Here is a 115,343-nt window from a genome sequence, read left to right as displayed (position 1 = left end):
ATTTTGCGGGAGAGAAGAATATAAACGCAGCATTGAAGATTGTATAAAGACCATGAAGCTGATGAATGTAAAAACAGCTTTTCTTCCATTGGGTGTACAATGTGATTTAAAAAAGAAACCCGAAGTAAGAGATTCTGTTATTGCCAGGTTGAAAGTAGCCGGTAAAATGGCACAAGACGCCGGCGTGGTGATTGGCATTGAAACCGCTTTGTCAGCAACTGAAGAAGTAAAGCTGCTGAAAGAAATAAACTCACCTGCTATAAAGATCTATTTTAATTTCTCCAATCCACTGAAAGAAGGAAGGGATTTGATAAGTGAATTAAAAATTTTAGGGAAGGATAGAATTTGTATGATACATGCAACCAACAAAGACAGTGTATGGCTGGAGAACGATCCGCAAATCGATATGTACAAAGTAAAAAAGACGTTGGATGAAATGGGTTATACCGGCTGGCTGGTTATTGAACGCAGCCGCGATGCTAAAAAACCTTCAGATACAAAATATAATTATGGGGCGAATACAATGTATTTGAAGAAAGTGTTTCAGGAGTAAGACTTACCAGCTTTCTTAATACTAAAGAGTCCGGTTGCTGTGATTAAATAATTTAAGTACAAAAAGGCTTACATTTTTACTGGGGGGAATATACTCGTTAAAGAGATTGAGTGTTGACTCATCTTTTGCAAACCTCGACGTCAACTCATCCCATAAAGCAGACCAATTAAGATCTCTTTTATTCTGCAGGGATTCATTAATTATATCAATAAGCGGATCATTAATAGATTTGGTCCCGGTTTTCTTAGAAGCAATAATCTGTACATCCGGGCTGATACTGGCAATACTGATAGCATTATTAGAACCACCGCATGAACCCAATATTGCAAGCTTAACCGATGGAGTGAGTCCTTTTAAAGTATTGCTTAAATGATAACTATGACCACGATGAATTAAAACCGAAGGTTCTTCTGATTGCTGCTTTAAGAAATCAAATAAAGAATCCTGTGCTTTCAGATCCAGCTCCTCTTTATTATCCAATGGCAAATTAGCATAGATGATCACAGGCTCGTCAGATCGGGAACGAATTTTTATCCAGGATGTTCGTTTAGAAATTTCCCATTTACTGGTATCAATAAACAGCTTTTTAAAATTACTGAAGGAGGCAATGCCGTCATCATCTCCGTAAAATAAAACCAGCTGAATGATCTCTGCTTTTTTATTCTGCAACGCTTTTCGTTCCAGTATTTCATAATTCCCAAGTGTTGCCCATAATTTATTGAAGGAATTCTTTTGTCTTACCAGGTCAAGTACCTGCAACAAAATACTATATAACCGCATACCAAAATATTGCTGACCGGATTGGCAACGATGCAGGTTGGAACGTAATTCATTTTGTATCTGATCACTAACCCATGCAACAGAATCCAACCCTGTAAAAGCATCAGCAATATCCATCGCTTTTTCTAATCCTGAATGTGTATCCGTTTCTATTCCGTAAATGAATCGCTTTAATAACTCTGCAGCTTTCTCCTGTGACATACTACTTAAAAAATTTGCCAGCACATTATAATTGGCTGCCATCCGCATAAAAGTTCGGAAATTATCATACTGTACAATGCTGAACAATGAATCCGCTGATTGTCCTTTGAAATGTGCCATCAGCCTTTTATACAAACCGAGATAACTTGATGTATATAATTCATCACCACAACTGGTAATGATATAATAGATATCCTCGGGACGAAGATCTTTTACCGGGGCAAAACGTATTGCATCGGCAGCACTGTGCTGATCATTGATATGGTTCACATAAAACGAAAGAGATTTTTCTTTAACGCCATTACGTATCAGTTGCCGGAAAATATCAGCTGAATTATTTCTTCCCCCAGATTCTTTCAATCTATCTACCATCAATTGAAAGTATTTAGTTACATCCATCCTTATTTTAAGTACTGAATCCGCTGTAATGCCGTTCTCTGCAATTTGTGTTGCAAATGGTAGTAATTCTTTTGCATTTTTATCTCCGGCCAACGCAACAATTTGCTGCAGGTATATATTTTTTGTATGCCGGATATTGTTTTGTAAACCTGAGCTACTTGTTAATTTCAATGGATCATAAACTGCTGCATAGATCATTAAAGAATCAGCATAACGAAACCCCGGTTGATTTTCCAGGAACTGCACAATAAACTCAGGTGTGGAGGCTATACGTTTATATACAGCAATATCATCCAGCAAAGGAAAATCTTTATACTGCCTGAATGCTCTTGCCAGCAATTGACTACGCCGCGGCCCCGGTGCCGTCATCATACCTGTAAATGATCTATGATACATCAATGCTTTCAAAATGTTCTTATAAGATCCTATCGCACCGGGGATATCATAAACATCCATTTTCTGTTTCAAAATATTTTCACCCATCTCATTTAAAAAAAACAGGAGGCTCTGTTCTGCTTTTTCTTTTTCCGCTGCGGGCAATGCTTTATCTGCATATATAAATAAGCGTATGCTATCTACCTGTGATTGAATAAAAGGGGTAAGCCTGCGAACGATAGCAGAATCAATTGAAATAATATTAATGTTATGAAGCAGTTTTTTCTGTTCTTCTTTCAATTGTGTGGCAGGAGATAGTGGCGTTTGTGCAACCATTGAATAAAAAGGTTGCAACAAACAAGACAAACAAAAAAAATAAAAAAATAATTTGCGCATAAAAAAAATTCCACACTGGGTAATTTCAATGGGTATAACCTTTGAAAAACGTGCCAGATTCAATGGCTAAAAGATAACTCACTCAGTTAGCGATTGTTTTACTGTGAGTAAAAAAGATTTGATCGTATATTTTATTTTATTTCCATCTTTTAATCAGGATAAAAAAGAATTTTTTTTACGTAGATTATTTTCCCCATGTTTTTAATTCCCCATCATTATATCGATTTTATTGAAAAAACCATTGATGGGTATATTCACGATAAAAATGTATTGGTATAGAATTTGGAATCTCTACACTGAAAATATTTATGAAAAATTTTACAGGCCACTACAAAGATCATAATTACAAAATTTCATTGTCCTGAACCAACAAAGAAAGATTTGCCTGTGATCCTATCTTCCTACGCATAAGAGTATAAACAATTTTAATAATAATGTAAGACCCTGAAATAGTCAGGTATTTTAATCATCTAAATTTTTTTTATGAAGAAAACATTTCTCTTTGTTCTGTGCTGCTGTGCGATCAATCTTATCTATGCGCAGAACATCGTAAAGGAACATTACACTGTTTCCGGTGGATTACTGGGAGCAGCTAATTTTAGTCAATTCAGGATCACAAACGATAATCCTAACAATATTGACTATGAAACAAAAACAGGCTGGTCCGCCGGGGGATGGGTGAATTTCCCTGTATCAAATAATTTTTCTATTGAGCCGCAGGTAATGCATAGTTCCTACCGGTATCTTACCAACAGTACAGCAAACGTACTTTTGAAAGATGGGAACATCACCTATATCTCCGTGCCTCTTTTATTGAAATTTGGTCTCAGTGATAAATTTGCAATAACAGCCGGACCACAGGTCGACTTCATGTCTAAAGTAAAAAATAATACTGGCAGTACTGCGCAGGAAAATGATTTTAATCAAACCAGTTTTTCAGGTTTTGCGGGATTGGAAATTCTTCCGCATGGAAGAGTGACTCTTTTCGGACGTTATATTCATGGCTTTAGTAATATGAATGAAAAAAATGAAGCTCAGCCACTGGAGTATAAAAACCAAAATATTCAGGCAGGTTTGAAATTAAAATTGTTTGGAAAAAAAGTACCGGCTGATTCTGATGGTGATGGTGTATCTGACCCGAATGATAAATGCCCGAATGTAATTGGTTTAGCAAGATATGATGGTTGCCCGATACCCGATACAGATGGTGATGGTATAAATGATGAATTGGATAAATGTCCCGGCCAGGCAGGTACTGCTAAATATGATGGTTGCCCGATACCCGATACAGATGGTGATGGAATAAATGATGAGTTGGATAAATGTCCTAACCAGGCAGGTACTGCTAAATACAATGGTTGCCCGATACCTGATACAGATGGTGATGGCATAAATGATGAACTGGATAAATGTCCGAGCCAGGCAGGTACTGCTAAATATGATGGTTGCCCTGTTCCTGACAGAGATGGTGATGGTATAAATGATGAACTGGATAAATGCCCTGATGTAGCTGGTATAGCTGCAAATGATGGTTGCCCTGAAACAAAAGGAGAAGTAAGTGATAAGCTCACAAGAGTTGTAAATACAAATGCGCAGAATATTGTTTTCACAGGAACTACAGTAACGCTGATGACAAAATCAAATGCTTCGTTGAATAATATTGTGAAGATCCTGAATGAAAACCCGGATCTGAAAGCAAAAATTGAAGGACATACGGATAATGCAGGTGATGATGCTAAGAATATGACGCTAAGTACTAACCGTGCAGAAGCTGTAAAAACATATTTGGTAAATAAAGGAATAAGTGCCGACAGGATAACAACTGAAGGATTTGGCGAAACAATGCCGATAGCTGATAATACGACTGCTGCAGGACGTACAAAAAATCGCAGAGTGGAAATTAAACTGATGTATTAAAATAATTTTTGCCTAAGACGATTACAAGGAGACTGAATTTCGGTCTCCTTTTTTATGATATTTTGTGAACCAAGAAGCAAGAAAAAACATTTAATCGTCAAGCGTCTTTGCTATTTTCTCAATATTCAGGCTATGCGCCATGGCATCAAAAATCTTTTTATACGTTCCTGCTTTATCATATACTGTTTCATGATCTCCTTGTTCAACTACTTTACCTTTTTCCATTACAATGATTTTATCTGCATCTATAATCTGTGAAATACTATGTGAAATAATGATCACGGTACGGTTTTTCTTTATAGCATCAAGACTATTTTTTATTTGTTCCGTTGCAATCGCATCAAGACTTGCAGTTGGTTCATCGAGAAAAATAATAGAAGGATCTTTTAAAAACAACCGGGCAATAGCTATACGCTGTTGCTGACCACCCGATAAAAGTTTTGCTTCTGATCCATATTGCATCGGTAACTGCATTACCTGGTCATGTATGTATGCCTTACGGGCTGCATCCTGTATCTCTTCTACGGAAGCACCGGGTTTTCCATAACCAATATTTTCAGCAATGCTTCCTTTGAAAATATGGTTCTTTTGCAATACGAGACCTATCTCTTTTCTTAATTCCTTTGTATTATAATCCCTGAGGTTGACTCCATCTAAGAATATTTCACCAGTTGTAGGTTCGTAAAATTTATCAAGCAGGTTAATAAGTGTGCTTTTTCCTGCCCCTGATAAACCCACCAGCGCATTGCTTTTATCTGGTTCGATAGTGACACTTACATTATGCAAAGCCTGTGTACCATTTGGATAGGTGAATGATACATTCCTTATTTCAAAATGACCTTTTATTTTTTCAGGGATATAAGTGCCGGACTCTTCTTTCTCATCACTCGCATTCATAATATCAAAGAAACCTTCAGAATAAACAAGTGCATCATTTACTTCATCATATATGCGGTGCAACTGGCGAATGGGAGCAGATACATTATTAAATAAAAGTATATGGAACATGATAGCACCAACAGTCATATTCCCTTTCAGTACAAAGTAAGCGGTAAGAATAATAATAATCACCACGCCGATCTGTTCAATAAAATTTTTAGCGCCGTCAAAAATAAAACTCAGTTTTCTTGTTTGCATCTGGTTGCCCGTCATCTCAAGCTGGAGTGCATTTTGTTTTTCCGATTCTTCCTTTTCCCGAACAAAAGATTTAATGACGGTAATAGATTCAATAATGCCGATGATACCGCTGCTTTTATTTTCCCTGTACGTTTTCATACGCCGGCGAAACCCGCCTAACTTCTTTGCCTGCAACTGACTGATATAAAAATAAACGGGTATGATACAAAGCCCAACCAGTCCAACATATTTGTTTGCATTGAACATAAGTGCCAGCGCTACCACAGAATTGGCAAACAACGGAAGTATATCAATAAAAAAATTCTGTACCAGCCGTGTAAGACTTTCTATTCCGCGGTCAATACGTGTTTGCAGTTTACCACTTTCATTTTCGGATGAAGTATAGAAAGCCATCCTGTAGCTTAGAACTTTTTCAATTATCTGCTGGGCAAGATCACGGGAAACATAAATACGTAATTTTTCTCCATAAAATTTTTGTCCAAACTGAACAAACGCATTGACCAATTCTTTTGCCAACAGCACAATGCTAATTGTGATCAATAAAGAAAATCCTTCACTCAACGGTTGATTCGCCAAAGCAAGCCCATTGATATGATCTACTGTATAGCGGAGAATAAGTGCATTTACCTGTGCGGCAAAAGAACCGATGGCAGTAAGTATAAGCGTCGCCGTTACAAGTTTTCTGTAAGGTTTTACATAAGGCCAGAGCTGTTTAAATAGACTGCCAATTGTCATACGCTGCAATCTACCTATTAATAAGATTTAAAATAAACGGCAAACATTGTTTCCTAACCAGAAGATATTCTAATTGTTTTTAAATGCTGTAGCAATTCAGCCGACCCAATAAAAATAACCTTACCATTCAGCAGCCGGCAAAGGGAAATAGGAAAATCCTCCATCTTTATAATAAATACACCCCTTTTTCAGCGGCTTACATCGGGCTACATTTAGTTGTATTTTCCGGAAAATTTTCAGGGCCGTTAACAGCCAATTTACGTTCATGATGCGATTGCGATTTTGCCTGCTTCTTTTGTTGGTATTGCCTGCTCTTGCCGGCATTGCCGCCGAACTATGGGTGGCAACCAACGGGCTCGACAGCAATCCCGGCACCAAAGAAAAACCTCTCGCCACAATTTCCGGTGCATTACGCAAAGCAAGAGAGCTTCGGCGGTTGAATGATGCATCGGTGAGCGGGGGTATTCATATCATTTTGCGTGGCGGTGTATATGTGTTGCATGAAACTGTTCTTATTCGTTCAGAAGATGCGGGAAGTGGCGATAGCCCGACTTTTATTGAAGCGGCTGCGGGTGAACAGCCGGTGTTTAGCGGCGGTGTGATGATAAATGGCTGGAAAAAATTATTGTCGCAAAAAACGGGTTTGTCTAACGCGGCGAAAGGAAATGTGTGGGTGTCCGATGTGCCGATGATGAATGGCGAGTTGTTTGAGTTTCGCCAGTTATGGGTGAATGGTGTGAAAGCAGTAAGAGCAAAAAGTGTGAATGGTGATGGGATGCTTCGCATTTTGAATTGGAGTAAAAAAGATGAAAGCTGCTGGATACCGACTCCGCGATTCCCTTTGTTGAATAGTGCGGCGGGTGTTGAATTATTTATTCACCAGTGGTGGGCTATTGCGATGCTGCGTATAAAAAAGATGGAAGTGCATGGCGACAGCACTCAATTATTTTTTCATCAGCCGGAAAGTAAAATACAAAATGAACATCCCTGGCCTGCGCCATGGCTGTCGAAAGAAACAGGCAACTCTGCTTTTTATTTGGTGAATGCTTTACAGTTTTTGGATGAGCCGGGTGAATGGTGGCTCGATGTGGTTAATAGAAAAATTTATTATTGGCCACGTAGCGGTGAAAATTTATCAACTGCTTCTGTTGTTGCTCCTTATTTGGAAACGTTGGTTAAGGTAGAAGGAACGATGGACCGGCGTGTTAAAGATATTTCCTTTAAAGGAATTTCATTTCAGCATAGTGGTTGGTTGCGGCCCTCACATTTTGGCCTTGTGCCTCACCAGGCAGGAATGTATATGACGGAGGCCTATAAACTAAGACCTGCAGGCACGAAAGAAAAACTGGGATTGGATAACCAGGCATGGATAGGACGTCCTGCTGCTGCTGTTGAAATATCCTTTGCAGACGATACCCGTTTCGATAATTGTCGCTTTGAACACCTGGCATCAACCGGGTTGGATTATCATAAAGGTGTTTATGATAATATCGTACAAGGTAACTTGTTTAAAGATATTGGTGGCACGGGATTGTTGGCAGGGGTTTATTCTGACGCCGGGCATGAAATTCATTTGCCTTATAACCCAATAGATGTAAGAGAGGTTTGTGATGCAATGACAATCAGAAATAACTTAGTTACCGATGTTGCAAACGAAGATTGGAGCTGTGTAGGAATAGGAATTGGTTATACCCGATATAGCAGGATTGAGAATAATGAAGTGGAGAATGTTTCTTATAGCGGTATCAGTATGGGTTGGGGTTGGACGGCTGCGGCAAATGCAATGGAAAATAATAGAATTATTGGCAACAAGATCCATCATTACGGCAAACATAATTATGATTGCAGCGGTATTTATACATTGAGTGCACAACCGGGTTCTGTTATCAGCGAAAATTATATTGATAGCATTTATAAGGCTCCATATGCCCACCTGCCTTCGCATTGGTTTTATATATACACTGATGAAGGTTCATCTGGCATTACTGTAAAAAATAACTGGGCTCCTTCGGAAAAGTTTTTGCAAAACGCAAATGGGCCAAATAATGAATGGAGCAATAATGGGCCGATGGTGAATGAAAATGTAAAATTGAATGCAGGAGTGCAGGCTGAGTTTAAATATCTGGCTAAAGAAAAAACTTCTGCAACCGTTAAGCAAGCTATTAATGAAGAACATAGCGAAGTAATTGAATTAATAGTAAAAGAAAATAAATCACTGGATGTTACTAAACTGAAACAATTATTGAATAAAAATAATATTGACAGTTCAGCAGTCTATCAATGGCAAAACCATTATGTGATCTATGCAAAGGTTCAGGATGCCGGGGTAATGCAGGGAAGGCTACAGAATAATTTTCCTGAAGCTGATGTAAAGGTATATCATGATCTATTTTATGAGTACAGCAAGAAAAAACATTGTGCTGATAAATCGGTTGCAAAAGAATGGCAGCATATTTTGCTGACAGCAAATTTGGTAGCTGATAAAAAATTGCAACAGGAATATTTGGATTATCATGCCACGCAATTTGAAAAATGGCCGGATATAGCAAGAGGATTTTGCAATGCAAACTTTCAACAGTTATTATTATTCAGAAACGGAAGACAATTAGTGCTGGTGATCAGTATTCCAAAAGGGGAAAGTTTGGATGCATTAAATCCAAAGACAGTAGAAAATAATCCAAAGATGGTTGAATGGAATAAAATAATGGGTAAATACCAGGAAGGGATTGAGGGGACGAAACCGAATGAAACTTGGGTGTTCTTGCGGCAACTATAAACTATGAATGATGAATTATGAATGAGAAGAAAAACATATTGCGGGATAAGTCATTTGCTTTTGCTGTGAGGATTTACAAACTCAATCAATATTTGGTTGAACAGAAAAAGGAATATGTTTTGAGTAAGCAGATTTTACGGAGCGGCACTTCGATTGGTGCAAATGTGAGGGAAGCTTATAATGCTTCGAGTAAAAGTGATTTTATATATAAATTATCAATTGCTCAAAAAGAAACCGATGAGACAATTTATTGGCTTGAATTGTTGAAGGAAGTAGGTTTACTTAACGAGAAAGAGTTTGAATCAATTCAAGTTGAAGCGTCGGAGTTGTTGAAAATTATCAGAAATAGCATTTTGACAGCAAAGAAAAATAATAGTAAAAAATAATTCATCATTTATCATTCATAATTCATAGTTCAAATCATGTTAAATATTGGAATATTGGGGTTGGGAGAAGGCAGGAGTACTATGTCAGCAGCATTGCAAAGCAAAAAGCTTAAGCTTAAAATGATTTGTGATAAAAGTCTTGAGCTTTGCCGTCAGCGGGCCGATGAATTTAAAGTGTATGAATACACAACAGAATATGAGGATATGCTGAATGATGATGAGATCGACATCATTGCTATTTATACTCCTGACCATTTACATGCAGCTCATATTAAACAAGCATTGCTACATAACAAACATGTTGTTTGCACTAAGCCCTTTATTGACGATCTGAGCAAGGCAAATGAATTATTAGAATTGCAAAAGAAAACAGGCAAAAAAGTTTTTGTTGGGCAGAGCTCAAGATTCTTTGAACCATATAAAAGACAACGAAAAGATTTTGAAGAAGGATTGATCGGTGAACTTATCACAATCGAAAGCCATTATAATGCCGACCACCGTTGGTTTCTTGAAAAAAAATGGGCTTTGGAAAAATCATTTAAATGGTTGTATGGCGGATTAAGTCATCCTGTTGATTTCATCAGGTATTATTTACCCAATATAGAAGAAGTAATGGGTTATGGAATAATAAGTACAAACGGAAAAATAGCCGGCTTGAAGAACGAAGACACAATGCATTTTATCTTTAAATCATCTGAAGGAAGAATAGCAAGAGTAAGTGGAAGTTATACCGGACCGACACAGCCTGTTAAAAGGGATAGCGGCATGACCTGTATATTAAGAGGGACAACAGGAGCCAGCCAGGCGGATTATCATGAACTGCGCTATGCTGTAACCACAAATGATGGCGAAGAAAAAATAATTACCTGGGGTGATAGCACATTAAAGTATTATTTCCGGTTCGAAGGCCAAAGCCATCATGCCGGAGAGTACCAAAATTATTTGGAATACTTTGTTGATTCAATCGAACAAAACTTTACAGCCTATCCTGATATGAAAGAAGGAATCGGAACGATTGCTTTATTGCAGGCAATGGATAAAAGTTTACAAACAGGAATGCCAGTAAAAATAAAAGATATCTTAAACGAATATAAAATAGCATTGTGAAATGATGAGACAATTCATAACCTGCCTGCCGGCAGGCAGGTTCATCATTCATAACTCATCATTCAGGGAATGAATAAAATTTACGATAAACTAACCGGCCTTGACTTTGCCATTGTTGCCATTTACCTGGTGGCTTTGCTGATCATTGGCTATATCGCAAGTTTTAGAAACAAAAAGAAAAACGAAACACTTTTTTTGGCGCAGAACTCACTCAACTGGTACAATATCGGTTTTAACATGTGGGGCACCAATGTAGGCCCATCTTCATTACTGGCATTTGCAAGCATTGGTTATACGGCTGGTATTGTTGGCGGAAATTTTGAATGGTATGCTTTTGTTTTTTTAATGTTACTGGCAATGGTATTTGCGCCAAGATATATTGCAAGCAAAGTTTCCACTATGCCTGAGTTTATGGGCAGGCGGTATGGAAAAAGCACACAGGATATTTTAGCAGGCTATGCACTGATAAAAATATTAATAAGTTGGCTTTCCTTAGGTTTATTCAGTGGTGGTATCCTTGTGCGGCAGATCTTAGGTATTCCCATGTGGCAATCCACCATTGTATTAGTGGCATTCTCTGGTTTATTCACCTTTATGGGCGGATTAAAAGCCATTGCAAGGGTCAATGTTTTTCAAATGATATTGTTGATAGTTGTTTCTCTTACATTAACTTTTTTGGGATTGAAGGAAATTGGTGGAATAAGTGCTTTGATTGATAAAACACCATCAAATTTTTGGAATCTCACAAGGCCTGCTTCTGATCCCGGTTATCCCTGGCATGCAATTTTGTTGGGTTATCCTGTTTCTGCAGTTGCATTTTTTTGTACCGACCAAAGTATGGTTCAAAGTGTATTAGGTGCCCGCAATTTAAAACAAGGTCAGTTAGGAATTAATTTTATCGGATGGTTGAAAGTGCTGGCATTGCCCATGTTTATTTTGCCCGGTATTATTTGTTATGTTTTGTATCCTGAAATTGGCGATGATAAATTAGCCTATATGACCATGGTCACTAATTTATTCCCCACTGGATTAAATGGATTGGTTATTTGTGTGTTGATCGCAGTATTGGTTGCTACCATCGGTTCCTCATTAAATGCGTTGAGTACTGTTTTTACAAAAGATATTTATGTAAATAACATAAATAAAAACGCATCGGTTAAACAGCAGGTTACTGTTGGCCGCATAGTGGTAATTGTAGGTTGTGTATTGGCGGTATTGATGGCGATCGCTTTGGATAATGTAAAGGGAAAAACATTGTTCGATATCTTCCAGTCAATACTCGGTTACTTAGCACCGCCGCTTGCAGTTACTTTTTTGTTGAGCGTATTTTGGAAAGGCACTACAAAGTTGGCCGTAAATTTAATTTTGTCTGCAGGTTCTGCCATCAGTCTTTTTACAGGCATGTTAAACTTATGGATTTTGCCACCCGATAGTGAAACCGGCGAAAATACTTGGTGGCCGCATTATTTTTTAGTCTCTTTTTATTTGTTTGCATTTCTCTTTGTTGCTGCCATTGTAATTTCTTTGGTTGATAAAAATAAAGTGAAGGCAGCCATTGAAGAAAACGAATTACCCAAAACAGATAAGCGAGTAAAAATATTATTTGCCCTGCTGGGTTTAGTCATCTTATCATTATATCTCATTTTCAATTTTCATTAATTATGAAGAAAAATATTTTTGATACCAACTTTATTGCTACTATTAAACTTCTGTTGCGTCGCACTCTTGTACTGCAGGAATTCTATTCAGCTTTTTTTTCACGCAAAGACGCCAAGTTTTTAAATCACAAGACGCAAAGCAATAACTCAAACTTTCTTTGCGTCTTTGCGCATCCTTTGCGCCTTTGCGTGAAGCCTTTGTTTTTCTTATTTATTGCACTTCTTATATCCCAGGCATCTTCATCGCAAACATGGATATGGTATCCCGGCGACTATGAAATATGGCTCAGCAATCAAATGCAAAACCGGAGAACAGACCGAGGAACATTTTTCCCTGTATTCTGGAAAGTGGATAGCCATTATCCATTGATGGATTTTCATAAAGTGTTTGATTTAAAAGAACAGGAAGAAGTTTCCATTTATGCAGAAGGGCAGTATAATGTTAAGCTCGACGGAAAACCATTGGAAGGAACACCTACTAAAATAATGGTGCCTGCGGGCAAACATAAAATAAACATCAAAGTATTTTGCCAGCAGGCAGTGCCTTCTGTTTATGTAAAAGGGAAAACAATAGTAAGTGATGGTACATGGCTCACCACATTCGAAGACAAAGAATGGATCGATGAAACAGGAAAAACCTCAGATATATCAGCCACGAAATGGCTCAATGCGGGTTATTGGAATTTCAGCAGGCCACAGCAACCACCATCAAAATTCAAGTTGCCTGTTACAGCACTAAAAGCAGTAAGCAAGCAGGTGAATAGTAATTCTATACTGGTTGACTTTGGCAAAGAAACATTTGGGTTTATCAAACTGCATGGATTAAAAGGGAAAGGGAATATCACTATTTATTATGGCGAAAGCAAAGAAGAAGCATTAAGTAAGGATGGGGCAGTAACAGTCGACTGGCTGACTATTAATAATACAGTAGCCAAAGATTCGGTAATGCCCTTATCAAAAGCATTTCGTTATATAAATATTGTGAGAGACGGTGCAGTTCATTTCGATGATGTTTCCATGTTGTATGAGTATGCTGATATAAAGGACAAAGGAAGCTTTACCTGCAACGATGAAGAAATTAATAAGATCTATGATATCGCTAAATACACCTTGCATTTAAGTACAAGGGAATTTTTTATTGATGGTATTAAACGTGACCGCTGGGTGTGGAGTGGGGATGCCTATCAAAGCTATTTGATGAATTATTACCTGATGAACGATAATCGTACAGTAACAAGTACTATGTATGCATTGCGGGGTAAAGACCCGGTTACTGCTCATATCAACACGATCATGGACTATACTTTTTATTGGTTCCTCGGTATCTATGATTATTATCTCTACTCAGGCGATAAAACTTTTATCCAACAGAATTATGATAGAATGAAAAGCCTGATGGATTATGTTATGGGAAGAAGAAACAGTGATGGTTTACTGCAGGGATTACCCGGCGACTGGATATTTATCGATTGGGCAGCAGGCCTAAGTAAAAAAGGAGAAGTAAGTTTTGAACAATTATTATTTGCAAGAAGCCTTGAAACAATGGCACTTTGTGCCGATATTGTAAATGACAAACAAGGCGCAACACAATACAAGACTCTGTCAACAGATATCCGCAAAAAATTATTTGATATTTATTGGAACGAACAGAAACAAGCATTGGTTCACAGTCGTGTGGATGGAAAGCAAACAGATAATGTGACCCGCTATTCAAATATGTTCGCCATTTTCTTTGATTATTTTAATGAACAGCAGAAGCAAGCTGTAAAAAAATCAGTCTTGCTGAATAATAATATTCAAAAGATCACCACACCTTATATGCGGTTCTATGAACTCGAAGCATTATGTGCAATGGGTGAGCAGAATTATGTATTGGGAGAAATGAAAGATTACTGGGGCGGTATGTTGAAATTAGGGGCCACCAGTTTCTGGGAGGAATACAACCCCGAAAAGAAAGGAGCAGAGCATTATGCTATGTACGGAAGAGAATTTGGAAAAAGCTTATGTCATGCATGGGGTGCCAGCCCGATTTATTTATTAGGTAAATATTATCTCGGCATAAAACCTACTTCACCTGGCTATGCTACTTATGTTGTCGAACCAAATCTAGGAGGTTTGCAATGGATGCAGGGGAAAGTTCCTACACCCAATAATAATATTGAACTTTATGTGAGTAAGGAGCAGGTTAAAATAAAAGGTGCTTCGGGTACAGGCACTTTAAGAATAAAAAGTAAAACACAGCCATCAGGAAAAAATATTAATACTCTGGCAAAAGGAAATGATATTTATGAAATAACTATTCAGCCTGGAGTTGAATATATTATAAACTACAGCGCAAAATAAAAATTCATGAAACGAAGTATAGTGATATTGGTAATTGTTTTTGCGTTCTTGCATAGCCCTGCGCAAAACAGTTTGGTGAACACCTCACAAAGCCCGCATGCTAAACTGAATAGTGTAGGATTGAGTGATGTGCATTGGACAAAAGGTTTCTGGGCGGAACGTTTTGCAGTGTGCCGTGATGCAATGGTGCCGCAACTTTGGCAGACATATACAAGCAAAGACATGTGCTATTCATTTCAGAATTTCAGAATAGCAGCAGGATTAGATACCGGCCGTTTCCGCGGGCCATCATTTCATGACGGTGATTTTTATAAAACACTTGAGGCAGTAGCTGCTATGTATGCATCAACAAAAGATAAAAAACTAGATGCATGGATGGATGAGGCAATTGCTGTAATTGGTAAGGCGCAGAAAGATGACGGATATATTTATACTAAGTCAATCATTGAGCAAAAGAAATCAGGACAGGCAAAAATGTTTGATGATAAACTGAGTTTTGAAGCCTACAACTTTGGCCACCTGATGACGGCCGCCTGTGTACATCATGCAGCTACAGGAAAAACAAGTTTATTGAACATTGCAAAAAAAGCTGCTGACTTCCTGATCGGTTTTTATAACACAGCTACCCCTGAGCAGGCAAGAAATGCTATTTGTCCTTCACACTATATGGGATTGGCAGAGTTATACAGGGCAACAAAAGAAGAAAAATACTTAACCCTTGTAAAAAAACTGATTGATATAAGGGGGGTGAGTGAAGGCAGTGATGATAACAGTGACCGACTTCCTTTTCGACAGATGAAAGAAGTAAATGGTCATGCTGTAAGAGCTAATTATTTATTCGCAGGTGTTGCTGATGTGTATGCGGAAACAGGAGATACTACATTATTAAATACATTGGATTTGATGTGGGATGATGTGGTGAATCATAAAATGTATATCACTGGTGGTTGCGGTGCTTTGTATGATGGATTATCATTGGAAGGGTTATCATATAAACCGGATGAAATACAAAAAATTCAACAGGCTTATGGAAAGGATTACCAGTTGCCGAATATGACTGCACATAATGAAACCTGTGCTAATATTGGTAACGTATTGTGGAACTGGCGAATGTTTTTGTTAACCGGTGAATCAAAATATGCCGACATCGTAGAGCTTGAATTATATAATAGTGTACTGAGTGGTGTAAGTATTGATGGTACAAAATATTTTTATACAAATCCGCTGGCTGCATCAAAAGACTATCCTTATGATTTGCGATGGAGCGGAGGAAGGCAACCATATATCAGCAAGAGTAATTGTTGTCCGCCAAATACAGTAAGAACAATTGCGGAAATAAGTAACTATATGTACAGCATCGGTGAAAAAGGATTGTATATAAATATGTATGGCGGAAATGTACTGAGCACCGAACTGCATGACAGTACGAAAATAAAACTTGAGCAAACAACCAATTATCCATGGGATGGTAAGATTGTAATTACGATTAAAGAATCAACAACTAGACCTGTAAATATTTATTTGCGAATTCCGGGCTGGGCTAAAGGATATAGTTTGAAAATCCAGAATTCATTTCCTAGAGTAAGAGATACAGAAAACGGATATGTGATCGCTGGCAGAAAATGGAATGCGGGTGATAAGATTGAATTGAATTTTGAAATGCCTGCAACACTAATTGAGAGTAATCCGCTGGTAGAAGAAACAAAAAACCAGGTAACAGTTAAAAGGGGACCCGTTGTGTATTGTCTCGAATCTGCAGATTTAACCAATCAAAATATTTTTGATGTAGTGATTCCTTCTTCAATAAAGTTGCAGCCTATGCCAATGAAAATTGGCAATGGAGAAATAATGGCGTTGACTGGTGAAGCAAAGATGTTGCAGAATAGTAACTGGAAAAATAAATTGTATAGGGAAGTAAATACAAATTTGAAACCTATTAATGTAAAACTGATACCCTATTATGCGTGGGCTAATCGTGGTAAAACTGATATGACGGTTTGGATGCCGCTAATGAGATAAGAAATGGAAAGGATCACAGCAACATATTATATCGAAACTCCCTTTGCTCCTGAAAAAGCAGCAGCAGTTCTTGCAGGGGAACAATCATCCGGCACATTTGTAGCAGTACCGGGAGAAACAGAAGAACTGAAGCAACGGTTTGCTGCAAGAGTCGAGTCTGTTGAATTGCTAGAAACAGTTAATGAACCTGCTATCCCAGGTGCTTCAAGTAAAGATGGAAAGTATTATCGTGCAATCGTCAAGGTGTCATGGAGCCTAGAAAATTTTGGTTACAATCTTCCTGTAATGGTTTCAACATTGCAGGGAAATTTATACGAGATAACCCAATTCACCGGTTTGAAACTTATGGATATTGATTTGCCTGTTTCATTCGGTAAACATTATACAGGTCCGGCATTTGGTATTGATGGTTGTAGAAAATTAACAGGAGTAAACGACAGACCTTTGATTGGAACAATTATTAAACCATCAATTGGTCTTACAGTTCGCCAAACAGCGGATATAGTAAAGACATTAGCTGAAGCAGGGATTGATTTTATAAAAGATGATGAGTTGCTTTCTTCATCTTCTAATTCCAATTTCAATGAGAGGATTGATGTTGTGATGAATGTGATAAATACACAGGCTGATAAAACAGGGAAGAAAGTGATGTATGCATTTAATATCAGCGGTGAAGTTGATGAGATGCTGCAACGATATGAAAAGATCGTAAATAGTGGCGGTACTTGTGCGATGGTTAGTATCAACAGTGTTGGTTTATCTGCAACAAAAAAGATCTGTGATCAAAAGCAATTAGCTATTCACGGCCATCGAAATGGCTGGGGAATGCTAACAAGGCATCCATTGTTAGGAATTGATTTTAAAGCCTATCAAAAATTGTGGAGACTTGCTGGCGTTGACCAATTGCATGTAAACGGTATTCAAAATAAATTCTGGGAGAGTGATGATAGTGTGGTGAATTCTATCGAAGCTTGTCTTGCTAAAATGTATGATCACAAAACAATATTACCGGTTGTATCATCAGGTCAGTGGGGTGGGCAGGCATTTGAAACTTACAGAAGAACAAAAACGATTGATTTATTATATATGGCGGGTGGTGGTATCATGGCGCATCCGATGGGAGCAGCGGCAGGAGTTATAGCATTGCAGCAGGCCTGGAAAGCTGCCGTTGATGGATTGAGTTTAGATGATGCTGCAAAGATGTATCCCGAGTTTTCTAAATCAGTTGAAAAATTCGGAAAGAAGTAATTGAAAAAAGAGAATAACATATTACTCGCTTTTTATGGTGATGATTTTACCGGCTCAACTGATGCGCTGGAATTCATTAGTCGTGCGGGAGCAAAGACTGTATTGTTTACTGAACCTCCAACTGCAGAGCAATTAAAATCTTTTCCTGGTTTGGATGCATATGGAGTTGCAGGAAAAACAAGAGCATTGTCGCCAACAGAGATGGAAGAAATATTGCTTCCTGCATTTGAACAAATGAAAACAATAGGAGCAAAACATATACATTATAAAGTTTGTTCAACATTTGATTCATCACCAACTATCGGAAGTATTGGAAGAGCAATTGATTGCGGAGCAAATGTTTTTAATAACAAACCGATTCCGGTTTTGGGTGGTATGCCTGCGTTAGGAAGGTATTGTGTGTTTGGAAACCTGTTTGCAAGAATGGGTATCGGCAGTAATGGAAAAATTTATCGAATCGATAAACATCCTTCCATGAGTAAACACCCTGTAACGCCAATGAATGAAGGTGATTTAAGAATTCACTTAGGAAAACAAACAAATAAAAACATCGGCTTGATTGATAACGTGCAGCAGAAAACAAAGAAAAAAGAATGGCTTGACAATATTTCTGATGAGGAAGTAGTATTACTTGATACGACGAATGAAGATGAATTGCTCAAAATTGGTGAATGGTTGAATACACAACAAAAAAAGCATGGTCAGCTATTTTCAGTTGGTGGCTCCGGAATTGAAATGGCTTTGGGTAACTACTGGAATAAAACAAGAGTATTGAAGCCAATAACTAAATGGAAGAAGATTCATAAGGCAGAACCACTATTAGTTATTTCAGGAAGCTGCTCACCCGTTACTGCTGGACAAATAGCTTATGCTAAAGCAAATGATTTTGAAGAAGTGATTATCGATGCCGTAAAGATTTGTAACGATGGTTTGATTGATGAAAGTGCAATGAAGAAGATAAATAAACTATTGGATCAACGAAAAAGTCTAATAGTTCATACAGGAGAAAAGCAAACACAAAATCTTTCTTCTGAAAAATTAGGAACAGCTTTGGGTACTATTGCAAAAGATGCCGTAATAACTAGAGGAGTAAAAAGAGTTGTGATTGCCGGGGGAGATACGAGTAGTTATGCAGCAAGAGCAATGGAGATAGATGCAGTGGAAATGATTGCTTCATTAGTGATTGGTGCTCCATTATGCAAAGCATATTCAAAAAATAAAAAGATAAATGGACTGGAAGTAAATTTTAAAGGCGGACAGGTGGGGGTAGAGGATTATTTTGAAGTAATGGCGAATGGACAATTAGGAATTATGAATGATGAATTACTCCGGTGAATTACTCCGGTGACTTGCTCCGGGCTTTAGCCCGGAGAAGAAGATGAATAGAGTTACAGAACGCACAAGTGAGACCTTCTTCCACTGGAAGAAGCTAGACAACAGGCGATGATAGTAGCAATGCAGTTAATAACATAAAAATTAAAACATTCAATAAAAGACATGCCACAAAAAACATTAGGGTTGGTTCATACATCAGCAACATTAGTTCCGGTGTTTGCAGAATTGTGCAGCAAATATTTGCCGCATGTAAAAACTTTCAACATCGTAGATGATAGCTTGATAAAAAATACAATTGCATGTGGTGAGTTAACTCCAGACACATCAAGAAGGGTGGTGAACTATGCGGGCTCGGCAGAAGATGCAGGCGCAGATTTTATTTTATTCACCTGTTCATCGATCGGACCGGCAGTGGAAGCAGCAGCGATGTTGACCAAAGTACCTGTATTGCGGGTAGACCAGCCAATGGCAGACCAGGCAGTACAATTAGGAAAACGGATCGGCGTGATTGCAACATTACCGACAACATTGGAGCCAACAAGTGATTTGGTGAAACGCAGAGCCGCAGCAGCAGGAAAAGAAATTGTGCTAGTAAGTAAATTATGCGAAGGTGCATTTGAGGCATTGATGAGTGGCGATGCAGCGACACACGATAAAAAAGTAGGCGATGCATTAAAACAATTATCAACCGAAGTGGATGTGATTGTGTTGGCGCAGGCGAGCATGGCAAGAGTAGTCGACACATTGAGTGAAGCAGAGAAAAAAGTCCCGATACTCGCAAGCCCGGCAATTGCCATACAACATTTGGCCACCATATTATAATGCATGAAAAATTTAAGTAAGATAAGTTTATGGATATGCGGATTGGCATTAGCGATAATGCTTATTGGTATTTTTATAAACGAATCTTCTTTATACAAACCTTTTGCACTGGTAGCTGCGATAAGTTTGGCAATCGGATTGGGTGCAGTTCCTTCATTCAAAGGGTATCAATACACAGCATGGATAATAAGTGCAGTGGTGGCGGGAATGATCTTTCCCGAGGCATTTAAAAACTGGGGTGGTGTTAATCTGCGTGACAAAACATTAATACTTGTCATTATTCAACTCGTTATGTTCGGTATGGGTACACATATGAGTTTAAAAGATTTCAGTGGGCTTGCATCAACAGGCAAAGGTGTGATGGTAGGATTGTTTTGTCATTTCTCTATTATGCCGCTGATGGGTTTGTTACTCACGAAAGCTTTTTCATTTGAACCCGAGATCGCCGCAGGTATAATCTTAATTGGCAGTTGCAGCAGCGGATTGGCAAGTAATGTAATGGTGTACCTGGCAAAAGCAAACCTGGTGTTATCAGTTATCGTGACAGCAATGGCAACAATGGTAGCACCATTTTTAACACCGCTATTAATGAAAACATTAGCAGGTACTTTAATAGAAGTAAAGTTTGTAGATATGATGATTGAGATCGTAAAAATTGTATTGGTGCCAATCGGCGCTGCTTTATTACACGATTACCTGAAAAGAGCAACATCAACTCAAAAAAAAACAGTATATATAATATGTGCAGTAGCAATCGCCTGGTTATTCACCGTAATTTTATTTTTACAAAACCTTTCTGACAAAGCATTACAGCAATCAATAACTCTCTCTGGTTTTTTCGCAGGCGCAGTAATTGTTGGTGTGTTGTATAATTTTTTGCATCGCCGCTTTCCAAAATTGGATAGCATTATGCCGCTCATTTCAATGTTTGGTATAATTTATTTTACAACTGTTACAACTGCTGCGGGCCGTGAAAACCTGATGAAGGTTGGCGTATTATTATTTATTGCATCTGTTATTCATAATGCAGCAGGATATTTTTTTGGTTACTGGCTCAGTCGTTTTTTTGGAATGGATATTAACTCGAGCCGTACAATTGCTTTTGAAGTTGGATTGCAGAATGGCGGTATGGCGTCGGGCATTGCGGGCAGTATGGGCAAACTAGGCACGGTTGGTTTGGCGGCCGCGGTTTTTAGTCCGTGGATGAATATCAGTGGAAGTATTTTGGCGAATTACTGGAGACGAAAACCAGCGAAGGATAACACAACATTAAAACTTACCGAAGCATGAAATATTTTATTTTCCTCGCATTTGCAATTACCTGCTGTAATAATTCTTTTGCACAGATTGATTACGCAAAACAAATGGCTGCTACCATTATGATCCAGTACAAAGATTCAATGGTGGTTAAAAAATATGCAAGTCATTTAGAGCAAGATAAATTGCCGGAAGGCAACAGACCTGCAAATTGGAATTATGAAATTGGGGTTGTACTGATGGGTTTTGAACGTCTTGGTAAAATGACTGGTGACAAAACCTATATGGATTACACCAAACATATCGTTGACCATTTTATAAATGCTGACGGATCTATCAGAACTTATGTGATGGATGAGTATAACAGTGATTTTATTCCACCGGGTCGTCAATTGCTGCACCTGCATGAAATAACAAAAGAAGAAAAATATAAAAAGGCTGCTGAGATCCTACGTAATCAAATTTCATGGCAACCGAGAAACAAGGTTGGCGGTTTTTGGCATAAATTAAAATATCCAACGCAAATGTGGCTCGATGGTTTATACATGATAGAGCCATTTTATGCAGAGTATGGTGTTGTAAATAAACAATCAAAAGATTTCAATGATATTATCAACCAGTTTGTTTGGATGGAAAAATATAGCCGTGATGCAAAAACAGGTTTGCTCTATCATGGTTGGGATGAAAGTAAACTGCAACGATGGGCAAATCCGCAAACAGGTTTATCACCCGAGTTCTGGAGCCGCAGTATGGGTTGGTATATGATGGCGTTGGTGGATGTGCTGGATTTTATTCCAACCAATCATCCACGCAGGAATGAGTTAATTAATATTCTCACTCGCTTGTCAACGGCGTTGATAAAATTTCAGGATACAAAATCAGGAGTATGGTGGCAAGTAACTGATAAAGCTTATAAAGAAAAAAATTATCTCGAGTCATCAGGTACTGCCATGTTTGTATTTGCATTGGCAAAAGCAGTGCGGTTAAAATATATTCCGCAGTCATTTAATTCTGCTTTGCAAAAAGCATATAATGGAATGATAAAAGAATTTGTAACCAAAGATGCCGACGGCAAGTATCATTATATACAGGCGGTAGCTGGTGCGGGGCTTGGCGGCATACCATATCGTGATGGCACTTATGAATATTATGTAAATGAACCCAGACGGGATGATGATTTAAAAGCGATCGGACCTTTTATGCAGGCATGTATTGAAATGGAGTTGTTGAAGAAGAAGTAATAAAATTATTTTACAAGCTTAAGTACTACTATGAAGCTTTTGTTGCGACGCTCCGTTCAGGGTTCTGTTCGCTATTGAACATATAACGAAGAAAAATTAAATGATCACAAGACTTTACATATTACTGATTGTTCTCTATTCACCATTCACCATTGACCATTCACTGGCTCAGTTAGTAGATAAAACTCCTGCAGCAGTTCCTGTTGCTCCATCCATTTACAACCGTGAGCCATACGAAGACCCGCAGATAAGCGGCATCAACCGTGATCCATCAAGAACAACAGCATATTCATTTGCTTCTATTAATGATGCATTGAAAGGTGACCGGGTAAAAAGCGGAAGATATATATCATTAAATGGGAATTGGGATTTTTCATTTGCACTTAAACCCGGTGATGAACCAAAGGATTTTTATAAAAGCAGGGTAAGTGGCTGGAAGAAAATTCCTGTCCCATCTAACTGGGAAATGCAAGGATACGATAAGCCGATCTATAAAAGTGCAGTATATCCTTTCCGCCCCGCGAATCCTCCTTATGTCCCGAAAGATTATAATGGAGTAGGTTGTTATCAAAGAACATTCAGTGTCCCCGCTGACTGGAAGGATAAAAACATCAGTTTACATTTTGGCGGAGTAAGTTCTGCTTATAAAGTCTGGCTCAATGGGAAATTTGTTGGCTATGCGGAAGATAGTTTTCTGCCAAGCGAATTTAATATCACACCTTATTTGCAAGAGGGAGAAAATGTTTTATCAGTTTGGGTGATCAGGTGGAGCGATGGGAGTTTTTTAGAAGACCAGGACCAGTGGCGCCTCAGCGGTATTCATCGTGAAGTGTATTTGCATGCAGAACCTAAACTGCGTATTGCAGATTTCTTTTATCAAACCAAACTTGATAAAAATTATAAAGATGCATTGCTGAGTATTCGTCCACGAATTGAAAACTTAACGGGACATGAAATGCTAGGCTATGTTTTGAAAGCGCAGCTATATGACGAATCAGATAGGCCAGTACTGAATCAATCATTAGAAAAAAAAGTGGATGATATCATCAATGAAATTCATCCGAGACTGGACAGGGTAAAGTTTGGTTTACTTGAAACAAACATTTCTAATCCAAAGAAATGGAGTACTGAAGAACCCAACTTGTATAAGCTGGTATTAAGTTTAGAAGACAGCGTCGGTAATTTACTCGAAGTAAAAACCTGTAAGCTAGGTTTTCGTTCCATTGAATTCAGAAAATCAGATAGCAAGCTTTTAATTAATGGCAAGCTGACTTATTTATATGGAGTCAATCGCCCAGACCATCATCCAACAAAAGGAAAAGCATTATCAAGAGAAGATATTTTGCAGGATATAAAAACAATTAAGCAATTCAATTTTAATTGTGTCCGTCTTTCCCACTATCCCAGCGACCCGTATTTATTGGATTTATGTGATGAGTTTGGAATTATGGTGATTGATGAAGCTAACCTGGAAACACATGGTTTGGGTGGCAAACTCGATCATGATGCAAGTTGGACTGCAGCATATCTTGAAAGAATGAGCCGAATGGCGTTGCGGGATAAAAATCATCCATCAATTATCATGTGGAGTTTGGGCAATGAAGCAGGAAGTGGGCCTAATCATGCAGCAATGGCAGGATGGATAAAAGACTTTGATATGACAAGACCTTTGCATTATGAACCAGCAATGGGAAGTCCAAAAGAAGAAGGTTATATCGATCCATCCGATCCTCGCTATTTAAAATCAAATGATCATTCACACCGTATCCAAAATCCGCTTGATCAATATTATGTGGATGTGATAAGCCGTATGTACCCTTCGGATTATACAGCACCATTATTAGTGAATCAAAAAAATGGAGACACAAGACCTATTTTCTTTTGTGAATATGCACATGCAATGGGGAACAGTGCAGGTAATATCAAAGAGTTTTGGGATCAATGGAGAACAACACCAAGAATAATCGGTGGTTGTATCTGGGAATTCAAAGACCAGGGATTATTGAAAAAGGATTCAGCCGGTGTTGAATACTATGCATATGGGGGTGATTTCGGAGAAAAATATTTTGACAATTTCACTATCAAAGGAGTTGTAAATGCTGATGGAAAACCCAAAGGAGCGATGTATGAATGCAAGAGAGTATTTCAACCGATACAATGTGAATGGGCTGATTCAGGAAAAGGGCTGGTGCAGATCATTAATCGCAGTGAAATAAGAAATGTAAATAAATATTGGGCTATACTGGAAGTATTAGAAGATGGGAAAAAGATCGTGAATACTATTATAGGCGCAATAGATGTAGCTCCGGCAGGAGAAAAAATAGTTGATATATCATCATGGTTGCCAAAAATGAAACCGGATGCTGAATATCATGCAAAATTGAGTTTTGTACTGTTGAATAAAGAGCCCTGGGCAGAAAGAGGATTTGAGATTGCCAGTAATCAATTGAAAATTGCAAATTATTACACACCAACGTCACAAAATTTTACAGCACCAACAACTTTCAAAGAAAATGATTCCAATATTCAATTGACCGGAAAAAACTTCACAATAAATTTTAGTAAAACGAATGGAGCATTGACTTCTTATATACAAAACGGTCAAGAACAGTTGAAGACTCCTCTGTTGCCACATTTTACCCGTCCTCAAACAGATAACGATAAACGTGGCTGGAAAACACATCGGGTATTAAAGCAATGGTATGAGTCTAAACCAAACCTGGTAAATATCAGTACAGGAAAATGTGATGGACATCATGGAAGCGGCATTCTTGTTCAAAGTATTTATTCACTTATACATGATAGCGCAAAAGTTACTGTCAGTTATGAAGTTTATGGCAATGGGACTATTAAAATAAATTATGATTTAGAAACAAAACAGGGGTTGCCAAATATTCCGAGAGTAGGTGTGCAAATGGGAATTGAAAGAACGTATGATAATATTGAATGGTTTGGGCGGGGTCCATTTGAAAATTATATTGACAAACGTTATGGCGCTGATGCAGGTATTTATAATTTACCCATCAAAGATTTTATGGAAAACTATGTAGTGCCACAAGAAAATGGAAATAGAACCGATGTAAGGTGGATGTATTTAAGTGATCCCAAAACAAAAGATGGATTACTGATCGTTACAGACAGTTTATTAAGTATGAGTGCATGGCCTTATACCGAAGAGAATATTCAGAATGCAAAACATACCAACAAATTAAAAGATGCCGGTTATATAACTTTGAATATTGACTTAATTCAAATGGGTGTTGGCGGTAATGATAGCTGGAGTGATGTGGCAGCTCCGCTTGAACAATATCAAATTAAGGCTAAACCTTATCAATATAGTTTTTATATTGTTCCTTTTAATTCAAAAACAAAAGAAGCGGGGGCAAGGGCTAGAGAGATCAAATACTAATGAGGAAAAAATTTAATTGGGCTAAAGCCCTAAAACAAGATTGGTTTTTATTTGCCCCGGCCTTAAGGCCGGGGCAAATAAAATTTTTTCTCTCATGGGCTTTAGCCCATTTTATTTACATAGCTGTATCTGCACAGAAAGAAGTTCCTCAGTCTTTGATGCAAAAAATTTATGATGAAGTAAAAACGCCTTATAAATATGGATTAGTTGTTACTCCGGAATATGATTCAAAGAAAATAGATTGTCCATCTGTGTTTCGAAAAGGAAAAGATTGGTATATGACTTATATTCTTTTTGACGGTCGTGGCTATGAAACATGGCTTGCAAAGAGTAAAGATCTATTGGAATGGAAAACATTGGGAAAGATCATGAGCTTTGGAGATACAACCAATAAAGATGCAACTGAATGGGATGCAAATCAAAAAGCTGGCTATATTGCCTTACAGGATCATAAATGGGAGGGTTCATACAAACTAGAGAAGTATAATAAGAAGTACTGGATGAGTTTTATCGGGGGAAAAGAAAAAGGATATGAGACGGGTAAACTAAGCATTGGCATAGCACATACTGATAAAGACCCGACAAAACCACATGAATGGAAACGTGTTGGTGACCCTGTTTTATCAATTAGTGATATTGATGTTCGCTGGTGGGAGAATAAAAAATTATATAAGAGTTCGGTTATCTGGGATAAAGACAAAACTTTAGGGCATCCATTTGTGATGTACTATAATGCTAATGGCGATACAAGCAACAACACACCCAAGTGGCGTTGGTTTGAAAGGATCGGTATGGCAGTAAGTGATGATATGATCAACTGGCAACGATATCAAATTGATCCTGTCGTTCACCATAAAATTGGAATAACGGGAGATGGAGTGATACAAAAGATCGGAGATGTGTGGGTAATGTTTTATTTTGGAGCTTTTTGGGAAGAAAGAAAAAATGAAGCGTTTAATCGTTTTGCCTGTAGTTATGACCTGGTGAACTGGACAGATTGGAACGGCGATGATCTTATCAAATCAACGGAAGATTATGATGCGAAGTATGCACATAAAAGTTATGTGGTAAAATGGAAGGGTGTAGTGTATCATTTTTATTGTGCAGTAGATAATAAGGATCATCGGGGTATCGCTGTCGCTACTTCTGTTGATAAGGGGAAAAGCAAAATGAAATTTTAAACCCCTGTCCCCTAAAGGGGAACTTAGGTGGTAAAGGCTTAAATATTTGTCTTAGTATAATTGATGATAGTAAAAAAATATTCTGTTACCACGATTTGTTTGCTGTTGATCTCATTTATTGGATTTACACAGCAAACTAGGCCTATTGACATAATCGAAAAGAATTTTCTCAATCCACCCGAATCAGCAAAGCCATGGGTATTCTGGTACTGGATGCATGGTGCTGTTTCCAAAGAAGGCATCACCGCCGATTTAGAAGCAATGAAAGAAGTCGGCATTGGCGGCGCATACTTAATGCCAATAAAGGATACTTCATCAGTAATTCCATTTCAACCAACAGTAAGACAGCTAACACCGGAATGGTGGGAAATGGTAAAATTTTCCATGCAGGAAGCAAAACGATTGAAGTTAAAATTAGCGATGCATGTAAGTGATGGCTTTGCACTAGCCGGTGGTCCCTGGATCACTCCCGAACTTTCCATGCAGAAATTAACCTGGACAAAAACATATATCCGAAACGGGTATACCGGAAAAATAAATTTAGAGCAACCTGAAACAAAAGAAGATTTTTATAAAGAGGTAGCAGTATTTGCTTATCCGGCTAATTCTTCTTATGCTTTCCGGAACGAGATAATGATACCGACGGTTTCAACAAGTAATGGCGTGAAAGCTCCTTTCTTATCTTATCCTGATGCGGATAATAAGCAGAGTTTTAAAAGTGATACTAATTGCTGGATCCAATATAAATACCCGCAACCATTTACATGTCGTTCCATTCGTATTCATACCGGTACCAACAGTTACCAGGCACAGCGGCTGGTCATTCAAACAAGTGAAGACGGCATCAATTTTAAAACTGTAACGAGATTAGAACCGCCGCGTCATGGCTGGCAGGATACCGAAGAGGATTACACACATGCAATTCCTTTAACTACTTCTAAGTATTTCCGTTTTGTATACGATAAAGAAGGAAGCGAACCCGGCGCAGAAGATTTGGATGCTGCGAAATGGAAACCATCTTTAAAAGTGATGGGAATTTATTTAAGTGATGAGCCGGTGATCAATCAATACCAGTCAAAGAACGGATCTGTGTGGAGAGTAGCAGCAAATACAACAACGCAACAGGTAAATGAAAGAGAAGCCGTGTCATTAAAAACGATCATTGATCTTACTGGAAAATTAGATGCAGATGGAAATCTGAACTGGACAGCGCCACAAGGTAATTGGGTAGTTGTAAGAATTGGTCACACTACTACCGGGCAAACGAATGCAACCGGCGGCGCAGGCAAAGGATTAGAATGCGATAAATTCAATGCAGCAGCAATAAAACTGCAATTTGATAACTGGTTTGGAAAAGCTTTTGAAAAAACAGATCCTGCTTTAGCAAAAGAAGTGTTGAAGATATTTCATGTTGATAGTTGGGAATGCGGTAGCCAGAACTGGAGTAAAAATTTTGCTGCTGAGTTTAAGAAAAGAAGAGGCTATGACCTGGTGCCTTATTTATTAGTGATGACCGGTGTGCCAATTGAAAGTGCAGAGAGATCAGAAAAGATCTTGCATGATGTAAGAACTACGATCGCTGAATTGGTGAATGATGTATTTTATGTTACGCTTAAAAAACTCTCTGCTGCAAAAGGATGCCAGTTCAGTGCAGAAAGTATTGCTCCAACATTTGTAAGCGATGGATTACTGCATTATAAAAATGTTGATCTGCCAATGGGTGAGTTTTGGCTCAATAGTCCAACACATGATAAGCCCAATGATATGTTTGACGCCATCAGTGCCGCACATATTTATGGGAAGAATATTATCCAGGCAGAAGCTTTTACATCAGTAAGAATGAACTGGGGCGAACATCCCGGAAATTTAAAAGCGATCGGCGATAGGAATTTTGCATTAGGTATTAATAAAATGGTCTTGCATGTATGGACACACAATCCATGGTTGAATAAAAAGCCGGGAATGACATTGGATGGTGTGGGTTTATATTTTCAAAGAGACCAGACATGGTTCAAACAAAGCAAGGCATGGATCGAATATCTTACAAGATGCCAGGCATTATTGCAATTAGGAAAACCTGTTGTTGATATTGCTGTATTTACGGGTGAAGAAATACCCAGGCGTTCAGTTTTGCCAGACAGGTTAGTAAACACATTACCTGGAATTTTCGGAAAAGAGAAAGTAGATGCAGAAAAGAAAAGATTAGAAAACACCGGTCAACCGATGCGTCAAATACCAGATGGAGTTTCTCATTCAGCAAATATGGCTGATCCGGAAGACTGGATCGATCCTTTGAATGGTTATAAATATGATAGCTTTAATCCCGATGTGTTGATGACAATGAAAGTCGTGAATGGGAGAGTAGTTACCCCGGGAGGAGCAAGTTATGCTGTACTAATAATACCGGGAAAACATCCAATGAATCCTAATGGAACAATGAGTACGGCTGTTTTGAATAAATTAAAACAGTTAGCAAATGCAGGGGCTAAGATCATAGTTGACGAAGGATATATTAAATCATTTAATGGCAGTAAAAATGTTTTTCCGACACCTTACATGGAAAGCTCATTTGAAAAACTCGGAGTGAAAAAAGATATAGAGTTTTTAGAACAAAGCCATTCTGTTGCATGGACACACAGAAAAATTGGTGATGTCGATATTTATTTTTTATCAAATCAAATGAATGAGCCAAACTCAGTACGGTTAACTTTTCGGGTTAATGGAAAAAACCCGGAACTGTGGGACCCTATAAGAAATACTATAAGCGACAATTTTGGAATTGAAGTTGAAAAAGGAAGTGTGACAACCGGAATTTCTTTAAAAGCGAATCAATCTATATTTATTATATTCAGGAAAGAAGCGGTAAAGTATGAACCCGGCGGGTGGACGATGACTGGAGTTCCAGTAAAGTTTTTTTCGAAAAAATGGGAAGTGTTGTTTAATAAGAATTACGGAGGAGCAGAACAGGCCATCGTTTTCGATGACTTAATAAGCTGGTCAAAAAATTCTGATTTACATATTAAGTATTATTCAGGATCGGCAATTTATCAAAAGACTTTTGTTATAGATAAAAATGAACTCGATAAAAGAGTGTTTGTTGAATTGGATTCTATCTATAATATTGCTACAGTCAGAGTAAATGGAATGGACTGCGGAACTTTATGGACAGAGCCGTACGAATTAAATATTACCAAGGCTATCAAACAAGGCGAAAATAAAATCGAAATCGAGGTCACCAATACATGGCATAATCGTCTAATCGGTGATAATCTTTTGCCACCTGACAAAAGAATTACATGGACGACAGCTCCATTCAGATTAAAAGATAAACCTTTGTTGCCAGCAGGCATTGTTGGTGAAGTAAAACTTATTTTCAGATGAACATAAGAATAATATTAATCATATCTGTTTTATGGAGTGCAAACTTGGATTCTCAATCAGTCCAACCCAACTATAATATTGTCTGGACAACACAAAGTAAAAACGCATCTGAATCTATGCCTTGCGGCGGCGGCGATATTGGATTAAATGTGTGGGTGGAAAAAGGAGAGTTGCTCATTTATGCAACACGAAGCGGAAGTTTTAATGAAGATAATAACCTGATGAAGTCCGGCAGGCTGCGGATAAGACTCTTGCCTAATCCTTTTGATGCCCGCCTGAATGACGCAGTCGGGCAGGGAAAAATTTTTAAACAGGAATTACATCTGCAGGAAGGTTATGTAACGGTTGATGGAGAAAATAATGGGGTGAAAGCAACTGTAAGAATTTGGGTTGATGTAAACAATCCCGTTGCTCATTTCGAAATTTCATCTAATAAAAAGATCGCTGTTGAAGCCGCTTATGAAAGCTGGCGGTACCAGGACAGGCTGCTTACAAAAAGAGAGAACTATTCTAACTCATGGAAATGGGCGCCACCGGAAAATAAGAAATACCTGAAGGATGATATCAGCTTCAGTACGGGTGGAGTTTTATTCTATCATAATAATGGAGAAAGAACAGTTTTTGATACTACAGTTTCGCAACAAGGAATGGATGGAGTAAAAGATCAGCTCTATAATCCGTTAAAGAATTTGGCGTTTGGTGGTTTGTTTCGTGGTGAAAATTTTATTGATGCAGGAACATATGATGGAGTCTACGAACAAACTGATTTCAAAGCATGGGAATTAAAAAGTAAGCAACCATCGAAAACACATTCGCTTATACTGGCCCTGCATACTAAGCAGGAAATTAATTTTGATCAATGGCAGCAGTCACTTAAATCTATATTGATCGGGTCCGGCGATAAAAACGCTTTCGCTAAAACACAGCAATGGTGGCAACAGTTCTGGGGCAGAAGTTTTATTTATATTAATAAAACGGATACAGCATCTGCTGCATGGAAGATGGGTCGCAATTTTCAATTATTTCGTTATATGCTCGGCTGCAATTCCAACAGCCAATGGCCGACAAAATTTAATGGTGGCCTTTTTACAGTTGATCCGCTTTATACCGATGCCGGCAACAAAGGGCTTACACCCGACTATCGTAACTGGGGCGGTGGATTACACACCGCACAAAATCAGCGACTGGTTTATTATCCCATGATCAAAAATGGTGATTGGGATCTGTTGCAATCTCAAATCAATTTTTATCTGCGCATTTTAAAAAATGCAGAACTGCGCAGCAAAGTTTATTGGAATCATGGCGGTGCCTGCTTTACTGAGCAAATGGAAAACTATGGATTGCCCAATTATGCTGAGTATGGAGTAAAACGTCCTGAGAATTATGATAAGGGTGTTGAGTTTAATGCGTGGCTGGAATATGAATGGGATACTGTGCTGGAGTTTTGTTTAATGATGCTCGAAGAGGGACAATATACCGGCCGTGATATCAGTGACCGGGTTCCGTTTGTTGAAAGTTGTGTTCAATTTTTTTATGAACATTATTTTTATGAAAGTAAAAAACGTACAGCAAGACCATTTGATAATATCGGCAAGCTGACTTTTTATCCCGGCAGCGGTGCAGAAACTTTTAAGGTAGCAACTAACTCGACAGCAACATTGGCTGCTTTGCAAACGATCATCAATCGTTTACTGGCTTTGCCCGGCAACTACATATCTGCTGATAAACGTCATCACTATGATAGTTTGTTGAAAAGAACTCCTGCAATCAGCTTTGCCAGTTTTAACGGGCATACCACTATTGCACCTGCAAGATCATGGGAGCGGATAAATAATGTTGAATCACCGCAATTGTATCCTGTATTTCCATGGGGTATTTATGGTGTTGGTAAACCGCATTTGGATATTGCACTCAACACATGGAATTATGATACCAATGTGGTGAAATTTAAAAGTCATGTTGGTTGGAAACAGGATAATATCTGGGCAGCAAGATTGGGATTAACAGATGAAGCATGGAAACTTAATTCATTAAAATTCCAGGATGCACCCAAGCGATTTCCAGCTTTCTGGGGACCGGGTTTTGATTGGACACCCGACCATAACTGGGGTGGCAGTGCCATGATCGGTTTACAGGAAATGCTGATGCAGACAGATGATAAACGTATTTTATTATTTCCTGCATGGCCAAAAGACAAAGATGTACATTTTAAACTGCATGCACCTTATAATACTATTGTTGAAGCCGAATGGAAAAACGGAAAGTTTGAAATGTTGAAAGTATTTCCGGAGGAGAGGAAGAAGGATGTGGAGGTGATGGTAAAATAATATTCATGTTGAGGCCGTGATGCCAGCATTGTTATGACAATACCCCCACGCATCACTTTAACATCAGATTTACTGACCATTGATTGCACTTTTAACAGTAATTTTACCTTACTAATATTTTACTAATGAAAAGTTCAAAGACTATAATTTACTTAACCATTACAGTAATGACCATTATTGGATGTAATGATCAAACAGAAAATCAATCCCAGGACAATAAACCAGTAGACACGATCAAAATTCAGGAACCTAATATTGAGAAAGAAACATATTCTTTTCAAAAGTTACTTCAATTTAAAGACATGTCGTTCGATATAAAAACAAAAGGAAGTGGTTCTTTAAGACAACTCATCATTCAACCAAAAGGATTTGAGGAAACTAATAAAAAGTTTGAACTTGAAATTGATGGAAAAGTCACAGATGCCCAGGTTGCTGATTTAAACTCAGACGGGTTTCCCGAATTATTGATATTTACACAATCTGCAGGAAGTGGAACATATGGAAATGTAATTGCATTTTCTGCCAATGGTGCAAAGTCAATGAGCCAGGTTTATTTTCCACCTACAAGTGAAAACCCTAAACTCAACAAAGGTTATATGGGTCATGACAGTTTTTTGATCAATGAGTCCAGCCTGATCCAGGAATTCCCTATTTACAAAGAAGGCGATCCGAATAGTAAGCCAACAGGAGGCATTCGCAGGATACAATACAAATTAGTGGATGGGGAAGCAGCCAGGAAATTTGTAGTAGATAAAATATCGGACATCTGAAGTATATAGACTACTAAGCAACCTGAACCTGCTAAGGAACGATTTTGATAACAGGACTTAGATAATTTGCAATTTTGCAAACGATCAATACTTTTCAGACGTTGAATCGGGCATTGATTTTGTGAGAAAGATTTACTCAACCTTAACCATATGAGGAAAATTTCTGCTATAGCCAGGGCTCTCATCTTCCTCGTTTTATTTAATTACACAGCAAAGAGCCAGATCGGTTATCAAACTATTGTTGCTACAGGTATTGTCAATCCCATCGATATAGCGATCCCTCCGAATGCAAGTCCTGCAAACGGAAGTACAAGAATATTCATTGCGCAACAAAATGGATTTATCCAACTGTGGAATGGAACATCACTTTCAGGCCTTGTGGATCTCTCTACGGTTATTGCTCAAGGCAGTGAACGAGGCCTGCTAAGCATGACATTTCATCCTTCTTATAATGGAACCACTAACAGAGATTTTTTTGTGTATTACACCCGCAGTTCTGATGGCGGTCTTACTGTTGCCCGGTATAGGACACATCCAACAGATCCAAACGCTATCGATCCCGCAGGTGGAACTGTTCTGATCACTCCTATTGATCATTCATCTTTCGATAATCATAATGGCGGGGATTTGAATTTTGGTCCTGATGGATTTTTATATTTAACAACCGGCGATGGTGGTGGCGGTGGTGATCCTGCTGAAAATGCACAGAATCCAGCTTCCCTTCTTGGTAAACTTTTAAGAATAGATGTCAATGCAACGATTCCTATCACGCCAACTGTTGTTGATATTGGATTGAGAAATCCTTTCCGCTGGAGCTTTGACAAAAACACAGGTGATGCATGGATCGGCGATGTGGGACAAGGCGCATGGGAAGAGATCAATATTAAACCTGCAGGATCAAGCGGATTGAATTTTGGATGGGATTGTTATGAAGGAAATACGCCGTTCGAAATAACTGCTGATTGTCCGGCAATCGGATCAATTACTTTTCCTTCTCATGTTTATGCCAATCCAGGAGGAGCATCAGTTATAGGTGGATTCGTTTACAGAGGCACTGAGATCGCGGCACTGCAAGGTTCGTATATTGCAACCGATTACTCTAGCGGAAACATTTTTAGAAGAAGTCCTGGTGGTATATGGTTCACACAACCGGGAGGACAAGCAGGAATATCAAGTTTTGGAGAAGCACCCGATGGTACTCTTTATGCAGTCTCACAATTTTCAGATGATCTGTATAAAGTGATCGTTACCGGTGTCTTGCCTGTTAAATTGATCAATTTTTCCGGAAAGAGAAATGATAATATTTCCGAATTAAGTTGGAAGACAGCAACAGAACAAAACACAGCAAGATTCAGAATTGAATTCAGTACTACTGCAAGTAATTTTCAAAATGCAGGAATTGTAATTGCAAGCAGGGATCCAAATGGAAGTAATTATTCCTTTCAGCATCGTTTCAATACCAACTCCGATCTGTATTACAGGCTGGCGATAGAAGAAGATGACGGACAAATTGCTTATTCATCCATTATCAGGCTTTCATCCGGTAAAAAAGGCTTCAAAATATATCCTACAGTTATTAAAAACGGCATATTGAATATTAAAACTGAAATACCTGCATCCAAATTACAGATCTTAAGTGCGAATGGGGCAATGGTGTTTAAAAAAGAACTGAATGCATTTACAGGAACAACAGCTATTTCTATACCCCAATTTTCAAAAGGCATTTATATTGTTCAGGTGCACACAGGTGATGGAATAAAAAGAGAGAAGATCATTATCGAATAACTTAGATCTTTCATAGGTGTGTCTTTACATATTTTTCATCTTTTCAACTATCTCTTCGCCTTCTTTGGTAATACCCATTATTTCAGTCATAACGCCGATCTCTTTGGAGGTATCAAAAAAAACGATCTTGGCAATTGGTGTATCAAAGCTGGATATTACCGGGAAGCCTTTATCCTCAAATTCGGAAATTACTTTATCAAGTTGAGCAATGGGTAAACTGTATGCAATATGTTGAATGCCTCCTGCAGGATTTTTATCAATATAATCCTGGAATACGCTGTTTCCTGAAAGAGGTTGAATGAGTTCAAGAAATGTTCCGCCTGAATAAGCCATTGAAACAAGACTCTCGGCATCAGACGGCTCTCCGTAATAGGTAGCATCAAACTCTTTGACACGAATGGTTTGAACGTTACTGAAATTGCTTATTCCCAGCACATCCTTGAAAAAATTTTTCGAGGCATTCACATCTTTTACTACCCAGGCAATTTGAGCAAGATTTAAGCCCAGTGAATTTTTTGTTTCAGTATCCATAAAATTATTTTTGAAGAATGAAAACTAAAATCTATAAAATGTTTTTTCTGATCGAAACAAATTGCTCCATAAACCGGGTTAGTCTTTCCGGTTCTAATTGTTCTAGAAACTTCCCCTCTTTTCTAAAATAAGATCCAACAATAAAACCATCAGCTAAAGGCAGATAGTCGGCAATATTATCAACATTCATACCTGAGCCGACCAATACAGGCAATGTTGTTGCAGCTTTTGCTTTGATCAGATCATTTTTATCCGGGTTCAAACCGGTGAATTGGCTGGTAACAATAACTCCATCCACTAAGAAAAATTCTGCCTGCATGATCTCATCTTTTATATCCAGGTCTATTGTCAATGAATGGGAGCCATGTTTTTTCTTTACATCAGCAAATACTTTTATATGTTCTGCATTCAACTCTTTTCTTCTTCGTAATATTTTTCCAGCCGAACCGTTAATGATGCCGCTGCCACCAACATGAGCAAAAACAAAAGCCTCAACTCTTATATAATCAAGATCCGTGGCAGCAGCAATTTCCAACGATTCAAGATTTGCAGCTTCCAGCATTTGAACTCCGATCGGGCCATCAAATCTTTTTCTTGCTTTCTTGCAGATCTTTGTCATTAGTCTAATTCCTTTTTTATCTAATGGAGCTTGTATATACGGTAGGTCATGATCGTTCTCGAAAATAATACTGTCAACACCTGCTTTTTTATAAATATCAAGATCTGCCAATGCCTGGTCTATTACCCGTTGGTCATCGCCATCATATAAAGGTGAACCGGGAAGTGGTAATACAGCGATCATTGCTGCCAAAAACTTAGGAGGAAGTAGTCTTGCAGTTTTCATTTATGAATGTACTGAAGTTATGTGAATCGCTTTAGACACCCGAATCTTGTGACAGGAAATTTTCGAATTTTAGTAAGATGATGGCGGACGGAATCTTTTTGTTTATCTTCAGCAAACCACCAAACTAACAAGCCATGCTGAAAGTTTACCGCAACTCTGCCATCCTCGTCATTCTGATCATGATCGGCATACAATGGGGATTCTATAAACACTACACCAGCCAGTTCCCGAATTTCGTAGACAAAACTGCTACCATCCACATTCACGGAGCATTGTTGATGATGTGGTTGGTTTTGCTGATCGTTCAACCCTTGCTTATCAAAACAGGAAGGGCACAACTTCACAGAACCATCGGTAAAGTATCTTATGTACTCGGGCCACTTATTATTATATTCCTGTTCCTGATTGGCAGGGGAGCCTATTTGCGATTTGTTGGTAAAGCTCCTGAGCATGATCTATTAGTTCCCATGGTGCTGGATATAAGGGGGTTTCTATCTTTTGCAATATTCTGGGCACTTGCCATGATATACCGGAAGGATTCTTCTTCGCATATGCGGTATATGATCGCTACCGGAATATTAGCTATCGGGCCCGGAATGGGCCGTGGACTCATTAATAGTTTTGATGTTGGGTTTGGGAATGCTATTATAATTACTGATCTGATCAGCCTTGCCATAGTTGGTTTCTTACTCGGCAATGATATTTACAGGAAGAAAAACTACAAGCCATTCCTTGTTGTGTTTTCAGTCCTTTTGATTGGAGCTTTGTTATGGCAAGTAAGGGATAGTGCCGCATGGCAATCATTTGCGAGGAGTTATGCAGCAATGTTCTATTGATCTGAAAACGGGTTGGATCGGGTAAGGGAATGCCGGGAATTAATTTACGGCAACGATCGCACAGTGTTTACATTTTAGCCGATGCTTTCTCCTAATTCCAGTTATCAATTTTCAGATCATGCGGTGAAGGTTTTCCTTTCCCTGTTTCTACATACTCACGAAGACTTAAAAGGAACACAGCCCATTTCATACTGCAATGAGCAGTAAACTCAACTGCTTCACGCCAGTTCCTATGACCGAATATGATAATAGTTTGATCATCTTGTTGTGATAACTCGAAAGTAGTATCAGTCCCAATCCATTCTTCAGGCCCTTCTATACAACGCCACCTCACATTTTTTCCGGGATTGAGTTCCTGCACTTCCATAACCATTTCACCCATTATGTCCCCGGTATTTGATCGAAAAGTGAATTTGATCTTTCCTCCTTTTTGTTCATCACCTTCAGTCTCTTCGGTCCACCAATTGGCAAGACCTTTTATTGTTGATAACGCTTTATAGACTTGCGTTGCCGGGGATTTGATGCCGATACGATGAATAATGTCAACCATGTTTGTAATGTTTTATTGTTATGAATAGTTTCTTTCTTACCAATTAATTGTCGGCACTCTACCTTTAGTAATAAAGCTCTGCAAACTATTCTTAATATAAGAGCTCCATGCGTTTGAACAGTCACCATAACATTCAAAGGCAGGAACCAATCCGACATGAGTGAAACGAATCTGCGTCTTGTTGTTTTTTTCAGAGATATCAAAAATGATGCTGGTACCTGTCCATTCGGTTTTGTCTTTTGTAAAATTGAGTTTGCTGTCTGTAATAAGCCAAACAATTTTTTTACCAGGAATTAATTCTGTTAACTTCTGTTTGCTGTAATGAATGTCTTTATAAACATAAGTAAACTCATCACCGAGCTTGTCAGTGTTACCTTCAACTCCAGGCTCACCTGTCCACCAACCCCGAACATTATTGATTGCATTGAATGCTTCTTCCGGTGTTTGGTCTACTAAAATGGTAGCCGTAAAATCTTTTGTATTCATTTTATAATTTTTATTGTTGTTAAAACAGTTAAGATCAGTTTGCTCTATTTAAGTAATATCAACTGTCCAGCATGATAGGCCAGGTGAGTTGTCCGGGTAAGTAATACATTTAATCTATTACGATGCGGCTCTTTGATGAAATCTTCGGCAGAAACAGAATTATGTTTTAAAAACCACTCTTCGGGTTGCAAGCTGTTAAATTTCTGAGTTACTACTTCGTTCTGTTTATTCCAATAGGTTCTCAATTCTTTTGAAGAAGGAATATCATTCACTGTCCTGTCCGGAGATTTAATAAAAGGCTCATACAATTCGGGATATTGCTTATCACCCAATCCTAATATTTGGATCATCTCATCATGCACAGCTATAAGATGTCCTAATAAATAGATTCCCCTGTTCTTGCCTGGTCCGATCTCCTTTTGCAATTGTTCGTCAGTAATTGATTCAAGAGTTGTATCGCAGGATTTTATCAATGAATTCCACCTGTCCAATAACATTTTAACTATGAGCTGTTCTGTTTTCATGTCTTTATATTTTTTTCCCGATAGCTATCGGGATTGTTATTTAATAGAACAAAGCTATTGTCTGAATATTACTTTGTGGGGGTGCAAAATAGACTTTCTGACGGGTTGATTTGGACAAGGTGAATTTCTATCTTTGCCAAAATACTTTAAATGAAACATCTTACCATAATTGTACCGGACGGAGAAAATAACCTAAGCAGTATTGTAGGCTCCTACAAAATATTTTCAAGAGCCAATGCATTTTGGAAAGAAAACCACAGAAAAGAATTGTTCAAAATAGAGTTAGCAGGTATTTCAAAAGAAGTTGAATTCTATAACGGCTTGTTTACAGTGAAACCACATACTCATATTTCCTCAATAGCAAAAACCCATCTTATCATCATTCCTTCATTGAACCATAATTATCAAAAAGCGGTAAAAGGAAACGAATTGCTGATCGACTGGATCGATAAGCAATATAAACATGGTGCTGAAGTAGCAAGTATATGCACCGGTGCATTTTTGCTTGCAGCATCAGGCTTACTGGATGGCAAAGCTTGCTCCACGAATTGGGCCGCTGCGGATAATTTCAGGCAAATGTTTCCTAAAGTGGATCTGCAACCTGATAAATTGATCACTGATGAAAATGGAATTTATACTAATGGCGGTGCTTACTCTTTTCTGAACCTGGTCATTTATCTTATTGAAAAATATTATGACCGGCAAACCGCCATTTTTTGTTCCAAGGTTTTCCAGATCGAAATGGACAGGCAAAGTCAATCACCATTTATAATATTTAAAGGACAGAAATTGCACGGGGATGAGATGGTGCAAAAGGCACAAGCATACATTGAAAGCAAGATCGATGAAAAAATATCTGTTGAACATTTGTCTTCCCGTTTTGCTGTCGGCAGGAGAAACTTTGACAGGCGATTTATCAAAGCAACCGGGAACACACCTGTTGAATATTCGCAACGTGTAAAAATTGAAGCAGCAAAAAAAACATTTGAGACCACCCGCAAAACCATCAATGAAGTAATGTATGATGTTGGTTATTCGGATGTGAAAGCATTTCGTGAAGTATTCAGAAAAATTACAGGAATGTCACCATTGGAATACAAGGGTAAATACAATAAAGAGGTCGCTGTTTAGGCTATGTATGATAGTACGACTATTTCTGCTTTTTCAAAATTCGTTTCCGGTGTAGTGTTCCCCAATTCTGTAATTCACCAATAAGGTCCTCAAGAGTATCACCATAGGGAGTAAGTGAATATTCAACTACTACGGGTACTGAATCATGTACTGTTCGTTTGACGAGCTCGTTCATTTCGAGATCTCTTAATTCTTTTGAAAGCATTTTATCCGTAATGCCATGCACATTATTCCTCAGTTCACCAAAACGTTTGTGGCCAAATGATAAAGCAATAATGATCGGCAATTTCCATTTGCCGCTTAAAATATCGAGTGCATCCCGTACCGGCAAGAGTGCTTTTGTACAGGTTTCCTGTGTTCTGCCCGTTTCTTTTGTTTTTACTACCATAAACTTGATTTTTGTGAGCAACTATACTAAAGGATAGTGCTATACTTTTGTATAGTACTATAAAAAGTATAGTAAAGATAGGTAGCTTTGTGTCCTCAAACAAAAAAAAATATTATGGCAAAGCAAACATGGACATTAGACCCCACCCATTCAGAACTTCAATTTAAGATCAAACACCTGATGATATCAACGGTGACCGGGCAATTCAGCCGGTTCAATGCAACTGTTGAAACAGAAGCTGATGATTTTAGTAATGCAAAGGTTCAGTTCGAGACAGAAGTAGATTCGATCTCTACGAACAATGAGCAACGTGATGCACATTTAAAGAATGGAGATTTCTTTGATGCAGCAAAATACCCTTCTATCCTCTTTGAAAGCGAAAAAATGAAAAAGATAGAAACCGATGAATATAAAATAGAGGGCAACCTTACCATGCATGGTGTAACTAAGAAAATTGTTTTACATGCGGAATTTGGCGGCATAACAAAAGACCCCTGGGGAAATACAAGAACAGGGTTCTCAGTTACAGGCAAGATCAGCCGGTCTGAATTTGGAATGAGCTTTGGCGCTGTTACAGAAACAGGAGGTTTATTGTTAGGAGATGAAGTGAAGATAACAGCCAATGTACAATTCGTGAAGCAAGTGCTGGCTCATGCGGCTTAATGAAGAAAATATGTATCATTGTTTTATTCCGTTGCGTGGGGACACGCAACGGGGGTTTTATTGCAGACACTAACCTAGGCAGAGCAGTCTTTATGTTGGTTCGCTTTGTTAAGCTTTTTTGCTTAGGCGACTTAATTTGTCCTGAACATTAAACTTCTTCATTTCTTCCTGTGTAAAAGGAAAAGGAGATGTTTTGCTTTTGAAAACAATAATGGGTAATTGAATAATAAGAAGGGCCACTACTGGAGTTGAAAAAACACCAACCCACCACTCCCAGGGTTGAACTTGGCAGTAGGAATGAATGAACCATAAATAATAAATACCAATTGGAACAAAAATGGTTATAACTGTGGCAAGACCGGGGTTATAGAATGATTTCCATTTAATCGGGAACATTATTCCATGAATGATAAATTGTGTGAAACCAAAAACTGATATTGTAATACCATACCAGTACCATTGAGGAAAACATATCGCTATAATATAGAAAGAGTATGCCCCTACAACATTGACAAAAAAACTTGATTGTTTGTTAAGAGGAAATCTGTCCGGTGCTTCTTTTTCACCATTGAAAACGATATTCCACATTGGAGGAAAGCCCCCAGGAATGGCGTACTCTTCAAATTGATGAGCCAACAATCCCATAAAAGATAAAATCATAATTTTTTGAGGTACTACTAGATCATTTCCAAAAATTCCGATGTAATAAGCTAATCCAACAAAGAGAATGCCTCCGAAATAGTACCAATTGTTTCTCCAATTTTTCATATGATATATTTTCTAATTCTTCTGTGTGGGTTTTAAAAGCCATTTGCTTGCTAACCACGTCAACAACAATGGTGATGTCATCGCTAATAAATCAAATAAGTAAAGAGCGACTACCCCACCTGCATCAAGCGATGCGTAAGCCCCAAATAATATTAAATGTCCAATAAGTCCAGCAAGTAAAGTGGCTGTAATCGCCCATCCGCTCATTACTTTCCATTTCAAGCATGCACGAACCATCAATATTGTTACAGGAATAAAAAATGCAATACTGGTCATTGTTCCGCCACTAGCATAATAATATATGGGATTCCCAGATGACAACCAACCTCCAATGTGTAAAAGTCCATTAGACAAAATCAGTCCGTACGTCCCCAAGGCAATCATTGGGTTAGTTTTATAGAATTTCCAAGCACCAAGCATTGCCAATACCCACACGATGATATTCACAAGCCAATAATGTTGCAACGGAATCGGACAATCTGGATATGCTCCATATCCAATTTTTTGGCAAATCCAATCTGCAAAAGGGTGGTTCAGCGTTTTCACGTTATAATAAAGTGCATACTCCTCAAATTGATGAAGCATATACATTGGAGCGGCAACCCACGCAAACCAACCGGCATCCTGCCATCGGGGTTTATTCAAATCGCTGCGTAATATATCTGTAAAAAACAACAGAACGAAAAACACCATTGCAATTGCTAAGCCCATCCAGGACCAAGCAAAGTCAAATTTTGTAACCCAAGCGTCCATGTTGGTTTGTTTTTAGTTAACACTAATTTATAGATAATTATTTGAATAAAACAATTGGTTCGAACAAATGTTCGACACAAATCCAAAAAAACTTGGTAAGTTATTTTTTAAGAGAAGTCCAGACGAGTTCAACGATCATCTTTTTTCGAGCCTTTAATTTGAGGTTCATTTGCTCCTCTGTTAGTTTTAGGGACTTCATTTGAACACTCTTCAACAAGAAAGGAAACACAGTCAAAGACCGTACATTGGTCAATAAATCCATCGCACTTATTTTCTTTATTTTACCATTCCTAACTTCCCTGCTAATTTGTTTATCCAAAGCGCCGAGAGTTTCAGAAGAAAGATTGCTGATAAGGGAAAAAACCATCGAGGGATTGCGATTGATTTCATTCAAAATAAAAATAGGCAGTAGGGGAAATTTCAGAATCTTCTCGGTATCGTCCTCTACTAGGTTCACAATCTTGTCGTACAATGGTAAATCAGACTTTAAAAGTCGAATCGTTCCCTCGTAGAATTCCAGAAACTGAGTTTTAAAAACGATACCGAAGAGTTTTTCTTTGCTTCTGAAATAATAGTTTACCATTGATTTAGTTGTGTTCGCTGCATCCGCTATGTCTTGCACTGTGGTGCCATCATATCCCTTTTCTTTAAAAACTTTGGTAGCAGCTTCTAAAATCAATTGTTCGGTTGTTATCATTTTTACTATATCACGAAGCTTAGTTCAATCGCTTATTTCAAATGTACATATAATAATTTGAGGATGTTTGAAGAGTAGGGCTACTGATTCTCAGTCAAATAATATTCACCGTTTCAATTGTTGAGGCGCAAATACAAGTTGCATTTTACCAATCATCTGTCCTGAAACTACTCACAGGATAACCTTCAGTACTAAATAATTCTCCAACAATAAAATCTTTAAAAGCATAACGAACAGCAACAGGAGTTGCTACTAATGGAGATGATAAAACAATTGTTCCATTACGGATAGTGGCAGTTGCAGGACGAAATCCTTTGTCAGCTCCTGCAATTTCAAATTGTATCAGCGTTTTTCCATAGCTCGTTAAACCGTTCGGTGCATTTTTAAACCGGATAGTTGCAACATTTCCAGTAATGAATAAAGAATCATACGACGGGCTTTGATAAGCAAAGCCTTTCATTTTATAAGTATCACCAATAGCAAGGTAAGCAAAACGTTTACCTACTGTTTCTTTATCGGCCGGATGAATGCCGAACTCTTCACCATTATCCATCAGCACAACGATACCGCTATTGGGAATTGTCAATGCTGCTTTGCGCTGAGCATCTCTTAAATAGGCAGAGTTTAATTTTTCTGTGCGGTTAGTCGCTGCATACTGCGGCGATGCATATGGAGCTATCTGAGCAAAATAAAATGGAAAATCACCTTGTCCCCATTCACTGCGCCACTGAGCAACCATTGCAGGAAATAGTTTTTCATATTGGTCGGGCCTGTCTACATTGCTTTCACCCTGGTACCAGATACATCCTTTAATTGTATAACCAACTATCGGATGGATCATTCCATTGTATAATGTAGTTGCACTACGGTTGTTAAGACGAAATGTATCAGTTGCTGTATGTACTTTTATTTCAGGAAATGCTTTTAATGCATCCACACTCATAAATGCTTCTGCAGTTGAACCGCCATAGCTATCATTGATGAGAGCAATAGGCACTTTTAATTGTTGCTGTAACAGGCGGCCGAAGTAATAAGCAGTAGCAGAAAAATTATTTATGTTTTCCGGGTTGGCATCTTTCCAAAAAGAAGTTTTGCTTGTGTCTTTTATTAATTTTTCTACAGCACGGGGAACTGTATAAATCCGTATCTGGTTATTCGTAGAATTGAAAATTGCATCATTCGAACCTTTGATGGGTTGATCTCTGAAACCTTTCATCGGCATTTCCATATTCGATTGGCCGCTGCAAAACCAAACTTCACCGATCAATATATTTTTCAACGTTATCATTTCTCCATCACTGATGGTAATATCATAAGGCCCGCCTGCATCGGGAGTGCTTATTTTTAATTTCCATTTGCCGGCAGCGTCTGCTGTTGCTGTATATTTCTTTTTATTCCATGATGATATGAGTTGCACAGAACTGTTTGGTTTTGCCCAGCCCCAGATAGCTGCATCTGTTTTTTGTTGCAGTATCATATTATCAGCAAAAAAAGAGGGCAGCGTAATTTTTGCTGAAATAGATGTAGCGAAAAATAAGAAACACAAGGAAAACAGTGCGGCAGCGAATCGTTGCATAAGAATGATTTAGGATTACGAATATAAATAATAAGCTTTAACTGCCGTCTTGGACTGTTATGTAATGGATTTGCTTCAACTTAATATATTTGAACCACATAGAACATAGCCCACAATAGTTTTTCACATAGTCTATGTGAAATCTTATGTTATCTATTGCCCTATGTGGTTCGATTCTTTTCAAAACTATAATTCAAACTTTTCCTTAATTTACCCAATCATTCGATTGCTGTTTTATGAAAGAAAAGGAAAAAGAGAATAAAGAAGGCTCGCATAAAAATATCTGGTATGGGCTCGGCCGTCAACGGATCGAGATCCCACGGACCATTCTTAAATCAAGAGTGCAGAGCAATGTATTATTAAAGCACTTACATATTTGTTCGATAGGTTATTATCCCAAAGCAAAAGATCATTATACTTACAGAAAGAAGGGCCTGCCGGAGAATTTTCTTTTTTACTGTGTTGATGGTCATGGTTTTTACCAGTTAGGTAATCAGAAGTTTGAAGTTGGACCAAACGAGTTTTTTTTATTGCCAAAAAATACTGAGCATGCTTATGGCAGCAGCAGCGATCATCCCTGGAGTATTTACTGGATCCATTTTGGCGGAGATGCTTTGGGAGAGCTGAATGAGATACAGGCTGTTCAAAAATATTTCAAACCCTTTCATTTAAAATACAGCGCTGAGATCATTTCTGTTTTTTCCAAGATCTATAAAACGCTGCAGCTCGGTTATAGTATCGACAACCTGCTATTTGCTAATATGTGTCTTTCGCATTTTCTTACTTTGTTTATTTATAATTCCCGGCACTCTGAGTCAATGAGTACAGAAAAAATGGATTGTGTGGACAGTGCCATTTTATTTATGCAGCAACATATCAATGAAAATATTTCTTTGACGGATCTAAGTAAGCATTACAATTACTCAGTGTCCCGTTTTTCAAATCTCTTTAAGCAAAAAACCGGCTATGCACCGATCGATTATTTTTTGCAAATGAAAATGCAGAGAGCCTGCCAGCAACTTGACCTGACCAATCAGTCAGTAAAAGAAATTGCGTTTGGAATGGGCTTTGATGATCCTTATTATTTTTCAAAACGGTTCAGGACCATCATTGGTTTATCACCCAAGAAATACAGGGCTGTAACGAAGAATGAATAATTACAGAGAGGCCCGATCAGTAACGGCGAAAGGCACTTCAAAATGTTCCCTTGAATTATTCAGAATTAACTCCGCAGCTTTCTTACCCATAAATTCAAAATCGGTAGAAATAGTAGTGATGCCGTTCAGGATTATTTTTTTCAGCGGAGTTTCATTGTAAGAGATCACGCCAACATGTTTGCCCAATTTCATTTTTGTTGTCAGGATCTTTTCAATCAGTATCACAAGGTCATCTTCCATCAGGTTGATATAGGCTTCACCTTCTTTGATGGGTTCATTGGCAATATCATGTACTACTTTACAGCCAAACGCATATTGGTGGCAAAATCTTTTAAAACCTTTTATGATCTCTTCCGGGTGATAAGTATATCCCGGAAAGATCATTTTGATGGTATGATATTTACTTAGCTTTTCCCGCAATTGTTCCAGCGCATCATAAATATCGTTTTCAAAATTCTCATATACTGCAGCATAATTTCCATTGATGCCCGGAATGAGTTTATCCAGCATCAGTAATTTATCAGTCGGTATTTGATTGATGACTTCGCTTGCTGCTTCACTTCCTTCTAAAAAATGAGGTACGATCACATAATGCGTATACTCATTTTTATTATTCTGTATAAGCCGTTTGAAGAGTGAAAAATCATTATTGTAAATATAAAAATCAATTGAGGCCATATCGGCCAGCGTATTTACAAAAGCATCATACACGATCTTTTTGTGTGCACTGAGTTTGTTGAACAGCAAAAAGATCTTCAGCGGCTGGTTTACTTCGGTTGATTTTACAAAATAACCTTTGCCCGGCACAGAGCCGAGAATTCCGATTTGTTTCAGGTATTTATAGCCCTTCTCTGCTGTATCCCTGGAGATCTCAAATTCAAAACTTAGTTCATTAATGGAGGGCAACAGATCATCCTTGCCGATCTTTTCTTCATGAATGGCTTTGATAACCGAATTGGCCAGTTGCATGTACTTGGGAGTGGCAGACAGGTAGTCTATGTTGATATACTCAAACAATATGTTCTTCTTCATATTCGCAAAGCAAGTAATAAGCGGCCGAAAGGTAAATACTTTCAGTTTATTAGAGAACTTTTTTGACCATTGACATTTAGTTGCGAAAGATGCCTGATTTGACAACTCAATTCCATTACATTTGGATATCAATCCAAAATTTTTATCAATGGAAAGGGTAGCATTCAAAATGAAATTATTCAAGGGTATGGAAGCCGAATACAAAAAAAGGCATGATGAAATATGGCCCGAATTATCTGCCCTGTTAAAAGAAAAAGGTGTTGAAGAATATTCAATTTTCCTGGATGAGCCAACCGGTTTTTTATTCGGCGTTTTAAAGATCGCTGATAAGGCAAAACTGGATGAGTTACCCCATTTACCCCTCATGAAAAAATGGTGGGCCTATATGAAGGATATTATGGAAAGCAACCCTGACAATTCACCTGTTTCCGTTCCTCTTGAAGAAGTGTTTTACATGCCCTGAAAACCAGTCCTGAAAGCCCTTTCAGAAAACATGACAGCACATGACGGCGGTGCTGAACGGGTACTTTACTTTTATATTAATTAGAAGGATTTATTCTAAAACAATCAACGAATGCAGGCTATATTAGGAATCATTTTCCACTTCATCGGTGGATTTGCGTCGGGTAGTTTTTACATGCCCTATAAACAAGTAAAAGGCTGGAGCTGGGAAAGTTTTTGGATCGTAGGCGGATTATTCTCATGGCTGATCGTACCACCACTCGCAGCATATCTCACCATTCCAGGTTTCATGGACATTATCACATCGTCTTCCTCTTCCACTCTTGGTTCAACCTATATTATGGGTTTGCTCTGGGGTATCGGCGGACTGACCTATGGTTTGGGTGTTCGCTATCTCGGTGTGGCATTAGGTAGTTCGATCATTCTGGGGTTATGCTCAGTTTTTGGAGCATTGGTTCCATCGATCTATTATTATTTCAATCCAAAACAAGGAAAAGATACCATTGCTGATCTGTTTGGTCATTCATGGGGCCAGTTAGTAATGTTGGGTTTATTATTATGCATTGTTGGGATCGTTATTTGTGGCATTGCCGGTAAAAAGAAAGATGATGACCTGGGACATTCACATAAAGATGGATCTGGTGGTGAGTTCTTTCTTGTAAAAGGATTGATACTTGCGATCATATCCGGTGTACTCAGTGCCTGTTTCAGTTTCGGTATTGAGGCCGGTACTAGTATGGGTGTTCAGGCGAATGAGGCATGGAAAGCTGCTAACCCAGGTGAGGGAGAATTTTTATTCCGTAACAATGTAATTTTTGTGGTCATACTCTGGGGTGGCCTTACCACTAATCTTATTTGGTGTATGATCTTAAATGCACGCAACAAATCTTTTGGTGATTATACCAATAAGAAATCACCATTGATAAAAAACTATATGCTTTGTGCATTAGCCGGCACTACCTGGTTTCTCCAGTTCTTCTTTTATGGTATGGGAGAAAGTAAAATGGGTAATGGCGCCAGCTCATGGATACTGCATATGTCGTTCATTATTCTTGTTGCAAACATGTGGGGCATTTTATCAAAAGAATGGAAGGGAGTAAGTAAGAAAACAGCATTAACCATAATTATTGGTATCATCACGATCATTGCTTCGGTAGTAATTGTAGGTATCGGTAATTCCTTAAAATAAAACCCCCGGCCCCTAAAGGGGAGAATTCAAAGGGGATACAAAATGTTTTAAATATAATTTATGGAAACACAAGTAAAAAATAAGCCTCATAACCCCCCTTCAGGGGTTGGGGGTTTTAAACATGTAAGCTACCTCTGGGATGAAGCTAAAGCAGCTGAACTGGCGGGTGATGAAGTAGCTTTATTAGTTTATCGTTCCAATTTATTGGGCGCCGATCTGCGTTTAACAAATTATGGAGGTGGAAATACTTCCTGCAAAGCAATAGCTAAAGATCCGTTGACGGGAAAAGAAACGGAGATCATGTGGGTAAAAGGAAGCGGTGGCGACTTGGGTACAATGAAGCGTAGCGGGTTGGCGGCATTGTATGTTGACAGGCTTCGCAGCCTGAAAAATGTTTATCGTGGTATTAAGTATGAAGATGAAATGGTAGAGTTGTTCAATCATTGCATCTATGATCTTGCCTCTAAAGCTCCGTCTATTGATACACCTTTGCATGGTTTTCTTCCATTCAAACATATCGATCACCTGCATCCGGATGCAGCGATCGCAATTGCTGCTGCAAAAGATGGTAAAAAAATTACACAGGAATTATTTAATGGAACAATTGGCTGGGTGGGTTGGCAAAAACCCGGTTTCGATCTGGGTTTGCAGTTAAAGCAATGCCTTGATGAAAATCCCGGCATCCGCGGCATCATGCTCGGTTCTCATGGTTTGTTTACATGGGGCGATACAGCTTATGAAAGTTATATCAACACACTGGAAGTGATTGAACGTTGTGCTCAATACCTCGAAGATAATTATGGAAAGAAAGGGGAAATATTCGGAGGACAAAAAATTGAATCACTTCCTAAGGCAGAAAGATTAGCTAAAGCTGCATCATTAGCTCCTGTATTAAGAGGTTTCTGTTCATCACAAACAAAAATGATCGGCCACTTTACAGATGATGACAGAGTTTTACAATACATCAATTCAAATGACCTGGAAAAACTGGCTCCGTTAGGAACAAGTTGCCCTGACCATTTTTTACGTACAAAAATTTCTCCGTTGGTTGCTAACCTTACACCGAAAGATGATCTCAGCGACGTAAAAGCAGTTAAAGAAAAATTACAACCTCAGTTTGAAGCATATCGTAAAATGTATGCAGACTATTATAATACCTGCAAGCATCCAAACAGTCCTGCAATAAGAGATGCAAACCCGGTGGTGATCTTATATCCAGGTGTTGGTATGTTCACTTTTGCAAAAGACAAACAGACTGCGAGAGTAGCAGCTGAATTTTATACCAATGCTATCAATGTAATGCGTGGTGCGGAAGCTGTTTCTCAGTACACATCATTACCAAGACAGGAAGCCTTCAATATTGAATACTGGTTACTTGAAGAAGCGAAATTGCAGCGTATGCCAAAACCAAAACCACTAAGCGGTCGAATAGCATTGATTACAGGCAGCGCTGGTGGCATTGGCAAAGCAATCGCTAAAAAATTTGCTGAAGAAGGAGCATGTGTTGTTATCAATGATATCAATGAAGAAAGATTGGATAGTGCGAAAGAAGAATTCATTCAAAAATACGGTAAAGATACTGTGAGCAGCACTTTGTTGAATGTAACAGATACAGCAAGTATTGATAAAGCGATTGATGAAACAAGCCTTGCATTTGGTGGTGTTGATATTGTAATTAACAATGCAGGTATCAGTATTTCCAAATCCATTGCTGATCATTCATTGGAAGAATGGGATCGTTTATATGATATATTGGTGAAAGGTCAGTTCATGGTTTCTAAAAAAGGAATTGAAGTTATGCGCAAGCAGGGTTTTGGTGGCGACATTGTAAATATTGTTTCTAAAAATGCGGTTGTCGCTGGTCCGAATAATCCCGGTTATGGTTCTGCAAAAGCAGCGCAGGCACATCTTACACGTTTAATGGCAGCTGAATTAGGTGCCGATAAAATAAGAGTGAATACTGTAAATCCCGATGCCGTGATCTCAGATTCGAATATCTGGGCAGGCGGTTGGGCCGAGGGTCGTGCAAAAGCTTACGGTATAACTGTGGATGAGTTACCTGCATATTATGCAAAAAGAACATTACTGAACGAGATCATTCTACCGGAAGATATTGCCAATGCATGTTTTGCTTTTGTTGGCGGACTGCTTAATAAATCAACCGGTAATGCACTCAATGTAGATGGCGGTGTTGCAATGGGATTTTATAGGTAAAGATTTCAACTGCCCCAGTCTTTAGACTGGGGATGATGAATAAAATGTCGAATGGGCTTTAGCCCTAAATATTTTTATCATCTTTTTACAAGCCGGCCTATTCAGCATTTGCAATGCTTAATGAAGAATTTATTACCCTGTTTATAAAGTATTAACTTAGGATATTGAATAAATAATTTATTTAAAGCTATATGAGAATTGATAAAAAATTTGTTGAGAAGCATAATGATAAAAACCTTTCAAAACATAAGCAACGATTTGCATTTATAAATTCAGAAGTTGAAAATGTTGAAGCAATTATTAAAAAGCTCATCGATTTCCAGGTTGCTATTCCTTCATGGGCATTAGGAACAGGTGGCACACGTTTCGGCCGTTTTCCCGGTCCCGGTGAACCCGGCAATCTCGAGCAGAAAATGGAGGATGTTGGATTGCTTCATTCATTAAATCAATCAAGCGGCGCTATATCATTGCATATTCCATGGGATATTCCGAAAGATTATGCAGCTATAAAAAAATTAGCAGCTGACCTGGATTTAAAATTTGATGCTGTTAATTCCAATACATTCCAGGATCAGCCGGATCAGAAACTAACTTATAAATTCGGTTCGCTACAAAATGTAAATAAAGCAACTCGCAAGCAGGCAATTGATCATAACATCGATGTAATAAAACATGGTGTTGAATTAGGTTCGCAGGCACTTACTGTTTGGCTAAGCGATGGAAGTTGTTTCCCTGGCCAGTTAAATTTCAGAAAAGCATTTCAGAATACATTAGAAAGTTTACAGGAAATATATGCAGCATTACCGGCCGACTGGAAAGTATTTGTAGAGTATAAAGCATTTGAACCTAATTTTTATTCGATGACTGTTGGTGATTGGGGACAATCATTATTATATGCAAACAAACTCGGGCCAAAAGCGTATACATTAGTTGACCTCGGGCATCATTTACCAAATGCAAACATTGAACAAATAGTTTCATTATTATTAATGGAAAACAAACTCGCAGGTTTCCATTTCAACGACAGTAAATACGGTGATGATGATCTAACTGTTGGCAGTATAAAACCTTATCAACTCTTTTTGATCTTTAATGAACTGGTAGAAGGAATGGATGCCAATAAAATGAACCACGCAAAAGATCTGGGCTGGATGATCGATGCATCACATAATGTAAAAGACCCGCTGGAAGATCTGCTGCAGTCTGTAGATGCGATCATGCTTGCTTATGCACATGCTTTGTTAGTTGACAGAAAGAAACTGAATGCTGCACAGGATACTAATGATGTGGTAGCAGCGCAGGAGCTTTTACAAAACACATTCCGCACCGATGTAAGAAGCATAGCAGCCGAAGCAAGATTAAGAAGCGGCGGCGCAATCGACCCTTTGCAATTCTACCGTGAAGAAAATATCCGTGAACAATTAACTAAAGAAAGAGGAACTAAAACAATTGCAACAGGGTTATAATGAAATTGGGATATTATGATATTGAGATATTGCATTATGGATTAAGAGGCAAAAAATATCCTAGTATCACAATATCTTAATATCGCATTCGCAAGTAGGCAACAATAATGCAAACAACAACAGTCATATTAATATTTGACATCGGCAAGACCAATAAAAAATTATTGCTCTTCGATGAGAATTATAAGATCGTTTTCGAGGAAAGCAAACAATTTGCTGAAGTAAAAGATGAAGATGATTATCCTTGCGAAAATGTTGAAGAACTAACGAAATGGCTGAAAGAATCCTTTGATGCTATATGCTCAGACAAACGATTTACAATTAAGGCTGTTAATTTTTCCGGTTATGGTGCCAGTTTTGTTTATCTCGATAAGGAAGAAAAACAAATCCTACCACTCTACAACTATTTAAAACCATACTCCAAAGAATTACAACAACAGTTTTATAAAAAATATGGTGGTGAAAGTTTAGTTGCAAAACAAACAGCTTCACCTGTTCTGGGTAATTTGAACTCAGGTATGCAACTCTATCGCCTGAAGTATGAAAAGCCTGGTGAGTTTGCAAAAATAAAATATGCACTTCATTTGCCGCAGTATCTCAGCTATGTTATCTGCGGAGAATTGAATACGGATATTACAAGTGTTGGATGTCATACCAATCTCTGGCATTTTCAGCACAACAAATATCATAGCTGGGCAAAATCAGAAGGAGTGGAGGAGAAATTTCCTGCATTGAAGGATTGTACAGAAATGGCGGGTGCTGCGGGTGATATTTCTGTTGGCGCAGGCCTGCATGATAGTTCAGCAGCATTGATTCCTTACTTATCATCTTTTAATGAACCATTTATTTTATTATCAACCGGAACATGGTGTATCAGTTTAAATCCGTTTAATCACAGTTTACTTTCTGATTACGAATTGCACCAGGATTGTCTTTGTTATCTTTCTTATCATGGCAGCCCGGTAAAAGCATCAAGATTATTTGCGGGGTATGAACACGAGCAGCAAACAAAAAGACTGGGTGAACATTTTAAAACAGATACAGGTTATTACAAAAAAGTAAAAGCTGATCTTGATCTGTTGAAAAAATTTAAGATTAAACCCGCTTCTTCACAAAGTGTGAAAGACAGCGCTATGGTGAGCCAATCAAAATTTGAAAAAAGAGATTTAAACAGTTTCAGCAATTATGAAGAAGCATACCACCGGTTGATCGCTGATATTATGGAACAACAGGTGAGGAGTACGAATATTGTTTTAAGAGGAACCACAGTGAAACGGATTTTTGTAGATGGTGGTTTCAGTCAGAATCCTATTTACATGCATTTACTATCTGAAGCTTTTCCGGATATAGAAGTTTATGCAGCATCCGTTCCGCAGGCATCGGCGCTGGGTGCAGCAATGGCTGTTCATCCGCATTGGAATAATAAGCAACTTCCTTCAGATATCATTGACCTGAAACTATATTCTGTTGCACACAACACAACAATTTAGATCATAGCTAACCCCTTCTATAAAAATATTTCAGATGAAATGGCAGTATAATACAGCTTATCCCGGAATAGATGACTTGATTAAAAAAGCAAAGAAGCAAATTCCAAAATTTGCTTTTGAATACTTGGATGGCGGTTGCAATGAAGATGTAAACCTGCATAAAAACACAGCCGATTTAAGACAAGTAGAACTGCAGCCTTATTACCTGACTAAACATACAGGTTCAGATATGAAGACTGAATTGTTTGGACATGTCTATGATGCACCGTTTGGTATTGCGCCTGTTGGCTTGCAGGGTCTCATGTGGCCCAATGCCCCTGAAATTCTTGCGAAAGCTGCATTTACTCATAATATCCCTTTTATATTAAGCACTGTTACTACTTCGAGTATTGAAAGAGTAAGTGAATTGACTGAGGGCCGTGCATGGTTTCAGCTTTATCATCCTGCTGAAAATGAGATCAGGGATAGTATTATTAAAAGAGCTGCGGCTGCAGATTGTCCCGTTCTTGTTATTCTTTGTGATGTGCCAACTTTTGGTTACCGCCCCCGTGATATAAGAAATGGTTTGGCAATGCCACCAAGAATGACGCTGCGAAACATTATTCAAATAATGGGCAAACCTGAATGGGCTTTAAGAACATTGATCCACGGACAACCTGCCTTTGCAAATATGAAACCTTATATGCCAAAAGGCCTGAATATGAAACAGCTCGGCGCATATATGAATAAAACTTTTTCTGGCAGATTGAATGAAGAAAAGATCGCACCTATCCGGGATATGTGGAAGGGAAAGCTTGTTTTAAAGGGGGTTGCTTCATCTGAAGATGCAGAGATGGCGATGCGCCTGGGACTTGACGGAATTATTGTTTCCAATCATGGAGGCAGGCAACTTGACGCTGGTCAATCTTCCATCAAATCTTTAGCACCGATAGTAGACAAATACAAAGGGAAAATGAAGATCATGATTGATAGCGGCTTGCGTTCGGGACCAGATGTAGCGAGGGCAATGGCAAGCGGAGCCGATTTTACTTTTATGGGCCGCACATTCATGTACGGCGTTTCGGCGTTGGGAAATGATGGAGGAAACCATACCATTTCGATTTTAAAAACCCAGTTGCAACAAGTAATGGAGCAGGTATGTTGCTCAAAAACGACGGAGTTCTACAAGCATCTTATTTAGAAAACCCTATATTGCTTCCATTACTCATACTCCCTGAAAAATTAGCTGCTGATAAAAGCATGTTCATGCGGATTCTTGCAAACTTAGGTGGTTATTTAGTCAGGAGTATGCAATCGAAACAATGCTAAAACTTATTTGATAACAATCATGAAAATTAGTACCTTCTGTCAGGATGCTTCAGGATAGTTTTCTTAGATGAAAGGAACAACTTAGCGCTATGTAGTTGCTGCCCCGGTTAAGCAAAGACGAAACCGGATACTACGATTGTTCAAACTGCTTAATGCTTGCTATGCCCAATTTAACTGTTCACTCTTTTACTGAGAGTATTTTGCAAAACACTGCGACATTTCGCAGCAGTTCACCTACAAATAAATTTATTCATTTCATAACCGGTAAGGATGAGAAAATTTTATTCTCATTCGTTGCTGTTATTAAAATAAAAGAGTTCCGACTATGCTAAAAAGTAAACTGAGTTTTTTACTGCTGGTAATGGTGAGTATGCTGTTTTTTCAGTGTAGGAAAAAAGCGATCGACGAGTATTATAATCCCCCCGGTGATCTGGTGCCACCTATTTATCAAACATTAGCGGCAAAAGGAAACTTCAAAACCCTGCTTGCGGCAATTGATAAAGCCGGTTATAAACAAACATTGAGTGCAGCCGGTTACTGGACTTTATTTGCCCCACACGATTCAGCGTTCCAGGTTTATTTCACTGCCAATAATATTTCAGGTATTGATGCACTTGATTCTACTGCATGCAGAAACATAGTAACCTACAGCCTCGTTTATAATGCATTTACCCGTGACCGCATACCCGATTTTCAAAGTAATAGTGGTTGGCAGGAAAACAGTGCCTTTAAAAGAAGAACAGCAAACTATTCAGGTATTTATAATACTGTAAATACTTCTGGTGCCCCGATAAAAGCGATCGCATCCAACAGGAATAATAATGGAACCGTTTTTTATGTAGATGCAGATAATAACAATAAGCACTTGCCTTATTTCGAAACGGGTTTTACAACGGCCAAAAATCTTACTGCAACTGATTATAATTATTTCTATCCCGGAGTTAATTATACAGGTTTTAATGTGATGGATGCACAGGTATTGGAAAAAGATATTTATGCAGAGAACGGGATGATCCATGTGATCAATAAAGTGATCACTGCATTGCCAAGTCTTGATCAGTATATTGGTTCTTCTGCAAACTACAGCGAGTTTAAAAAGATACTTGATAAATTTCTTGTACAGTATGTACTGAATCAAACCGTAACTCAGAATTACAAAAATATCACAGGCACCGCAGTAGACATTTTTACTAAAGTGTATGCTTCCAACCTGGCTTTTTCACCGAACAATGAGAATTTTTTAAAGCAACAGGATAATGATGCGCAGTCAGATGGGTATACGATGTTTGTGCCCCGCAATGCCGAACTGACTACCTTCATCAACACTGTGTTATTGGAGCATTATCCAAGTCTTGAGGCATTGCCTATAAATGTTATTTATGATTTTGTGAATGCACATATGTGGCGTACCACTGTATGGCCAACCAAATTCAATACTACACTCAGTTCTGTTGGTGAAGAAGCAAGATTTGATCCGAACACAAACGTAATAGATAAAAAAATTCTCAGCAATGGAATTTTCTACGGTACAAATAAAGTACAGGATGCAAATGTGTTCAGTAGTGTTTATGGAAAAGCGTATCTCGATCCTGCTTATTCAATGATGACAAGCCTGCTTAATATTGAATTGAAATTCCAGATCTCAAATATTCATCAGCTTTACACACTGTTCATGATAAGTAATGCAGCATTTAATGCAGCTGGTTATTTTGCAGACCCTACAGTAAGTAATAATATAAATGAGCAATGGCGATATATACCACCCGGCGGTGGCACGCAGCTTACAGGTACATCTGCACTGGTACGGTTGCAGCGTATATTAAATATGCATGTAGTACCGGGCCGTGATATTACCAGCCTCACATCACCCGGTGTGGCCATGACCTATTCTGGTGAATTTATTAAGTATAATTCCAATACAGTTGTAGCTGCCGGTAACCAGGATGCTGGGAATATTCCTGCTGTGGTTAATACAAAGACGGCTAAAAACGGAACCGTTCATTACCTCAATCGTATTCTTGAGTTTAGTGAAAAAACAATTGGAAAACATATTGAAGCATTAGGTACACCAGTGGCTTCAGAATATAATTACTTCTGGGAGTATTTAAAAAACTCATCTATTTATACACTGGCAACAGGTGAGATACTGCAAGTATCATCTGGCAGTTTCTATACATTCTTTATACCTAACAAAGCTGCAATAGTAGCTGCTGTAAATGCAGGTTTTTTGCCGGGTACAGGAACAGTGCCTAATATGGTTCCCAATTTCAATCCTGCCTCACTCGCTGATAAAGAAAAGGTGAACAATTTTATTTACTATCATATACTGAATAAGAAAAATATTGGAACGGACGGACAAGAAAGCGGAACATTTGAAACATTATACAAATTTCCAAATGGTGATCCTTCCACAATCTTTGTTAATAACAGCACACCTAATAATATAATCCTGAATGATATGATGGCCCGGTCGGGTACTGTTATTGTAAACAGTAGTAACAATCTGAGTAACCGTTGTATGATTCACCTGGTCAATAATTATTTAAGATTCAATTAAAACTGATAAACTATTCCCGATATGAATTTTATTAATATAAAGAAATTATTTCTCCTTCTCTCCTTCATCAGCTTTACTGCCATTGCAGCTACGGCGCAAGTAGTAGTAGTACGTGGTAAAGTGGCAGATAAAATCGGAAAAGGAATGCAGGGTGTTTCTGTTTCTGTGTTGGATGCTGATGGAAGAATTGTAAGTGGAGCCTCAACAGATATTGAAGGAAATTTTGTTATAAAAAATGTAAACACTAAAAACAGGATATCTGTTTCTAATATCGGCTATAAAAGTATTACGCAAAGTATCGGTACACGTACTTCATTCAATTTTACCCTGGAAGATGCACAATCCGATCTTGGCGAAGTGGTGGTAGTGGCCCGGCCCCAGTCGAATAATGGTATGGTTAATATCAGCGAAAGAAATCTTACTACAGCAGCACAAAAAATCAATGCAAAGGAACTGGAAGAAATGCAGGCCTCAAGTATTGACCAGGCTTTGCAGGGTAGATTGAGCGGTGTTGATATTACAGCAACAAGTGGTGATCCGGGTGCTGCAATGAATATCCGCATCAGGGGTGTTTCTTCTATTAACTCAACAGGTATTCCTTTGATCATAGTAGATGGTATGCCTTATGATACGGAGATACCCAGTGATTTTAATTTCGGTACAGCAGATGAACAGGGCTATGCACAATTATTAAATATTTCACCAGCTGATATAAAAGATATTACTGTATTAAAAGATGCAGCTGCAACAGCCATCTGGGGTTCAAAGGCTGCCAATGGGGTTTTAGTAATTACTACCAAACGGGGGAGTGTTGGCAAACCATCGATCAGTTATACATTTAAAGGTTCAGTATCGCTGGTGCCAGATGCAATACCGTTGTTGAACGGAGATCAGTATTCTACAATGATCCCGGAAGCATACATGAACCGGACAGGGACTACTTTAAATACAACCACCGTTCGGGAATTCAATTATGATCCAAACGATCCGTATTGGTATCATAATTACAGCAACAATACAAACTGGATCGATGAAATTTCCCGGACTGGTAAATTACACGATCATACGATCAGCTTAAATGGCGGCGGTGAAAAAGCAAAATATTTCGCATCCATTGGCTATTTCGATCAAAAAGGGATTACACTCGGCACCGACCTGCAGCGTATCAATACCCGTATTAATCTTGACTACACAGTTTCCGACAGGATAAAATTTTTTACAAGTATCGCTTATACGCATACCGATCAAAGCAGAAATTACCTGGGCTCAAATTCGACTACTGGTGAAGCCACAATAAGAGGAATGGCTTATATCAAAATGCCGAACATGAGTGTGTTTGAATATGACGCATTGGGAAATCTTACTACGAATTATTTTTCACCTGCTTCAAATGTTCAGGGGCAGTACAGCCGTATTTATAACCCGGTAGCAATGGCAGATAAAGCGAAGTACACGATATTGGGCGAAAGGGTAGTACCCCGTTTCCAGATTGATTATGATATTTTAAAAAGTGTATTGAAAGCAACTTTCGATGTGCAGTTCGATATTAATAATACAAAGAACTCAAGCTTCTTGCCACAAATAGCAACCGGCAGACCCAATACGGAGACAGTGGTGAATAGAGCTTATGATGGTGATATCGATGCGTTCAGTGTAAGTACAAAGACTAACCTCGTTTATACACCCACATTAAAAAATGAGAAGCATAACATTTTTGGTTTTTTGACTTTTCTAACCAATGATTACAAAGCAGTATACCAGGAGGCAATGACATCCAATACAGCTTCATCATTGCTGGTTGATCCTTCTATCCCTTCACGTACACAAAATTCAGAGTTAAGAGCTGTATCCGGTTCCAATCAAACCCGTTCATTCGGCGCTGTATTGGGTACTCAGTATTCGTATATGGATAAATACCTCATCAATGCAACTATACGGACAGATGGTAACTCCAGGTTTGGCGCTGATTATCGTTATGGATTCTTTCCTTCCATTTCAGTGAGATGGCGTATGTCTGAAGAATCATTTATGAAAGGAGCAAAGAACTTAGATGATCTGAGTTTCCGTGCAAGCTATGGTATCACCGGTGAGGTTCCCCGCTATGATTATTTATTTTATAATACTTACAGTACCTATAACTATACATACCTCGGCCAATCTGCAGTATTTCCATCAAGAATGGAATTGAAGAACCTGAAATGGCAGGATTTGCATGGTGTTAATATCGGTGGTAATATCAGTATGTACAAAGGACGTTTCCGTTTGGATGCAGAAATATATCGCAACCGCACAAAAGATCTATTCTTTGATGGTTTGCAATTGGCTGGTTATACCGGGTTCAGTTCCATTTTTATGAATGTGGGTACGATGGACAACCAGGGTTGGGAAGTAGCGATATGGACACAACCTGTAAAAACAACAAAGTATATCATCGGGTTTGATTTAAATATTTCTTCCAATGAAAATATCATCCGGGAAATTTCTGATCTGTATCCTAATAGCCGTGGTGATGTGACCAAGAACGGCGAGTATCTCCGCCTGTTACAGATCAATAATCCATTCGGATCGTTTTATGGTTACAAATACAAAGGTGTGTATTCAGATAGAGAGGCTACTATTGCCAGCGGCCCCGATGGAAAACCGATCATTGGTCCGAACGGGCAGGTTATTTATATGCGTTTTAATTATCCTTCCCTGGATTATGTTTTCCAGCCAGGTGATGCGATGTATGAAGATATCAACCACGATGGTAACATTAATTATATGGATGTTGTGTATCTCGGTAACAGCAATCCAAAATTATCAGGTGGTTTTGGACCTTCAATTACATTTAAGAATTTTAAGATCTCTACCTTCTTTAATTACAGGGTAGGTTATGATGTTGTGAATGGTACTAAAATGAGTACATCAAACATGTATTTTTTTGATAACCAGAGCACAGCTGTATTGCGCCGTTGGAGAAAAGATGGAGATGTAACAGATATTCCCCGCGGATTGATAAACGGTGGTTATAACTGGTTGGGTAGCGACAGGTATGTTGAGGATGCATCATTCATCCGTTTCAGAACAATTACTGCACGGTATACATTCGATAAAAAAATATTGAGCAAACTGAAAATGAAAACATTGAGTGCTTATATAACTGGTGAGAATCTGCTCACTTTTACAAAATATACCGGGCAGGATCCTGAAATATCAACCCGTGGTGCTGATCCTTTCAGGGTAGCTTATGATTATTCTATGACGCCACCTTCAAGGATAATAACATTGGGAATTGTTGCTGGTTTTTAAAATTATTAAAGTAATAAGATGAAAAAAATATTTGTTTATTCTTTACTGCTCACATTCACGGTTTTTTCTTTCAGTTGTAAAAAATGGCTGGAACTGAAACCGCAGGATGGTATCATCAAAGAAGAATTTTGGAAAACAAAAGAACAGGTGAATGCTTCAGTGATCGGCATCTATGCTTCGATGATGGAAAGTGCAACCGGTAACTACGGTACGACAACTTACCTCCCTTCACTGTCCGAGCAATTATTTTTATGGGGCGAAAGCCGTGCTGATAATATTGCAACTTCTACATTTACCAGCAGCGATGATATTGAAATAGTAAATGTAAATACCCAACCAACGAATGTAAATGTAAACTGGCGTCCTTTTTATCGTATCATCAACCTCTGTAATACAGTTCTCGAAAAAGCTCCGGAAGTGCTAACTCTCGATAATACATTTACACAAGCCAAACTTGATAATTACCTGAGTGAAGCATATGCCATCCGGGCATTGATGTATTTCTATCTGGCAAGAAGTTTTGGTGAAGTACCATTGAAACTGGATGCAACATTGACTGATGAAAATATTCAGCCCCTAGCAAAATCAACACAGGCGGTAGTATTAGATCAGATCGTCACTGATTTGAAAACGGCTGAAGCAAAAGCTGTTACAACTTTCGGTGACGCGGCATCTGATAAAGGACGTATTACTAAATATACGGTTAACACCATTCTTGCTGATGTTTACCTGTGGATGGATAAATACACAGAGTGTATAGCAGAATGTAATAAAGTGATCAATTCTCAGCGTTATGGATTGATTCGCGGTGCTACACTTAATGGAACTGTTGTAGATTATAATCCTGAGTGGTTTAACACCCTTTATTATAATGGTAATTCAAACGAAGGAATATTTGAACTACAGTTTGATGTACAGAAGTTAAATCCATACTTCCCGATATTTTCATCCACCTTTAGCAGCCGCCATTGGGTAATGCATCCGTTAATAATGGATAGAGTCTTTACGATCGATATTACCAACGATCAGAATTATGATATACGTGCCGATGGAGCTTCTGTAAGAGCTGCTACAAGTTCAATATGGAAATATGTTGGAGCAAGTGCTACTGCACTCCGTTCGGTTGATCAAAGCTATGCTCACTGGTTTTTTTACCGCTATGCAGATATTTTATTAATGAAAGCAGAAGCTTTAAATGAAGCAGGGCAAGGCGCTGAAGCATTGAACCTGATCTATACCATTCGTAGAAGAGCCAATGCTTTGACCGCAACAGATCTTACACCATCTGCGTCCGACAAAAGCCTGATACAAGATTTTATTTTAAATGAACGTGCAAGAGAATTTTGCTTTGAAGGCAAACGCTGGTACGATATATTACGTTTTTCAAAACGTAATAACTATGCCCGGATAGGGTTCTTACTAAACTCAGTTTCTACGAGTGTACCTTCCAACCTGCAACAATCGGCCCAGGCAAAAATGCAGGATCACAATAGTCATTATTTTCCAATATATCTTTTTGAACTACAAACAAACGGTTTACTAGTACAAAATCCATTTTACCGATAATCAGTAAAAAACAAATCATGAAAAGGAAATTATTATTTGCCGGTTTATTAAGCATCATCGTAATCATGATGTTTATGCCGGCTTGTAAAAAAACAGCACTGGTTACTAATACTACCGACGACGTGAATATTGTCGGTTATCTTGATAAGTACCCGGACTCGTTTTCACTGTTCAAGCAAATCCTTGACAGAACAGGAAATTCTTCTTTTCTGAATGCATACGGTGCTTATACCTGCTTTGCACCTACCAATTCGGGAGTACGAACCTACCTGCAGAAGATCGGCGCAGCATCTGTTGATGATGCAGATCTGAATACACTGAAAGATATGGTACGTCTTCACCTGTTGGAAGATACATTATATACAGGCTCATTTACTGATGGTAAACTCCCGGTAATTACAATGTACGGACAGTATCTTGTTACATCCGTTGTTACTAATGGCGGTGTTTCAAGTTACACTGTCAATCGCCAGGCCCTGGTAACTCAGTCAAACATCAGGGTTGGTAATGGAGTTATACATGTTATCGATAATGTTTTAATTCCTGCAACAAAAACACTTGCAAAACAATTAGAGGAGAAACCAGAGTTCTCCATTTTTGTACAGGCATTGCAGGCAACCGGCTATTATACAAGATTGAATACAGTAAATCCTGATCCTTCTTTAAAATGGTATACTGTTTTTGCTGAGAGCAACCAGGCACTTGCCGATAGTGGCATCACGAGTTACAATGCATTAAAAGCAAAATATTCACAAACCGGTAACCCGGCATTGCCGAATGACAGCCTGAATATGTATGTAGCTTATCATATCACAACGAATATAAAATTCCTTGGGGATATTATAACAGTTCCTACTCACAGTACTTTACTTCCGCAAGAGGTATTGACTGTAAAACTGATCAACCAGGATGTAATACTTAACCAGGACGTATTTAATGATATTCTTGAAATTGGAATTACTCTTGACAGACCAAAAAGTGATAACGCAGCATCAAATGGAGTATGGCATTATGCCAAAGCACATTTTATGGTTAAATACAGAAAACCAACAGCAGTGTATTGGGATGTTTCATCGTTTGAGGAAATAAAAAAATTACCTGCATTCTACAAAAGAGCTACCAGGGATTTTACGAGATTAACAGAAGCTGACAACCCTATCAAAGATCATTATTGGGGTTGGGGTCCTTTAGCAAGTACAAATTTTTTACAATATCAATATTCAACATCAAGCTCTGTTACGAACTTTAGTGTAAATAACGACGTGAACATGCTGCCATTGGGATCACCCAGTCGCCCCACTTATTGGGAGATGAGAACACCACCAGTTATTAAAGGAAGATATAAAGTCTGGATCTGTTATTCCTGGCAAAAACAATCAGCTAGTTCCAATCAGCTCTGCCAGGTTTATGTAAACGGGGTGCTGATGCAACGGACCATGAATTTTACAGAGGCCCGACCTTTAGGCACGGATGCAGAACTGGAAGCAATTGGTTGGAAACGTTATATTGAAAATACAGGTACCGGCACCCGGCAGGCAGCAAGACAAGTTGGTGTTATAGATTTTACGACCACACAACAACAGACGATAAGAATAACGCCAATTGCCGGAACACAGAACAATAATAACCTTGACATGATACATTTTATCCCGGTAGATGAGAATCAGATTTTACCCAGGTTCAGACCAGATGGTACTAAAATATACCTGTAAAACAATTTTTATAAAACCGGGACAACAAGAAAATATTTTATAATAAAAATTATGCGAATAAGTAAATGGTTAAATGCAGGCAGTATTGTTTTTGTATTGATATTGGCATCATCAAGTTGTAAAAAAATGACAGATGAGCATAATGCAATTACAAACAGCGATCTTGAAAACAGCTTGTATGAGAAAATAAGCAATACCCCGGAATTGAGTCTTTTTGCAAGCTATCTCAATCAAACCGGGTATGATAAATTGCTTTCTGCCTCGGGTAATTATACCGTTTTTGCCCCGGTGAATGCAGTTTTTACATCATTGAGTGACCCTTCAGTTCTTACCGATCCGGATAAACTTAAAAAACTTATCGGTAATCATATAGCATACCAGCTCTATCGTACCACTGCTGTTACAAGCACTACACGCATAGCAATGGTTGGTGGCAAGTATAATAATATGCTGCAAAATAAGATTGGCGATGCTAACATTACATCAGCTGATAAGATTGCTGCCAATGGTATACTGCAGATCACAAACAATGTGCTGCCTTATCTTAATAATTGCTGGGAGTTTTTGAGCACAGCCGATGCACCGGTAAAGCAAAGCACTTATATGCTTTCGCTTTTTCAAAAAGTTTTTGATACAACCAATGCAGTAGTGATCGGAGTTGATCCAAACACAGGTGCCCCTATTTATCAGCCGGGTACAGATTCTGTGTTTACCAATCTTTATTGGAATAAAGTGTATGATCTGCGTGATGAAAAAAAGCAATACACATTTTTTATACTTACCGATAATGCATGGGATCCCGAAATAAATAAGTTTCGTCCTTATTATGCAACAAGCTCAGTTGATAGCACAACAAAAGCTACGAGCTGGAGTGTGATAGCTGATTTTGCAGTAGAGGGTGTATATGATCCCGCAACTGTACCAGATACCATTCTTTCTAAGTTTAATACCAAAGTACCAGTTACCCTTTCGCAGATCGTAAAAACATATAAGACCAGCAACGGCATTGTTTATATTATGAGTAAAATAGATGTACAACCTTCAAGCAAGTTTAAACCAATATTAATAGAAGCTGAAAATTATACTGGAACAAGTCATGACCGTCGCAACAATACTTATTTCAGGGACCGATTTAGTAGTGTTTCAGGAAAAAATTTCCGTGATGTATTAGTATTAAATCATGGTGTTGCACTTTTCAATATCCGTTATAATCTGACTGATGTGCCATCTATCCGTTACAAAGCATATTGGGTGGCAGTCAACGATTTTCAAACAGTAACTCATACCCAAAAACTTGGGATCGGTGACCCTAACTCAGCAACATTCGCTTATACGACTGTGCCCTTAAATAGTTTCACTGAAGTTTTCCTGGGAGAATTTGTAATGCCGGGCTATAGACCAAGTTTCAATATTTATTTAACGGCAGCGAATTCTACAACCAATACAGCTAATCCATTGGTATGTGATTATATAAGATTGGTACCTGTACCTTAATTTTTTACAGTTCAAATAAAAAAGAAACATGTTGTATAAAAAATATTTTCAATTTAAGATAGTATTGTTAGCCAGCTTGTGCATTCTGCTCTCGGGAGTTATTGCAGCGCAGAGTACCGACAAAGCAGTTGAGAAGCTACCTGTTTCAGGTACTATTAAAGATGCTGTTTCGAATAAAGGACTGGTAGGTATCCGTGTAACAGTTGATGGATTTTCTGCAACCATTTCAGACGAAAGCGGCAACTTCACTATCAATGTGCCATCTTATAATGCTGAAGTTGTTATCAGCGGTGATGGATACGAAACAAGGAATATACCACTGAAAGGAAGAAAAACAATTTCAATATCATTGCTGGATGATGATCATTATTCATTTCAGCAACCGCTTACATTGCCTTTTGGTAAAATAATACAACGCAAAACAACAGCAGCGGCCGGTAGTTATAATGCAAATGGTGAATGGAAACGTCCTGACGAAATACCTGATGCTTTACTACAGGGACAAATAACAGGGTTAAATTCTATCCGCAGATCGGGTACACCGGGTGTGGGTGCTAACCTTTTTCTCCGTGGATACAATTCTTTGTTTGCTACTAATAAGCCCCTGGTTGTTGTAGATGGTATGTTGTATGATATGAATGATTATGGCGAAAGCATTATTGCAAATAATTATACAAATCCGCTTGCATTGATCAATGTGCAGGATATCGATAATATCACAGTGCTGAAAGATGCATCTTCTATTTATGGAGTAAAAGGTGGTAATGGTGCAATATTGATCACCACAGCAAGAGCCAGCCAGCAGGCAACAAAGATCGATGCGTCTTTTTATACAGGGGTTAATGAAGTGCCGGATGCATTGCCTGTTATGAATGCGTACAACTACAGAACTTACCTGGGCGAAATTTTGCAAAGCAAAGGAATGTCATCAACTGATATTGCTGCCCTTCCTTATATGAGTGATGATACTTCGAATGCAGAATACTACCGCTATCACAATCAAACCGACTGGCAGAAGAAAATTTTTAACAGTGGGGTAAACAGGAATTTCTATTTGAAAGTAACAGGAGGTGATAATATTGCCACTTACGCTTTGAGTGTTGGCTATATGAAAAATGAAGGGATCATTAAGAATACAGATCTTACGAGGTACAACACCCGGTTTAACGCGGCTTTTAATTTTTCAAAACGATTTACAGGTGCCGCTAATCTTTCTTTTACATATAATGAACAAAACCTGAAAGACCAGGGTATATCTGATAAAACAGCACCCGTTTTTCTTGCATTGACGAAGGCTCCCTTTCTTACTGACAGAGAGGTAAATGATAAAGGTGTTTTCTCTCCAAATCTTGAAGACACAGATGTATTTGGAGTAAGTAATCCATCTGCCCTGATAGAAACCATGCAGGCATATAATAAATATTACCGCTTCCAGGGTTCATTCAAATTTCAGTATGAAATAACTAAATCGCTGAAAGCTGCTACTTTATTTGGGATCATTTACGATAAAGTAAGAGAAAATGTTTTTATTCCAAGGAAAGGTGTAGCTGATGATACATTAAGTAATGCAATTGCTGACAGCCGTCTCGGTTCACAGGTAAAAAGATTATTTAGTGTGTTCAGTGATTCTTACCTGGAGTTTAGTAAAGTGTATAATCGCAAGCATGACCTTGCCGCAAGACTGGGTTTAAGATACCAGGATAATGATGCAGAACAGGATTATGCATTAGGCTTTAACTCTGCCACTGATGAATTGGTAAGTGTGCAGAATGGTGTAACTGCATTGCGCCAGGTCGGTGGTGGAATAGGAGAGTGGAACTGGATGAATACCTATTTTAATGTTGATTACAGTTTGAGTCAAAAATATTTCTTCTCATTGAATGCGGCGATGGATGGTTCATCACGTTTTGGCCAGGAGGCAGAAAATGGTGTTGCCATGGATGGTGTACATTTTGCCGTTTTACCTTCTGCATCTTTTGCCTGGTTGATGTCATCGGAAAATTTCATGGCTAATTCAAAGATCAATCTCTGGAAATTCAGGTTATCGTATGGCTTATCAGGCAACGATGATATCGGAAACTATACAAGCCGTCAGACTTATGGGGCACAGAACTTACTGGGCATGCAGGGCCTTGTACGCAATGGAATACCTAATCCAGCTTTACAGTGGGAAACAAGTAAAAAGTTTAATGCTGGTTTTGACCTTGCATTCATGAATGAAAGAGTTGCTGTCAGTTTTGATATGTATAAATCAAAAACAAGTAACATGCTGGTGTACGAAGAACTTGCGGCACCTTCAGGATTTAAAAATGTTGCTACCAATGATGGCAGTATGCAAAACACAGGATGGGAAACATCAGTGAATGTTCGGGTAATTAATAGTGCAAATTTTAAATGGGATATTGGTCTCAATATTGGCAACTACAAAAATGAAGTACTTTCAGTACCGGGCGGCAGCTTTACTACAGAGTATGCAGGTGCAACTATTCTTACAAAGAATGGAAGCGATGCTAATCTTTTTTATGGTTATAAAAGCATGGGAGTTTTCAGCACTACTGCTGAAGCAACAGCGGCCGGTTTAACAAAGAAAAACATTGATGGTTCTTATAGCTCATTCACAGCCGGGGATATTCACTTCGAGGATTTAGATGGTAACAAAATAATTGATGAAAATGACAGGCAGGTGATTGGCAACCCTAATCCTGATTATTTCGGAGGCATTAATACAAGAGTAGCTTATAAAAGATTTGAGTTAAACGCAGTGGTCACTTTCACTAAAGGAAATGATCTATATAATTATGTACGCTACCGGTTGGAATCAGCAAGTGGTACAAACAATCAATTGAACAGTGTAATAAACAGGTGGAGAACCGAAGGCCAGGTAACCGATATGCCAAAAGCTACTTATAATGACCCAATGGGCAATAGCAGTTTCAGCAGCCGGTGGATTGAAGATGGATCTTATTTAAGAATACGTTCTTTATCTGTTTTGTATAATATACCTATTAAAGAAAAATTTGTAAAGTATACTCATATATATGCAGCAGCAAACAACCTGCTCACTTTTACAAAATATATGGGATATGATCCCGAGTTCAGTGCTAACCCAAGTGTTTTCTCACAGGGAATTGACACAGGGATGGATCCTTTATACAGGTCATTTACAATTGGTGTGAGAGTTGGATTATAAAACAACAAAACGAATGCAGACAATGAAAAAAATAATTATGAATATTCGGAAGATATCTTATCTCAAACTCACTGTAACAGCGTTGCTGTTCACAGGCATCAGCGGGTGTAAAAAAATATTTGATATCAAACCGCAGGATCAGCTGGATGTAACGCAGGCTTATCAAAATGTATATGATGCTGATGCTGCTGTCATAGGTATCTATGGTAAGTTCATGAACCTGGCTGATCGCTATGTTATATTAAATGAACTACGTGGCGATCTCCTTCAATATACTAGCAATGCTGACGAAAATTTAAGACAGATCAGTACGCATAGTGTTACAGCAGGTAATCCTTATGCAAACCCGAGACCTTTCTACGAACTCATTATTAATTGTAATGATGTGCTGAAGCATTTCAGGATAATGTATGCTGAGAATAAATTAAATGAAACTGAATTTAACCAGCGTTATTCTGATATCGGCGCTTTACGTTCTTTTTTATATCTCCAGTTGGGTATTCATTATGGCCAGGTGCCTTATGTCACAAATCCGCTTGAAAACATAGATGATGTTAAAAACGAAAGTTTATTTCCAAAGCTTTCATTTTCTGTTTTATTGGACAGCCTTGTTAGTTTTACTGAAAGTCTTCCATTCAAAGATGTTTATCCAACAGGCACAAACCTGAACATTACAGTTGACGGATACCCTACTGAAAAATTTTACATTAATAAAAAATGTTTGCTGGGTGATCTTAATCTTTGGAAAGGCAATTATGTAAAAGCGGCTGAATGGTATAGACAGGTAATGGAATTAGCCACCGCAGGTGTTGCTGGAGAAAATTATTATTCACAATACAAAGTAGGATGGGCCGGAGGTTTTAATCACTATGTTACCTATTCAAGAGCTGGTGATGCTTCATCACTGGTGTATAATGATGGCTGGAGGGTAATGTTTGAAAGCAGTTTTACAGCCGATGGTTTCAGAAGAGAATGGATATGGGCTTTGCCTTTTGATAGTAAGTTTAACCCGGAAAATTCTTTGATCAAATTATTTTCACCTTCGGGGGGTAATTATCTTGTTAAGCCTTCGCAACAGATAATGGATATGTGGGATGGAGAGCCACAAAGAGTAGTATTGGGCGGTTCTATTCCTTATGATGCAAGAAAATTACTCAGCGTAATGAATATCGGCGGTCAGCCGGTTGCTATGAAATTTTTATATAATTATATTAACTATGCATCACTTGTTCCAACAATACCATTGCAAAAAAATGGAAAATGGTTTTTGTACAGGCAAACTACAATGCATTTGCGTTTTGCAGAAGCAGCAAACCGTACAGGAAGATACAGACTCGCATGGGGTTTATTAAATAGCGGCATTGCGGGTGCTTATCCTGCACCCGGAACCGATGTATCTTTTTCTCATAATACACTATGGGAACCTTACCCATTTAATTTTGATGCAAGAAACAGCGGTGGATCAGGTGTTCCTTTTTTCCGTGCCGATTGGTATAGAAATATTGGAATTCGTTTAAGGGCTAACGTACAGGATATTGTTGTTCCTGCCAGCGATAGTTTATTGACCATTGAGAATGGCTTGGTAAAAGAAGGAGCACTGGAGAATGCATTTGAAGGAACTCGTTGGCCGGATTTAGTTCGTGTTGCATTAAGAAGAAATGATCCAGCATTTTTAGCTGATAAAATATATTCAAAATTGCTGAAGGATGGAACACCTAATGCAGCAGCTATACGCACCAAGTTAATGACACCAGCGAACTGGTATTTGCCTTTTAACTGGTAATTCTTAGTTGCTCAATTTTTTTAAACCGGCTTAAGCCGGTTTTTTTGTTTGATATTCCGGGAACGATTGCGTAAATAATTCCACAATTTCAGGATAGAACAGGATGAGTTCCCAAAAAGGCTCTTTTAATTTGAAGGCTCTTAAAATTAAAATTGCTGCTGTATGAAATTAAAAACTGCTTTATGCAGGCTAGGTATATTATTACCAGTCCTGCTAACCCTCTCACTCTTTTCATTTTCTCAAAACAATTTTAAAGTATCCGGTAAAGTATTTGATGAAAACGGGAAACCTGTAGAAGGAGCCACGGTACAGGTAAAGGGTACCACCATTGCTACGGCAACTATTGCTGATGGCTCTTATTCATTGATGGCCCCTTCAGGAAAAGCAAGGCTGGTGGTCACATCAGTTGGATATACTCAAATGGAAGTTGCCGTTAATGAACAACCGGAAGTGATCGTACACACTTCTAGTACGGCTTCAGCATTAGAGGATGTTGTAGTTACTGGTTACACAACAGTTAAAAGAAAGGATGTAACCGGCGCGGTTGCAGGTATCAATCAGAAAGACATCAGATCTCGCCCGGTTGACAATGCATTAGAAGCTATGCAAGGTAAAGTTGCAGGTGTTGATATCACCTCTAATGAACGCCCCGGGTCGGTTGGAAGTATCAACATTCGTGGCATACGTTCTTTAACTGCATCCAACACACCTCTTTTTGTGGTGGACGGTATTCCCTTAAGTACAGGGGGTGTTGATTATCTTAACCCGAACGATATAGAATCGATAGATGTGTTGAAAGACGCATCAGCTTCTGCAATTTATGGTTCAAGAGGTGCTAATGGCGTTGTAATTATTAGTACCAAACAGGGTAAAGCTGGAAGACTGCAATTAAGTCTTAACAGCTCTGTTACAATCGAGGAGATAGTGGATAAAGCTCCAGCGATGTCTGCTTCGGAAGCTATTGATTTTCGCCGTTGGGCATATCATTATTCAAACCCTGCTGTATATCCAAGGGGCGATAATCCCAACCCAACCAATGACCGGACCATATTTCTTGCTACCAGCGATCCTGCTGCCTGGGCTAATATTAATAAAGGTTGGGCTGGAAGCAAATGGGATGGTTCACTAGTGCCAACTACAGATTGGAAAGATTTAGTATCTCAAAGCGGTCTTACACAAGACCATACATTGAGTGTTAGTGGCGGTACTAAACAAATCAAAGCTTATGCTTCATTTGGGTATTTAGATAACAAGGGCACATCCATTGGTCAAAAATTTACAAGATATTCTGGAAAAGCAAGTGTAGATATTACGGCGACAGATTGGTTTTCCATGGGTCTTAATATGAATATCACTTCTAGTGTACAGGAATTTGGCCAATCTAATGGAGTAATTGGTGCTTTTGTTGGAAGCCCGGCTACAAGCATTTATGAATCCGCAAGGAGACTTTACACCTATGCAGTTCCTTACGATGCTACTGGAGCAAGAGTTCTTTATCCAGCTGGTGATGTTGCATTTAAGAATGTTGTAGATGAATGGAATTATACACAAGACCAACGTAAAACGCTTAGGGCTTTTGGTAGTTTATATGCACAAGTTGATCTTGGCGAGATCCTTCCTGTTTTGAAAGGATTAAAATACAGGCTGAACTTTGGTCCTGATTTTTCTCACAACCAGCAGGGAGTTTATATTGATGCGCTATCAGCAGCGAGCAGCGGTTCCAGCAATGCTTCACTACAAAAAAGCCAGACTTATTCATACACTATTGATAATTTATTGTATTATGATAAAACAATAAACAAACATAGTTTTGGTCTTACTCTGTTACAAAGCGCTACTAAATTTGTAGCGGACCCTGTTAGTACTATTACAGGAACCGGAATTCCATTTGCAAGCCAAAGATGGTATACGCTAAATCAATCAGTAATTCCTTCAAGCAATCTTACAGTAACGAGAAATGCTGATTTAATAGAGAGGCAATTAACGAGCTATATGGCTCGATTGAATTATAATTTTGGCGACAGGTATTTATTAACGGTATCTGCCCGCCAGGATGGCGCATCACAATTTGCGCCAGGTAATAAATATTCATGGTTTCCAAGTGCTGCAGTAGCCTGGCGTGTCAGCCATGAAAATTTTATGAAAAATCTTAGTTGGGTTAACGATTTAAAATTTCGTTTAGGAGCTGGTAACACGGGTAACTCAGCAGTTGATGCGTATACTACAAAAGGGGCTATTACACCTTTATTCTATCCTTTTGTAAGCACAATATCTGCTGGTACTCTTCCATCTTCTGTTTTAGCCAACCAGGCACTTGGCTGGGAAAAAACAACGCAGTATAATTTAGGACTGGACTTTTCTATCTTTAAACGACGCATTTCTGCAGTAATTGATCTATATAAATCCAAAACAGAAGATCTGTTGCTGAACCGCAGTATCCCTACGGTTACTGGTTTTACCACTACATTACAAAATATTGGGCAAACTGAAAACCAGGGCATAGATATAAATATCAATACGGTGAATGTGATCGCCAGAAATTTTCAATGGACAACCACATTTAATGCTTCCTGGCAGAAAGAAAAAATTGTTTCTTTATCAAACGGTAAGCAGGATGATATTAATAATAACTGGTTTATTGGTCAGCCAATTGGTGTTATTTATGGAATTCAGGCAAACGGTTTATGGCATGTATCTGATTCGGTCGAAATGAATAAATTTAATGCTAACCTGCCAACTGGTAAATTTTCTCCTGGAAATGTAAGACCTGTAGATCAAAATGGTGATTATAAAATTGATGCAAACAATGATAGGATAATTGTTGGTAATACCAGGCCAAGATGGATATTAGGTATGACAAATGGGTTTACGTATAAAAATTTTGAATTGTCGATCTTTATATATGGCCGGTTAAATTATCTGTTTAATACTGGAGGAGAAGCCATGGTGGCCAGAGCTAGTACACGAGCTCTTGATTATTACACAGAAAACAATACTGATGCTGAGTTTCAAAAACCAATTTATTCCACAGGTACCGGAGATCTTTATTCTACTTCGTTAGGATTTCAACCTGCTTCTTTTATAAAGATCAGGAATATTTCTGCGTCATATAATGTTGATGCGAAGCTTTTAAAGAAAGCAAGTATGTCAAGTTTGAGGATATACGTCCAGGTCGCTAACCCGGGAATGCTTTTTTCAAAGATCGACTACATGGATATGGATGTGTCTGCCTTTACCAGCAACCGTGGCTTTATATTTGGAATTAATGCAGCATTTTAACCCAACAAAACATTAAAGTATGAAAAAGAATAAATTTTTTATCATTATAGCGATCATTGCAGTTGTGATGACTACGGTTTCATGCAAAAAGACTTTTTTAGATGAAGAACTTAAAACAGCAAGGAGCCTGGAATATTATACAACTGATCCAGGTATTCAATCTTTGGTAACAGGTGCTTATCATCACATATTTTGCCAACCATTTAATGGCGAATTTGCTTTTGCTTATATGGCCTATGGCACCGATGAATTTCATGTAGGAGGCGACAATTCAAACATATCCTACACATCTTATGGTAATGGACTTGCTTCTATTGTCCCTGCTATTAATAGCAATACCGTTACTGCCAATGCACAGTGGGATAATTTATACATAGGAATTGGTCACGCTAACATTATAATACAAAATGCAACTGCAAGTACATCCACTGCTGATGCTATTAAGAAAACTGCTTTGGGCGAAGGGTACTTTTTCCGTGCATATTGTTATTTAAGATTGGTGAGCCAGTATGGGGCGGTACCTTTAAAAACTACACCCAGCACCACTGTTGAATTGGAGTTTACCCGTGCTGAACCTAAAGATGTATTTGCGCAAATTATCGCTGACTTTACACAGGCTTATAACCTTTTGGCTAATACCGGGGGTCCTGCAAGAATAACCAAAGATGCGGCGGCACATTTTTTGGCTAAAGCATATTTATCCCGTGCAAGTGAAATTAATAATTCCTGGAACGCTTCTACAAAAGCAGCTGACCTTGCTGCTATTATTCCTTTGTGCGATGGTATTATTGCCAATCATCCATTGGCGCCAAACTTTGGAGATCTGTGGAAGTATACTGCTCCTAATAGTGCCAATGAAAACCTAGGCGAAATAATTTTATCTGCGCAGTTTACAGCTGATGCTTCTGCCAGTGGAGTTAATCAACAGCATCTGTATTACGGAGGCCGCTATGAAGATATACCCCAGATGCAGCGGGATCTTAGTGGAGGTAGACCATTTAGCCGTTTAGCTACAAATTATTTTATGTATAGAGTGTACGATTTAGTGAATGATTCAAGATTTTGGAAGAGCTTTAGAACGAAGTATTTGGTAAATAAGGCTGCGGCTCCTTATGTAAATGGTGATGTAGGTGTTATGTATGTAATCAATCAGCCCGGTGATACGAGGTTTACTAATAGGTCAATGCCAAATACTATACCTTACGCAAGAACAAACAGACTAATTGCTAATGTTTATGTGGCTTACCCCAACGGAGCAACATTGGATACTGCATTATTTAAGGATGTTCGTTTCCCATCTTTAAGTAAATTTTTTGATGGTTCCCGTATAGGTGGCTTTAATGATATTGATGGCCTTCGCGATATTACTTTGGCCCGTAGTGCAGAAACATATTTAATAGCTGCCGAAGCTAAAATACGTCTGGCTCTTTTAGGTACTGGTAGTTACACGGATGCTTTGGCTTATATCAACCCGGTAAGAGTAAGAGCTCAATACCAGGGTGGAGAAAACCGAGTAGCTTATTATGATGGTGGTGGTGCCAGTAATACAACTTTACAAGCAGGGATACCTATGGCTTACATGGCTGAGAATTCTTATGCCGAATCCAATAATTTTAATTTATTAGCGCCGCCTTCAACAGCAACAAGCTTGACTGTTGCAAGTATTTCACCATTGCCTGCGCAAGACGAATATATAATTACTAAGCTTGGTTATACATCTACTTATGATAGAATGATGTGCTTTTTATTGGATGAACGTTCTCGTGAGTTAGCTGGTGAATATTTACGCTGGCAGGATTTGTCCCGCACCAAAACATTAGTTGACCGTGCTAAAGCATTTAATCCTGATGCGGCTCCCAATATTAAAGATTACCATTTACTGCGGCCAATACCTCAAACATTCCTTGATGGTATACAGTCTGGAGGTGTAAACTTAAGTCCAGCACAAAAACAAGCGATGCAGAACCCAGGCTATTAACGAGTCTTCATATAAGCAAGCATAAGCACTGAAGAAAATGGCGAGTCATTTATATGACCGCCATTTTTTATTTTATCCCCACAGGATAGCTCAGGATGAAAACGAAAGCGTTTTCGGTAATTTTAAAATCCGCTATTGCCTGTTATATGTAATTTGCTTGCATTATGAAAAAATTTATAAGCTTATCATTCTTATTGCCTGTTTTTTTTCTTTTCAAATTAAACGGTCAGCCTGTAACAACTGTAAAAAATGATGTGGTCACACCTTTGCATGCCATGAATGTGAATTATCCCGTGCCGTATGAGGCTCCGTCAAAAGAAAATGTAAAGGCTGTGCTGGATAAAATATTTAACTATCTCGATGGCGTTACCCCGGCACAGATGATCAATAAACAAACCGGTGAAGTGGTCAATGACATCAGTAAGTTAGATACAAACTCAGTTGTCAAATCCGGTGATTTCCGGCTTACAAGTTATGAGTGGGGTGTTACCTATTCTGCCCTGCAACGTGCAACAGAAACTACAGGCGACAAAAAGTATGCGGATCATGTAAAAACAAGATTTGATTTCTTAAGTAAATGGGTAGCCGCCGTAAAAGAAAAATTTCCAATAGAGTATATACAAAGGAAAAGATTGTTTAATCAGCCGATAACACCGCATGCACTAGATGATGCAGGTGCAGTTTGCGCTTCTATGATAAAGGCACAGCGAAGCGGATTGACAACTGATCTTCGCCCCATGATCGATAATTATATAAATTATGTTTTTACAAAAGAGTATCGTTTCAAAGATGGTACTATCGGAAGAAACCGTCCTCAAAAAAATACATTATGGCTGGATGATCTATACATGTATATACCTGCTGTTGCACAAATGGGAAAGCTCACTGGCGATAAAAAGTATTTTGATGATTGTGTTAAACAAGTCCTCGACTACAGTAAGAGAATGTTCAATAAAGAGAAAGGTTTATATATGCATGGCTGGGTGGAAAGCATGGAAACACATCCTGAGTTTCGATGGGCAAGAGCTAACGGATGGGCACTGATGGCCATGAGTGAACTGCTTGATGTATTACCAGAAGATCATTCGGGAAGAGCTGCAGTGTTGCAGCAATTTAAAGATCATGCAAAAGGACTTGCAGGACTTCAAAGTAGTTCGGGTTTCTGGCACCAGTTATTAGACAGGGAAGATTCTTATTTAGAGACATCAGCTACAGCAATCTATTCTTATTGTATTGCACATGCCTGTAATAAAGGCTGGCTTGATCCAATGAGCTATGGGCCAATGAGTATATTGGCATGGAATGCTGTATCAACAAAGATCAACGATAAAGGCCAGGTGGAAGGAACATGTGTAGGAACCGGAATGGCATTTGACCCGGCATTTTATTATTACCGCCCAGTAAATGTTTTTGCAGCGCATGGCTATGGCCCTGCAATATTAGCTGGGGCAGAAATTATTGAGTTACTCAATAATTTTTCATTTGAGATAAATGACAGTGCATTACAATTGAAAGAAAAGAAAAAATAATTAAGGGCTAAAGCCCAACTTAGAAAAACAGCTCAATTGCCCCGGTCTTAAGACCGGGGCAATTGAAAAGACGGAATTTCATGGGCTTTAGCCCAAAACATTTTTTAGTTGAAAATAAACCCCATCAAATGAAGACAGGATTTGTTTTAATTATTTCTGTTTTATTATTTACAAGTGCTTATTCTCAAAGAAAGCTTACTGTTATTGCAGATAAGCCAGTTGCTTCAATAGCTCCAACTATGTGGGGCGTTTTTTTTGAAGATATAAACTTTGGTGCTGATGGTGGTTTGTATGCTGAGTTGGTGAAGAATCGTTCCTTTGAATTTCCAACAGCAATGATGGGATGGCGGGAAAACAGGGTAAATTACCAGAAAGGAAGATTTCTTATTATCAACAAATCTGATAACTCAACTAATACACGATTTGCGAGAATAACTATCAACAACCCGGAAGGAAATTATTCATTAAGTAATGACGGATTCCGCGGAATTGGTTTGCATAAAGAGAAGCAATATGATTTTTCTATTATGGCCAGGACAGAGAGACCAACCAATATTAAAATAAAAGTACAGTTGCTGAATTATAGCGGTAAAGTTGTCGGGAGTTCTTCAATAGAAAATTTCAACAGTGACTGGAAAAAATATTCTGTAAGTCTTACAACAACTGATACTACACAAAAAGGGAAACTCAATTTGATATTTGAAGGAGAGGGAGTGATTGATATAGATATTGTTTCATTATTTCCGCATGACACATGGAAAAACAGACCGGGAGGATTAAGAAATGACCTGGTGCAAAAGATCGCTGATCTAAAACCGGGCTTCATCCGCTTTCCGGGCGGATGTATTGTAGAAGGGAAAGATCTATCTAACCGTTATCAATGGAAAACAACAGTGGGCGATGTGTATGACCGTACTTTAATAATGAATCGATGGAATGTAGAGTTCCGTAATCGCCCCGCACCCGATTATTACCAAAGCTTTGGTTTGGGCTTTTATGAATATTTTTTATTAGCCGATGATTTGGGCGCAGAGCCATTGCCGATTTTAAATTGTGGTATGGCCTGCCAGTTCAATAGTGGTGAGGTTGTTGCCATGGATGAATTGCAGCCTTATATTGATGATGCACTCGACCTAATTGAATTTGCCAATGGCGCCACAACTACTAAATGGGGAAAGCTGAGAAATGATATGGGTCATCCTGCTCCATTCAATTTGAAATTTCTCGGTGTGGGAAATGAACAATGGGAGCCGCAGTACATTGAACGATATAAAATTTTTGAGAAGGCAATTCTTTCAAAATATCCTGAAATAAAAATTGTATCGGGTGCCGGCCCTTTTGCTGAAGGTGAATATTTTAATTATGCATGGAAGGAGTTGAAGCAATTAAAACCTTCATTGATCGATGAACATTATTATAAACCACCAACATGGTTTTTTAACAATGCAAGCCGTTATGATACTTATGAAAGAACGGGCCCAAAGATCTTCGCTGGTGAATATGCTGCACATTCAAAGGAAAATGCAGAAGCGGAAAGCAGAAACAATTGGGAATCTGCGTTAGCGGAGGCGGCATTCATGACTGGATTAGAAAGAAATGCTGATATCGTGCAGATGTGTTCTTATGCTCCTTTGTTTGCACATGTAGATGCATGGCAGTGGCGACCTGATCTGATCTGGTTTGATAATTTGAGAACAGTTGCTACGCCAAATTATTATGTACAGAAATTGTTTTCTACTAATAAAGGAACAGATGTAGTAAAAATTTTACAGGATGGAAATATACTAGCGGGTAAGGATAGTTTGTTTGCCAGTTCAGTTATTGATAAAAAAGCAAATGAACTTATTGTTAAGTTGGTAAACAATTCTTCAACTCCGCAAATGATCGAATTGAATATAGAAGGACTTAAGCTGGCAAAAAATAACGCATCGTTTTTTCAGCTATCAGGAAATGATCTGTACAGTTATAATAAACTGGATGAACTGGATAGGCTAGCTCCATTGAAAAAATCGTTTGAAGTAAAATCAAATAAAATAAATCAGCAATTAGCTCCATATTCTGTTAATGTGATCAAACTTTCTTATTTAGTAAAATGAAACAGGTAACATTTGTAATATTTTTTTTAGCTCTTGCCTGTTCTCTTCAGGCACAGCAAACATCTTTCAAATTTGATTTTGGATCAGGTAAAGTTGCACCCGGCTATATTCAAATAACATCCGATTTAAAATTCAGTTATCAAACTGGATATGGTTTTGATCAGAATTCAATTGTTGAATCAAAAGACCGTGGAGGTGATCCGTTAACGTCAGATTTTATCACCAGCGATAAACCATTTTACTTTTCAGTAAAACTTCCCGATGGAAACTATGATTTAAAAGTCATCATAGGGGATAAGCTGGAAAATACATCAGCCACGATCCGTGCAGAATGCAGGAGGTTGATGGTTGAAAAGGTCACATCAATGAAAGGCAAAACCACAACTGTCAACTTTACTGTGCATGTAAAGGATTCTTTGATCAGGGATGCTACTGGTAATGTTGTAAAAAAAATAAGATTGAAGGATAGGGAAGTCGGTTATCTGCATTGGGATAATTTGCTAACACTGGAATTTAATGGAGCTAACCCAAAAATATGTGCTGTGGAAATTACTCCCAACAAAACTGCACCAACAATTTTTTTAGCGGGTAATTCAACTGTAGTTGACCAAGATAGGGAGCCCTGGGCTGCGTGGGGTCAAATGATTCCAAGTTTTTTTGAAGGGAAAAAAATTGCAGTTGCCAACTATGCTGAGTCGGGTGAAGCGTTGAATTCTTTTATCAGTGCAAGACGGTTGGAAAAAATTTTGAGTTTAATGAAAGCAGGCGATTATTTATTCATTGAATTTGGCCACAATGATCAGAAGCAGAAAGGTGAAGGTGTTGGACCATTTACCAGTTATAAACGTGATCTAAAGTTTTTCATCAGTGAAGTAAGAAAAAAAGGCGGCATTCCTGTGCTCGTTACTTCCATGCATCGAAGGAATTTTGATTCAACAGGTCATATCGTTAATACACTCGGCGATTATCCCGAAGCAGTGCGGCAAACAGCAAAGGAAGAAAATGTTGCATTGATCGATTTAAATGCAATGAGTAAAATATTGTATGAAGCATGGGGACCTGAAAAATCAATTAAGGCATTTGTTCATTATCCAGCCAATACATTTCCCGGGCAGAAAACGGAATTAAAGGACAATACCCATTTTAATACCTATGGTGCGTGGCAGATAGCTAAATGTATTATGAAGGGAATAAAGGACGCAAAACTTAATATAGCAAAATATTTAAGAAAAGATATTCCTCCATTTGATCCTGGTAAACCAGATCCAGTTGAAAAATGGAACTGGCCGCTGAGTCAAATGGTAACTTCTTCTAAACCTGATGGAAATTAAAAGATCTAGGTTTAATGATAAAACAATGAGAGGTTTAAATAAACTGCATGCTGTTTTGACTATTTATTTTGTAGTATGCTTCACTGTATCTCATAGCCAGCCAGCACAAACACCCCCTATGGGCTGGAACAGTTATAATTGTTTCGGATCTGCAGTGCATGAAGATGAAGTAAAATCCAATGCAGATTATGTAGCAAAGAATTTAAAACAATATGGCTGGCAATATATAGTAGTAGATTTTTTATGGTCATATGACAATCCTCCCGGGAGTAAAATTGGCAACCCTTACCAAAGACAATTACAGGATGGTTCCTATGTTCCCTGGCTTACAATGGATAAATGGGGGAGATTGGTTCCGCATACACATAAATTTCCTTCAGCATTTGGCGATAAAGGATTTAAACCATTAAGTGATTATGTTCATTCACTCGGATTAAAATTCGGCATTCATGTAATGCGTGGCATACCACGCCAGGCTGTATGGTCTAAATCACCTGTATTAGGAACAAATGGAATAACAGCAGATATGATTGCTGATACAAGTTCTACCTGTTCATGGATGAATCATATGTACGGACTGAATATGAGTAAGCCGGGTGCGCAGGAATATTTGAATTCGATTTTGAATTTATATAAAGATTGGGATGTTGATTTTATAAAAGTAGATGATATAGCACGACCTTATCATTTGGAAGAAGTAGAAGGATATGAAAAAGCGATTGCAAATTCTGGCAGGCCAATGGCATTTAGTATTTCTCCCGGTGAAACACCAGTACTAAAAGCCAATCATGTAAAACAGCATACGAGTATGTGGCGTATGGCGGATGATTTCTGGGACAACTGGAAGATGATATTACAGATGTTTGATTATGCAAAAAGTTGGGAAGGCACTGGCAGCCCCGGTCACTGGCCCGATTGTGATATGATACAGATTGGCAAGCTTTCAAAACGTGGCCCTGTTGGTCCGGAACGTTATAGCCGTTTTACAGAAGATGAATTGTATACACATATGAATTTCTGGTGCATATTCCGATCACCGTTAATGCTGGGTGGTCATCAACCCGAGAACCGCGAGCTGGAATTGAAATTATTTACCAATGAAGAAGTGCTGGCAGTAAACCAGCATGGAGAAAATCCAAAACAGTTATATAAAAAAGATGGAAGCATGGTTTGGGTATCGAATGTAAGTGGTAGTAAGGATTGGTATGTTGGTTTATTCAATATCAGCGAAGATGCACATGATGTAGCAGTTGATTTTTCAGCATTGGGAATAAAAGGAAAAATAACAGTAAGGGATTTGTGGAAGAAAATGGATGTTGGAAGTTTTAAAAAAACATATAAACAGAATATAAATAAACATGCATCAGTATTGTTGCGTTTAACTGTTGAATAAAATAGCAATAATGAATTACTTCAAAGTCATAATATTCTATTGTTTGTTTCAAATTTGCGGAACATTATTATTTGCACAATCACCAACAATACAGGTTGATTTAAAAAAGGAATTGGGTGAAATGAAACCTGTCTGGGCATGGTTTGGTTATGATGAACCAAACTATACCTATATGAAAGATGGGAAAAAATTATTATCAGAGATCGCTGCATTAAGCCCGGTGCCTGTTCATGTAAGAGCACATAGTTTATTGGTTACAGGGGATGGAAAACCCTCATTGAAATGGGGAAGTACCAATGCATATACAGAAGATGCTAATGGAAAACCTGTTTACGACTGGAAAATCATTGATAGCATTTTTGATACTTATGTACAACGCGGAATGAAACCGCTGGCACAAATTGGGTTTATGCCACAGGCATTATCTACTAATCCTGATCCATATAAACATAATTGGAAACCCGGAGATCAATATTCTACAATAATTTCCGGCTGGGCTTACCCCCCGAAGGACTATAACAAGTGGGCGGAACTTGTTTTTCAATGGGTGAGACATAGCGTTAATCGTTATGGAAAAAAAGAAGTGGAAAGCTGGTGGTGGGAATTATGGAATGAACCCAACGGCTACTGGAAAGGGACACAGGAAGAATTTTTTAAACTATATGATTACACAACCGATGCAGTAAAAAGAGCTTTACCAACTGCAAAGATCGGTGGAATAAATATTGCAGGAACTGCCGGTGCAGGTGCACAACAATGGATGCATGCTTTTATAAAACATTGTTTTTCGGATACCAATTATGTAACAAAAAAGATCGGTGCACCTGTCGATATGATCTTATTTCATGCCAAAGGATCGCCAAGAGTAGTAGATGGTCATGTACAAATGAATATGGGAAGACAATTATCGGATATAAATGCCGGTTTTAAATTCGTAGCATCTTATCCTCAATTAAAAAACCTTCCTGTAGTAATTGGTGAAAGTGATCCCGAAGGTTGTGCAGCATGTGGTATGAAAACAAATCCTTCAAACGGGTACCGTAACGGAACGATGTATTCAAGTTATACAGCAGCTTCTTTTGCCAGGAAATATTTATTGGCGGATTCTTTCAAAGTAAATTTTTTAGGCGCTGTTACCTGGGCATTTGAATTTGAAGATCAGCCCTGGTATTATGGTTTCAGGGATTTAGCTACTAATGGAGTTGATAAACCAGTATTGAATGTTTTCAGAATGTTTGGAATGATGAAAGGAAAAAGAGCAGAAGTAAAAGGCAACCAGATGTACGATCTGAAAACGATGGTGGATTCAAGCGTAAGAAGATCATATAATGATGTTGGCGGGCTGGCAGCTAAGGATAAAAAATCGGCAACAGTAATGATCTGGAACTACCATGATGATGATGTGATGAAAGCTGCATTACCTGTAGCAGTAAGTATTGATGGGTTGCCTTCGACATTAGTAATACTTACACAATACCGCATTGATGATGAACACAGCAATTCATATGAAGTGTGGAAGAAAATGGGTTCGCCGCAAAGTCCGACTGCAGAACAGATTTCAACATTAGAAAAGGCAGGCCAGTTACAAACGATCGGCAAATCTGAAAAATTAAAAGTTATATCAGGTAAACTATCATTAAGTATATCATTACCGCAACAGGGAGTTTCTTTGCTAAAGCTGGATTGGTGATTTAATCAAATAAAAATTTTTCACAATGAAAAAATATTTAGTTGTCGTAATATTTTTTACAGAAATATTATTGTCAGTTACGATTCATGCTCAAATCGGAAAACGTTTCCCATCTGAACGTAAAGAAGTTATTGATCCTGTTACTGGCACCAAACTTTTATTTCTTACCAGCACACAAAGCGGTGATTCAAAAATTTATCAAACACATAATCAATGGACATCTGACGGGCAGTGGCTTATTTTTCGATCCAATCGTGTAAGAGGCGAAGCGATGGCAGTGAATGAAAAGACAGGAGATATTGTGCAGGTTACAGAAGGTGGTTACACAGGCATGCTGAATATTGCACGCAAATCAATGAAGTTGTATTTTATGCGTAATCCAAAAACTGATACGATCCCAACTACGCCGGGAGATACAGCTCGTCGTCGTGTACAAAGCCCGGTTCAAATTATAGAAGTGGATCTTGAAAAATTATTTGCCGACAGCAAAGCAGGGACATTAAAAAAGGGAGATGTGTACCAACGCATTTGTGGTACTACACCAAAGGAGTTAGGTGCAGGTGGTGATATGGCACTTGATGGTGATGAAGAATGGGCTTATTTCCGTGTAGGTGTGCAAGAAGCAACAAAGCATTTAGCTCCGGATACGAAACTGGAAAAGAATTTTGGTCCACGTAATATGGGGGCAGGGCCATATGGTATTGCAGGCATGAATATAAATACCGGTGAAATAAAATATGTCATCTCTGTTCCTTTTCAGATCGGGCATATACAAACCAATCCATGGGTAGGTGGCGAAATTGTTTTTTGCTGGGAGACCGGCGGTAAATCACCACAACGTACATGGACGGTGATGAGTGATGGTTCAGGTCTTCGTCCGCTCTATCCCGAATCGGAATATGAATGGGTAACACATGAAGCGGTTACTGGTAAAGATGAAGTAGCTATTGCGATCATGGGTCATCGGAAAATTCCCGGAACGAATAAAACTGCTGAAGCAGGCACACCGGTGAGTGGCGCTAATCCAGGACAAGAAGCTGCATGGGGTCCTTCCGGTACAAGAGAAAAACCAACTGGCCTTGGAATTGTAAATCTTCGTACGAGAGAGATGATAATTGTAGGTCAAACAAAAAGTGGAAGTGGCCTCTGGCATGTAAGTGCTTCACCAGATGGGCGATGGGCCGTAGGTGATGATTTTGCAAGAAATATTTATTTGATTGACCGGCATACAAGTGAAATGATGTTGCTTTCGGCCGGGCATAAAACAACTGCAGCAGATCACCCGCATCCAACAATGAGTCCTGATGGCACAAAAATCCAAATTCAATCAGCGATGTTATCTGCTGATAACAGGAGCATGAATATTTGCATTATTCCTGTTCCGGAAGAATGGTTAAAGAGAGCTTATAAATGAGGATATGAAAAGATTAATCAAATATTCTCTTTCAGTTACACTGTTTTTGTTATTGCTAAACATAGACAACGCAAAAGCACAGCTACTCAATATTAAAAACGATATATTCTGGAAAACAAAAGACGATCGTCCGATTTACAGCCAGGGTGGTGGAATATTCAAATTTGCAGATCCGGTAACTGGTGAAAAAAAATATTACTGGTATGGCGTTCATTATAAAGAAGCCGAGACTTATCGTAACGATCCATCGGTAACATTACCCAATGCTACATTTGAAACGGTAACCTGTTATAGTTCTACCGATTTGATCAACTGGACATTTGAAGCGGATGTATTCACTAAGGAAGAGGCATTTAAGACTATCCCGAAGACATGGGTGGGGCGTTTGGGTGTTGCCTATATCAAAGAGTTGAATAAATATACAATGGTAGTTCAGCATGGTAACCAGGTGCTGATTACTGTCGCTGATTCACCAACGGGTCAATTCACATGGCATCAGCGAATAAACATGAAGGATATGATTGGTACTACAAACACTGGCGATCAGACGATTTTTACAGATGAAGAAAGCGGAAAATCTTATCTAATTTATTCTTACGGCAGTGGAAGAAATAAGATATACGTTTCAGAAATTGGTGTGAAGGATGGAATGGTAAATCTGTTGGACTGCACAAAGGTTTTTCAGGGAGAAAGCAGGGAAGGGAATTGTATGTTTAAATACAAAGGCAAATATTACATGGCCGCATCTAACATTTATGGATGGGATGCTTCTTATGCTTATTACCTGGTTGCCGATGATATTCGCGGACCTTATTTACCAACAAATGATATGCAAGTGATGAAGGGAAGTGAAAATGATTATGCACATGTAACTCAAACTGGATTTTTCTTTAATGTGAAAGGAAGCAAACAGGAAACTGTTATTTACTGTGGTGACCGATGGGCTGATTTTGCAGGAAATGGATTAGGTTATAATCAGTGGTTTCCGCTTTCTTTTGATGGAAGCGTTCCTTATTTTAATTCACTCGGCTCCTGGAATATAAATGCAAAAACAGGCGAATGGAAAGTTGGCAGGGATAATAATTATGTAATGAATGGAAGTTTTGAAGCAGATAGAAGAAGAATTCCAAGCCATGTGAAACCTGTACAAGAGCATTTGCTGGGTTGGATCACAACAGTTTTGGATGGCAACAAAGTTTCTCTCGATAGCAATAATTCACCGGTCTTGAATTATTTCAATACACAAAATGATCGGAATATTGTAATTGGGGAGAAAAGCTTACAGATAAACGATAAAGTCAACTTTAAACGAAAAGTATCACAAACAATAACTTCATCACCTTATGTAAAGTTGGAAGACGGTGATTACTTATTAACTGCCAAAGTGAGGAACAGCAGTGGTTTTGTCAGACTTGAAATGTATGCTGAGAGTAATGGTAAAATATTTAAGTATAATATAAAGAATGAAAATGCGGGTTGGATAGCAATTAAAATTGAACATATAAAAATAAAGAATGGAAAAGCAGAGATCGGTTTTGAAGCAGAAGCTGAAGCAAATGCTTTTTGTTATGTGGATGATGTAGTGTTGGTTAAAAATTAAAATGTAACATGAAAAGAACTTCAATATATTTTGCTGTGATATTTTTATTTAGCAATATAACTTATGCGCAGAATGACAATAGAATAACTGACACGACATTTCAAGCAAATGGAAATCCCATTATTCGTCATAAATACACTGCCGACGCGGCAGCACTGGTTTTTAAGGACAAAGTTTATCTCTACACCGGGCATGATATAGCTCCGCCAAAAGAAAACCGTTATGTAATGCATGAATGGTTATGCTTTTCAACAACAGATATGGTAAACTGGAGAGAACATCCTTCACCATTAAATGTAAAAGCATTTAAATGGGCTAAAGATGATGCCTGGGCCAGCCAGGTGATTGAACGCAATGGAAAATTTTATTGGTTTGTTGCAATCACTCACGACAGTACACATAGAGGAAAAGCGATCGGTGTCGCAGTCAGTGATAGCCCAACTGGTCCTTTTAAAGACGCAATTGGCAAAGCACTTATTACAAATGATATGACCACTGAAGCAAAGATCAGTTGGGATGATATTGACCCAACTGTTTTTATTGATGATGACGGGCAGGCTTATTTATTCTGGGGCAATACCACTTTGCATTATGTAAAGCTGAAGGAAAACATGATTGAAATGGATGGTAATTTTAAAAAGATTGATCTTCCAAAATTTACAGAAGCTCCATGGGTCCATAAAAGAAATGGTTGGTACTATCTTTCTTATGCTTATGAATTTCCGGAGAAGATAGCCTATGCCATGAGCCGCAATATCAATGGTCCCTGGGAGTATAAAGGGATACTGAATGAAATTGCAGGCAACAGCAATACCAACCACCAGGCAATTATAAATTTTAAAGGAAAGAATTATTTCATTTACCATAATGGAGCACTTGTACCAGATGCAGGCAGTTTTCACCGCTCAGTTTGTATTGATTATCTCTATTATAATAAAGATGGGACTATAAAGAGGATAATAATGACTTCTGAGGGTGTAAACCCTGTAAAATAGCAGGACTGTACAGGACACAAAAAAGCACCTGAAGGCCGTACTTTATAGACTAAAGATTGCTTGAAATGAAACTCCAAAATTTTCCTGTTGCAGCATTGCTGACTGCAATGATTTTTACTTGCATCTCTTCTTTTGTTCTTGCCCAACCAGTAATGGAAACCGGCGGACAAAAAATGCCCGATGAGTGGATCGATAAAGACACACATCATAAAATAATTAAGCTGTCAAGAATGGAAGGCAGCAGCTATAGTTTTTACTTTCACAACAATCCTTTCATCGGGAATAAGATGGTTTTTTATAATACTTCCCCGCAAAAACCAGAAGAGCAAGCAGCCAAAGTAGAGATCAGTAATACCAGTGCAAGAAACCGCCAAATATATTGGGTTGATTTAAAGACCCTGAAAATCGATCAGCTTACAAATCACGAGACTGCAATGAATGGTGAGATCGTTTCAGCAAAAACAAAAGAAGTTTTTTTCCAGGTAAAGGATAGTGTGTTTTCTGTAAATGTGGATACAAAAAAAGAAACTTTGGTTTATGTTTTCCCGAATGATTTTAAAGGTACCATAACTGCTGTTAATGCTGATGGCACTTTGCTGGGCGGTGCTAAAAGCAGCGATGAAGAAAAAGAGTTGTTCAAAAAGTATCCAAACAAATCAAGTTATTTCAATATCATTTATGAAGCGAAGCTTCCACGTACATTATTTACTATTAATACAAAGACCAAACAGCTTGATAAAGTACATTCAGACACTGCATGGCTGAATCATGTGCAGTTTTCAGCGACCGATCCTGATCTATTAATGTTTTGTCACGAAGGACCCTGGCATAAAGTGAATAGAATTTGGACGATCGATGTAAAAACAAAAAAGATAACCCAGATCCATAAAAGAATAATGGATATGGAAATAGCAGGACATGAATGGAGCAGCGCGGATGGAAGTATAATCTGGTATGACTTGCAACAGCCACGCAACACAAACTTTTTCATAGAAGGCCACAATGTAAAAACGGGAGAAAAAACAAAATACGAGTTACAAAGAGATGAATGGAGCATTCATTTCAACAGTACAAAAGACAATAAATTATTTTGTGGTGATGGAGGTGACCCAGGTCAGGTTGCAAAAGCAAAAGATGGCATGTGGATATACTTATTTACACCTAGTGGTAATAAATTTGTTTCGGAGAAGCTAGTTAACATGAAAAATCATAAATACAGTTTAGAACCCAATGTGCATTTCAGCCCTGATGAGAAATGGATTATATTCAGAGCCAACTTTGAGGGAGAAACAAATGTGTATGCAGTGGAAGTGAAACCCCATACCCCTAAAGGGGATTAATGGAGAAGTCTATTCGTTTGTAAAGTTCTTAAAGCCCCGTAGGGGCTTAATATTGGTAGCACCGAAACCCGGTGTAAGGAATAATGATACACGAAGCGAACCCCTTAGGGGTTCAATATTTTCTTATGGTGAATGAATGCTTGATAAAATGGCGAATAATTGATATGTGTTGAATAGAATTGTTGTAGTACAAGAGTGCGACGCAACAAAAGTTTAATAGTAGCACTAAGCTGGTAAACAAAATAAAAATTTCACTTTGAAAAAGATATTCATCATTTGTTTTGTAATCTTCTTTACAACAGATATTCCTGCACAAATAAAATGGCCGGCCATAACACAACAAACAAAACCATGGACAAGATGGTGGTGGGAAGGAAGTGCCGTAAATAAAAAAGATCTGACATGGTGCATGGAACAATACCAACAGGCAGGATTGGGTGGCATGGAAATAACACCGATATATGGAGTGAAAGGTGCAGAAGCTCAATTCATAAATTTTTTATCACCGAAATGGGTGGAGATGCTGCAATATAGTTTGACTGAAGGAAAAAGATTAGGTCTTGGTATTGATATGGCAACAGGTACCGGCTGGCCTTTCGGCGGACCATGGGTTCAGGATAAGGATGCGAGCAAATACATAGCTTTTAAATCCTATTCATTGAATGGAGGTGAAATGCTGAAAGATACTGTTCAATACAGGCAGGAAAGTTTTGTTCGCACTGCCAATGGTAAACCACTAAAAGTGGATCAGGTTTTAAATCCCATAACAGCAAATAAGAACTTACAGGAAATGGCATTGGACCAGGTGAGATTTGATGTAATGCTGCCATTAAAATTGCTGATGGCTTATGATGAGAAAGGAAAATCAATTGATGTAACAAAGAATGTTGTGAATGGAAAATTAAAGTGGACGGCTCCTGCGGGTAATTGGAGACTCATTGCTTTGTTTGAAGGGCTGCATGGTAAAATGGTTGAAAGAGCTGCACCCGGTGGTGAAGGACGAGCTATTGATCATTTTAACGGGCAGGCATTAAAAAATTATTTATCAGAATTTGATAAAGCATTTGCAGGAAAAGATATTTCATCATTGCGAAGCTTTTTTAATGATAGTTATGAAGTAGATGATGCAAGAGGCCAAAGCAACTGGACACCAGATCTTTTTAATGAATTTAAAAAGCGTCGTGGGTATGATCTGAAAAATGAATTGCCAGCTTTATTTGCAACCGATAATTCCGACAGGCATACAAGAGTATTGTATGATTACCGGGAAACTATTTCTGATCTGCTATTGGAAAAATTTACACAGCCCTGGCACGCATGGGCAAAAGCAAAAGGGAAATTGATCCGTAATCAAAGTCATGGTTCGCCTGCAAATATTCTGGATCTCTATGCAACGATTGATATTCCTGAAACAGAAGGAACAAATCTTACCCGGTTTAAGTTTGCTACTTCATCAGCACATGTAATGGGTAAGCCATTGGCATCTTCAGAATCTGCTACATGGTTGAATGATCATTTTCTTTCTACTCTAGGTGATGTGAAACTGATTCTCGATAAATATTTTCTCGGAGGAGTTAATCATATTTTTTATCATGGCACTAACTACTCTCCGAAAGATGAACCGTTTCCCGGTTGGTTATTTTATGCAGCGGTGCATTTTACACCTGCCAATCCTTTCTGGAAAGATTTCGGTACGCTGAATGCTTATGCGGCAAGATGCCAAAGCTTTTTGCAGGCAGGTAAACCATCGAATGATGTGTTATTATATTTTCCTTTTGCTGACAGAAACAATCTGCCGTCGAGAGGCGGTATGCTGCATCATTATGATGGTATGGAAGGTTTTGAGGGAACATCATTTAATAAATCAGCAGAAGAAATGCTGGAACTGGGTTATAGCTGGGATTTGATAAGTGACCGGCAAATTCAATTGTTGCAAGTTGTGAACGGTAAAATAAAAGCACCGGGCGACGATTATCAAACTCTTGTTTTAAGCGGAGTAAAATATTTACTGTTAACTACTTTGCAGAAATTAGTTTCATTGTCAAAAGCTGGAGCACAGATCATTTTTCATGATGGTGTTCCCAAAATGGTTCCGGGACTGAGTGATATTGAGAATAAACAAAAACAGTTTGATGCGTTAATTGGACAAATAAAATTTGAAACTACAAATGCTCCCGGTATTAATAATGCCAAATTGGGTAAAGGAACACTCTGGGAAGGTAAGGAACTGAAGTATTTACTGGCCAATGCAGATGTACGTCATGAAAGATATCTCGCAGAAGAAAAATTGAAATGTATCCGTAGGAAAATTGCCGGAGGCGAATATTATTTTATCACGAACGACGGTAAAGAGACTTTCAATAATTGGGTTTTACTGAATACGCCAATACAATATGCTGCATTGTATGATCCTATGCTGGAAAGAAGCGGTGTAGCAATGACAAGACAAGGGGATGCGAATACGCTGGATATTTTTTTACAACTGGCTCCCGGCGAATCATGCGTGGTGCAAACAGGTCCGGCAAAGTTCAGGGGAGCAATGTTTCCATATGCCAAGGTTGCAGGCGATGCTGTAACAATCAGTGGTGACCCGATAGCTATCGGGTGGAAGCTGAATTTTATTTCAGGCGGCCCTACACTACCAAAAGAAACAATAGTGGGTCAATTACAATCATGGACGGACTTGGCTGTAGAAGGAGTGAAAGAATTCTCAGGCACTGCGCAATACAGCATCAGTTTTAATAGGCCTGCTGGTAATCCCAGTTCATGGTTATTGAATTTGGGTGATGTAAAAGAATCGGCAACTGTAATATTGAATGGCAAAAAAATAGCTACACTGATCGGGCCTTCATATACAGTGGCAATTACACCAAACTTAATAAAGCCTGTTAATGACTTGCAGGTAATAGTAACCAATGGTATGGCTAACCGCATCATTGATTTGGATAAGAAAGGTATTCAATGGAAAAAATTTTATAATATAAATATGTCAGCACGGTTGGCGGAAAACCGTGGGGCCGATGGTTTATTCACCGCTGCTAAATGGCTACCCAAACCTTCAGGATTACTCGGACCCGTAACACTTACACCAATGAAATTTGAATGATGAGTAAACTTTTAATGCTTTTTATTTTTTGTGTTTCTTCAATAAACATATTTGCTCAAAAGAACGCTGCACCTAAACCTTTATATGATGATCCCGTTTATCATGGTGCTGCTGACCCGGTGATTATTTACAATAAAGCAAAGAAGAAATGGTGGATGCTCTACACCAATCGCCGTGCTTCTATCCAGGATTCAACTGTGCAGTGGGTGCATGGAACAAGAATAGGTATTGCAGAAAGTAAAGATGGAAGAACATGGAAATATGTTGATACCTGTAATATTAATTATCATGTTGATGAAGGCTATACTCACTGGGCGCCGGATGTGATCGAGCATAAAGGAACTTATCACATGTATCTTACTTATGTACCCGGTACATTCAAAGATTGGAACCATCCAAGAGTTATTATTCATCTTACCAGTAAAGATCTAAAAAACTGGAACTACCAGTCAACGTTGAAACTGGTGAATGAAAAAGTAATTGATGCTTCTGTGTTTAAAATAAATGATACGCTTTGGCGGATGTGGTATAATAATGAACGGGATGGAAAAAGTATCTGGTATGCTGATAGCAAAGATCTATACAACTGGACTGATAAAGGAAAAGCAATTGCAGCAAGAGGGGAGGGTCCTAAAACATTTTACTGGCAGGGGAAATACTTTATGATCGTTGATGCATGGAAGGGAATGGAAGTTTATTCAAGCAGTGATCTCCTCAACTGGAAAAAACAAGATTCAAGAATTTTGGAAAATCCCGGAAAAGGAAAAGATGACCAGGCCATTGGCGGGCATTGTGATGTGGTGGTAAATGAAGGAAGGGCTTTTGTGTGTTATTTCACACACCCCGGCCGAAGCAAAGCGAATCCTGCTCCAAGAGGTTCCTTTGATGATAAACGAAGTGTGATACAAATAGCTGAATTGAAATATATAAATGGTGAAATTATTTGTGACAGGGATGAACCAACACAGATAAAACTAAAACGATAATGAATGCTCAGGGCAGTTTTTATATTTTGCTTATTACAGTATACTCATGATTTGACTGCACAACAGAAACAATTTGTTGTTTCTGAAACTGCATCGACAAACTCATTCCCGGTATTTACTACATCGACGATTTCTTCCATTTGTATAGATAATAATGATGCTAAAGTAGTTTCCATTGCAGCTGATGCATTTGCTAAAGATGCAGAACTGGTTTCCGGTAAACAAATGCAAGTGAGTAATAGTATCCAACCGGGAACAGTGAGTATAATCGCAGGCACGATTGGCAAATCAAAATTCATTGATGAAATGATAAAGCAAAAGCAGCTTGATGTGTCTTCTGTTAAAAACAAATGGGAATCCTTTATCATAAAAGCTATTGATAAAAATAAACTGGTTATTGCTGGCAGTGACAGAAGAGGCACAGCTTACGGCATTTTTCATTTGTCAAGGCTGATGGATGTTTCTCCCTTTGTATGGTGGGCAGACGTATTACCTGTAAAGAAAAAGCAGTTATATGTTTCAGGTTCTTATATTTCAAAAGAACCATCCGTTCAATATCGCGGTATTTTTATTAACGATGAAGATTGGGGGCTGCAACCATGGGCGGCAAAAAATATGGATACGGATATAAAAGATATCGGTCCGAAAACCTATGCAAAGGTTTTTGAATTGTTGTTGCGGTTAAAAGCAAATTATATCTGGCCGGCTATGCATCCATGCACTAAAGCTTTCTATTACTACAAAGAGAATCCTAAAGTTGCAGATGATTATGCAATAATTGTTGGCAGCAGTCATGCAGAACCGATGTTACGTAATAACGTATTTGAGTGGGCAGTGAATTTTGAAAATGAGTATGGAAAGAAATCCGGTGAGTGGCGCTATGACACAAATAAGGATATAGTTTATAATTACTGGAACGACCGTGTTAAGCAAGCTACAAACTTTGAATCAGTTTTTACAGTAGGTATGCGTGGTGTGCATGACAGTGGTATGCCCGGGCCTAAAGATGCGGATGAGAAATTAAAACTGCTTGAACAGATCATTACTGACCAACGACAGATGCTGCAGAACAATTTTAAAAAACAGCCAGATAAAGTCCCGCAAATTTTTGTTCCTTATAAAGAAGTGTTGAGTTTGTATCGTCGTGGAATGAAACTGCCTGATGATATCACTATCATCTGGCCCGATGATAATCATGGATATATCCGCCAGTTACCGAATGAAGCAGAGCAAAAGCGGAGCGGTGGTCATGGGGTCTATTATCATTTATCTTACTGGGGTAGTCCGGCTGATTATTTATGGCTTTCTTCTATGTCACCTGCATTGATTGGCTATGAAATGAAGAAGGCTTATGATTACAATGCAAAAAAACTATGGGTGTTTAATGTAGGTGATATTAAGCCTGCTGAACTAGAAATGCAGTTTGCTTTGGATATGGCGTGGGATATTACAACTTACAATGCTACCAATCCTGATGTTTATATTCACAAATGGGCAACGGAAACATTTGGTAGTAAACCGGCGGCGGATATTGTACGAATTAAAAAACAATATTATCAACTCGCTGCATCAGGGAAACCAGAACACCTGAATATGTTGAAGTTTACAGCAAAAGAAATTTATCAAAGACTGGAAGCTTATCAGAATTTGTATGAGATGACGGATAGTTGTGCTGGAAAGATAGATAAGGATCTTACAGATGCATTCTTTCAATTAGTCAAGTACCCGGTTGAAGCTGCGGTCTTGCAAAACAAAAAAATATTATACCAGCAGTTAGCTGTGCAGCTGTTTAGGAGAAATAAAATTGATGAAGTAAAAGAAAACCTGCAGTTGGCGCAGCAGGCTTATCAAATTATTCCTGAAATAACGGAACGATACAACCGGTTTATTGCAAAAGGGAAATGGAATGGGATCATGAGCTGGCATCCACGTGACCAGAAAACATTTGATGCGCCACCTGTTTTTGACAGTTTGAAAATAACTGTAGATTCTACTTTGATGAAAAAGGAAATTAAAGAAGCACAAAGGGTACAGATTATTACTGCGCAGCAGGTATATAACACTAAAGCTACTACTGGTTGTTTACTTCTGCCGGGTTCAGGTATTAGTAATGCGGGACTGGTTCCATCTGTTAACGCAGCAAAATCTGTTATTCAGTATAAAACAACTTTAAATGCTGGTGTGTATAATATTATTGTAAAATGTTTGCCCACATTTGCAATGGAGAATGAACAGAAATTGAATTATAGTGTTTCATTAAATAATGATGCAATTCAGACTGTGAATGTAAATGCTGAAGCAGATTCACCTGTATGGAAGGAAAATGTGCTGAGAGGATTTTCAATTGGAGAGACGGTTCATATGCTGAGCACAAGCGGCACAGCTACTATTACAATTCAATTACTTAATAAAAATATTATTATCAACCAGGTTGAAATTTATAAAGTACAATAAGATGCGCAACTTACTATCAGGATTATTCCTGCTTTGTGCCGTTGTTTCTTCGGCACAACAGAAGCAAATACAGTATCTCAGCGGCACCGATGCCACACATACGATGCAATGGGATTTCTTTTGCACGGCAGGTCGAAATAGTGGCGAATGGAAAAAGATACAAGTGCCGAGCTGCTGGGAGCAGCAAGGCTTTGGCAATTATAATTATGGCCGTGATTATAAAACCAATGGAAAGAATGCAAGGTTTTATGATGAGCAGGGAATGTATAAATACCAGTTTAAAGTGCCTGCATCCTGGAAAGGAAAAAGTATCAATATCGTTTTTGACGGCAGCATGACGGATACAGAAGTAAAGATCAATGGTAAGTCAGCAGGAGATATACATCAAGGAGCTTTCTATCGTTTCAAATATGATATCACGTCACTTTTATTTTTCGATAAGCCAAATACATTGGAAGTAACTGTAAGTAAAATGAGCAGCGATGCCAGTGTAAATAATGCTGAGCGGTTAGCCGACTATTGGGTGTTCGGTGGCATCTTTCGTCCGGTGTTTCTTGAAGCAATGCCAAAACAATACATAGATTATGTTGGTATTGATGCAAAGCATGATGGAAAATTTGCCATGCAGGTTTGGAAAAAAGGATTGTCTCAAAATGCTTTTGTTGTTACCACCATTACAGATTCAAATAAGAAAGTTATTGCCTCGGCAAAAACTCCTGTTGCTAAGGCTGATGAAAATATAATTGTAAATACTCAGGCTCAAAATATCAAGCAATGGACTTCAGAAACACCAACCCTTTATAATGCGAATATTGTGTTGCAGGATGCAGCTGGAAAAAAATTATATGAGCTGAATGAAAAATTTGGTTTCAGAACTATTGAGATACGTTATGGCATGGGTGTTTATATAAATGGGACACAGGTAAAGTTCAAAGGAGTCAATCGTCATTGCTTCTGGCCAGAGACAGCAAGGGCATTAAGCAATGAGAATCAATTAACGGATGTTTTGCTGTTAAAAGAAATGAATATGAACGCCGTTCGTTGTTCTCATTATCCTCCGGATAAATATTTTTTACAACTGTGCGATTCACTGGGCATTTATGTATTGGATGAACTGGCTGGCTGGCAAAAATTTTATTCATCAAAAGCCGGTGAACCGCTGGTAAAGGAAATGGTATTAAGAGATTTGAATCATCCTTCCATTATTTTCTGGGATAATGGTAATGAAGGCGGCACGAACAAAGACCTTGATGATGATTTTGTAAAATGGGATTTTCAAAAACGTCCCGTTATACATCCGCATCATCGCCCCGGCAACCAGTTCAATGGTATTGATTGCAACCACTATGAAGATTATTACAGCACACAGAAAATCCTAAACGATTCACTCATTTATATGCCCACTGAATTTTTACATGCACAGGATGATGGCGGTGGTGGTTCAGCGATGCAAGATTTCTGGGAGCTCCATTGGAAATCACAAAAATCTGCCGGTGGTTTTATCTGGGCAATGGTGGATGAATCGGTTGTAAGAACAGATTTAAATGGTATGCTGGATGCAAATGGCCTGAATGCAAATGATGGCATTCTTGGCCCGCACCGCGAAAAAGAAGGAAGCTTTTATGCATTGCGTGAAATTTTTTCTCCTGTTAAGCTTTCTTTATCCAATCAGTTGCCTTCAAATTTCAATGGAGAAATTGAACTTGAGAACCGGTTTCATTTTCTGAACACCAACCAGTGTACTTTTTATTGGGCATTGGTGGATTATAGCAAACCCTTCGATCGTTTTGATGGCTATGTTGTAAAACAAAAAGGAGTTGCGTCATCGCCAAATATATCCCCTGTTCAAAAGGGCAGCCTGAAAATTAATTTACCTGCTGATTATAAAAATTATGATGCGTTGGTGATCGTTGCAAAAGATAATTTTGGAAAAGAAATTTATAAATGGACTTCAAAAATAAAGGATAATGCTTCTTTGCTGCAAAACTTCGTTACACTAAAGAATGATTCAACATTTTTAAAAGAAACTGATACAGTTTATACGATCACAGGAGGTGAAGTAAGTATAGTGCTGGATAAAAAAACGGGCAGCCTTGTTACAACAAGAAATACGGCCAACGATTATGTGTTGTCATTTAACAATGGTCCTGTGCTGGTAAAAGGAAATGCAGCAGTTGTTTCGTCTAAAGCATACAAAGAAGAAAATAGCCAGGTGGTAGAGTTTACGTACAGCGGCAATATGAAATATGTAAAATGGAAAATGAATGCCAGCGGGTGGACAACGATGGAATATGAATATAGTATTGAAGGAGATCAACCATTTGCAGGTATCAGTTTTAATTATCCTGAGAATTATGTTTTGTCAAGCCGTTGGTTGGGTAAAGGCCCGGCACGACAATGGAAAAACCGGGTAGCTGGTACACCAATTAATGTATGGCAGAATATTTATAATAATACACATACCGGCTATTCGCCGGTTGTATATCCTGAGTTCAAAGGTTATTATGGAGAGGTTTCGTGGATGGAGCTTAGTACTGTGCAGGGTAAATTATATATCGCTAGTCCCGATACTGGTTTATTTGTCCGCCTCTTTGATTTTTATGCATTGAGTGATGCAATTAAACCGCATCCCGAAGTTCCTTTAGGTAATATTTCGTTTTTAGATTGTATTCCGCCGATTGGAACAAAGTTAGCAGTTGGTCTCACTACCAATACAAGAGTGTATGGCCCGCAAAGCGAATTGAATCATTTAAGTGGCAATAAAAAACGTACGTTGTATTTTTATTTCGGTATGCCAAAAACAATAAACAGCAAGGAGCAATATAGCAGACCGAAGGTTGATGAAGTATTTTAATTTTATTATGAACCAAACTGGATTACTACTATTAAACATCGTTGCGACGCTCCGTTCAAGTTTCTCTTCGCTATTCAGCAATAGCGTCGCAGTTTACCCTGAACTTGTCGAAGGGTCGCACACTTGTACTTCCTGTTCGCTATTGAACAAAGAGGTACGCTATCAGATATTAAAATGAAGAAATTATTTTTCTTATCAGTTTTATTATTGAGGTTCTCATGTACCGAAGCTCAGATCAAAGTCGATACAACCTTATGGCATGGAAAGGAGAGAACGGTTCATTACTATCCGCAAGGAACTGATTTTGTCTGTGAAAATGGTAAACTCCGTTTCAACCGTGCATTATATGGAACCAATACAGCTTTCAGAGTTGAAGCAGGCGATTTGCCTGAGTTCGCTATGTATATGCCCGGTATGGGAGGTAATCTGCGTTTTGCATTGATGAATGCCGATAAAAGAAAATGGTTGATTGAAGCGCAAAGTATAAAGACCATTTACAGGGCGGGTAGTATGTTATATGAGATCGAAGATCCATTACTCGGCAATGGAAAGCTATTTATTTCTGTATTGGCTTTAAGCAATGCAGAAGGTATGGTGGTTAAAATAAGATCAGAAAATATAACAGGCGATGTTCAGTTGTTATGGATATACGGCGGCGCATCAGGCAAAAAATTTTCAAGAGATGGTGATATTGGTGCTGACCCTGAATCATCTTTTTATTTGAAAGCTGAAAACTGTTCCGATAATCGCTACCAGTTGCTGAATGAAAAATTTGTTCTTACCTATGGCACAGGCAAAGTACTGACAGAAGAAGAACGGTATGAAATTCAAACTAAACCTGAGAGTCAGCTTACAGGTGAGATAGGTAATGCAAAAAAAATAACAGGGTTTTATCCATCTTCTTCATCTGCCAGGTTGATTGATGCCTCCAATCCGGAAAGGATTTTTAATCCACTTGACTCGGCTAAAAAAGACTTTTGTGTTGGAGGTAAATTGCAATTAAAAAATGTTGAAGAATATTTTCTGTTACACAATACAGCAACTCCAATTACGAAAAAAGCTGATCAGGAATTTAATGATGCCGAAGCAGTAAGAAAAAAATTGGCAGACAGAATTAAAATAAATACCCCTGATAAATATTTAAATACACTCGGTGCTGCATTATCTGTTGCTGCTGATGCTATCTGGGAAGAACCAACTTATATGCATGGCGCTATTGCCTGGCGTATGCGTTTGCCCGGCTGGCGGGGTGCTTATGTTGCTGATCCTCTTGGTTGGCATGACAGGGCAAGAACACATTTTGATGCGTATGAAAAATCACAGTTAACAACACCTGCAACAAGCGGCGTAGTGATGGATACTGCTTTAAATCTTGCAAGACATTTAGAAAAAATAGGCACACAATTATTCAGTGAAGGATATATCACCCGCAATCCAAATGGTTATATAGGTGCCCATCATTATGATATGAATCTTGGTTTTATTGACCAGTTGCTCAATCATTTTAATTATACAGGTGATATTGGGTATGTAAAAAAGATGTGGCCTTTACTGAAACGGCATCTTGCATGGGAAAAGAAAAATTTTGATGCAGATGGCGATGGCTTATATGATGCGTATGCAGCTATCTGGGCAAGCGATGCTATGCAATACAGTGGAGGAGGAGTTACTCATTCAAGTGCCTATAATTATCGTGCATTTAAAGAAGCTGCAAGATTGGCAAAACTGATCGGTGAAGACGGGGTGGCTTATGAAAAAGAAGCAAACAAAATATTAAATGCTATCAACAAAAACTTGTGGATGCCAGAAAAAGGTTGGTATGCAGAATATAAAGATTTACTCGGAAATAAATTACTTCATCCTGCTGCTGGTTTGTGGACCATTTATCATGCAATAGACAGTAAAGTGCCTGATGCTTTTCAAGCATACCAAAGTTTAAGATATATAGATAAGCAGATTCCGCATATACCTGTAATTGCAAAAGGTTGGGATGAAAAAGATTTGTACTTGTTAAGCGAAACTAACTGGCAACCTTATACATGGAGTTTGAATAATGTAGTATTTGCTGAGAATCTTCATACAGCTTTGGCTTACTGGCAGGGTAATAGAAATGAAGATGCATTTAAACTCTGGCGCAGTACTATTTTAGAAACAATGTATTTAAGTTCAAGCCCCGGAAATTTTCAGCAATTAAGTTTTTATGATGCAATACGGGGCGAATTATACAGGGACTTTGCAGATGGATTAGGAATGACAGCAAGAACTTTAGTGGAAGGTTTGTTTGGCATACAACCCGATGCGTTGAATAAACGATTAGTGATAAAACCGGGTTTTCCGGCAGCATGGGATAATGCATCCATACAAACGGCGGATATTAGTTTCGATTTTGTGAGAACGGGAGATAAAGAAGTTTACACAATCAAACAAAATACTTACGGGCATCTTGGTTTGCAATTGATCCTTCCTGCTTTGAAAGATAATATTGCTGAAGTATTTGTTAACGGTAAACCGGTTAAATGGAAGCCTGTTCAGAATACAATAGGGAGACCGTCTGTTGAGATTAATGTACCTGCGGGTGAAAACTATAGTATTGTTATTAATTGGAGGGGAAATAAATTAAGCCAGTTATTCTATCGTAAACAATTATACAATTATGAAAAATTGGTAGTCGATTCTAAAATTTTATCCGGGTTTGAATTATATGATCCGCAAAAAGTGCTTAGAGAAGTGTCAACAGGTAAAAATTTCCTTTCTGCCAGGTTCACAGAGAAAGGAGGGCACAAAACAATTTTTATAAAAACAAAGCAAGGTGCATTTACATGGTGGCAGGCTTTGGATATTTATATTACAGAAGAATATCCTATTGCTGAAGTAACGCCCATAAATGAAAAAAGACTTTTTGAAAAAATTGATTTGACTCCATCTTTCAACGATCCAGTAACACAGATTTTTAAAAACAAGTATCTCTCACCAAGACCAAAATCGCCAACGCTTCAATTGCCAACACAAGGAATTGGAAATTGGGCTTACCATTCTGTTCAGGTAAATATTTCAGATAGCGGATTAAGAACAATAGCTGGAACAAAAAATGAATTCATTACTTCAACAGGTATCCCTTTTCAGACACCCGGTACTACAAACTCAAAAAATATTGTATTCACTTCCATGTGGGACAACTACCCGGATTCAATTATCATTCCTTTAAAAGGAAATGCATCACATGCCTATTTCCTCATGGCAGGTAGCACCAATCCAATGCAGAGCCGGTTGCTCAATGGAGAAATTATTATCAGCTACACAGATGGTACTTCAGATCATCTTGAATTGAAAAATCCAGAAAACTGGTGGCCCATTGAACAGGATTATTACACTGATGGATTTGCTTTTACGACTGATGCACCAAAACCAATTCGCATTTCATTAAAAACAGGAAAAGAAATTCCCAAAGATTATAAATACACATCTATACGTGGTTTTTCAAACTTTGGTATTGATGGTGGTGCTGCAACAGTACTTAGTATGCCATTGGATAGTAAAAAGAAATTAAAGGACCTTGTTTTGAAAACAGTAGCCAATGATGTGGTTATCGGACTGATGAGCATAACACTGCTGCGATAAATCATACCTCTTTATCCAATAAGTTTTTAAATTTTATATTGAAGAAAAAATATTTTGTGCAACGACATTGATAATTTCTTTCCAGAACTTGCTAAAATATTTTTAGTATAAAAATTCCCCGACTGTAATTGATTTTTTTTTGCATTCAAAAAAAAATAAACTCTTTATAAAACAGGATGAAACAGGATAGTTTTTGCTATGGCACAAGTTAGGTTTGAAATACTAAAACTTGCTGTATGACAAAAACTGTTAAGACAATTTTTGCGATTCTGGTTTTTCTTTTGCCATTATTTGTATTGGCACAGGAAATAGTAATTAAAGGAAAACTCACTGATGAAACAGGTATGGGCATTCCCGATGTCTCTGTTACTTTAAAAGGAACAGCTGTTGTTACCAAGACTGATGCTTCAGGAAGTTTCTCAATCGCCGTTCCCGGAAATCTGAAGAACGCTCAGTTGACTTTTACCCATGTAAGCTACATGGAACAAACAATAAATGTTTCAGGAACTGAAGTGTCATTAACCATGCAAAAATCTACCACCCAATTGGATGATGTGGTTGTTATTGGTTATGGTACACAAAAGAAGAGAAATGTTGCTGGCGCAGTCAGTAAACTGAAAAATGAAAATTTTCAGGAAAGGGCTATCACCCGGGTAGACCAGGCATTGGTAGGACAATTGGCGGGTGTAAGAGTAAAGCAAAATACAGGCATACCCGGAAAGGCTTTTAGTATTCAGATACGTGGTTCAGGTTCTATCAGTGGAGGCAATGAGCCATTGTATGTATTGGATGGGTTTCCATTATCAGTTAATTCAAGCAATACCGGTAATGGTACTTTTACAACTGGTAACCCACTAGATAATATTAATCCCAACGATATTGAAAGCATTGAAGTATTGAAGGATGCTGCTGCGGCGGCTATCTATGGTTCAAGAGCATCCAATGGTGTTGTGCTGATCAACACCAAACGTGGCCGCACTGGTAAGCCTGTAGTTGACCTGGCTATTTATGGGGGATATAATGAAGCTTCTAAAAAACTGCAGATGATGAATGGCGACCAGTGGATTGAAAACGCCACGGAATTTATTAATGGAGCATACGTAGCCAAATACGGATCTGTTGGTGCAACCGCCAATGATGATCAAGCGACAAGGCTGGCAAAAAACGGTGGACTCTTTGATGCTAATTATATTCTTGATCCCCGATGGGCAATGCCCGGACATCCCGGTTTGGCATTTATAGACTGGCAAGATGCAATAGAGAGGAAAGGTAAAATGCAGAACTACCAGATTTCTGTCAGCGGTGGATCAGATGTTATAAAATATTTCATGTCTGGAAATTATACAAACCAGGAAAGCTTTATTCAGAACGTTGGTTACAAAGCATATTCACTCAGGGCAAATCTTGATATCGCCGCCTCTAAAAAATTAAGATTTGGTGTGAACATAGCGCCTACTTATTCCGAAACACAGGATCCGGGCATAGACGGACAAAACGCCATTTTTCACCAGATTCTAAGTCATTCGCCTGTGCAGGAAGATACGGTTGGCTTATTCACCAATACAGGAAAAAACCTGATCTATCTCTATAGTAATTCAATCATGCCATACGGCAGGTTAATGTACAGCAAAGGAACCACCAAAAGGTATCGTACAGTGGGTACAATTTATGGCGATTTACAAATTACCAAACAATTGAGTTTTAGATCTTCTGTCAACTTAGATAATACGGATAATATTGCCAACACCTATGTACCCTATATAATCGTTGGCAACGGTACTAAAGGAGTAAACGGGCAGCCCGATGTAAACCCGCGGATCTTTACCGGGTCCAACAATCTGCTTGCCAGCACCAGCGGCACCTATAACAGTTACCGGAGACAAACCTTTGTAAATGAAAACACCCTTACTTATAATAAAGTATTTAAACAAGTGCATAGCATTAATGTACTGGCAGGCTTTGCTTATAACTACGATCTTTTGGACAGGGCGACCATGAGTTCAAACGGAGGATATACCAGTGCTGTTATACAAACCTTAAATGCAGCAGCAGCTGTTACCGGTAATACTACATCAACTAAAAGTGTTTTGATCTCTTATTTCAGCCGGCTGCAATACGCATTCCAGGATAAATATTTTTTATCAGCAAGCTTACGTAGGGATGGGTCGTCACGGTTTGGCGTCAATAACCAGTTTGGTACATTTCCATCCATTTCTTTAAAATGGATAACAAGCGAAGAAGGATTTATGAAAGGACTCTCTTTTATCAGTGACCTGAAATTAAGGGGATCTTATGGGGTAAACGGAAACAATAATTTGCCGAATGATTACGCCAGCCTCGCCACGATTGGTTCTGCAGGATATGTACTTGGTGCACCTGCAGCAGTCATTGGCCAGGCGCCAAACGTATTGGCAAACCCCGATCTGAAATGGGAAAGATCTGAAACCTATGATATAGGTTTTGATTTCGGGCTATTCAAAAACCGGATAACCGGTTCTTTCGATTACTACAATAAACTAAATACAGACTTGTTATTGAATGTACAGGTTCCGTCAATAACCGGTTTTACATCTTATCTCACTAACATCGGTTCAGTAAGAAATGTTGGTGAGGAATTGGAATTGAACAGCCGCAATTTGGTTGGAAAATTTCAATGGACCACTTCCCTGAACATCACTCATAATACCAACAAAATTGAAGCACTTGCACCGGGACAAACTCAAATCATAATACCCCAGGGTAATAATGTAACCTCCCAGATTTTACGTGTAGGATATGCTTTAAACAGTATTTATGTTTTGCAAACCATTGGGTTTTTAACACAGGAGGATATTAATAAGAATGTTGCCCGTTACGGAGCAGAACAGGAAGGTGACTTAAAATACCAGGATACAAATGGTGACGGTGTAATAACTGAAGCAGATAAAGTAATAGTGGGACATCCAAACCCTGATTATACATATGGTATCACGAATACATTCCGGTATAAAGGTTTCGATCTGAATGTGCTGGTGCAAGGTCAGTGGGGGGGCTCTATTTATTCAGAATTAGGGAGAGCTCTTAACAGGCCCGGCCAAGGGAAGTCCGATAACCATACTGCAGACTATGTAGACAGGTGGCGATCGCCAACTAACCAGGGCGACGGAAGGTATGGAAAGACGTTTTCTAATTATTACAGCCCGATTACTTCCGCAACTGATAATTTATTCTCATCAGATTATATACGTGTACGCAACATAACACTGGGTTATAATTTGAAGACTTTGATTAAAACTAATTATATACATGGTGCAAGAGTGTTCTTGACGTTAGAAAACTTCTTCGGCCATGATAAATACAGCAATGGTCTGAACCCCGATGCAGTGAATACCAGTTCAAGTTCCAATGCAGCATTTCCGGCAGCGGGTGATTATGGCGGTATACCACTGCCAAAAGCATTGATATTCGGACTAAACTTTACTTTTTAATCACCCCTAATTTTTAAAAAAATGAAAAAAATATCATTCATCTTAATAATAGCGACCGGCATCTTAGCATCCTGCTCAAAAGATTTAGACCAGGTACCACTATCAACGGCAACCACTCCAACTTTTTATCAGCAACCAAGTGATTTTATACAAGCTGTTAATGCAGCTTACAATTCACTGAGGGGCTACCCCGACAGGCAGTTATTCCTTTCTGAAGTAAGGTCAGATAATATTTATCCAACCAACGATGTTGCCCGCGACCCTGATCCTATCAATAATTTTTCCACTGGCATTGCAGCTAATGTGTATGTGGAAGAAGCATGGACGGCAGATTTCAATGGCATCTTCAGGGCCAACACGGTTATTGAACAAATTGTCAAAAACAATACTTACGTCGGTTCTGCAGCTTTGGCAAACAGGTTAACGGCTGAAGCAAAATTTCTCCGGGCCTTTTATTATTTCGACTTGGTTAAGTTATATGGGAAAGTTCCGGTTATTGATCGTACGGTGACGGCTGCCGAAGCAACCACGATTGCACGTAGTTCTGTTGTTGATGTATATGCACTCATCATTGCCGACCTCCAGTTTGCAATAGCTAATTTGCCGGCCAATTACAGCGGTGTATTTCCTGCTTATACGGCAACCGATATTGGAAGGGCTACCAAATATGCTGCCGAGGCAACACTTGCAAAAGTTTACATGACCCGTTCGGGCCCTACGTATGGCATTGAAGGACCTGGTTTGGGGCTAAATGAATGGAGCCTTGCATTGCCTTTGTTGCAGGATATTATCAGCAACGGTCCTTTTGTCTTCAATCCACTTCCATATAGTTTTCCTACACCTGCTGCCGGCATTTTCTCTTATACCAATCAAAGCCCGGGACACACGACGGGTAACAGAGAAGCCATATTTGATGTAATGTATATTGGTGCTCAAAACCCTGTTTTAGGAGCTACCCATCCCTGGCAGCTTGTTCCACAAACTTATTTCAATATTTTAGGCAGCAATAGCACGGCATTAAACGGGGCTCTTGGAACGCCATCGGTATCGGCTAACCTCGTAGCTAGTTATGCAGTTGGTGATACACGAAAGTTGCCCTTTATTCACACAACAACTTTTGGAAGCGACACAAAGCCTTTCTTCAGAAAATACCTGGATACAACCAGGATATCAACAGCCAGCCGTTTTGATTGGCCCGTCAACTTCATCGCCATCCGGTACACCGATATACTCATGCTAAAAGCCGAGTGCATCTTACACGGCACTACCGGAACACAAGGTGATGTTGACGGTATTGTCAGCCAAGTGAGGGTAAGGGCCGGTCTGCCTGCTGTTACCAATGTTACACTGGCGCAGTTGTTTGATGAACGCAGAAGAGAATTTGCTGGTGAAGGTTTACGGTGGTTCGACCTGCAAAGAAGTGGCAATCTGATAACAATCATGGATGCGTGGAAAGCTGTGGAGGATGCTGCTCTTCACAAGATCAACCCGATAACAGCAAATCATATCATATATCCTGTTCCGCAAACACAGATGGATGCAGTACCCGGCCTATACATACAAAATCCCGGGTATTAAGAATTTCGCATAGCAGCAATCCAGTAACCTGAAGCCTGGTTGATCTTCTTCACGCCAGGCTTCTTTATTTTATTTCAAGTTCTTTTCTGTAATTACGGGGGCTTGTTTTTTTAATCAGCTTAAAAAAATGATTAAAGTTAGAAACATTGTTGTAGCCGCATTCATAAGCGATATGTTCAATGCTCTTGTCTTCATGGATAAGCAATTTACAGGCATGGCCAACCCGGATCTCGTTGATAAACCGGGTAAGTGTTTTTTGAGTCCTGGATTTAAAGAAACGGCAAAAGGCATTTGGGTTCATTGCAGCAAGATCCGCTACTTCAGCAAGTAATATATCCCGGTTAAAACTTTTCATCAGAAAACTGTAGACAGTATTCATTCTTTCATTTTCGTCATGTTGAAAATAATTTACATAACTGCTGCTGGCTAAAAACCGGTATTCTTCCGTAGTTGATAGTATGTAAATTACCTCAAGCAAAATTATCGTATGCTGGATACTGTTTTTTTCTTCTGTAGCTTTCTTTAATAAACTAATTAACCTTGTTTTGGTTTTACCGGTAATAAACATTCCTCTTTGTGCTCTGCGGAATAACTGTTTTATTCTTTCCACATTGCCAAAATCGTTCATGTGTTTTATAAATTTCTCAGGAGAAATAAATAACGATAATGAAACCGAATGCAATTTTTTGCTTTTAGGGAAATTTATATCTGTATTATACCATACATGCGGAATATTGGAACCAATAAAAACAAGTTCCTGTTCATCAAAATGTTCTACTGAGTCGCCAATTATTCTTTTACCGGCTCCTTTAATAATGTAGGCAAGCTGGCATTCTTCATGAAAATGCAATTCGCTGGGAAAATGGGCTTGTTTAACCTCCCGGATAAAAAAAATACTTTCAGGTGAAATAAATGCAGGAACTGGTTTCATATAACAGCAGTATCATTTTTATACAAATGGAAAAATAGCAATTTTTTTTGCATGTAAATCTGTGAATTTTTATTTACCTGCTAATTTATTGCCAAAACTCATGAACATTCTGTAAATAAACCCGGGATCCATGTTTTAATTTTAATCTCACTCATTTTATCAATCATGAATGTTATACCAAAAATCATCTCAGGGCTGGCAATTGTCTTTTTTGCTCACACAGGTCTTTATGCTCAGACCGCAACTATAAAAAAGGATTTTATATTTTCCGCTATCAGGGGTACTGAAAGCAAACCTGATTCTGTAATACTTCCTGCAACAACAAAATATGTTGACCTGCTTAATGGGGACACTGCTTTTTTTAAAATTTTATCAGGGATCAATAGAAACTGTATCGTTCTATTTAAACCATCTGATGATTTTACCGGAATAGCAAAATCAAAACTGCAGGCAAAAAGTGCAACAGGTAAACTAATTGCCGAAATCAACCTTACCGGGCTTAGTATGAAAGGACTTGAAGGAGAGAACGAACCGCCTTTATCAAAAATTATTGATGCATTAGGGTACAGTATAAACATTGGATGGACTGGTTTAAGTAATAATTGTCTTCCGCCATTACAGGGAGAAGAATTGTCACATTCAGTTTTTCAAAAAGCCGGAAAGGGAAAAGTTGAAATGATTCCTGTTGCAAGATATTCTCCCGATTTTGAAGTTCCATTTGGTTTTTATACCCGTAATGATGAAACTATTCTTAAACAACAAGCAGGTATACTGTCAGCAAAAAATAAATATCCTGAACATCAGACATTATTTCCTTCCATTAAATCAGGTAGCAAGTCTTCTTTTGATCCCGGTAATTCCGTGTTTGGGTTTTATGCAACAGGGCCTGATCATACTGGTTATTCTGAAGATGTATGGAATATGTTATTGCATCCTGCAAATGCAGTGCATGCAACAAGGATCTATCCTGTAAAAGATGTGACTGGCAAAATTTTGAAAAACAGTTATCTAGTTTGTTTTGAAGAAGCAAAAAATGGTGATTATAATGATTATGTTTTTTTAGTAAAAAATATTACGCCTGTCACTAAGGATCCGTTTATAACATTATTCAACGAAAAAAATTTTGATGGTTGGGATACATTTCTCAGAAATATAGGAACAAACAAAGATCCTGGTAACAATTTTAGAATTGAAGATGGTTCATTGCATGTAATAGGAAAAGATCTTGGATACTTGATCACCAAAAAAGGGTACAGGAACTATCATTTTAAAGTTGATTTTAAATGGGGCAAAGAAAAATGGCCACCCCGTGAAAATGAAAAACGTGATGCCGGTATTTGTTATAATATCCCTATGAATGAACCCGATTCTATCTGGCCACAGTCAATCGAATGCCAGGTACAGGAAGGCGATACCGGCGATTTCTGGTTATTGAGTTTAAGTACGATTAAGGTAAATGGCATACAAAATATACCTGCCAACCATACAAGGATGGTTAAACAGAAAGATGCCGAAAAACCAACCGGTGAATGGAATACCGTAGAGGTTATTTCTTATAATGGCAAATGTGTGCATATTGTAAACGATGTAGTAGTAAATGTTGGTGAGGAGGCAAGTATCAAAGAAGGAAGAGTATTATTACAATCTGAATATGCTGAGATTTATTACCGGAATGTCAAAATCCGGGAGCTATAAATCATCATTCAGGGATTGGAATTGTTACCAGAAAGATTATTTTGCAAACAGAATAACAAGTTGACAAAGGAAGATCTAACCATATATATCACAGCCGGCGAAATGAAAGCGGTATTTCAATCTGTGTTGATAAAACAGGGATTTGAAAAGGAAAAAGCAGAACAACTGGCTGAAGCGTTTACACAAAATAGTCTTGATGGAATTTATACTCATGGCATAAACCGGTTTCCGCGGTTTATTGAATATTCTAAAAATGGTTATGTAAAACAAGATGCTGAGCCTTCATTAAAATCCAAGAATAATGGAATGGAACAATGGGATGGAAATCTTGGTCCCGGAATTTTAAATGCGATTGCTGCAACAAACCGATCCATAAAACTGGCAGATGAATTTGGCATTGGCTGTATTGCATTAAGTAATACCAATCATTGGATGCGTGGTGGTGCTTATGGATGGCAAGCAGCAATGGCAGGTTATATATTTATTGGGTTTACCAATACAATTGCAAATATGCCGGCACATGGAGCAAAAGATGCCAGGCTTGGAAATAACCCGCTAGTAATTGCAATGCCATATAACGATACTGCCATTGTATTGGATATGGCAATGTCGCAATATTCATTCGGGAGTATGGAATTATCTGTATTAAAAAATGAGAACCTGAAAGTGCATGGTGGCTATGATAAAGATGGAAATCTAACTGACGATCCCGCAGCAATTCTTGAATCAAGAAGGCCGTTACCCATTGGTTACTGGAAAGGAGCAGGGCTTTCTTTGTTATTGGATTTATTGGCGGCAGTTTTATCAGGTGGATTATCTACACAAGAGATAAGCAGCCAAAGTATCGAGCATGGATTGTCACAAGTTTTTATCGCAATAAATATTAAAAAACTGTCCAACTATTCCTCCATTCCTGTATTAATAGAAAGTATTATTAACGATTATAAAAACTCTGTCCCTGAAAACGAACAGGCAACCATTTCTTATCCGGGTGAAAGAGTTTTAAGCAATCGTAAACGAAATAGTGAAAATGGGATACCGGTAATTAAAAAGGTATGGGATGAAATTCTAACATTAAATAAATAACTGATGCGAAAAATAATTCTTACTGTAATTGTTTCATCATTTTCTTTTGTTTTAAATGCACAACAAACTGACTCGGTGTTTCTATTCTCATATTTTAAAAATAACGGGAAAGATGGTTTACATCTCGCTTATAGTAATGATGGCTTGAAATGGACAGCTTTGAAAAATGATCAGTCTTTTTTACAACCGATACTCAGTAAAGATTCACTGATGCGAGATCCCTGTATTATCCTTGGCGCAGATGGCTTATTTCATATGGTTTGGACAGTAAGCTGGAATCAAAGAGGAATTGGTTATGCAAACAGTAAGGACTTAATAAACTGGAGTGAACAAAAATTTATTCCGGTAATGATGCATGAAGACAGTGCAAGAAATTGCTGGGCACCTGAGATAACTTATGATAAAAAGAAAAAGCAGTATATGATCTATTGGGCTACTACTATAGCCGGTAAATATCCTGCCGACCGTACAGTTGAGAATGGCTATAATCACCGTATGTATTATGTGCTGACAAAAGACTTTAAAAATTTTACCCCAACAAAACTACTTTACGATAAAGGCTTTAATGTAATTGATGCAACGATTGTTCCTGATGGAAAAAGGTTTGTCATGTTTCTGAAAGATGAGTCCCGAACACCACCGCAAAAAAATATTAAGATTGCAACAAGTAAAAAAATGAACGGTGACTATGGCAATGCATCTGCACCTATTACCGGTAATTATTGGGCAGAGGGGCCAACTACTTTAAAAGTCAACGGAAAATGGATCGTTTATTTTGATAAATACAGGGATCATAAGTATGGCGCTGTAGAATCTACTGACCTGGCTACTTGGTCGGACATTTCAGATAAAATTTCACTGCCACCCGGCATTCGTCATGGTAGTATTTTCAAAATCAGTAAGCCAGAGTTTGACAGTATGTTTTCCTCCTTATAACCGCTCATAAAATTCAGCCTTTATTTCAGGATGCAGCAGGACGCCGCCGCAACCTTTATACCCTACTTTAACGTCCTGATTTAATACGAAAAAATTGCCTTTGAAAAAGATCTGCTTTGCCATCCTTTTGCTGGTATCTGGTACCGGCTTTTCTCAAGTATCCATCCCTTCATGGGTTAAAAATGTTGGTGCTAAATCATTCCCCTCATCTCAGAAATTATTTTATGCAAATGATTACGGTGCTATCAGCGATACTGTGACTGTAAATACTAAAGCTATTCAAAAAGCAATTGATGAATGTGCGGCTAAAGGTGGCGGTATTGTAAGTTTTAAACCGGGTACTTATGTAAGCGGTTCCATTTTTTTAAAGAACAATGTTCACCTGAAAATCGATAAAGGTGTTTTGATACTGGGCTCACAAAATTTTGCTGATTACCCCGACATGCAAACTCGTATTGCAGGTATTGAAACATCATGGCCGGCAGCTCTTATTAATGTAATTAATGTAAAGAATGCAGCAGTAACCGGCGCCGGTATTGTAAATGCAAGAGGAAAATTCTGTTGGGATAAATATTGGGCAATGCGGAAGGACTATGATACAAAAGGCCTTCGCTGGATCGTGGACTATGATGCAAAAAGGGTTAGAACTTTCTTGGTGCAGAACTCATCTGATATTACATTAAAAGGATTGACTTTTAAAAATGCAGGATTCTGGACAGTTCAATTACTTTATTCAACAAGACTCACTGTTGATGGTGTTATTATTAAAAACAATGAAGATGGCAGCGGCCCGAGTACAGATGGTATTGATGTTGACTCTTCCACATGGACTTTGATTGAGAACTGTGATATTGATTGTAATGATGACAATTTTTGTTTGAAAGCAGGAAGAGACTGGGATGGACTGCGTGTAAACAAGCCGACTGAATATGTTGTGATCCGTAAATGTATTGCACGTCGTGGTGCAGGACTCGTCACGTTAGGTAGTGAAACGAGTGGCAGCATTCGTCATATTTATTGCACTGATCTATTTGCAAAGCATACCGATAACGGACTGCGTATTAAATCTGCAACTACAAGAGGTGGCACAGTTGAAGATGTTTATTTTGTGAACTCTGTACTTGATTCGATTCGTAATGCTTACCAGTTTAATCTCAACTGGTATCCTGCCTACAGCTATAGCGAATTACCTAAGGGCTATCATATCGATTCAGTTCCCCAGCATTGGAGAGCATTACTGCAAAGGGTAACACCTGCTGAAAAAGGAATTCCTTACACAAAAGATTTTTATATCAGTAATGTAAAGATCACCAACGCCTATAAAGCATTTGAAGTAAATGGCCTTCCGCAATCACAAATAGAGAATTTCAACTTTACAAATTCCTTTGTTTCTGCTGCCATCCTGGGTGAAATGGTATTTGCAAAAAACTGGAAGTATAAAAATTTTGAAATATCGGTTACACAAAAACCGGAAGAAAAAAAGAAAGTCGGAGGGATTGCTGAAGATGAACGTCTAAAACAATAATCTTTTTACTGATGAAATATAAATTATCAATTAGTATTTTCTTTTGCTTAGTTGCTGCTTCCAATCTTCATGCTCAATACAAAATGGAGTATCTGACAAGGGGTGTGCATGCTGTCAAGGACGGTAAAGGAAAAATATTTGTAAGCTGGCGTTTGCTGGGGACTGAAGATAATGGTCTTGCTTTTAATTTATATAGAACAACAAATAAGAAAACGGTCCAGTTAAATAAAAAACCGATTATAACTGCTACAAATTTCACTGATGAATCAGCTGATACTAACCTGGTAAATACTTATACAGTAAAAGCGATCATTAACAACAAAGAAGAAAAAACGGGGAGCTCATTCACTTTGACTGCAAATGCGAAACCCTATTTATCTATTCCATTGAGAACTCCGACCGGATATTCTGCCAATGACGCAAGTGTGGGGGATATGGATGGTGATGGCGTTTACGAAGTTGTCATTCATTTAACGGGAAGGGCAAAGGATAACTCTCAGAAAGGAATTACAGATCCACCCATTTTTCAATGCTATAAAATGGATGGAACATTTTTATGGGAGATCAATCTTGGAAAAAATATCCGCGAAGGTGCTCACTATACACAATTCATGGTGTATGATTTTGATGGCGATGGAAAAGCTGAGATCGCAATGAAGACTGCGGATGGATCGATTGATGCAAAAGGAAATGTAATTGGTGACAGCACAAAAGATTTTCGCAATAGCGATGGTTATATTTTATCAGGGCCGGAATACCTGACAATGTTTGATGGACTAACTGGTGTTGCTTTATCTACCATTGATTTTACCCCGCCTCGTTATGGAAAATTAAATCCAACAACAGACGAACTAAAAACGATGTGGGGTGATGGTTATGGAAATCGTATGGATCGGTTTCTTGCATGTGTTGCTTATCTGGATGGAAAAAACCCTTCACTTATAATGACCCGTGGTTATTATACCCGTTCAGTACTGAGTGCTTATAATTTTAAAAATAAAAAGCTGGAGAAGATATGGACATTTGATAGTGATGAGCCAAGCGGTGAAAACCGAAAGTATCGTGGACAGGGTAATCATAATTTATCAGTGGCTGATGTGGATGATGATGGAAAAGATGAAATTGTTTTCGGTGCCATGACGATCGATGATAATGGCAAAGGCCTGTATTCAACAACTCTTGGTCATGGTGATGCATTGCATGTAAGTGATCTTGATCCATCACGTCCCGGTCTTGAAGTTTTCGATATACAGGAACGCTTTGACG

The 115,343-nt window shown here is 38.4% G+C and carries 73 protein-coding genes (2 of these 73 only partly in view); 59 read left to right on the top strand and 14 right to left on the bottom strand.

All coding sequences use genetic code 11. From position 1 onward, the window contains the following. Positions 1–553: the 3' portion of a sugar phosphate isomerase/epimerase gene (locus E6H07_01330; protein ID TMI66433.1), read on the top strand. The gene continues 212 nt to the left of window position 1, outside the view; the window shows 553 of its 765 coding nt (coding positions 213–765); its start codon lies off the left edge, out of view; the stop codon is at positions 551–553. Positions 554–574: 21 nt separating this feature from the next. Here E6H07_01330 and E6H07_01325 read toward each other — a convergent pair whose 3' ends face one another. After that, a complete protein-coding gene (locus E6H07_01325) occupies positions 575–2,644 on the bottom strand; it encodes a hypothetical protein (protein ID TMI64588.1) in 2,070 nt (689 codons plus the stop codon). Between the two features lie 543 nt (positions 2,645–3,187). On the opposite strand from E6H07_01325, the gene E6H07_01320 reads away from it, so the two are divergent. After that, on the top strand, positions 3,188–4,621 hold the full coding sequence (locus E6H07_01320; protein TMI64587.1) for an OmpA family protein: 1,434 nt from the start codon (positions 3,188–3,190) through the stop codon (positions 4,619–4,621). A gap of 90 nt (positions 4,622–4,711) precedes the next feature. Here E6H07_01320 and E6H07_01315 read toward each other — a convergent pair whose 3' ends face one another. Continuing rightward, positions 4,712–6,493: an ABC transporter ATP-binding protein gene (locus tag E6H07_01315; GenBank protein ID TMI64586.1), complete on the bottom strand. Its 1,782-nt coding sequence runs from the start codon at positions 6,491–6,493 to the stop codon at positions 4,712–4,714. A 265-nt stretch (positions 6,494–6,758) separates the two neighbouring features. Between E6H07_01315 and E6H07_01310 the strand changes: the two genes are divergently transcribed. From E6H07_01310 to E6H07_01230, 17 genes are all read left to right on the top strand, one after another. After that, on the top strand, positions 6,759–9,269 hold the full coding sequence (locus tag E6H07_01310) for an L-rhamnose mutarotase (protein ID TMI64585.1): 2,511 nt from the start codon (positions 6,759–6,761) through the stop codon (positions 9,267–9,269). Positions 9,270–9,283: 14 nt separating this feature from the next. Then, positions 9,284–9,655 carry a four helix bundle protein gene (locus tag E6H07_01305; protein ID TMI64584.1) on the top strand — a complete coding sequence of 124 codons (372 nt, stop codon included), beginning with the start codon at positions 9,284–9,286 and terminating at the stop codon, positions 9,653–9,655. Positions 9,656–9,691: 36 nt separating this feature from the next. Beyond that, positions 9,692–10,762, top strand: a complete 1,071-nt coding sequence (locus E6H07_01300; GenBank protein ID TMI64583.1) for a Gfo/Idh/MocA family oxidoreductase — start codon at positions 9,692–9,694, stop codon at positions 10,760–10,762. A gap of 69 nt (positions 10,763–10,831) precedes the next feature. Next, complete coding sequence (locus E6H07_01295) at positions 10,832–12,421, top strand: sodium/solute symporter (GenBank protein ID TMI64582.1); 1,590 nt, start codon at positions 10,832–10,834, stop codon at positions 12,419–12,421. A 2-nt stretch (positions 12,422–12,423) separates the two neighbouring features. Beyond that, a complete protein-coding gene (locus E6H07_01290) occupies positions 12,424–14,763 on the top strand; it encodes an alpha-rhamnosidase (protein TMI64581.1) in 2,340 nt (779 codons plus the stop codon). Between the two features lie 6 nt (positions 14,764–14,769). Beyond that, positions 14,770–16,782: a glycoside hydrolase family 127 protein gene (locus E6H07_01285; GenBank protein ID TMI64580.1), complete on the top strand. Its 2,013-nt coding sequence runs from the start codon at positions 14,770–14,772 to the stop codon at positions 16,780–16,782. A 3-nt stretch (positions 16,783–16,785) separates the two neighbouring features. After that, positions 16,786–18,030, top strand: a complete 1,245-nt coding sequence (locus tag E6H07_01280) for a ribulose 1,5-bisphosphate carboxylase (protein TMI64579.1) — start codon at positions 16,786–16,788, stop codon at positions 18,028–18,030. Further along, entirely contained in the window at positions 18,031–19,365 is a 1,335-nt protein-coding gene (locus tag E6H07_01275; protein TMI64578.1) for a four-carbon acid sugar kinase family protein, read from the top strand. A gap of 162 nt (positions 19,366–19,527) precedes the next feature. Continuing rightward, complete coding sequence (locus tag E6H07_01270; protein ID TMI64577.1) at positions 19,528–20,187, top strand: aspartate/glutamate racemase family protein; 660 nt, start codon at positions 19,528–19,530, stop codon at positions 20,185–20,187. Between the two features lie 3 nt (positions 20,188–20,190). Then, positions 20,191–21,477, top strand: a complete 1,287-nt coding sequence (locus E6H07_01265) for a bile acid:sodium symporter family protein (GenBank protein TMI64576.1) — start codon at positions 20,191–20,193, stop codon at positions 21,475–21,477. Then, the gene (locus E6H07_01260) at positions 21,474–22,685 is read left to right on the top strand and encodes a glycosyl hydrolase family 88 (GenBank protein ID TMI64575.1); all 1,212 of its coding nucleotides are present in this window, start codon (positions 21,474–21,476) and stop codon (positions 22,683–22,685) included. The genes E6H07_01265 and E6H07_01260 overlap by 4 nt, the downstream gene beginning before the upstream one ends. Before the next feature lie 100 nt (positions 22,686–22,785). Then, positions 22,786–26,094, top strand: coding sequence for a DUF4981 domain-containing protein (locus E6H07_01255; protein ID TMI64574.1), 3,309 nt, complete (start codon positions 22,786–22,788; stop codon positions 26,092–26,094). After that, positions 26,094–27,275, top strand: a complete 1,182-nt coding sequence (locus E6H07_01250) for a glycosylase (protein ID TMI64573.1) — start codon at positions 26,094–26,096, stop codon at positions 27,273–27,275. The genes E6H07_01255 and E6H07_01250 overlap by 1 nt, the downstream gene beginning before the upstream one ends. A gap of 63 nt (positions 27,276–27,338) precedes the next feature. After that, positions 27,339–30,656, top strand: a complete 3,318-nt coding sequence (locus E6H07_01245; GenBank protein ID TMI64572.1) for a DNA-binding protein — start codon at positions 27,339–27,341, stop codon at positions 30,654–30,656. Further along, a complete protein-coding gene (locus E6H07_01240; GenBank protein TMI64571.1) occupies positions 30,653–32,983 on the top strand; it encodes a hypothetical protein in 2,331 nt (776 codons plus the stop codon). Before E6H07_01245 ends, E6H07_01240 begins: the two co-directional genes overlap by 4 nt. Before the next feature lie 125 nt (positions 32,984–33,108). Further along, positions 33,109–33,753 (top strand): hypothetical protein, encoded by a 645-nt coding sequence (locus tag E6H07_01235; protein TMI64570.1) that lies wholly within the window; start codon positions 33,109–33,111, stop codon positions 33,751–33,753. A 150-nt stretch (positions 33,754–33,903) separates the two neighbouring features. After that, positions 33,904–35,538: a T9SS type A sorting domain-containing protein gene (locus tag E6H07_01230; GenBank protein ID TMI64569.1), complete on the top strand. Its 1,635-nt coding sequence runs from the start codon at positions 33,904–33,906 to the stop codon at positions 35,536–35,538. A 24-nt stretch (positions 35,539–35,562) separates the two neighbouring features. On the opposite strand, the gene E6H07_01225 is transcribed toward E6H07_01230, so the two are convergent. Both E6H07_01225 and E6H07_01220 read right to left on the bottom strand, forming a co-directional pair. Continuing rightward, positions 35,563–36,069, bottom strand: coding sequence for a hypothetical protein (locus tag E6H07_01225; protein TMI64568.1), 507 nt, complete (start codon positions 36,067–36,069; stop codon positions 35,563–35,565). A gap of 31 nt (positions 36,070–36,100) precedes the next feature. After that, positions 36,101–36,913, bottom strand: coding sequence for a BtpA/SgcQ family protein (locus E6H07_01220; GenBank protein TMI64567.1), 813 nt, complete (start codon positions 36,911–36,913; stop codon positions 36,101–36,103). A gap of 134 nt (positions 36,914–37,047) precedes the next feature. On the opposite strand from E6H07_01220, the gene E6H07_01215 reads away from it, so the two are divergent. Continuing rightward, entirely contained in the window at positions 37,048–37,749 is a 702-nt protein-coding gene (locus tag E6H07_01215; GenBank protein ID TMI64566.1) for a hypothetical protein, read from the top strand. Positions 37,750–37,840: 91 nt separating this feature from the next. Here the strand turns inward: E6H07_01215 and E6H07_01210 are convergent, their stop codons facing one another. From E6H07_01210 to E6H07_01200, 3 genes are read right to left on the bottom strand one after another with little or no spacing between them, the layout of a single operon-like run. Further along, a complete protein-coding gene (locus tag E6H07_01210; protein ID TMI64565.1) occupies positions 37,841–38,299 on the bottom strand; it encodes an SRPBCC domain-containing protein in 459 nt (152 codons plus the stop codon). Between the two features lie 36 nt (positions 38,300–38,335). Beyond that, the gene (locus tag E6H07_01205) at positions 38,336–38,785 is read right to left on the bottom strand and encodes an SRPBCC domain-containing protein (protein TMI64564.1); all 450 of its coding nucleotides are present in this window, start codon (positions 38,783–38,785) and stop codon (positions 38,336–38,338) included. A gap of 44 nt (positions 38,786–38,829) precedes the next feature. Then, on the bottom strand, positions 38,830–39,309 hold the full coding sequence (locus E6H07_01200) for a DinB family protein (GenBank protein ID TMI64563.1): 480 nt from the start codon (positions 39,307–39,309) through the stop codon (positions 38,830–38,832). A 150-nt stretch (positions 39,310–39,459) separates the two neighbouring features. Between E6H07_01200 and E6H07_01195 the strand changes: the two genes are divergently transcribed. Continuing rightward, on the top strand, positions 39,460–40,440 hold the full coding sequence (locus E6H07_01195; GenBank protein TMI64562.1) for a helix-turn-helix domain-containing protein: 981 nt from the start codon (positions 39,460–39,462) through the stop codon (positions 40,438–40,440). A gap of 19 nt (positions 40,441–40,459) precedes the next feature. On the opposite strand, the gene E6H07_01190 is transcribed toward E6H07_01195, so the two are convergent. Next, positions 40,460–40,828: a helix-turn-helix transcriptional regulator gene (locus E6H07_01190; GenBank protein ID TMI64561.1), complete on the bottom strand. Its 369-nt coding sequence runs from the start codon at positions 40,826–40,828 to the stop codon at positions 40,460–40,462. Positions 40,829–40,942: 114 nt separating this feature from the next. On the opposite strand from E6H07_01190, the gene E6H07_01185 reads away from it, so the two are divergent. Then, positions 40,943–41,491 (top strand): polyisoprenoid-binding protein, encoded by a 549-nt coding sequence (locus E6H07_01185; GenBank protein ID TMI64560.1) that lies wholly within the window; start codon positions 40,943–40,945, stop codon positions 41,489–41,491. Positions 41,492–41,599: 108 nt separating this feature from the next. On the opposite strand, the gene E6H07_01180 is transcribed toward E6H07_01185, so the two are convergent. From E6H07_01180 to E6H07_01165, 4 genes are all read right to left on the bottom strand, one after another. After that, on the bottom strand, positions 41,600–42,259 hold the full coding sequence (locus tag E6H07_01180; protein TMI64559.1) for an HXXEE domain-containing protein: 660 nt from the start codon (positions 42,257–42,259) through the stop codon (positions 41,600–41,602). Positions 42,260–42,271: 12 nt separating this feature from the next. After that, the gene (locus E6H07_01175; GenBank protein TMI64558.1) at positions 42,272–43,012 is read right to left on the bottom strand and encodes an HXXEE domain-containing protein; all 741 of its coding nucleotides are present in this window, start codon (positions 43,010–43,012) and stop codon (positions 42,272–42,274) included. Between the two features lie 100 nt (positions 43,013–43,112). Further along, positions 43,113–43,709 carry a TetR/AcrR family transcriptional regulator gene (locus E6H07_01170; protein TMI64557.1) on the bottom strand — a complete coding sequence of 199 codons (597 nt, stop codon included), beginning with the start codon at positions 43,707–43,709 and terminating at the stop codon, positions 43,113–43,115. A 145-nt stretch (positions 43,710–43,854) separates the two neighbouring features. After that, entirely contained in the window at positions 43,855–45,285 is a 1,431-nt protein-coding gene (locus E6H07_01165) for a sialate O-acetylesterase (GenBank protein TMI64556.1), read from the bottom strand. 236 nt (positions 45,286–45,521) lie between these two features. On the opposite strand from E6H07_01165, the gene E6H07_01160 reads away from it, so the two are divergent. Next, positions 45,522–46,442 carry an AraC family transcriptional regulator gene (locus E6H07_01160; protein ID TMI64555.1) on the top strand — a complete coding sequence of 307 codons (921 nt, stop codon included), beginning with the start codon at positions 45,522–45,524 and terminating at the stop codon, positions 46,440–46,442. Here the strand turns inward: E6H07_01160 and E6H07_01155 are convergent, their stop codons facing one another. Continuing rightward, positions 46,443–47,474, bottom strand: a complete 1,032-nt coding sequence (locus E6H07_01155; GenBank protein TMI64554.1) for a GntR family transcriptional regulator — start codon at positions 47,472–47,474, stop codon at positions 46,443–46,445. A 148-nt stretch (positions 47,475–47,622) separates the two neighbouring features. On the opposite strand from E6H07_01155, the gene rhaM reads away from it, so the two are divergent. The 31 genes from rhaM to E6H07_01000 all read left to right on the top strand — a co-directional run bounded on the left by rhaM (position 47,623) and on the right by E6H07_01000 (position 107,904). Beyond that, on the top strand, positions 47,623–47,937 hold the full coding sequence (gene rhaM, locus E6H07_01150; GenBank protein TMI64553.1) for an L-rhamnose mutarotase: 315 nt from the start codon (positions 47,623–47,625) through the stop codon (positions 47,935–47,937). Positions 47,938–48,048: 111 nt separating this feature from the next. Continuing rightward, positions 48,049–49,125: an L-rhamnose/proton symporter RhaT gene (gene rhaT, locus E6H07_01145; protein TMI64552.1), complete on the top strand. Its 1,077-nt coding sequence runs from the start codon at positions 48,049–48,051 to the stop codon at positions 49,123–49,125. A gap of 60 nt (positions 49,126–49,185) precedes the next feature. Next, positions 49,186–51,339, top strand: a complete 2,154-nt coding sequence (locus E6H07_01140) for a bifunctional aldolase/short-chain dehydrogenase (GenBank protein TMI64551.1) — start codon at positions 49,186–49,188, stop codon at positions 51,337–51,339. Positions 51,340–51,530: 191 nt separating this feature from the next. Continuing rightward, the gene (locus E6H07_01135) at positions 51,531–52,805 is read left to right on the top strand and encodes a sugar isomerase (protein ID TMI64550.1); all 1,275 of its coding nucleotides are present in this window, start codon (positions 51,531–51,533) and stop codon (positions 52,803–52,805) included. A gap of 107 nt (positions 52,806–52,912) precedes the next feature. Then, entirely contained in the window at positions 52,913–54,295 is a 1,383-nt protein-coding gene (locus tag E6H07_01130) for a carbohydrate kinase (protein TMI64549.1), read from the top strand. A 34-nt stretch (positions 54,296–54,329) separates the two neighbouring features. Next, a complete protein-coding gene (locus E6H07_01125) occupies positions 54,330–55,475 on the top strand; it encodes an alpha-hydroxy-acid oxidizing protein (GenBank protein ID TMI64548.1) in 1,146 nt (381 codons plus the stop codon). A gap of 453 nt (positions 55,476–55,928) precedes the next feature. After that, positions 55,929–58,160 (top strand): hypothetical protein, encoded by a 2,232-nt coding sequence (locus E6H07_01120; GenBank protein TMI64547.1) that lies wholly within the window; start codon positions 55,929–55,931, stop codon positions 58,158–58,160. A 21-nt stretch (positions 58,161–58,181) separates the two neighbouring features. Continuing rightward, complete coding sequence (locus tag E6H07_01115) at positions 58,182–61,451, top strand: SusC/RagA family TonB-linked outer membrane protein (GenBank protein ID TMI64546.1); 3,270 nt, start codon at positions 58,182–58,184, stop codon at positions 61,449–61,451. 18 nt (positions 61,452–61,469) lie between these two features. Further along, a complete protein-coding gene (locus E6H07_01110) occupies positions 61,470–63,017 on the top strand; it encodes a RagB/SusD family nutrient uptake outer membrane protein (protein TMI64545.1) in 1,548 nt (515 codons plus the stop codon). A 17-nt stretch (positions 63,018–63,034) separates the two neighbouring features. Continuing rightward, positions 63,035–64,729, top strand: coding sequence for a fasciclin domain-containing protein (locus E6H07_01105; protein TMI64544.1), 1,695 nt, complete (start codon positions 63,035–63,037; stop codon positions 64,727–64,729). A 51-nt stretch (positions 64,730–64,780) separates the two neighbouring features. Further along, positions 64,781–66,223, top strand: coding sequence for a fasciclin domain-containing protein (locus E6H07_01100; protein TMI64543.1), 1,443 nt, complete (start codon positions 64,781–64,783; stop codon positions 66,221–66,223). Between the two features lie 28 nt (positions 66,224–66,251). Further along, positions 66,252–69,413, top strand: a complete 3,162-nt coding sequence (locus E6H07_01095; GenBank protein TMI64542.1) for a SusC/RagA family TonB-linked outer membrane protein — start codon at positions 66,252–66,254, stop codon at positions 69,411–69,413. A 37-nt stretch (positions 69,414–69,450) separates the two neighbouring features. Continuing rightward, positions 69,451–71,196, top strand: a complete 1,746-nt coding sequence (locus tag E6H07_01090; GenBank protein ID TMI66432.1) for a RagB/SusD family protein — start codon at positions 69,451–69,453, stop codon at positions 71,194–71,196. Positions 71,197–71,358: 162 nt separating this feature from the next. Further along, entirely contained in the window at positions 71,359–74,475 is a 3,117-nt protein-coding gene (locus E6H07_01085) for a TonB-dependent receptor (GenBank protein ID TMI64541.1), read from the top strand. Between the two features lie 19 nt (positions 74,476–74,494). Next, positions 74,495–76,453 (top strand): RagB/SusD family nutrient uptake outer membrane protein, encoded by a 1,959-nt coding sequence (locus E6H07_01080; protein ID TMI64540.1) that lies wholly within the window; start codon positions 74,495–74,497, stop codon positions 76,451–76,453. Between the two features lie 164 nt (positions 76,454–76,617). Continuing rightward, complete coding sequence (locus E6H07_01075; GenBank protein TMI64539.1) at positions 76,618–77,982, top strand: glycoside hydrolase family 88 protein; 1,365 nt, start codon at positions 76,618–76,620, stop codon at positions 77,980–77,982. A 128-nt stretch (positions 77,983–78,110) separates the two neighbouring features. Beyond that, the gene (locus tag E6H07_01070) at positions 78,111–80,078 is read left to right on the top strand and encodes an alpha-L-arabinofuranosidase (GenBank protein ID TMI64538.1); all 1,968 of its coding nucleotides are present in this window, start codon (positions 78,111–78,113) and stop codon (positions 80,076–80,078) included. Continuing rightward, on the top strand, positions 80,075–81,409 hold the full coding sequence (locus E6H07_01065; GenBank protein ID TMI64537.1) for a rhamnogalacturonan acetylesterase: 1,335 nt from the start codon (positions 80,075–80,077) through the stop codon (positions 81,407–81,409). The genes E6H07_01070 and E6H07_01065 overlap by 4 nt, the downstream gene beginning before the upstream one ends. Continuing rightward, positions 81,399–82,802, top strand: coding sequence for a glycoside hydrolase family 27 protein (locus E6H07_01060; GenBank protein TMI64536.1), 1,404 nt, complete (start codon positions 81,399–81,401; stop codon positions 82,800–82,802). The genes E6H07_01065 and E6H07_01060 overlap by 11 nt, the downstream gene beginning before the upstream one ends. A gap of 10 nt (positions 82,803–82,812) precedes the next feature. After that, complete coding sequence (locus E6H07_01055; protein TMI64535.1) at positions 82,813–84,492, top strand: beta-xylosidase; 1,680 nt, start codon at positions 82,813–82,815, stop codon at positions 84,490–84,492. 25 nt (positions 84,493–84,517) lie between these two features. After that, positions 84,518–85,906, top strand: a complete 1,389-nt coding sequence (locus E6H07_01050; protein TMI64534.1) for a hypothetical protein — start codon at positions 84,518–84,520, stop codon at positions 85,904–85,906. Positions 85,907–85,910: 4 nt separating this feature from the next. Further along, the gene (locus tag E6H07_01045) at positions 85,911–87,506 is read left to right on the top strand and encodes a beta-xylosidase (protein TMI64533.1); all 1,596 of its coding nucleotides are present in this window, start codon (positions 85,911–85,913) and stop codon (positions 87,504–87,506) included. A gap of 8 nt (positions 87,507–87,514) precedes the next feature. Then, positions 87,515–88,501, top strand: a complete 987-nt coding sequence (locus E6H07_01040) for a glycoside hydrolase (GenBank protein ID TMI64532.1) — start codon at positions 87,515–87,517, stop codon at positions 88,499–88,501. A 65-nt stretch (positions 88,502–88,566) separates the two neighbouring features. After that, positions 88,567–89,841, top strand: coding sequence for a hypothetical protein (locus E6H07_01035; GenBank protein TMI64531.1), 1,275 nt, complete (start codon positions 88,567–88,569; stop codon positions 89,839–89,841). A gap of 304 nt (positions 89,842–90,145) precedes the next feature. Continuing rightward, positions 90,146–92,947, top strand: a complete 2,802-nt coding sequence (locus E6H07_01030) for a glycoside hydrolase family 2 protein (protein TMI66431.1) — start codon at positions 90,146–90,148, stop codon at positions 92,945–92,947. After that, on the top strand, positions 92,947–93,933 hold the full coding sequence (locus E6H07_01025; protein ID TMI64530.1) for a glycosyl hydrolase: 987 nt from the start codon (positions 92,947–92,949) through the stop codon (positions 93,931–93,933). The genes E6H07_01030 and E6H07_01025 overlap by 1 nt, the downstream gene beginning before the upstream one ends. 3 nt (positions 93,934–93,936) lie before the next feature. Further along, a complete protein-coding gene (locus tag E6H07_01020; GenBank protein ID TMI64529.1) occupies positions 93,937–96,387 on the top strand; it encodes a hypothetical protein in 2,451 nt (816 codons plus the stop codon). Between the two features lies 1 nt (position 96,388). Next, complete coding sequence (locus E6H07_01015) at positions 96,389–99,241, top strand: glycoside hydrolase family 2 (protein ID TMI64528.1); 2,853 nt, start codon at positions 96,389–96,391, stop codon at positions 99,239–99,241. A gap of 174 nt (positions 99,242–99,415) precedes the next feature. Further along, entirely contained in the window at positions 99,416–102,859 is a 3,444-nt protein-coding gene (locus E6H07_01010) for a DUF4450 domain-containing protein (protein TMI64527.1), read from the top strand. 236 nt (positions 102,860–103,095) lie between these two features. Further along, positions 103,096–106,326: a TonB-dependent receptor gene (locus tag E6H07_01005; GenBank protein TMI64526.1), complete on the top strand. Its 3,231-nt coding sequence runs from the start codon at positions 103,096–103,098 to the stop codon at positions 106,324–106,326. Between the two features lie 21 nt (positions 106,327–106,347). Continuing rightward, entirely contained in the window at positions 106,348–107,904 is a 1,557-nt protein-coding gene (locus E6H07_01000) for a RagB/SusD family nutrient uptake outer membrane protein (protein ID TMI64525.1), read from the top strand. A 64-nt stretch (positions 107,905–107,968) separates the two neighbouring features. Here the strand turns inward: E6H07_01000 and E6H07_00995 are convergent, their stop codons facing one another. Further along, positions 107,969–108,835 (bottom strand): helix-turn-helix domain-containing protein, encoded by an 867-nt coding sequence (locus tag E6H07_00995; GenBank protein ID TMI64524.1) that lies wholly within the window; start codon positions 108,833–108,835, stop codon positions 107,969–107,971. A 165-nt stretch (positions 108,836–109,000) separates the two neighbouring features. Here E6H07_00995 and E6H07_00990 point away from each other — a divergent pair, with 165 nt between their 5' ends. The 5 genes from E6H07_00990 to E6H07_00970 form a co-directional block, all read left to right on the top strand. Beyond that, positions 109,001–110,530, top strand: a complete 1,530-nt coding sequence (locus E6H07_00990) for a DUF1080 domain-containing protein (GenBank protein TMI64523.1) — start codon at positions 109,001–109,003, stop codon at positions 110,528–110,530. Between the two features lie 102 nt (positions 110,531–110,632). Next, positions 110,633–111,616: a 3-dehydro-L-gulonate 2-dehydrogenase gene (locus tag E6H07_00985; protein ID TMI66430.1), complete on the top strand. Its 984-nt coding sequence runs from the start codon at positions 110,633–110,635 to the stop codon at positions 111,614–111,616. A gap of 3 nt (positions 111,617–111,619) precedes the next feature. Further along, positions 111,620–112,552: a glycosyl hydrolase gene (locus tag E6H07_00980; protein ID TMI64522.1), complete on the top strand. Its 933-nt coding sequence runs from the start codon at positions 111,620–111,622 to the stop codon at positions 112,550–112,552. Between the two features lie 94 nt (positions 112,553–112,646). After that, entirely contained in the window at positions 112,647–114,077 is a 1,431-nt protein-coding gene (locus E6H07_00975) for a glycoside hydrolase family 28 protein (protein ID TMI64521.1), read from the top strand. A gap of 11 nt (positions 114,078–114,088) precedes the next feature. Further along, positions 114,089–115,343: the 5' portion of a rhamnogalacturonan lyase gene (locus tag E6H07_00970; protein TMI64520.1), read on the top strand. It continues 626 nt past the right edge of the window; 1,255 of the gene's 1,881 nt are visible here — the first part of the coding sequence; the start codon lies at positions 114,089–114,091; its stop codon lies off the right edge, out of view.

The organism is Bacteroidota bacterium (genome assembly GCA_005882315.1).
Lineage (GTDB): Bacteria > Bacteroidota > Bacteroidia > Chitinophagales > Chitinophagaceae > VBAR01.
The sequence above is the reverse complement of the archived record's forward strand: the minus strand, read 5'-3'. Positions and strand labels throughout refer to the sequence as shown.

Bases quoted from the DNA above. Each gene is read 5' to 3' on its own strand.
- E6H07_01160 (TMI64555.1), top strand. From the start codon at position 45,522: ATGAAAGAAAAGGAAAAAGAGAATAAAGAAGGCTCGCATAAAAATATC.
- E6H07_01105 (TMI64544.1), top strand. From the start codon at position 63,035: ATGAAAAGGAAATTATTATTTGCCGGTTTATTAAGCATCATCGTAATC.
- E6H07_01060 (TMI64536.1), top strand. From the start codon at position 81,399: ATGGAAATTAAAAGATCTAGGTTTAATGATAAAACAATGAGAGGTTTA.
- E6H07_01245 (TMI64572.1), top strand. From the start codon at position 27,339: ATGATAGTAAAAAAATATTCTGTTACCACGATTTGTTTGCTGTTGATC.
- E6H07_01035 (TMI64531.1), top strand. From the start codon at position 88,567: ATGAAACTCCAAAATTTTCCTGTTGCAGCATTGCTGACTGCAATGATT.
- E6H07_01110 (TMI64545.1), top strand. From the start codon at position 61,470: ATGAAAAAAATATTTGTTTATTCTTTACTGCTCACATTCACGGTTTTT.
- E6H07_01135 (TMI64550.1), top strand. From the start codon at position 51,531: ATGAGAATTGATAAAAAATTTGTTGAGAAGCATAATGATAAAAACCTT.
- E6H07_01000 (TMI64525.1), top strand. From the start codon at position 106,348: ATGAAAAAAATATCATTCATCTTAATAATAGCGACCGGCATCTTAGCA.
- E6H07_01225 (TMI64568.1), bottom strand. From the start codon at position 36,069: ATGGATACTGAAACAAAAAATTCACTGGGCTTAAATCTTGCTCAAATT.
- E6H07_01280 (TMI64579.1), top strand. From the start codon at position 16,786: ATGGAAAGGATCACAGCAACATATTATATCGAAACTCCCTTTGCTCCT.
- E6H07_01190 (TMI64561.1), bottom strand. From the start codon at position 40,828: ATGGTAGTAAAAACAAAAGAAACGGGCAGAACACAGGAAACCTGTACA.
- E6H07_01005 (TMI64526.1), top strand. From the start codon at position 103,096: ATGACAAAAACTGTTAAGACAATTTTTGCGATTCTGGTTTTTCTTTTG.
- E6H07_01295 (TMI64582.1), top strand. From the start codon at position 10,832: ATGAATAAAATTTACGATAAACTAACCGGCCTTGACTTTGCCATTGTT.
- E6H07_01140 (TMI64551.1), top strand. From the start codon at position 49,186: ATGGAAACACAAGTAAAAAATAAGCCTCATAACCCCCCTTCAGGGGTT.
- E6H07_01025 (TMI64530.1), top strand. From the start codon at position 92,947: ATGAGTAAACTTTTAATGCTTTTTATTTTTTGTGTTTCTTCAATAAAC.
- E6H07_01055 (TMI64535.1), top strand. From the start codon at position 82,813: ATGAATTACTTCAAAGTCATAATATTCTATTGTTTGTTTCAAATTTGC.
- E6H07_01300 (TMI64583.1), top strand. From the start codon at position 9,692: ATGTTAAATATTGGAATATTGGGGTTGGGAGAAGGCAGGAGTACTATG.
- E6H07_01020 (TMI64529.1), top strand. From the start codon at position 93,937: ATGCTCAGGGCAGTTTTTATATTTTGCTTATTACAGTATACTCATGAT.
- E6H07_01045 (TMI64533.1), top strand. From the start codon at position 85,911: ATGAAAAGATTAATCAAATATTCTCTTTCAGTTACACTGTTTTTGTTA.
- E6H07_01080 (TMI64540.1), top strand. From the start codon at position 74,495: ATGAAAAAGAATAAATTTTTTATCATTATAGCGATCATTGCAGTTGTG.
- E6H07_01290 (TMI64581.1), top strand. From the start codon at position 12,424: ATGAAGAAAAATATTTTTGATACCAACTTTATTGCTACTATTAAACTT.
- E6H07_01320 (TMI64587.1), top strand. From the start codon at position 3,188: ATGAAGAAAACATTTCTCTTTGTTCTGTGCTGCTGTGCGATCAATCTT.
- E6H07_01115 (TMI64546.1), top strand. From the start codon at position 58,182: ATGAATTTTATTAATATAAAGAAATTATTTCTCCTTCTCTCCTTCATC.
- E6H07_01170 (TMI64557.1), bottom strand. From the start codon at position 43,709: ATGATAACAACCGAACAATTGATTTTAGAAGCTGCTACCAAAGTTTTT.
- E6H07_01195 (TMI64562.1), top strand. From the start codon at position 39,460: ATGAAACATCTTACCATAATTGTACCGGACGGAGAAAATAACCTAAGC.
- E6H07_01230 (TMI64569.1), top strand. From the start codon at position 33,904: ATGAGGAAAATTTCTGCTATAGCCAGGGCTCTCATCTTCCTCGTTTTA.
- E6H07_01130 (TMI64549.1), top strand. From the start codon at position 52,913: ATGCAAACAACAACAGTCATATTAATATTTGACATCGGCAAGACCAAT.
- E6H07_00985 (TMI66430.1), top strand. From the start codon at position 110,633: ATGAAAGCGGTATTTCAATCTGTGTTGATAAAACAGGGATTTGAAAAG.
- E6H07_01260 (TMI64575.1), top strand. From the start codon at position 21,474: ATGAAATATTTTATTTTCCTCGCATTTGCAATTACCTGCTGTAATAAT.
- E6H07_01065 (TMI64537.1), top strand. From the start codon at position 80,075: ATGAAACAGGTAACATTTGTAATATTTTTTTTAGCTCTTGCCTGTTCT.
- E6H07_00980 (TMI64522.1), top strand. From the start codon at position 111,620: ATGCGAAAAATAATTCTTACTGTAATTGTTTCATCATTTTCTTTTGTT.
- E6H07_01265 (TMI64576.1), top strand. From the start codon at position 20,191: ATGAAAAATTTAAGTAAGATAAGTTTATGGATATGCGGATTGGCATTA.
- E6H07_01235 (TMI64570.1), top strand. From the start codon at position 33,109: ATGAAAAGTTCAAAGACTATAATTTACTTAACCATTACAGTAATGACC.
- E6H07_01255 (TMI64574.1), top strand. From the start codon at position 22,786: ATGATCACAAGACTTTACATATTACTGATTGTTCTCTATTCACCATTC.
- E6H07_01325 (TMI64588.1), bottom strand. From the start codon at position 2,644: ATGGTTGCACAAACGCCACTATCTCCTGCCACACAATTGAAAGAAGAA.
- E6H07_01120 (TMI64547.1), top strand. From the start codon at position 55,929: ATGCTAAAAAGTAAACTGAGTTTTTTACTGCTGGTAATGGTGAGTATG.
- E6H07_01095 (TMI64542.1), top strand. From the start codon at position 66,252: ATGTTGTATAAAAAATATTTTCAATTTAAGATAGTATTGTTAGCCAGC.
- E6H07_01050 (TMI64534.1), top strand. From the start codon at position 84,518: ATGAAAAAATATTTAGTTGTCGTAATATTTTTTACAGAAATATTATTG.
- E6H07_01040 (TMI64532.1), top strand. From the start codon at position 87,515: ATGAAAAGAACTTCAATATATTTTGCTGTGATATTTTTATTTAGCAAT.
- E6H07_01090 (TMI66432.1), top strand. From the start codon at position 69,451: ATGAATATTCGGAAGATATCTTATCTCAAACTCACTGTAACAGCGTTG.
- E6H07_01175 (TMI64558.1), bottom strand. From the start codon at position 43,012: ATGGACGCTTGGGTTACAAAATTTGACTTTGCTTGGTCCTGGATGGGC.
- E6H07_01285 (TMI64580.1), top strand. From the start codon at position 14,770: ATGAAACGAAGTATAGTGATATTGGTAATTGTTTTTGCGTTCTTGCAT.
- E6H07_01210 (TMI64565.1), bottom strand. From the start codon at position 38,299: ATGGTTGACATTATTCATCGTATCGGCATCAAATCCCCGGCAACGCAA.
- E6H07_01215 (TMI64566.1), top strand. From the start codon at position 37,048: ATGCTGAAAGTTTACCGCAACTCTGCCATCCTCGTCATTCTGATCATG.
- E6H07_01270 (TMI64577.1), top strand. From the start codon at position 19,528: ATGCCACAAAAAACATTAGGGTTGGTTCATACATCAGCAACATTAGTT.
- E6H07_01200 (TMI64563.1), bottom strand. From the start codon at position 39,309: ATGAAAACAGAACAGCTCATAGTTAAAATGTTATTGGACAGGTGGAAT.
- E6H07_01185 (TMI64560.1), top strand. From the start codon at position 40,943: ATGGCAAAGCAAACATGGACATTAGACCCCACCCATTCAGAACTTCAA.
- E6H07_01315 (TMI64586.1), bottom strand. From the start codon at position 6,493: ATGACAATTGGCAGTCTATTTAAACAGCTCTGGCCTTATGTAAAACCT.
- E6H07_01075 (TMI64539.1), top strand. From the start codon at position 76,618: ATGAAAAAATTTATAAGCTTATCATTCTTATTGCCTGTTTTTTTTCTT.
- E6H07_00995 (TMI64524.1), bottom strand. From the start codon at position 108,835: ATGAAACCAGTTCCTGCATTTATTTCACCTGAAAGTATTTTTTTTATC.
- E6H07_01100 (TMI64543.1), top strand. From the start codon at position 64,781: ATGCGAATAAGTAAATGGTTAAATGCAGGCAGTATTGTTTTTGTATTG.
- E6H07_01010 (TMI64527.1), top strand. From the start codon at position 99,416: ATGAAGAAATTATTTTTCTTATCAGTTTTATTATTGAGGTTCTCATGT.
- E6H07_00990 (TMI64523.1), top strand. From the start codon at position 109,001: ATGAATGTTATACCAAAAATCATCTCAGGGCTGGCAATTGTCTTTTTT.
- E6H07_01180 (TMI64559.1), bottom strand. From the start codon at position 42,259: ATGAAAAATTGGAGAAACAATTGGTACTATTTCGGAGGCATTCTCTTT.
- E6H07_01155 (TMI64554.1), bottom strand. From the start codon at position 47,474: ATGAAGAAGAACATATTGTTTGAGTATATCAACATAGACTACCTGTCT.
- E6H07_01165 (TMI64556.1), bottom strand. From the start codon at position 45,285: ATGCAACGATTCGCTGCCGCACTGTTTTCCTTGTGTTTCTTATTTTTC.
- E6H07_01205 (TMI64564.1), bottom strand. From the start codon at position 38,785: ATGAATACAAAAGATTTTACGGCTACCATTTTAGTAGACCAAACACCG.
- E6H07_01015 (TMI64528.1), top strand. From the start codon at position 96,389: ATGCGCAACTTACTATCAGGATTATTCCTGCTTTGTGCCGTTGTTTCT.
- E6H07_01220 (TMI64567.1), bottom strand. From the start codon at position 36,913: ATGAAAACTGCAAGACTACTTCCTCCTAAGTTTTTGGCAGCAATGATC.
- E6H07_01070 (TMI64538.1), top strand. From the start codon at position 78,111: ATGAAGACAGGATTTGTTTTAATTATTTCTGTTTTATTATTTACAAGT.
- E6H07_01085 (TMI64541.1), top strand. From the start codon at position 71,359: ATGAAATTAAAAACTGCTTTATGCAGGCTAGGTATATTATTACCAGTC.
- rhaT (TMI64552.1), top strand. From the start codon at position 48,049: ATGCAGGCTATATTAGGAATCATTTTCCACTTCATCGGTGGATTTGCG.
- E6H07_01125 (TMI64548.1), top strand. From the start codon at position 54,330: ATGAAATGGCAGTATAATACAGCTTATCCCGGAATAGATGACTTGATT.
- E6H07_01250 (TMI64573.1), top strand. From the start codon at position 26,094: ATGAGGAAAAAATTTAATTGGGCTAAAGCCCTAAAACAAGATTGGTTT.
- E6H07_01310 (TMI64585.1), top strand. From the start codon at position 6,759: ATGATGCGATTGCGATTTTGCCTGCTTCTTTTGTTGGTATTGCCTGCT.
- E6H07_01240 (TMI64571.1), top strand. From the start codon at position 30,653: ATGAACATAAGAATAATATTAATCATATCTGTTTTATGGAGTGCAAAC.
- rhaM (TMI64553.1), top strand. From the start codon at position 47,623: ATGGAAAGGGTAGCATTCAAAATGAAATTATTCAAGGGTATGGAAGCC.